Source organism: Streptomyces sp. NPDC056479 (assembly GCF_042795335.1).
Lineage (GTDB): Bacteria > Actinomycetota > Actinomycetes > Streptomycetales > Streptomycetaceae > Streptomyces.
This window is the reverse complement of the sequence record NZ_JBHTRZ010000003.1, coordinates 898,021-1,004,125: the sequence shown is the minus strand read 5'-3', so window position 1 is coordinate 1,004,125 and position 106,105 is coordinate 898,021. Positions and strand designations below refer to the sequence as shown.

The following is a 106,105-nucleotide window of genomic DNA, read 5'->3' as shown; positions in this document are numbered from 1 at the left end:
AGGGGGGGAGGAACCGCAAGAGACCCCGAATTCCCTAAAAGGCGGGGCTCCCCCAAGGACGGGGAGTCCGGGGTTTCCTCATTTCGGGAAGAGGAGGGGGAGCCCCCGAAACAGACGGTCCCCCCTCCGTCGTCGTGAGCGGCCAGAGGCTCAGCTCTTGGTGTCCTCGCGTCGGACCGACAGCAGGTCCTCCAGCTGCTCCTCGCGGGCCTGCGCGGCCACGAAGAGGAGCTCGTCGCCCGCCTCCAGGGAGTCCTCGCGGGACGGGGTGAGGACGCGGGTGCCGCGAATGATCGTCACCAGGGACGTGTCCTGCGGCCACTCCACGTCGCCGACCTGAGTGCCGGCCAGCGCAGACTCCTCGGGGAGGGTCAGCTCGACCAGGTTGGCGTCGCCGTGGCTGAAGCGCAGCAGGCGGACCAGGTCGCCGACGCTCACCGCCTCCTCGACCAGGGCCGACATCAGACGCGGCGTGGAGACCGCCACGTCCACGCCCCAGGACTCGTTGAAGAGCCACTCGTTCTTGGGGTTGTTCACCCGGGCGACGACGCGCGGGACGCCGTACTCCGTCTTCGCCAGCAGGGAGACGACCAGGTTCACCTTGTCGTCACCCGTGGCCGCGATGACCACGTTGCAGCGCTGCAGCGCCGCCTCGTCCAGGGACGTGATCTCGCAGGCGTCGGCCAGCAGCCACTCCGCCTGCGGGACCCGCTCGACCGAGATGGCGGTCGGCGCCTTGTCGACGAGCAGGACCTCGTGGCCGTTCTCCAGCAGCTCGCCCGCGATCGAGCGGCCCACCGCACCGGCACCGGCAATGGCGACCCTCATCAGTGACCGCCCTCCTCTTCGGGACCCTTGGCGAACGCCGCCTCGACCTTGTCGACCTCGTCGGTGCGCATCATGACGTGCACCAGGTCGCCCTCCTGCAGCACGGTCTGCGAGGTGGGCAGGATCGCCTCGCCGAGCCGGGTCAGGAACGCGACGCGGACGCCCGTCTCCTCCTGGAGCCGGCTGATCTTGTGGCCCACCCAGTCGGTGGACGTGTGCACCTCGGCGAGCTGGACGCCGCCGGTGGGATCACGCCACAGCGGCTCGGCGCCCGAGGGCAGCAGGCGGCGCAGCATCTGGTCGGCCGTCCAGCGGACCGTGGCCACGGTGGGGATGCCCAGACGCTGGTAGACCTCGGCCCGGCGGGGGTCGTAGATACGGGCCGCGACGTTCTCCACGCCGAACATCTCGCGGGCCACGCGCGCGGAGATGATGTTCGAGTTGTCGCCGCTGGAGACGGCGGCGAAGGCGCCGGCCTCCTCGATGCCCGCCTCGCGCAGGGTGTCCTGGTCGAAGCCGACGCCGGTGACGCGGCGGCCGCCGAAACCGGGGCCCAGCCGCCGGAACGCGGTGGGGTCCTGGTCGATCACCGCGACCGTGTGCCCTTGTTGCTCCAGGGTCTGGGCCAGAGCGGAGCCCACCCTTCCGCAACCCATGATGACGATGTGCACGGCGTTTACCCCGCACTCCTCGTGAGGCGTCTGACTTGCGTGAACGTGGTGCTCATAACCTTCTCTCGGTTCGCCGGGCAACGGTCGCGGGCCGGTCGCGGACCGCTGGGCAACATCATGCCGGGGAATGGCCTGAATGATCCCTCGCGGTACGGATGGTGGACGCGCGTGTGCCTCGGTCCACCGTAACCTTCGGCCCGCCGGGCCCCGTACGGGCCCTCAACGGCGGTTGAAGCTGCGGACGCTGGCGAGGGCCAGTGCGCAGAGTCCGGCGAGCGAGACGAGGGCTCCGACGAGCTGAGCGGTCGTCTGCGACATGGGGTCTCCCGGATGTGATGAGCGTACCGACGCAGGTCATATCAGGCATGTGGACGCCGTCCGGCTCGGCGCCGGACGCGGGCGGAGGACGGAATTCACCCCCGCGCCGTGCGCGATTTCACCCGGATGTGCTCCGCCCCAGGCCGGGGGCCTACGATTCTCTGTTGTGTCCAAACTGACCGACGTGCCCAAGCGGATTCTGATCGGGCGCGCACTGCGCAGTGATCGGCTGGCGGAAACGCTCCTGCCGAAGCGCATCGCGCTGCCCGTCTTCGCCTCCGACCCGCTGTCCTCCGTGGCGTACGCGCCGGGAGAAGTGCTGCTGGTCCTCTCCATCGCGGGCGTGTCGGCCTACCACTTCAGCCCCTGGATCGCGGTCGCGGTCGTCGTGCTGATGTTCACGGTCGTCGCCTCCTACCGGCAGAACGTGCACGCCTATCCGAGCGGTGGCGGCGACTACGAGGTGGCCACCACCAACCTCGGCCCCAAGGCGGGCCTGACCGTCGCGAGCGCCCTGCTCGTCGACTACGTCCTGACCGTCGCCGTGTCCATCTCCTCCGGCATCGAGAACCTCGGCTCCGCCATACCCTTCGTCGTCGAGCACAAGGTCGAGTGCGCGGCCGCGGTGATCCTGCTGCTGACGGTGATGAACCTGCGCGGCGTGCGGGAGTCCGGCAGCCTCTTCGCGATCCCGACGTACGTCTTCGTCGCGGGCGTCTTCATCATGATCGCGTGGGGCGCGTTCCGCGGGCTGGTCCTCGACGACACCATGCGGGCACCCACGGCGTCGTACGAGATCAAGCCCGAGCACGAGGGCCTGGCGGGCTTCGCGATGGTCTTCCTGCTGCTGCGCGCCTTCTCCTCCGGCTGTGCCGCGCTCACCGGCGTCGAGGCGATCTCCAACGGCGTCCCGGCCTTCCGCAAGCCCAAGTCGAAGAACGCCGCGACCACACTGGCGGCGATGGGCCTGCTGGCCGTCACCATGTTCTGCGGCATCATCGGGCTCGCCATGGTGACCAAGGTCCGCATGGCCGAGAACCCGGCCGTGGACCTGATCAAGGACGGCGCAGCGGTCGGCTCCGGCTACGTCCAGAACCCGGTGATCACGCAGGTCGCCGAGGCCGTCTTCGGCAAGGGCAGCTTCTTCTTCATCGTGCTCGCCGCGGCCACCGCGCTGGTGCTGTTCCTCGCGGCCAACACCGCCTACAACGGCTTCCCGGTGCTCGGCTCGATCCTCGCCCAGGACCGCTATCTGCCGCGCCAGCTGCACACCCGCGGCGACCGGCTCGCCTTCTCCAACGGCATCGTGCTCCTCGCGGGTGCGGCCGTGCTGCTGGTGTGGATCTACGGCGCCGACTCGACCCGCCTGATCCAGCTGTACATCGTCGGCGTGTTCGTGTCCTTCACGCTCAGCCAGATCGGCATGGTCCGCCACTGGAACCGTCTCCTGGCGACGGAGAAGGACCAGGCCAAGCGCAGCCACATGATCCGCTCCCGCGCGATCAACACCTTCGGCGCCTTCTTCACGGGCCTGGTCCTGGTCGTCGTCCTCGTCACCAAGTTCACGCACGGCGCCTGGGTGGCGCTGCTCGGCATGGTGATCTTCTACGTGACGATGACGGCCATCCGGCGCCACTACGACCGTGTCTCCGACGAACTCGCCGCCCCCGAGGGCCCGAGCGACGACAGCGTACGGCCGTCGCGTGTGCACTCCGTCGTCCTGGTCTCCAAGATCCACCGTCCCGCGCTGCGCGCCCTGGCCTACGCCAAGCTGCTGCGCTCGGACACCCTGGAGGCGCTCAGCGTCAACGTCGACCCGGCGGAGACCAAGGCGCTGCGCGAGGAGTGGGAGCGGCGCGGGATCGACGTACCGCTGAAGGTGCTCGACTCGCCCTACCGCGAGATCACGCGGCCGATCATCGAGTACGTGAAGGGGCTGCGCAAGGAGTCGCCGCGCGACGCGGTGTCGGTGATCATCCCCGAGTACGTGGTCGGCCACTGGTACGAGCACCTGCTGCACAACCAGAGCGCGCTGCGGCTCAAGGGCCGGCTGCTGTTCACGCCGGGCATCATGGTCACCTCGGTGCCCTATCAGCTCCAGTCCTCGGAGGCGGCGAAGGTCCGCGCCCGCAAGCGCGGGGAGTGGAACGCGCCGGGTGCGGTGCGACGGGGGCCGGCGCAGGAGCGGGCCAAGGAGACCGAGGCCCGGAAGTGACGGGGGTCGGGAGCACGTAGACTGGTGGGCTGTTGTCAGGCCCTCAGGAGACCTCTGGAGAGGGCCGTGCCCGCCCCTCTCGATCTGGAGTCACCCCACCATGCAGGCAGAAGAGAAGAAGTCGCTGGTGGGGGAGGAGTACGAGGTCGAGATCGGCCCCGTCGCCCACGGTGGGCACTGCATCGCCCGCACCGACGCCGGCCAGGTGCTGTTCGTCCGGCACACGCTGCCGGGTGAGCGGGTCGTGGCCCGGGTGACCGAGGGCGAGGAGGGCGACCGCTTCCTGCGCGCGGACGCGGTCGAGATCCTGTCGGCCTCCAAGGACCGCATCGAGGCGCCCTGTCCCTTCGCCGGCCCCGGCCGCTGCGGCGGCTGCGACTGGCAGCACGCCAAGCCGGGGGCGCAGCGCCGGATGAAGGGCGAGGTCGTCGCCGAGCAGCTGCAGCGGCTCGCGGGACTGACGCCGGAGGACGTCGGCTGGGACGGCACGGTGATGCCGGCCGAGGGCGACAAGCTGCCCGCGGGGCAGGTACCGCAGTGGCGCACGCGGGTGCAGTACGCGGTCGACGCCGACGGCCATGCCGGACTGCGCCGGCACCGCTCGCACGATGTAGAGCCGATCGACCACTGCATGATCGCCGCCGAGGGCGTGAGCGAGCTGGGCGTCGAGAAGCGGGACTGGACGGGCATGGCGTCGGTGGAGGCGATCGCGGCGACGGGTTCGCAGGACCGTCAGGTGATCCTGGCGCCCCGGCCGGGCGCGCGCCTGCCGATCGTGGAGCTGGACCGGCCGGTGTCGGTGATGCGGATCGGCGAGAAGGACGGCGGCGTCCACCGCGTCCACGGCCGCCCCTTCGTCCGCGAGCGCGCGGACGACCGCACCTACCGGGTGGGCAGCGGCGGCTTCTGGCAGGTCCACCCGAAGGCCGCGGACACCCTGGTGAAGGCCGTCATGCAGGGCCTGTTGCCGCGCAAGGGCGAGATGGCGCTCGACCTGTACTGCGGCGTGGGCCTCTTCGCGGGCGCCCTGGCCGACCGCCTCGGCGACCAGGGCGCGGTCCTCGGCATCGAGTCCGGCAAGCGCGCGGTGGAGGACGCCCGGCACAACCTGGCCGACTTCGACCGGGTACGGATCGAGCAGGGCAAGGTCGAGTCGGTGCTGCCGCGTACCGGGATCACCGAGGTGGACCTGATCGTGCTGGATCCGCCGCGGGCGGGGGCGGGCCGGCAGACGGTGGCGCATCTGGCGTCGCTAGGGGCGCGCAGGATCGCCTATGTGGCTTGCGATCCGGCGGCGTTGGCTCGGGACCTGGGGTACTTCCGGGACGGGGGGTATCGGGTGCGGATGCTGCGGGTGTTCGATCTGTTTCCGATGACGCACCACGTTGAGTGTGTCGCGATCCTTGAGCCTGCGGCAAAGGGCGCCTGACCTGCAGGTTCGGGTGATGTGCGTTATGTGCGCTGTGCGCGTTACGGGCGATATCTTGACGCATGTTTGACGCACGCGGCGCATGTCTGACGCACGTTTGACGCATGTTCTGACGTGTCATCAGGCGTCTTGGGCTGCAGGTCGGGAGCCCGAGATGCTGGGATCCGCCTGAGGGCTTTACCGAAACCTTGCCGAGTCAGTAGGAGTTGGGGCCGTGCGGGCTCCAATGGCGGAGGAAGGGCCGCAAGTCGTCAGGACGGGGTTCTGGGACGTCGGGTAGCTGGGGAGTCGTGCTCAGAGGGTTGAGGCGCTCGAGATGTACGTCGGCGAACTCGAGCCATGCCTCGGCTCTGGCCCTTTCCTGCCCGGCCGGCAGAGCTTCTACTTGGGCTCGGACGGCGGCGACGTATTCGGCCAGCCGAGTCGCGTGGCGCCATGCTTCCGCCTGGGCTTCGAGGCGCTTCACGCGGAATGCCTCGGCGTAGTCGATGCGGGCCTGCTGCATCGCGGCTTCCCAGCGTAGTCTCCGCTGTCTGGCCGCTTCCAGGTCTGCCAGTCGCTTGCGTTCGGCGGCCTCTCCGCGGAGAACCACTTCCTGTGCGATCTCTGCGAGTTGGTCTTCCAGGGGGCGGCCGGGGGTGTCGGCCCATTCGGTGGCTCGGTGGGGATTGCCGCCGCGGAGGATGAAGCGGAGGCGGTCGGAGGGGTTGTAGTCGAAGCGGGGGATGCGGACCCAGGTGTGCTTCTTGGCCTCGGCGATTTCCTTCTCGGTGGGAGTGTGCTCGCTTCGGTCCTGTTCTTGCAGGACGAGGAATCCGACTGGCTGCCCTTGGGCGGTAATGGTGAAGTGGGGTGGAGCGCTTCGGCGCCGATGTGGTGGAGGAGCGCCACGCGTCGCTCCGATCTTGGCGACATATCCCCGAGTCTCGGTGGCAGTGATGAGTGCCTGAATGAGTCGCAGGGACCGCCCCTGGATGTCCTTGGTCAGGCCCATGGGCTGGGATTGGCTTTGCAAGTCTCTGACCACGGCATGAGGTTGTCTGATTCTGGCCGGTACCGGTACGGGGGTGAGGTCAGCCAGCCGCCAGGCAGGGATATCGACCAGCCGAATCTCGTAGCCCTTGCTGGACCGGAATCCGTACAGCTCTTTCGTCTTGGGAATCTTTCCGGACTTGCGTGCGGCGTTGACGCGTGCGGACCAGTTCACGGCGTTGGGTCCGCCGGTGTTGGTCTTGATGATGCAGCCGTTGTTCTCGGCCAGCTCTTCCAGGAGTTGGTCTGTGAGCGTTGTGCGCTTCGGGGGTGCTTCCGGGGGCAAAAGTGGGGTGGTGCGGCTTGTGGGTTCGGTTGGTGTCCCATGGGTTTCGGGCTTGCCGGGATCCGGATTCCTGGCCGCTCGTGGTCTCCCGATTTCTGAGGTGCGAGGCTGCATCGCTGGGTACGTGCCATGGGTCAGATAGTGCTGGCCGGATTCGGTGAGCGTGGTGTTCCACTGTCCTCTCCGTTTGGAGATTGTGAGAAGTCCTCGGTTCTGTAGAGCTACGCAGGTGATCTTGTAGGTGCTGGTTTCCCATACGCCGCTGGGGCACCCTTGGCCGACCCAGTGCAGCACGGCAATCTGGCGTTTGTTGAGCTCCTGTTTCACGGTGGCCTCCTGTCGGAGAGAGCGCAGCCGCAGAAGTCCGTTCAACCGCAGATCGTGGTCTTCGGAGGGTGGGAGGGCTGAAAGGTGTGGTGCGCGTCGGTGACGCTGTGGCAACGATCGAAGGCGTGGCCAAGAGACGAGGGAAGCCGAAACGCGCGCAGGGCTCTGGTGGTTGGTGACCTGAAGGACCAGCTCCCAAGGTCCCGGTACGGGAAGGCCAGGGCCGGCTGGGACTTTCATCCGGCTGGGCGCGCCGACGAGGGGCCGTGCCGTCGTTGACCTGTTGGGGCTCTCTGGTGAGGAGCCGGAGCCGGCCGCCCGTGGTGGGGGCCTGGTCGGCTACTCACGGCATTGCGAAACTCATGCGCTCGTCTACAGGGCGAAGCGGACTTGTGCCCAGTGTCAGGGGTCACGGGCCACGTCAATCTGGCGTTAGAAATGGCTTCCTGCGGATCAAGAGTCCTGGAGCGATCTTGATGGGTGGTTCCGGGCGCTGCTTCGGTGTCCGGAAACGCCTGGTCGGAGCGGGTGTTGCTTCGTGCTGAGTCCACGCGTGACGGCCTCTGCCGCATCATCCGCTCACGCATCGCTCGCGCACGGCGGTCGTTGAACAGCCCATTCAACGTCGCCGCCGCCTGCTCGTCTCAGTCTGCGGGCCTCAGCTGATGATCCGGGTGTAGCGCAGGGCGGGCAGGACAGCGCGAGGCAGTGGCCAGTCCCCCGTCCCGGTCACGGCATCGCTTGTGTGGAGGTCGGTCTTCGGCGGATCAGCAGCAGCCGCCCGCGACGGCCGGCTCCTTCAAGACGGTGTCGGCCGAGGCTGGGTCGGCGCAGCAGGTGCTGCCCGGCTGCTTGGTCAGGGAGTCCGCGTCGGCCTTGACGACGTAGACCTCCCACGGCTCCTGGCCGGGGCCGTGAACCCAGACCTTGTCTTGGAGGGCGTAGCAACAGGTGGTGTCGTTCTCCATAGCGGTTGCCAGGCCGGACTCGCCCAGTCGTGCGGTGGCGGCGTGGACGGCCTCGGTGCTGTCGACTTCCACGCCGAGGTGGTCCATGCGGGTCGCCTCGCCCGCGCTTCCTTCGATCAGGACGAGCTTGAGCGGAGGCTCTGCGATGGCGAAGTTGGCATAGCCGTCGCGGAGTTTGGCGGGCTCGGTGCCGAAGAGCTTCGTGTAGAAGGCCACGGATTCGGCGAGGTCGGGGACGCGGAGGGCGAGCTGTACGCGGGATGTCATGGCGAACCTCCTTGGGTGGGTGGGGTGTTCAGCAGCCGCCGGAGGTAGCGGTTGCCGGGGTGCCGATGCCGATCTGGAGGGTGGTAGGGGCGGCGCAGCATCCGCCGCCGGACTCCGCGGAGTTCTCCGGCTCGTCGAAGAGGCCCGCGCCGCCGCACACGCCCGTTTCCGAGAGGGTGAGTTCGACGCGCTCAGCGGCCTCGTGGTCTCCCGCGATGGCGGCGGTGATGGAGCGGACCTGCTCGTAGCCGGTCATGGCGAGGAAGGTGGGGGCGCGGCCGTAGGACTTCATGCCGACCAGATAGACGCCCTGTTCGGGGTGGGAGAGCTCGCCCACGCCGTGCGGGTAGACGGTGCCGCAGGAGTGGATGTTCGGGTCGATGAGCGGGGCGAGGGCGGTCGGGGCCTGGAGGCGCTCGTCGAGGCCGAGGCGGACCTCGGAGAGGAAGGACAGGTCGGGGCGTAGGCCGGTCAGGACGATGACCTCGTCGACCGCGTCGACGCGACGGCCGTCCTCCGCGACCAGGACGAGCTGGTCGCCCTCCCGGTCCACAGCCTGGGTACGGAACCCCGTGACCGCGCTCGCGTGGCCGGCCTCGACCGCGGCCTTGGCGCGCAGGCCGAGGGCGCCGCGGGCGGGGAGCTGGTCGGCCTCGCCGCCGCCGTAGGTGTTGTCGCTGATTCCGCGGCGCAGGATCCACACCGCATGCGTGCCGTCGTTCTCCTTCGCGAGGTCGGCGAGGAGGGCGACGGCGGTGAAGGCGGAGGCGCCGGAGCCGACGACCGCGGTGCGCTTGCCCGCGTAACGGGCGTGCACGGCGGGGGCGCTCAGGTCGGGGACGCGGTATGTGATGTGGCCAGCAGCGGCCCTCTCGCCGAGGGCGGGCAGGCCGTCGGCACCCATGGGGCTGGGAGTGGACCAGGTGCCGGAGGCGTCGATGACGGCCCGTGCGGTGATCCGCTCCTCACTCCCGTCGGCGGACTGGATGTGGACGGTGAAGGGCTGTTCGTCCCGGCCAGAGTCGACGATGCGGTCGCGGCCGGCGCGGGCGACGCCGGTGACCGTGGCGCCGTAGCGGATCTTGTCGCCGAGGCTTTCGGCGAGGGGCTGGAGGTAGCGCTTGGCCCAGTCGCCGCCGGTCGGGTAGGTGGCGCCGTCCGGGCGGGTCCAGCCGGCGGGGGCGAGGAGCTTCTCGGCGGCGGGGTCGGTAACCTCTGCCCAGGGTGAGAAGAGCCGCACGTGCGACCACTGGCGTACAGCGGTCCCGGCGGACGGTCCGGCCTCCAGGACCAGGGGTTCGATGCCGCGCTCGACGAGGTGGGCGGCTGCGGCCAGGCCGATGGGGCCTGCTCCGATGACCACGACGGGCGGCTGGTCGGTGGTGGGCACGCTGGTGATGGTCACGGCCACGAGGCTCCCTTTGTTTCGACGTTTGTCGATGTCTTACCCGGCCAGAGTGGCACCTGATTAGATAATCGTCAACATAGACATCTGTCGAATTCGGTAGGGTGGTGGCCTCTGGTCAGCCTGGTTCGATGTATGTCAACATAGATGCATGTCGAATACGAAGGTGCTGCCGCTGCTGGAACCCGAGGCCACCGAGGCCGTGACGCCGTGCTGTCCTCCGCTGACCGAGCGCCCCTTCACGGCCGAGGAGGCCGAGACGGCCGCGCGGATGTTCAAGGCCCTGGGAGACCCGGTGCGTCTTCGGCTGTTCTCGGCGGTGGCCTCGCATGCGGGCGGCGAGGCGTGCGTGTGCGACATCTCCGACGTCGGTGTCTCCCAGCCGACCGTCTCCCACCACTTGAAGAAGCTCAAGGAGGCCGGGCTGCTCACCTCCGAGCGGCGCGGTACCTGGGTGTACTACCGGGTCGAGCCGTCGGTGCTGGCCGCAATGGGCAAGCTGCTGACCATCGCGCCGGCCACGGTCTGACGATCACGCCGGCAAGCGACCGAAGAGTCCCTGTTCGGAGGCGGGTCAGTTGCCGCGGGGCGCGTACATCAGAACAGCCATGCCGGCCAGGCAGATGAGGGCGCCGATGATGTCGTAGCGGTCGGGGCGGTAGCCGTCGGCGATCATGCCCCAGGCGATCGATCCGGCGACGAAGATGCCGCCGTAGGCAGCCAGGACGCGGCCGAAGTTCTCGTCGTGCTGCAAGGTGGCGACGAACCCGTACAGGCCGAGCGCGATGACCCCGGCCCCGGCCCAGATCCAGCCCTTGTTCTCGCGGACGCCCTGCCACACCAGCCACGCGCCGCCGATCTCGAAGAGCGCGGTGACAACGAACAGGGCAACGGAACGCGCAACGGTCATGTGCGGGACTCCAAGCAGGTCACCGGCGCCCTCTGACGGCCAGAGCGGTCTTGCCGGCGTAGCCGCACGCGGAGGCTGCGACGGTAGGGGAGCAGGAACAGCCGGATCGAGCCCGGCGTCGGCCCAGCCACCACGTTCCGGCTGCCGCCCCGGCCAGAGCCAGGGCGAGGGCGGGTAGCCAGCCGACCACCGCTGCGGCGCCACCGCCCAGCACTCCGGCCGCGATCAGTGCGGGCAGCAGACAGCAGGCCGCGCAGGCCAGCCCGGCCAACGCCCCCAGGGCTCGGGGAGCGCGGGCGGTGCGGCGAGGATCAGCAGCAGGATCCGCCATGGCGTTCCTCCTCGGCGAGTTCGGCGAGTTCGGCGAGTTCGGCGAACGGCAGGGGACAGGACGGGCTGGTCGTGCAGACGGCCAGGTCGTCGCACCCGGCGGCCAGGGCTTCGGTGAGCGAGGCGCGGATGACGTCCAGATCGGCGATCTTCGCGTCGATCTCGTCGATCTTCTGCCGGGCACGCTGCTGGAGCCCGGCTTCGCCACGACCGTGCCGGTGCGCTCCCGCTTCCAGCAACTCGGCGACCTCGTCGAGGGTGAAGCCCAACCGCTGCGCGGCCTTGATCACCCGCAGCGTGGTCACCGCGTGCGGCGGATACATTCGGTGTCCGCCATTGGACCGCTGCGGCTCGGGCAGCAGCCCGCGCCGCTCGTAGTAGCGCAGGGTCTGAGGGTTCACTCCGGCGGCTTCGGCGACTTGCCCGCTGCGCAGTGCCTGAGCGTTCATCACCCGGCCCGAGCGGTCTCGGCTCGCACCGCGAGCGCCTCCACCACCGCGGCATGCTCGGCGGGCGCGCTGATGTCCATCAGCAGCCGCTCGGCCTCGCCGCCATGGAAGGTGAAGGTGAAGAAGGAACAGCAGCCGGTCTCGCTCTGCGCGAGCGTGCGAGCTCGTTCCTCCGCCACACGGTCCAGCACCAGACGCACATGTCCGGGCTCCCGCCGGTCCAAGTCGAGCAGTGCGGTGGCGAACAACGCGTCGAACTCCGCGGCCCGCAGGGGCTGCTCGGCGGTCGGTAGTGTGCATGCTTCCGGCACCCAAGGCTCCATACCGGCACCTTCAATCGATCAATGCCGCATCCGGCGGAAGCGGCCTCGCACTCGACGGTAAACCTGTACCTGGGTACCGGATGCAACCCGTCACACAGTGGAGCCTTAGGAGGGCCGGGGCATGAGCGCCCTGGCTCCCGGCGGCGTTTCGCTGTTCGGGCAGGCCACCTGGTTTCGGTGATCACCGAGGCAGGGTCTGGGTGATCCGCCACAGCCGGCGCGGAAGCTCGCCTTCCTCGAAGCCGTGTACCTCGTTGAGGGTCCAGCCGTCGGCAAGGGCGTCGACGAGAAGTCGGTCGAAGAAGTGCACGGCGAAGCCGCCGTGCTCGTAGATTTCGTCATCGTGGGCGGTGCCGGTGCCGTAATGGGCGTCCCCGGTGTGGCGGACCGTGTACACGAAGGCGCCGCCGGGCCGCAGGACGCGGCCGACCTCGCCGACGAGGGCGTGGATCTCCTTCGTGGAAAGGGCCATGCACAGCAGCATGTGCGCGAACACCGCGTCCACCGAGGCATCCGGCAACGGCAGCGGCTCACGGACGTCGTGCACGGTGACAGTCACGCGATCGGCCACCCCCTGCTTCCTGGCTGCGGCCCGCAACTGGTCGAGGCCGGTGGCAGAGAAGTCGGTGGCCTGGATGGTGAAGCCCTCGCGGGCGAAGTAGAGGGCGTCGCGGCCGTGGCCGGCGCCGAGCTCGACGACGTCACGGGTTCCGGCAGTACGGTAGACGCCAGCTGCGTGGACTGCGGCTGCCGACGGCTCCTCGCCATACATACCGGGGTGAGCGGTGTAGGTGTGCTGCCAGTGCGCCTGCTGCACATCGGCCAGCTCCTGCCGATCATCAGTCACGAATTCCTCCTCTCACGGGCTGTGCCGAGCGGCCCGTGGTCCGCCCCTCCCAGCGTAGTCCACGGTTTCCTGAATTCAGGATTATCTGTACTGTCATGGTGTGCTGACCGTTGCCTCTGACATCGAGGTGCTGGCCCGCTTCGGCCGCGCGCTCGCCGACCCCATCCGCTGCCGCATCCTGCTGGCCCTGCGCCAGGCCCCCGCCTACCCGGCCGACCTCGCCGACGCCCTCGGTATCTCCCGTACCCGGCTGTCCAACCACCTGGCTTGTCTGCGCGATTGCGGCCTGGTCGTCATCTCACCCGACGGCCGCCGCACCCGCTACGAACTCGCCGACGAACGCCTCGGCCACGCCCTCGACGATCTGCGGGCCGCAGTGGTCGCGGTGGAGGCCGACAAGACCTGCCCCGACGCGGTCACGAAGGGCTGCTGCTGATGACCGCGATATCCCTCGGCCCCTCCCCGGCCCGCCGCGAGGCGCTGGCCCGTCGGATACGGCTGCTGGTCGCCGCGACGATCACCTACAACGTCATCGAGGCCGCTGCAGCCCTGACGGCGGGCACGATCGCGTCGTCCACCGCGTTGATCGGCTTCGGCCTGGACTCCGTCATCGAGGTCTCCTCCGCCGCCGCGGTGGCCTGGCAATTCTCCGCCCGTGACCACGCCGTCCGGGAAGCCCGGGAGCACAGGACGCTGCGGATCATCTCGGTCTCGTTCTTCGCGCTCGCCGCATACGTGACCGTCGACGCCGTCCGTGCCCTGGCCGGCACCGGCGAGGCGGACCGTTCCCTGCCGGGCATCGTGCTCGCCGCCCTCTCTCTGGCGGTGATGCCGTTCCTGTCCGCCGCCCAGCGTCGCGCCGGACGCGAACTCGGCTCGGCTTCCGCGGTCGCCGACTCCAAGCAGACTCTGCTGTGCACCTATCTATCGGCCGTGCTGCTGGCCGGCCTGGTTCTCAACGCCACCCTCGGCTGGTCGTGGGCCGACCCCGTCGCTGCCCTCGCCATCGCCGCCATCGCCATCAAGGAAGGCCGCGACGCCTGGCAGGGCAAAGGCTGCTGCGCCCCTACGGCTGCCCCCACGTCCACCCCGTCGAACGACGACGCGGACGCGTGCGGCTGCCAGCCCGGCTGCACCTGCTGCTCATGAACATCTCGTTGCAGGCCACTCTCGGCCCCGTCCGAAGCATTGATACTGGCCGGGCGATCGGCAAGCGGGGGCGAGGGTGGACTGGATGTGGGCGGGAGGGCTGGTCGTCGGCCTGCTGATCGCGACCGTGACCGCCCCGGTCGGCGTGTCCGGAGCGGTGTTCCTCCTCCCGGTCCAGCTGAGCGTCTTCGGCGTGCCCAATCCGGCGGTCACCCCGACCAACCTGCTGTTCAACGTCGTCGCCGGACCCGGCGCTCTGTGGCGCTATCGCCGCGACGGCGCCCTGCGCGGCGACCTCGCCCGACGCCTGGTATTGGGCACGCTCCCCGGCGTCGTCCTCGGCGCCGCCATCCGTGTCTTCGCCTTCCCCGGCCCGGGCGTCTTCCGCCTCCTGATCGCCGCTCTGCTGCTGCCGCTTGGCCTGTGGCTGTGCCTGCGCGCCCTCACCCCGGCACACCACCGAACGCCGCCCGCAGGCGAGTTGGCCCCGCGTACGCTCACGGGTCTCGCGCTGGTGGTCGGAGTGGTCGGCGGCATCTACGGCATCGGCGGCGGCTCCCTTCTCGGGCCGATCCTCGTCGGACGCGGCCTGCCCGTCGCACGTGTCGCCCCGGCAGCGCTCGCCGCCACGTTCGCCACCTCGCTGGTCGGAGCCGCCGCTTACGCCCTGCTGTCACTCGTGAGCTCCGGAGACGTCGCCCCCGACTGGTGGCTCGGGCTCGCTTGCGGCACCGGTGGCCTGATCGGCGGCTACCTCGGCGCACGCCTCCAACCTCGCCTGCCCGAACGGGCTCTACGGCTCTTGCTCGGCGGCCTCGCCGCAGCCCTCGGCGCTTTGTACGCCGCCCAGACACTGAAGTGAGTCCCACGGGTCTCGACAATCCCCGCGGGAGCCTGCGGCCAGGGCCCTGTGCGCGTAGGTCGGCGAGCTTGCGGCCTGCTTTATGGACGGGGATGACCAACGGCGATCGCCGCTGTCTGCGTGCTGTGGCTCATTCGGTCGATCGCCCGGGCATGAAGACGAGGGCCACCAAGGCCAGTCCGACCACGCCGCCGACGAGTTGCATACCGATGAACCCGGCGAGCGAGCCGGGCGCGATACCCGCGAAGGTGTCGGTGAAGGCGCGGCCGATGGTCACCGCCGGGTTGGCGAACGACGTTGACGAGGTGAACCAGTAGGCGGCGCCGATGTAGGAGGCGACGGCGACTGGGGCGTACTGCAGGCGGTTGGCACGGGCGAGGCCGAAGATCAGCAGGATCAGGCCCGCGGTGGCGACGACCTCGCCGAGCAGCAGGTGTCCGGCAGAGCGGTCGTGCGTGGACCACTTCACCAGCGGTTCGCCGAACATCGCATCGGCCATGATGGCGCCCGCGATAGCGCCGACGATCTGCGCGGGGACGTAGACGGCGACCTCACGTGGCGTGACTCCGGCGCCGCCGCGGCGGGAAGTCCACCACTCGGCGAGCGTGACGACGGGGTTGAAGTGGGCGCCGGAGACCGGGCCGAGCAGGAGGATCAGGATGCCGAGGCCGAAGACGGTGGCTGTGGAGTTGGCCAGCAGCTGTACGCCGACGTCCTCGGTCAGTTTGGTGGCCTGGATGCCGGAGCCGACCACGACCGCCACCAGCAGCGCGGTGCCTATGAGTTCGGCGGAGGCCCGCGCGACCAGCGGAGTGGCGCCGGGGGCGGGCTCGACAGACTCGGGTACGGGAGTGGCTGGCGCGGATTCCGCGGTCGAGGCGGCTTCGGCGGGGGTCATGGGCAGGCCCTCTTGTTCTCGGCGGCGGTGCGAGCGGACTCGGCCAGGTCGGCGAACTGGCCGGCGAGTTGGGCGATGACGTCGGGCTTGAGCCGGTAGTAGGTGAACCGGCCGCATGGCTCCGTCTCGACGACCCCGGCCTCGCGCAGCACTCTGAGGTGGTTGGAGAGGTTGGTCTGCCGGGCGCCGGTCTCCTCCACGAGGTGGGTGGTGCACAGCGTCTCTTTGGCGAGCAGGGTCACGATCTGGAGCCTGAGCGGGTCGGCCAGAGCCCGGATCAGATCAGTGTCGACTGACGTCATCATGGGCTGATACTGTCACATCAGTGGTGGCTGACACCACCGGGTGCTGATGTCATTTGCGCCTGATGCCGTCGTGAGACAAGAGAGAACCTCCGATGTCCGACAAGCCCTCCGTGCTGTTCGTCTGTGTCCACAACGCCGGCCGTTCCCAGATGGCCGCCGCGTGGCTGACTCACCTGGCCGGGGACCGCGTCGAGGTCCGCTCCGTCGGCTCCAACCCGGGCGCAGGCGTCAACCCGGCCGCCGTCGAGGCCATGGCCGAGGTCGGCATCGATATCTCCGCCGAGGTCCCGAAGATGCTCACCGTGGACGCGGTGAAGGAGTCGGACGTCTGCATCACGATGGGTTGCGGCGACACCTGCCCGGTCTTCCCCGGCAAGCGGTACCTGGACTGGCAGCTGGAGGACCCGGCGGGCCAGGGCGTCGAGGCCGTCCGCCCGATCCGGGACGAGATCAAGGTGCTGGTCGAGGGCCTGATCAAGGAGATCGCGCCGGAGTCCCAGGCATGAGCACCGCGGCCAACACGACTGGCGACGTCCGCAACGTCATCGTCATCGGTTCCGGTCCCGCCGGATACACCGCCGCCCTCTACACCGCCCGTGCCTCGCTCAAGCCGCTGGTCTTCGAGGGCGCGGTCACGGCCGGCGGCGCGCTGGTGCAGACGACCGAGGTGGAGAACTTCCCCGGCTTCCGCGACGGCATCCTGGGCCCCGAGCTGATGGACAACATGCGGGCCCAGGCCGAGCGCTTCGGCGCCGAGCTGGTCTCTGACGACATCGTCGAAGTCGACCTCACCGGCTCAGTCAAGACCGTCACGGACAGCGCGGGTACGGTCCACCGGGCGAAGGCCGTCATCGTGGCGACCGGCTCGCAGCACCGCAAGCTGAACCTGCCCGGCGAGGACGCGCTCTCCGGCCGCGGGGTTTCGTACTGCGCGACCTGCGACGGTTTCTTCTTCCGTGAGCACGACATCGTGGTGGTCGGCGGCGGCGACACGGCGATGGAAGAAGCCACCTTCCTCTCCCGCTTCGCCCGCTCCGTGACCGTCGTCCACCGTCGCGACACCCTGCGGGCCTCCAAGACCATGCAGGACCGCGCTTTCGCCGACCCAAAGATTTCCTTCGCCTGGAACCGCGAGGTCGCCGAGATCCACGAGGGCGGCGGCAAACTCGCCGGGCTCACCCTGCGCGACACCGTCACCGGCGAGACATCCGAACTCGCGGCCACCGGCCTGTTCGTCGCCATCGGCCACGACCCGCGCACCGATCTGGTCACCGGCCAGCTGAACCTGGACGACGAGGGCTACCTCAAGGTTGCCTCCCCCTCTACGCGCACCAACATCCTCGGTGTCTTCGGTGCGGGCGACGTTGTCGACCACACCTACCGGCAGGCGATCACCGCGGCCGGCTCCGGCTGTGCAGCCGCCCTGGACGCCGAGCGGTACCTCGCTGCCCTGAGCGACGCCGCCACCGCAGGCGAACCGGCCGTAGCCGCCGTCTGACGCCCCGGAAGAAGACCATGCCTCTCAAGAACGTCACCGACGACTCCTTCGAGCAGGACGTCCTGGCCGGCGACAAGCCGGTCCTGGTCGACTTCTGGGCCGCCTGGTGCGGCCCCTGCCGCCAGCTCGCCCCCTCGCTGGAGGCGATCGCCGCCGAGCACGGCGACAAGATCGAGATCGTCAAGCTCAACATCGACGAGAACCCGGCCATCGCCGCCCGGTACGGCGTGATGTCCATCCCGACGCTGCACCTCTACCAGGGCGGCGAGGTCGTGCAGACCATCGTCGGCGCCAAGCCGAAGGCGGCCCTCGAACGCGAGCTCGCCGACCACCTCGCCTGACACGCGACGCCGGTGGGGGCACCCGCAGTGCCCCACCGGACACCCTTTCTCCGATCTCCGACGGAGGTTTCCCGGTGGCCAGCAAACGCATCGTCGCCATCGGCGGCAGCGACGCCGGCATCAGCGCGGCCCTGCGCGCCCGCGAGCTGGATCCCGACAGCGAGGTCACCGTGGTGGTGGCCGACGCCTACCCCAACTTCTCCATCTGCGGCATCCCGTACTACGTCTCCGGCGAGGTCGGCCACTGGAGCGAGCTGGCCCACCGCACGCTGGCGGACCTGAAGGCCACCGGCATGCAGGTGCGCACCGACACCCACGCCACCGGAATCGACGTGACCGGCAGGCGGCTGACCGTGCGCGATGCCGAGGGCCGCGCCGAGGAGCTGCCGTACGACGCACTGATCGTGGGCACCGGCGCGGTCAGCGTCCGCCCGCCCATCGAGGGGTTGAGCGGACCGGACGCGCTCGGCCCGCAGGACGGCGTCCACCTCCTGCACAGCATGGGCGACACCTTCGGGATCATGCAGACCCTCGCCGCGCGCCGCCCGAAGTCGGCCGTCGTCATCGGCGCCGGCTACATCGGCCTGGAGATGGCAGAGGCCCTCACCATCCGCGGCCTCAACGTCACCCAGATCGAAGCCCTGCCCGAAGTCCTGCCCACCGTCGACCCCGACCTCGGCGCCCTCGTCCACGACGAACTCACCTCCCACGGCGTCGAAGTCATCACGGGCACCAAGGTCTCCACAATCACCCGCGACCCCGGCAGCGACCTCCTTCACGTCCGGGCCACCGGGCCCGACGGCAGGACGTTCACCCGCGGCACCGACCTCGTCCTGGTCGTCGTCGGCGTACGCCCCGACACCGCCCTCGCCGCCACGGCCGGAGCCCGGCTCGGTGTGAAGGGCGCGATTGACGTCGACGAGTACCTGCGCACCTCGCTGCCCGACGTCTACGCGGCCGGGGACTGTGCGATCACCCATCACCGCCTCCTCGGCAAGACCTGGCTGCCGCTGGGCACGACCGCCCACAAGCAGGGCCGGATTGCTGGCGAGAACGCGCTCGGCGGCAGCCGTTGGTTCGCCGGCAGCCTCGGCACACAGGTGGTCAAGGTCTTCGATCTCGTCGCCGCCCGCACCGGGCTGCGCGACCACGAAGCCGCGGACGCCGGCCGGGGCTGGGATCCGGCCACCACCGCCAGTCGCCCCGACGACCACAAGGCGTACTACCCCGGCGCAACCCCGATCTCCATCCGCGTCACCGGCGACACCGAAAGCGGCCTCCTGCTGGGTGCCCAGCTCGTCGGACGGCTCGGCGCGGAGATCTCCAAGCGCGTGGACACCTACGCGACCGCGCTCTTCCACGGCATGCCGGTCGACGGCCTCAGTGAACTCGACCTCTCATACACCCCGCCACTTGGCTCCCCCTGGGAGGCGGTCCAGGCCGCGACCCAGGCATGGATGCATGAGCACCACCTCGACGTGCAGCGCCGCATGCTCGGCGTCTTCTGACGCCTCCGTCCCCGGAACGTCGTTTCTTGTCACTGAGTAGCTCAGTTGGCCGTTCTGGTGCTCAGCCTCCATCTGGTGAGGGTCGTGAACTCCTTGATGATCGTTCGATGACCACAGCACCTCCTGAAGGGCGCCGCGTTTGGGGCTGCTATTCGCGCGGCTCGCGGCGAGCCTCTCCCCGACGGCCGGGCCGAAGGCTCCTTACCGTAGTCGGCTGCCTACGTGGGCGGCCGAGATGTGAATGGCTATCCCGCGCCGACCGTGCCCGAGGTCGGCGACTGGCACCGCGTACGCGCTGAGCGGTGCCGGCCTCGTCCGTGGCACCCGGAAGGCCCCGCCGGATCACCATGACGACCGCGGCAACGATGGCACTCACGGAGACGGCGAGCCCGCCCAGACTGGTGATCGCGCCAGTCACCCACTGCCACAGGTCCTTGGCCCAGGAGAACCAGCCGCTGTCGTTGAGCGGCGCTGCCACGTCGACGCGCGACGTCACAGGCGGCTTCTCGATGAGCACGGTATTGCTCTCACGGAAGTAGGCGGTCACGGTGAGAGCCACGCTGACCTTCCCGGCGCGCTGTGCACTCACGTCCCACATCCAGGTTGCCCTGTCGTTCTTGGAAAGGACGTTCTGGCGCTCGGACGACAGCGGCGTGCACCGCACTCCGGCGCCCGAGCAATGCAGCTTCACCCCGATCTGTGTACCCGTACTCACCGGGGCCTGCGCCTCGCCGGGCCCGGTCCGGCGCCAACTGCCCCGGACGTCGACGCGGAACGAGCGCGGTTCCGCACCTGCCACGAGCCCTAAGGATCTGGCGTCCGTGTAGACAAGTTGGCCCTTGAAGAGCTGCTGGCGGGCCTGGCCGATCTCTTCGTTGTAGGTTCTCTGGCTTCCGGACCCGTCGTTGCTGCTGTCCAGGGTCACGAACAGGCCCGAGACAAGGGTGATCAGAAGCGCGAGCGTCGGCCACGGGAAGCAGCCGAGTCCACTGGAGACCGGGGCCGGGGCCTGCGCTGACCACTGCCGCCTGTGGGCGTGAGTCGGACTGGGCTTCGGCCCGGATGGTGCGGCCATGGCTCCCCCGCGGATGTCGAGTACTGCGAACCTGCCGAACGCTGTCTCTCGCAGGTGGCTCTATCGTCGCCCAACTGCCGGACTCACCGTTGCCGTTCGGGCATTGCCACGGTGGCTGCGGCTCTGCGGCCGATAACGAGGTGGATGGCTGCTTGCGGCCAGTGGTGACGCCCAAATGGACCGCTGCAGAGGTCAGCCACATCCCTCCTTGGGGCTTGCTGGACTGTTGACATTCCGAAGTTAGCTCAACGAGAATTGAGTCAATGAACGCTGAGTGGTTTGAATCGATGGTGGCGCGAGCACAGCGGCACGCGGCACTGGGGGAACCTGCGCGCCTGGCGATCATCGACCGTCTGCTGCTGGGCGACGCCTCACCCGGCGAACTCGGCCAGGAGCTGGGCGTGCCCAGCAACCTCCTGGCCCACCACCTCAGGCTGCTCGAACAGGTCGGCCTCATCGAGCGGTCCCGCTCCGAAGGAGACCGACGACGCACCTACCTGCACCTCCGCGTGCAGGCCATTGCCGACACGATGCCCACACCCCTGCGCACGGCACCCCGCGTGGTGTTCGTCTGCACGCACAACTCCGCGCGCTCCCACCTCGCCGCCGCCCTCTGGAAGCGCCACAGCACCATCCCGACCGCCTCGGCGGGAACCGACCCCGCGCGGCGCGTCCACCCCCGCGCCGTCACGGCCGCACGCAAGCACGGCCTCTCCCTGGCCCCCGCCCGCACGGCCCACATCGACCAGACGCTGCAACCGGACGACCTCGTGGTCGCCGTCTGCGACAACGCCCACGAACAACTCGGCACCCGCCTCCCGGACCGCCTGCACTGGTCAGTCCCCGACCCCACCCGCACCGGCACCGACGACGCCTTCGCCGACGCCCTGAGTGATCTCGCCGACCGGGTCGACCGGCTGGCGCCCGCCGTCCGACCTCCTGGAGGCAGCGATGACTGAGACCGCGTCTTTCCCGCCCCGCAACCTGAGCATCGACCAGCAACTCGCCCTGCGCACCGCCGCCACCCACCTGCGCCGCCAGTTCGACGGCACCTTCGGCGAGGAGACCATCGAGCGGTTCCTGCGCTCCAGCTACGACCAGTTCGCCGGCCGCAGCACCATCCCCAACTACCTCCCGCTGTTGGCCGAACGCTTCGCCCGCCAGCGCCTGCACGCCCTGGCCAAGGTCGAAGGCCACATCACCGACGGCAAGCCCGTCGTGCTCTTCCTCTGCGTCCACAACGCCGGCCGCAGCCAGATGGCCATGGGCTTCTTCCAACACCTCGCCGGCGAGGGCGCCGTCGCCTGGTCGGGCGGATCCGAACCCGGAAACGAAATCAACCCGGCAGCCATCAATGCGATGAGCGAGCGCGGCATCGACATCTCCCGCGAGTTCGCCAAGCCCTGGACCGACGAGATCGTCCGCGCCGCCGACGTCGTCGTCACCATGGGCTGCGGCGACGCCTGCCCCGTCTTCCCCGGCAAGCAATACCTCGACTGGACCCTGGACGACCCTGCAGGCCAGACCGTCGACAACGTCCGCCCCATCCGCGACGAAATCGAACGCCGCGTCCGCGGCCTCCTGGCCGAGCTCGGTGTCCCGGCACAGCAATGACTGCCCCAGGTATTGTTCGAACGCTTCGACCTGAGCCCTACCTGGAGGTGGCGCCCGCGCGTTGAGCGAGGATCTCTCCGCACAGCGTGACGCAGTCCGCGCAGATCCACACGTCCGGGCCGGCAACCAGGCGGCGTTCGTCGCCGCCCGGCTTGCCGCAGAAGGAGCAGCGTGCGGAGGCGTCGTCGGGGCGGCGCTTGCGGCGGGTCCGGCGTCCGAAGGGAATGCGGGGGACGTTGACGTAGCAGTGGAGTTGGCGCTTGATGTCCGCCACGTCGACGCCGAGGTCATTGAGGACCCGGCGGGCGCGGGAGCCGGGGTTGGTGGCGATGACCGCGAGCAGCTGCGGGGCGTTGACCACGATCGGGGCGCACGTCGGGGTCCGCTCGGTCGCCAGCTGCTCGGCGGCAGCCAGGGCGGCTTTCGCCTCGCCGGAGAACACCGGGTCGTCCACCCTCGTCGAGTCGGCCGGGTAGTCGAACAGCCGGCGGCTCGTTCCACGGATCTTGTCGCGGGTGACGCCGAGCTGCTCCAGCGTGGCGGCGGCCACGCCGTCGGCGAGCAGGCCCAGGAGGAGGTGTTCGGTGCCCGCCTCGGCCGATCCATCGGCCTCGGCGGCGGCCAGCGCGGCGGACAGACCGCTCTCCAGGTCGCGTCCCCGGATGAGGCCGACGGCCGGAGGGCCTTCGGTGAGGCGCTCGACGCGGTCGGCGTACTTCTGACGGGCCGCCTGACGCGAGACGCCGAGGCGCTCGCCGATCACCGTCCAGGAGTGACCGGCTGCCCGCACCTGGCGTACGACCTGGTCGACGGCTTTGTCTGCCTGACCGGACAAGTCCTGGGTGACGGCGATGACGGCGTCCAGGAGGGCGAGTTCGTCGTCGCTGCTGACGCGGGCGTGGGCCGCTGCGATGAGCTGCTCCACGGTGGGCTCTCCGCTCATGCTGACAACCGTAGATTGTCATAAACCGGGCGACAATCCCTCGTTGTCACTTTTCCGCCGGGGTGCCGATGATGCTGCAGATACCGGCGTCGGAGCACGTGCTCGGGTCGGTGGCGGCGGCGCGTTCAGCCAGGCCGCGAAGCGCAGAGCGGGTCTTGCGCAGCTCGGCCATGCGCCGCTCGATGTCCGCGAGGTGCTGCTGGATCAGGTCCGTGACGTGAGCGCACGGCGCCTCGCCCGAGTCGCGCAGGGCGAGGACCGAGCGGATCTCGGCGAGCGTGAGGCCGGCCGACTGGGCGTCGCGGATGAAGGCGAGTCGGATGCCGGTCTGCGGCGGATAGTCGCGGTAGCCGCTCGACGTGCGGGGCGGTGCAGGCAGCAGTCCGGCCTGCTCGTAGAAGCGGATCTACTTGGGCCCGGGCGGCGACGTATTCGGCCAGCCGAGTCGCGTGGTGCCATGCCTGCGACTGGGCTTCGAGATGCTTCATGCGGAATGCCTCCATAGAGCTGCCAACTCCTTCGTGGGGGCTCACACGTCTTGATGGTCAGCCGCCGGGTGCAACACCCGTCGCCAGCGCGGCGGTTACCGGGTGCGTGGGGGAGCTGAACAGCCGTGCGGTGGGGCCCGACTCGACGATGTGGCCCTCGGACATCACGACGACAGAGTCCGTTCGGTCGGCGACCAGATGCAGGTCGTGACTGACGAGGATCAGCGACAGGCCGCGCCGGTCGCGGAGTTCCGTCAGCAGGTCCATGACGGCGACGGCGGTGTCCGCGTCGAGCGCGGAGGTGACCTCGTCGCAGATCAGGACGTCAGGGTCGGCTGCCAGTGCACGGGCTATGGCGACACGTTGGCGCTGTCCGCCGGACAGTTCGTGGGGGTACCGGTCGGCGAAGGCGGCGGGCAGCCCGACCTGCTCCAGGAGTTCCAGGACGCGGCTCGGGGCCGCGTCCCGGTCCGTCCGGCGGTGCAGCAGGAGCGGGCGGCGCAGGGCCGCTCCGATCGTGCGACTGGGGTTGAGGGTGCCGAGCGGGTCCTGAGGTACGAGTTGCAGGCGGCGGCGCTGGTGGCGGGAGCGGCGGTGGGCGGCGGGGGCGAGGCGAGTGCCGTCCAGGTCGACGGTGCCGGCGGTGGGGCTGTGGAGGCCGACCAGGGTGCGCAGCAGGGTCGTCTTGCCGGAACCGGAGGCGCCGACGATGCCCAGGCTGCCTCCGGCGGTGAGGGTGAGGGCGATGTCGTGCAGGACGGGGATGCGCCGGCCGCGGTGGGCGTGGGCCGCGTGCAGGCCGGACACGGTGAGAGTGGGTGGGCCGTCGGGCGGGATGCGAGCCGGCTCGGGTGCGACCTGCCGTACGGTCGCCTTCGGGCGTATGCCGCTCAGGTCCACCACGTCGTCCGCGAGCCGGTCGACCAGGTGCGGATCGTGGCAGGACAGGCCGATGGCGATCCGATGGCTTTCGGCGAGGTGACGCAGGAGGTCGGCGATCTCGTCGCGTAGCGCCGGGTCGAGGCCGGCCGTCGGCTCGTCGAGCAGGAGCACCGCGGGGCGGCGGGCCAGGGCGCGGGCGAGGGCCACCCGGCGCTGCTGGCCGCCCGAAAGCCCTCCGATGCGTCGGTCCGGCAGACCGTTGTCGACAGGTAGACGCACTTCGGCAAGCTGCGCCCGGACTGCCTCGGGGCCATTCTCCACGGCGACTTCGGCGAGCAGGCGGCGCACCTTCATCCGTGGGTTGAGGGCGGAGCCGGGGTCCTGGCCAACGAAGGCGAGGCGGTGCCGGCGCAGGGTGCGCAGGGCGGGGGCGGGAAGGGAGAGGGGGTCCTGCCCGAGGACCGTGATGCTGCCGGCGGTGTGTTCGGTGTCCGGGGGCAGGGTGCCGGTCACGGCGCGCAGCAGAGTCGTCTTGCCACAGCCGGAGGGGCCGACGACCGCGGTGATACGGCCGGGGCTGAGCTCCAGGTTGGCTCCGTCCAGTAGCAGACGGCCGTTCGGGGCGGTGACCGTCAGAGCCGAGACGCGCACCACGCTGTCCCCATCCGACGCTCGGCTGTCGGAGTACCAGTCGGGCATGTGGTTCACAGTGCGGGCACCGCCTTCCGGCCGGTCATGGGGACGAGGGCGGCGGCCGCCAGGTTGACGCTCATGGCGAGCAGGCCGATGGCGATGCTGGGGGCGAGGACGGCCCAGGAGTTGAGGAGGATGCCGCCGGAGTTCTCGCGGATCATCAACGCCCAGTCGGCGGCCGGGGGTTGAGGGCCAACCTGGAGGAAGCCGGCGGTGGCCACCAGGTACACCGCGGCCACGAACCGCAGCCCGAACAGCGCGAGCAGCGTCGCCCGCAGGTTGGGCAGCACTTCCCGGACCACGAGGTACCACAGCCGCTCCCCGCCGACGGCCGCTGCCTCTACGTACCCTGAGGCCGCCACCGGCGCGGCCGCACCGGCGACCAGGCGCACCGCGTACGGCACGCCCAGGAAGAAGGAGGCGGTCACGACGGCGAGTCGCCCGCCGTCCGGCCAGGACAGGGCGATGAGGAGGATGCCGAGCACGGCGGGCAGCAGCATCAGCACGTCGGCGGCGCGCTCGACGATCCGCCCGACGGTCGGGCGCAGGGCGCTGATCGCGCCGAGCACGGCGGCCGCCGCCGTGACGAGGACGGCGACGAGCAGTGAGGTGACGACGAGTTCGCGCCCTCCGGCGAGGACGCGGCTGAGCACGTCGCGCCCCAACTGGTCGCCGCCGAACAGGGCTTCGCTGCCGGGTTCCGCGTACGGCGCGGTGACGGGGGCATCGATGGCGTGCGGGGCGAGCCAGGGGCCGGCCAGGGCGAGGGCGGTGAGCAGCAGGGCCGGCAGGACGCGCAGGGCGAGGCGGCGACGTGCGGTAGCGGCGACGGGCACGGTGGTGTCGGTCATGCTCGCCCTCCCGAGGCCCAGGCGCGTACGAAGTCGGCGAGTAGCAGTACGCCGGTGATGACGACTCCGGTCACGGCGACGACTCCGGCGATGACGGGGCTGTCCCGGTCGGCGACCGCGCCGGCGAGGACGGAGCCGATACCGGGGTAATTGAAGATGGTCTCGACCACGACCGCGCCGCCGAGCAGCATGCCGGTGGAGGTGGCGATGCCGGCCGTGATGGTGGGCAGGGCGCCCGGCAGCAGGTGGTGGGTGAGGATGCGGTGGCGGGGGAGTCCGTCGAGTACGGCGGTCTCGATGTGCGGAGCCTTGGCCTCGTCGGCGAGGGCGGCCCGCACGATACGGGTGTTCCAGCCGATCTGCGGGATCGCCAGGGCGAGGACGGGCAGCACGAGCATCTCCCAGGAGGAGGGCGAGCCGTCGGCGTCGGTGAGAGTGACGGCCGGCAGCCAGTCCGTCCAGAGCGCGAAGACGAGGACGAGGGCGACCGCGACGACGAACTCGGGCAGGGCGAGGATGCCGGTGGCGCTCGCCGACACGGCTCGGTCCAGCGGCCCGCCCGGCTTGGCCGCCGCCGAGCAACCGAGGGCGACCGAGGCGACGAGAGTGAGCAGCAGGGCGAGCCCACCGAGCAACAGGGTGTTGGGGAAGGGCCGGGAGAGCAGATCGGCGACCGACTCCCCGCGCGCGGAGGTGCCCAGGTCGCCGGTGGGCAGGCCGGTCATCCAGTCCCAGAAGCGTTCGAGGACCGGCCTGTCCAGGCCGAGTAGATGACGCCGCTCGGCCAGGTCGGCGGCGCTTTCCCCGCGTTCGGAGGTGGCGTTGGCGGCGTCGCCGGGAAGCAGTTCCACGGCGGCGAACACGACGGCGAGCAGCACGGCCAGCAGCAGGATCCTGCGCACGACCACACCGGCCACGTGCAGGGCAGCTTGCATCAACTGCCCTGCCGTCGCGGCCGGTTCGCGCTGTGCCGTCGTGGTCAGCGAGCCAGCCATGCCGTCTCGAGCTGGACGCGCCCATAGCCGGGCAGGGTGGGCAGGTCGCGCACGGCCGCGCCCGCCAGGTCGATGCCGTCGGCCATGCCCCAGAGCAGGTAGCCGGACTCGTCGTACTCGATCTGCTGGAGCTCGTGCAGCACCTTCGTCCGCTCCGCCGCGTCCTTCGTCGCCATCGCCTTCTTGTAGGCGGCGTCGAACTCGGCGCTCTTCCAACCGGCTTCGTTCTGGCCGGAGTCGGACACCATGGTCTTGCTGGCGAAGAACACCACGGAGTCGTTTGTGCCCCAGTATGTGGTGTACAGGTCGCCCTTGAGCCAGGTCTTGTCCCAGAAGGTGGCCGACTCCTGCTTGACGACCTCGACCTTCACCCCTGCCTCGCGGACCTGGGAGGTGAACAGCGTGGCCGCCTCGGCGAGACCCGGAATGTCCTCGGTGGTCAGCAGCTTGTACGTCTTCGACATGTCGAAACCGGCCTCCTTCAGCAGTGACTTGGCCTTGGCCAGATCCCGCTTGCGCTGCGGGATGTCCTTGGCGTAAGCGGGGTCGCCGGTGCCGAGGATGTCGTTGGCGACCGTGCCGTAGCCGGAGAGCACCTGCTTGACCATGGCGTCGCGGTCCACGGCCAGCCGCAGCGCCTCTCGTACCTTCGCGTCCGCGAATGGTCCGTCGGTGGTGCGCATGACGATCGGCATCGCCATGTCGTTGGGCCGCCGGACGACCTGGATGTCGCCGCGCTTCTCGGCCGTACGGGCAGCCACCGCGCCGACGTTGGAGGCGACGTCGATCTGCCCGGCCAGCAGGGCGTTGGCCATGGCCTGGGGGCTCTCGAAGATCTTGACCTCGATGGCGTCGAGGTACACATCGCCGCCGTACCAGTTCTTGTTGCGGACGAGGCGGGCGTTGCCGGAGCGGAACCAGTCCAGCTTGAACGGGCCCGTGCCGGGCGCCTTGCCGAGGTCCTTGTCCGCCGTGTCCTTCTTCAGCACGAACGTCGTCAGGCGCGTCAGCTGAGGCAGTTCGGCGTTGGCGTAGTCGGATACGAGTACGACCGTGTCGTCGCCCTCGGCCTTGATGTTCTCCGGCTTGATACCCGGCAGACGGGACGCGCCGGCGGGGGTGTTGCGCAGCCGCTTCAGCGACCAGACGACGTCTTCGGCGGTGACCGGGGTGCCGTCGTGGAACTTCGCTCCCTTGGCAAGGGTGAAGGTCCAGGTCTTCAGATCGTCGGATGGCTTCCAGGAAGCCGCCAGCCGGGGAACGGTGTTGGGCTTGGTGCCCGGGACCGTCAGGGTGTCGTGGACGAGGGAGATGATCAGGTAGTCGCTCTCGTTGGCCTGCGTGCCGTGCGGATCACGGGTGATGGCCGAGGCGCGGCCCAGCGCGCCCACCCGCAGGGTGCCGCCACGGCGGGGCTTCTCGCCGGCCTTCGCCGGCGAGTCGGATGAGGTCTCGTCGCCGCCGCACGCGGCGAGAAGCGCGGTCGCTCCGATCGCGCCACCGGCCCACAGTACTTGACGCCTGTTCACGTTCACTTACGACCTCGTTCCAGCTCGCACGGGTGCAGATTGCTTAGGTGTGCCTACCCTAAGAAGATCCTTTGTGCAAGCCATGCGGAGTCATTTCCTCGCCTTTGCCGGAGCGTCAAATGGGCGCACGGGGGCACGGGCTGGCACGAACGGCGCGGTTGCGTCGCATGAGCGGCGCATCAAGAGGGTTAGGGTTGCCTAACCTAAGTCCCGATGGTACGTTTTCGGCCGCGATCGCACAGCTGACCCACAGGAAACGAGGTCGGCGTTCAGAGCTACATCCGCACCGCACCCGCACCCGAAACGGATGACTGCGCCATGCCTACGGGAGCCGTACCCCTGCGCCAGCTCGCTCCTCACGCCGTAGACGAGCTGACCGACACCGCCCAGAAGATCCTTGCCGAGTTCGGCAGTTCGGCCGCCCGGTCCGAACTGCTTCGCCGTATCGCGGAATCCGCCGCCCGATTTGACGAAACAACCCTGCGCCCATGCCGCCCGGTCGACACTGACGACGGCCTGTACGTTCTGCGCGGCCTGCCCCTCGAAGACTCCGACGTCGGTCCCACGCCCGGCAGCTGGGCCACGGCCGGCGACCGCGCGGCCGCTTGGGACGTGATCCTGCTGCTGCTTGCCACGGCCATGGGCCACCCGATCGCCTGGGAGGGCCAGCAGGAGGGCCGGTTCGTGCACAACATCGTGCCCTCGCCCGGCCATGAGGCCGAGCAGACCGGTGCGAGCAGCACCGTGCTGCTCAGCCCGCACACCGAGGACGCCTTCCACCCCGGCCGCGCCCATCTGCTGCTGCTCGCCTGCATGCGTAACCACGACTCCGTCGCCACCACCGCGGCCAGTGTCCGCAAGGTCCGGCTCGACCCGGCCGACGTCGCGCTGTTGTCCCGGCCGGTGCTGCCGATCCTCCCCGACGACGCCTACACCGAGGCTCAGTCGTTCGCGGGAGAGGCGCCGAAGATCCCCGCCCTGTGGCAGACCCAGGCGGGTCCTACTCTGCGCTACGACCCCGCCTACACCCCGCTCGACGAGGCGCCCGCCGACTATCGCGCCGCCTACGGGCGATTGACCGCCGAGCTGGAGCGCGTCTCGGTCGCCGTCGCCCTGGAGCCCGGTGACGTCCTGGTTGTCGACAACGACGTGGTCGTTCATGGCCGGGTGCCCTTCAAGGCCCGCTACGACGGCACTGACCGCTGGCTCAAGCGCGCCTCGGTACGAGTCCCCGGCCGCCGCACCCGCCCCCTGGCCGAGTCCGACGAACACGGATACGGGCAGACGGCTCTCGTGGCCTTGGTCTGACCCCACCTACGAAGGGACCCAGCTGTGTCCGGCATACCCGCCGACGACAAGACCCTGCGCATCCTGAGCACCAGCGACCTCGCGGGCATCGACATCTCCCTGACCGACGTGGTCGACGTCGTGGAGCAGGCGTACCGCACGCTGGCCGACGGCAAGTCGGCCAACCCGCGCAAGCTCACCGTCAAGCCCGAGGACGGACACTCCGTCTCGTACGCCATGCTCGGCCGTGACGGCGTCCGCCAGGTCGTCGCGATCAAGACGTCGTACAAGCACGGCCTGGACCGCTCGCGCGATGAGCAGCACTACTACACGACGCTGACGATCTACGACGACGTCACCGGACTGCCGGTCGCGATGATGGACTGCGGCCGCATCGGATCGCTGCGCACCCCGGCCGTGTCGGCTCTGCTGGCCCGCGAGTGCGCGGCACCCGGCAGCCGCAGTGCCCTCGTCATCGGCACCGGCACCCAGGGCCGGCTGGCCCTGCCGTTCCTGCTCACCACGTTGCCTGACCTGGACCGGCTCATGGTCTACGGCACCCACCCCGACGGCCTCGCAGCGGTCCGTGAGCAGCTCCACCACTACTTCCCCGGGCGGGATTTGGAGGTGGTGGACGACGTACGGGCCGCCGCGGGCGACGCCGACATCGTGGTCGCCACCGCAGGCCAGCACACCCCCGCCGCGGTCGAGGCGGCCGACCTGAAGCCGAGCGCGCTGTCGATCCTCGTCGGGCACGGCATCGCTCCCTCGACCCTGCAGAAGGCGGACCGGGTTGTTGCCACCAGCGAGGCGCAGATGAAGGTCACCGGCACCGACATGGCCGACGCGGACGGCAACTTCCCCGCCGTGGACGCGGAGTTCCCCGAGGTCGTGGCCGGCCGCGCAGAGGGGCGGCGCTCGGCCGACGAGCGGATCTTCGCTTACAACAGCGGCCTGGTCGTCACCGACATCGCGCTCGGGCACCGGTTCGCGCAGCTGGCCATCGACCAGGACCTGGGAACGCGGGTGCGGTTGTGGCAGTGATCCGCACGCCCGTGGCGGCACCGCCGCTGCCCGCCCACCCGGATCCACAGCTCGACGCGATCCTGGTCGGCGGACTGCCACACGAGCTGTCGTACGCGCTCGGCGGACCGTTCCACCTGCTGCTGCCCGACCGCTTCGACGCCAACGTCGCCTCCTTCACCCGGGTGTTGGAGGAGGCCGGTGTCGAGGGCCGGGTGTACTACGCGAAGAAGGCCAACAAGGCCGCCGTGTGGCTGGAGCGCTGTGCGCTGTCCGGGACGGGCGCGGACGTGGCCAGCACCGGTGAGCTGCGGGACGCCCTCGGGCACGGGGTGCGTGGCGAGCGGATCGTGGTGACCGGGCCGGCTAAGGCCGAGGGGCTTGTGCGTGTCGCCGTGCTTCAGGGTTGCCTGATCGCCGTGGACGCACTGGACGAGTTGGAGAGCGTCATCGGCCAGGCACAGGCCGCCGGACGACCGGCGCGGGTGCTGCTGAGGCGGCTACCGCCCACCCAGCCGCACAGCCGATTCGGGCTGGACGACCGAGAGTTGGAGTCCGCCCTCGCCCGGTGCGCGCAGGTCGGGGAGGCGGCCGTCGTGATGGAGGGCTTCTCCTTCCATCTGTCCGGCTACGACACCGAACCGCGTGCCCGGATGGCGGGCGAACTCGTCGACCTGTGCCTCAAGGCGCGGGCGGTCGGCCTGCAGGCGGACCGGATCAGCATCGGCGGCGGATTCGCCGTCGACTACACCGACGCCGAGCACTGGGAAGGTTTCCTGCGCGAGCAGCGGCCCGACCACTACCACGCCGGCAAGTCCTTCGCCCCGGGGGACTTCTACCCGTACCACTCGCCCGGGGCCGGCGCAGAGGCCCTGCGGGCCGTCCTCACCACACACGACCTCGGCGAACGACTGCGCGCCGCCGGGGTGAGACTCCTGCTGGAACCGGGGCGGGCGCTGCTCGACCGGGCCGGGTGCACGGTGTTCCGGGTCCAGGGAGTCAAGGACCGCCCCTCGGGATACGGCATCGTCACCGTGGACGGCAGCAGCCTGAGCCTCTCCGAGCAGTGGTTCAACAGCGAGTATCTGCCGGATCCGGTCCTCCTCTCGGACGCCGGCGGTGTCCCGCCGTACGCCGCGTGCGTCGGCGGTGCCACCTGCCTGGAGTCGGACATGCTCACCTGGCGCAAGGTGCTGCTCCCCGCCCGGCCGATCCCGGGTGATCTGCTCGTCTACCCCAACACCGCCGGCTACCAGATGGACTCCAACGAGTCCCCCTTCCACGAGCTGCCGCTCCCCCCGAAGGTCGTGGTGGACACCGACGGCGACCGCACGCGCTGGCGGCTCGACCGCCCTCCACTCGCCTGACTCTCTCCCCTCGAACCCAGGAGCCATCCGATGGACAAGGCGCTCTCGCGTCCCCCCGTGGTCAGCCGGGTCTCCGACCTCATCGGCCACACCCCACTCTTCGAGCTGTGCCACACCGACACCGGCAGCCGACTGCTGCTCAAACTCGAACAGTTCAACCCCACCGGTACGGCGAAGATCCGCATGGCCCGCCAGATGGTCCTCGACGCCGAGGACCGCGGCCTACTGCGCCCCGGCGGCCGCGTCGTCGAGTCCACCTCCGGCAACACCGGACTCGGCCTGGCAGTGATCGCGGCCGAGCGCGGCTACACCTTCACCGCTGTCGTCGACCATCACGCCGCCGCCGACAAGCTGCGCGGCATGAAGGCGCTCGGTGCCGAACTCGTCTACGTCGCCGAGGAGGGCGACGAGGAACTGGCCACGGCCGCCCGCGAGGAGTTCGCCGAGAAGCTGGCGGCCGAGAGCGACAACGCCTACTTCACCGAACAGCACAACAACCCGGCCAACGGGGACGGTTACCGGCCGGTGGCGCATGAACTCGACGCAGCCCTGGAGGGCCGTATCGACATACTGATAGGCGCCGTCGGGACCGGCGGCGGGCTCTTCGGGGCCGGCGGGGAACTGCGCGGGTCCGTGCCGGACGTGCGGATCGTCGGGGTCGAGCCGAAGGGATCGATCGCCTTCGGCCCGCCCGCCCACGACTACTACCAGTCCGGCACCGGCACTCCCGAGGGCGCGACCATCGGCGCGATGGTGGACTACGACCTGCTGGACGAGGGCGTGAAGGTCGGCGACGTGGAGGCGTTCGCCACCGCACGCGTGGTGGCCCGCCGCACCGGGCTCCTCATCGGCGGCTCCGCTGGCGGTGTCGTGTATGAGGCGCTGACCCGCATGTCCTCCCTCGCACCGGGCACGACTATCGTCGCGCTGATCAACGACGGAGGCGAGAAGTACATGGACACCGTCTTCGACGACGACTGGATGCACGCCCGCGCCCTCATCGACCCGGCTGTCGAGCGCGAGATCGACGAACTGCTCACCAAACTCCGCGAGAACTGACACCGATGCCCACACCGCTCACCACCCTCCTCTGGGACAGCCGCGCCCTGGCGACCCTGGCCGTACCGCTCGCCCTGACCCAGCTCGCCCAGGTCGCCCTCACCACCACCGACACGGTGATGATGGGCCTGATGGGCGCCGAGGCACTGGCCGGCGGCGGCCTGGCCTTGGTCATCTTCAACCAACTGCGCACCATGGGCGTCGGCCTGGTCACCGCCGTCGGCAACCAGGTCTCCGCAGCCTCCGCGCGCGAGGACGAGGACGACGACCTCACCGACGCGGCGGCGGAGGAGGTCCGGGACGTGGTCCGCGCCGCCCTGGCGCTGGCCACCCTGGCCGGCGCCATCGGCGCGCTCGTGATCCTCCTGATCGGGCGAGCCGTCACCTACCTCGGCCAGGACCCCGAGGTCGTGGACACGGCCTGGCCGGTCCTGCTCGCGCTCGCCCCCGGCCTGATCCCCTGCCTGTGGTTCCAGGCGATACGCCAGTTCACCGTGGGCCTGCGCCGCCCGCAGGCCCTGCTGCGGATCACGATCGCGTCGGTGGCCGTGAACGTGGCCCTCAACTGGGCGCTCATCCACGGCACTTGGATACTTCCCGAGCTGGGCCTGCCCGGCATCGGCGTCTCCACCTCCCTGGTGTACGCGCTGACCTGCCTGGCGCTGTACGCCTCCGCGCGCCGCGACCCCCGGCTCGCCCCGCTGCTGGACGTACGGATCTGGAAGGCCCGCCCGGCCACCCTGCGCCGCCTGACCGGCCTGGGCGTGCCGATCGCGGCGACCTACGGCTCCGAGGCGGGCTTCTTCTCTGTCGTCGCCCTCCTGATCGGCACGTTCGGCAGCGCCGCCCTCGCCGCGCACACCGCCGTCAACCAGCTCATCTACATCGTCTTCCAGATCGCCGTCGGCCTGTCCCACGCCGCGTCCCTCAACGTCAGCCGGGAACTCGCCCTGGACCGGATCGCCGCCGCCCGGCGCATCAAGAACACGGCGCTGGCCTGCGCGGCGGCGGTGATGGCCGTGGTCGGAGTCGTCTACCTCACCGTCCCCGGCCTGGTGCTGCGCCCGTTCCTCGACCCCTCGGCCACCGACGGGCACAGCGCCACGGACATCGCCACCAACCTCCTTCTCATCGCGGCCGTCCTGCAGTTCTTCGACTGCACCCAGAACATCGGCGTCGGCCTGCTGCGCGGCCTGGACGACACCAAGAGCGGCTTCCGCATCACTCTCGTCGGCTACTGGCTGATCGGCCTGCCCGCAGCCTGGCTCTTCGGCAACCTCGCCGGCCTGGAAACCGAGGGAGTCTGGCTCGGCCTCCTCACCGGCCTTGCCGCCACCGCACTGCTCCTGCTCCGCCGCTACCACCACGCTCTGAACCTCCGGGTCGCCGAACAGCCGGCTGTCGCCTGACAGGCTGATAGGCCGAGGCTCTCAAGTAGGCGCGTCAGCGGCCGTGGTGCGTGATGGCGGTGTCGGAGGCGGCGCTGTACGGGGCGCACTGGAAGCCCAGCGCCCATGCACCGTCAGCGAGTTCGATCCCACCTAGGGACATGAGGGCGGGGAGTGCGGCTGGGAAGTGGCCGAGGGCGGCGGGGGAGAGGGGCCAGCATTACCCGGTGATTTCGGTGCCGGTGTTCGGGTCCATGCGGACCAGCCCGGTTCTGGCGGGGAGCGTGTCCAGTGCCGTGAGGCGGTACGCGGCAGTCGTGGTGCACATCCCATCGTGGCGCCGCTCCTGCCGGTGGTCGGGGTTGGTGGGCATGCGCTTGCGCGAGCATGGGCCGTGGACGCCGCGACGCCCGCCGCCATCATGTCCGTGATCCTTCGTGCGGCGCCGACAGCACACCGGGCCTGACTATCCCCCGGCCAACCCGCCTATGGTCTATGCCAATACCCGGGTGAGATGGCGTGTGCAGTGAGGTTTGGGCGGCAAATCGAGCGTCACTATTTTGCACGTAGCGCCCACCCTGCACGTAACGCACATCGGCATTGTGTCCGATTTATGGAGGATGGACTCCTGAGCTGCAGTTTCCTTCCATGTGTTTTCGTTGCACATGTTTTTTATGACTCATCATGTGGAGTGCGTGGCGATTCTGGAACCGGCCTCGAAGGGCTCCTGACCTGCAGGTTTGCGTGGCGCTCGGTCTGATGGGGTGTCACGTGGGCTCAGGTGCAGGTCGTGAGTGTTTCCTGGCGATGGGGAGAGGCCCTGCCGCGCGGGGAAGGGGGGAAGGTTCGTGTCGAGTCGGTACCGCAGGCTGACGGCCGCCGGAGTGCAGGGTCGTGTCCTGCGCGACGACTACTCCCTCGCGGCTCGGGTCTTCGCCCGCAGGATCCTGGCGCACTATGCCGTGGTGAGGCTGCTGGTGGCCCCGGCGTTGCAACCGCACCTGGTCGCTGCCTACGCCTTCCTCGCCCGTACCGACGACCTCGCCGACCAAGGCCCCCTGCACGAACGCCTGCCGCGCTGGAGGGCCTGGGCCGACCAGGTCACCTCCGGGCTGGACTCCGGCCACGCCGAGGACCCGGTCCTGCGAGCCTTCCTGCACACCGTGTCCGTACGGCAGTTGCCCCACCACTGGGTGCACACGTATCTCAAGGCCACCGACGAGGAACTGCACTTCACCGGGCACGCCACTGAAGCCGACTTCCAGCGCTATGTGGACCACCTCTCCCTGCCGGCTTTGATGCTGATAGAGGACCTCCAGCACGAGGGCGGTGGCGACGCGGTCTTCCGTTCCCGTTGCCGATCCTTCGCCGAAGGTCTGCAACGTCTGGACTTCCTCGCCGATCTCAGCGAAGACCTGGGCGAAGGACGCCTGTACCTTCCGCAGGAGGACCTCGACCGCTTCGGCGTCACTCGCGCCGCCCTGGAACTAGGGCAGGACACAGTGGCTGTAGGGGAGTTGGTCGCCTTCACCTGCCGCAGGACGAGGCAGGCCCTGACGGACTCACAGGCCCTGCTCGACTCCACGGCTCCGAGTTTCCGGCCGTTGCAGCGGGCCCTGCTGGAGCTGGCCGAGCACCAACTGTCCCGTGTCGAGCACGCCGGCGCCTCCGTCACCCGCCGCACCGTCGGATACGGCCTCCGCAAGCCCCTCGCCGTCCTGCTCCGCGAACGGCGCATCATGAGGAGCCGGAACGGGGCGTTGGGCGGGGGATGACTCCGCCCGCGTGGCCGATGCGTTGACGACGCTGCCGTCGCGATGCCGTCGCGATGGATCGCTTTGACGGTCACAGGCGGACGATGACCAGGGCGATGTCGTCCCTGCTGCCGCCGGCGACGCCCAGGTGGGTCAGTAGTCCGTCGGCGAGGTCTTCCACCGGGAGGGTGCTGTGCTGGGCGAGGGCGTCGGTCAGTCGGGTCAGGCCGGCGTCGATGTCCTCGTCGCGGCGTTCGATGAGCCCGTCGGTGTAGAGCACGAGCGTGTCCCCCGGGGTGTAGGACAGTCCGGCCTGAGGGCGGGGGACATGATCCGGTCGAGCGCCCAGCGGCGGGTCGGTGGCCTGGTCCAGGAGCTCGCTGCTGCCGTTCGGATGGAGCAGTACCGGCGGAGGGTGGCCGGCGTTGCTGTAGATGATCAGTCGGCTGCGCGGGTCGATGAGTACTTTGGCCACGGTGGTGGCCAGTGCTCCTTCGACCGCCCGGGCGTACAGGCCGAGTACCTCAAGGGCCTGTGCGGGGCTGGGAACGGCCCGGATGGCTGCGCTCAGGGCGCTGCGCAGCATGCCCATGACCGCGGCAGCCTGCAGGCCGTGCCCGACGACGTCCCCGACGGCGATGGAGAAGCGGTCGGGCGGCAGGTCGACCACGTCGAACCAGTCGCCGCACACGTTCAGCGATCCGCTGGCCGGAAGGTAGCGCACGGCGATGTCCCGGTGTCCGGCCAAGTCGGGCGAGCGGAGCATGACCTCCTGCAGAGCGAGGGCGATTTCACGGTCGCGCGCCTGAGCCTGGCGCAGCTGCTCGTTCAGCTGCTCGAGGTCCCGCGACCGGGCGTACACCTGGGCCGCGATGCCTGCCGTCTGCAGGGGCTGGGTGAACTCACCCATGCCTGAACGCATGAACTCGGTGACGTCCTCGGTCCGCGCGATGATCCATTTCACGGAGCCGTCCGGCCCCAGGACCGGGCTGGACATCCCCGCCCACCACCGCTCCTCGAATTCACTCGGGCGGTCCGCAACGGGGATGTCGAACCGCCGCGGGGTCACCAGATCGGGCTCCCGGGAGGCCAGTACGCGCCGCAGTGAGGCGCCGAAGGCACGTGCCGCGTCCCGTGCGGCGGGCGTGACCGGAAAGGCCTCCGAGAGGTGCCGCCCGACCAGCTCCTCGCGGGGCCTACCGGTGACCTGGAGGTAGGCCCGGTTCGCGTAGCGCACCACCAGGTCGGCGTCCAGCACCAGGTAGGGGTTCGGTGCGGCGTCGAACAACGCCTCGAAATCGATCTCCGCTGCCGTCACAGGCGTGACCTGCCGATCTCTACGAGCGCGATCGTTTCCTCTCCAACCTACGAGGTGTCCGACGAGTGCGCCCGCCGCCGGACGACTGGACCACTGCCCACGGGTTCTCCTCGATCGCGCCGCGGCGCTCGCACGGCGCGGCGCGTCGGGGTTCGGCGGAGAAGCCGGGTGATCAGCCCTTGAGGACGAGCTCGGCCTGGTCACGCCTGGTGGTGTGCAGCTCCCAGTAGACGGGGGAGATGTCCTCGGGCTGGATCACCGGCCGGCCGGGGATGATGGCGGTGGCGATCGAAACGTCGATGCCGACGTGGGCTGCCTGGATGCCGGTGCCGTCCAGTTCCTTGTGCAGGTTGACCGCCCAGTTGCGCAGGGCCGCCGCGGCGGCGTTGACGTTGCCGACCACCGGCACGGGATCGAGGGAGCCGGCGCCGGTGGTGTAGAGCAGGGTGCCGGTGCCGGCCTCGCGCATGGCCGGCAGCACGGCCTTGGTGGCGGCGATGGCGCCGTAGAGCTGGAACTCGATCTCGTGCTGCACATCGGAGGGGTCACTCTCGGCCGGAGTGGTCAGAACGACCGAGCCGAACTGTCCCAGCGGGGAGTACTCCAGGACGTCGATCCCACCGAACCGTGCGGCGGCGGCCTTGAGTGCCTGGGTGAGGGCGTCGCGGTCGAATACGTCGGCGGGGAAGGCCGCGGCGGTGATGCCCTCGGCGGTGAGCGTGTCTACGAGGTGGTCGAGCTTCTCGCGGTTGCGGGAGATCAGGGCGACGTCGAGGCCCTGGTTGCCGAAGGTGCGGGCGATGGCCAGGCCCAGCTGGGGGCCGGCTCCGACGATGGCGATGCTGGTCACAGCGATCCTTTCGAGCAAAACCTGTGTGGTGGAAGACCGTGCATTTGATCTGGATAGGCCTATCCGATTCAGGATCCGGAAAGGGCTATCCGGTTCGTGTCGTCACCGTACACCAGAAAATGGATAGGGCGCTCCGGTTGATAACCTGGCCGGTATGACTCCTGATGCCCACCACCCCGACGACACCGCCGCTCAGCCGCTGCGCAGCGACGCCGAGCGCAACCGGGGCAGGATCATCAACGCCGCCCGCAGGGTGTTCGCGCGCGACGGGCTGAACGCCTCCATGGCCTCCGTGGCCCGCGAGGCAGGCGTGGGCATCGCCACCATCTTTCGCCACTTCCCCGCCAAGGAAGAGCTGGTCGCCGCCGTCTTCGCCGACCGTATGGACGCCTACGCGGACGCCGTGGCCGTCGCCCTGGACGACCCCGACCCCTGGCACGGGTTCGTCGGCTACATCGAGACCGCCTGCGCGATGCAGGCCGCCGACTACGGCTTCGCCGATGTGCTGACCACGACCTTCCCCACCGCCTTGGCGCTCGAGGCGCGCCGCAACGAGGCGTACGAGGGCATGGTGCGGCTCATCAACCGTGCCAAGGCCACCGGCAGGCTGCGCGAGGACTTCGACCCCTCGGACCTGGTTCTGATCCACATGGCCAACGCCGGCGTCGTCAACGCCACCGGCGACGCCGCCCCCGACGCCTGGCGCCGCGTAGTGGCCTTGTTCATCCAGTCCTTCGAGGCCCCCGCCCGGGGCCCGCTGCCCGCCTCGCCCGAACACGAGGCCCTGTACAAGGCCATGCTCCGCGCCGGCCCGGCGGGCCCCACGGCACCCGGCCCGGACAGGACGAGCTGACCTCGGGGGCGGAATCGCCGGTCCCGGCAGGGAGAGTTTTGTACCCCCTTGGTGTTGCCGCACGCGTGTGAGGGGTGAGAGGTACGCCTTTGAGATCGTGGCGGATTGCCGCTCGGCGCAGACCCGGCCAATAGCCCTGCCGCGGACCGGGGAGCCGATACGCTGGAGCAGCCATGAACCGGGGGCGGGCTGGGGGCGGGGGCATGGATCCGCGGGTGCAGTTGTCGGTGGGCGGGTACATCTGCGAGCGCGAGTTGGGCCGGGGCGGGCAAGGGGTGGTGTGGCTCGCCCGGGACCGGGCGGGGCGGCAGGTGGTGGTGAAGTTCCTGCTGCCGGGCAAGGAGTACGACGAGACCGCGCTGGCCCGCGTACGGCGGGAGTTCGGCGCCGCGAGCCGGGTCGGTGAGCTGGCCACGGCACGGGTGCTCGACGCCGATCTGACCGGGCGACACCCGTACATCGTCAGCGAGTTCGTCCCGGGTCCCACGATCCACCAGCACGTGTCCGCCAACGGCCCGCTGCCCGCCGGGCGGTTACAGCCCCTGGCGCTGGCCGTCGCGCACGCGTTGGCGCAGGTGCACCGGGTGAGTGTCGTGCACCGGGACATCAAACCGTCCAACATCCTGCTCTCCCCGGACGGCCCGCGGATCATCGACTTCGGTATCGCCCGTGACGACCGGTTGCTCGAGTCGGCACTCACCACACCGGGCAGTGTGCTCGGCTCGCCCGCGTACATGTCTCCCGAGCAGGTCAAATCGCTCCAGGTCACCAGTGCCTCCGATGTGTTCTCCCTCGGTGGCACGCTCTACTTCGCCGCCACGGGGCGGCATCCCTTCGACGGGGAGAGCGATTACGAGGTGCTCGTCGCCGTGTGCGAGGGCGACGCGGATCTCATGGCGGTGCCGGAGCCGGTCCGTTCGGTCATCGCCGACTGTCTGCGCAAGGACCCGGCGGAACGTCCCACCGCTGCCCAGCTCGTCACCCGGCTCGCGGGGGCGGCGGAGGCGACGGAGGGTGCGCAGACAGGGTCGGGTACGCCACAGTCACCGCAACCGCCCCCGCCGCCCGGCCCCGGCACGGGCGTCAAGCAGTTGCGGCTGTGGGGGTTCGCGGCCGGTAGTGCCGCGGCGGCAGTGCTGCTGGCCATCGTGCTCAGCACCACCTCGGGGGAATCGTCGACGGAGGACGGCCCGCAGGCGCACGGGTCCGGGCCCGCGTCCGGTTCCTCCGGGAGATCCGCGAACTCCCCATCCCTCTCCTACACCGATGATCTGACCGACTCCGGCGACTGGTCGCACAGGGACCCGACCCTGGGGAAGGTCACGCACAAGGGCGGGACGATGCTGGTGAGTCCCAGGACCCAGCTGGAGGTGTGGCCGCAGGCACCCTTCGAGCCGTCCTCGTTCGCGGTACGGCTCAGCACCCAGGTGGCCTGGTACGCGGGCGAGGGCGGGGTCGGGCTGTGGTGCAACGGCTCGGGGGACTACGCGAAGGGCTCCCGCTGGGCGACGTATCTGACTACCGGTCAGGAGGCCCTGATCGTGCGTGAGTTCCGGTTCCAGGGAGCTTTCCAGCATGACCGGGTCGTCGAGGTCGACCTCGCGGACGTCGGCCTGAAGGTGGAGAGTCAGCAGCAAGTCGACATGTCGATGACCTGTTCCTCGGCCGGCGAGGGCCGCATCAAGGTGGAGCTCGCCGTCGACGGCACCCGCGTCGCCTCGTACACCGGAGCGGTCTTCGACGAGCGTGGCTGCGGTGTCGCCGCGTTCCACTACAGCGCGACCGATCCGCGGGGTACGGCCTTCCACGCGGGTTTCGAGCGCTTCAACGCGTCCGAGCCGTCGGCGCGCTGACGGAGCGAGCCGGGGGGATAGGGCATGGGTAACGGCGACTGGGCGATCCTCTCCTTTCGGCGGTTCTCGCGGGGGACGCCGAGGCGGTCCGGGAACTGCTGAGCAGGGGTGCGGATCCGGACGCGGTGGACGCGGGCGGGCTGCCCGTGTTGTGCGGGGCGGTGGCGACGTACGACGAGGCGGTCGCCGAGGCGTTGGTGGAGGGCGTCGCGGATCCCGACCGGGTGCTGCCGGACGGGACGACGCCGCTGTGGCGTGCGGTCGACGGCGGTTCCCCGGCCGTCTTCGCGGCGGTGCTGGGCAAGGAGCCCCCGGCTACAGCTGCCGACCGTGCACGGCTGCTTGGCCTGGCAGCCACTCGACCCGGGGCGGGATGCCGACGGCCTTGCGGCGGCGCCGGGCTGCAGGACGAGGCTGAGCGGCCCGGGCCACGTCGAACAGGTACGTGTGTTCGTCCTCGCTCAGGTGCAGGGTGCGGGCCACCGCGTCGAGGGCGGCGTCGGACCGGGGGCGGACGCTCGGGCGTACGGGTGACGAAAGGTGCGCCACCGTCGCGCGGCACGACCCCGGCGGGCCGAACCCCGCACATTGCACAGAGCGACCCCGGCCGTCCGTGGCCGGCCCGAAACTCTAGGAGCAACCCTCATGCGCGCTGCTGTTCTGCACGCTCCCGGCGACGTCCGGGTGGAGGAGATCGCCGACCCGCAGATCACCGCCTCGACGGATGCGATCATCCGGCTGTCCGCGGCCTGTGTCTGCGGGTCGGACCTGTGGCCCTACCGCGGCATCGAGGCGATCGACAAGCCCGTGCCGATGGGGCACGAATACGTCGGCGTCGTCGAGGAGGTCGGCAGCGAGGTCACGAACGTCAAGCCCGGCCAGTTCGTCGTCGGTTCCTTCGTCGCCTCCTGCGGCACCTGCGAGATCTGCCGCGCCGGCTACCCCTCCTCCTGCGTGCACCGCGTCTACATGTCCCAGGTCGGCACCCAGTCCGAGCGGGCGCGGATCCCGAACGCGCACGGCACCCTCGTCCCCGTGCCGGGCATGCCCGACGCCGATCTGATCCCCGACCTGCTCGCCGCCTCCGACGTGCTGGGCACCGGATGGTTCGGCGCGTTCGCCGCCGAGGCCGGCCCCGGCAAGACGGTCGCGGTCGTCGGCGACGGCGCCGTCGGCCTGCTCGCGGTGCTGGCCGCGAAGCAGCTCGGTGCCGAGCGGATCATCGCGATGAGCCGCCATGAGCCGCGCCAGCGGCTCGCCCGCGAGTTCGGCGCCACCGACATCGTCACCGAGCGCGGCGACGACGGCGTGGCGCGGATCAAGGAGCTGACCGGCGGGCTGGGTGCCCACTCCGTCGTCGAAGCCGTCGGCACCCAGGAGTCCATGCAGCAGGCCATCCGCTCTACCCGCGGGGGCGGACACGTCGGCTTCGTGGGCGTCAGCCACGACGTCGCCCTCAACGGCCAGGAGCTCTTCTTCTCCCAGGTCCACCTGCACGGCGGCCCCGCACCGGTGCGGCGCTTCCTGCCCGAACTGATCGACCTGATCTGGCAGCGGAAGATCAACCCCGGCAAGGTCTTCGACCTCACCCTCCCGCTCGACGAAGCCGCCGAGGCGTACCGGGCCATGGACGAGCGTCGCGCCATCAAGGCCATGCTCACCGTCTGACCGGACCCTCCTTCCCGGGCGGCCCCCACCCCCGCAGGGCCGGGCCGCCCGCGGAGTCCCATGCGTGCTCGCATGCTCAGCCCCCACTTCTTTAGTTGCCCCTGAGTGTGCAATTATCTTGCCCTCGACCCTGCCCTCGACCCTGCCCTCGACCCTGCCCTCGACCCTGCCCTCGACCCTGCCCTCGACCCTGCCCTCGGCCCCGACCTTCCGACCCGTGGAGAAGACAGTGAACTTCGGCGGACCAGACGACCTGACCTTCTCCCCTCCGTCGCCGTTGGCCGTCGTGGGCGGGCGGTACGAGCTGCGCAGGCTGCTCGGCTCCGGCGGCATGGCCGAGGTGCATCTCGCGCACGACGTCCGGCTGGAGCGTCTCGTCGCCGTGAAGACCCTGCGCGCCGACCTCGCCCACGAGCAGGCGTTCCAGGAGCGGTTCCGGCGGGAGGCGCAGTCCACGGCTTCGCTCAACCATCCCGAGATCGCCGCGGTGTACGACATCGGCGAGGAGTTCGGTACGTCGTACGGCGGCTCGTGGGCCGGTGTGGGAGTCCCGTTGACGTACCTGGTGATGGAGTACGTCGACGGGACGACCCTGCGCGACGCCCTGTACTCCGGGCCGCCGATGACCGTGGATCGCGCGCTGTCCGTGGCGGCCGGCGTGCTGCGCGCTCTCGCCCACTCCCACCAGCACGGCATCGTGCACCGGGACATCAAGCCGGCCAACGTCATGCTGACCTCCGCCGGTCAGGTCAAGGTCATGGACTTCGGGATCGCCCGGGACGTCGGTATGACGCAGACGTCGCTGGTCATCGGCACCGCTCAGTACCTCTCGCCGGAGCAGGCCATGGACGGGGACATCGACGCCCACTCCGACCTGTACTCGGTGGGCTGTCTGCTGTACGAACTGCTCACCTTCCGCACGCCGTTCACCGGCGAGACGCCGATGGCGGTGATGTACCAGCACATACAGGAGGCCCCGCTTCGGCCGAGCGTGTACAACCCCGAGGTCGGCCCGGAGGTGGACGCGATCGTCCTGCGCGCCCTGGAGAAGGACCCCGCCCATCGCCATCGGTCCGCCGAGCACATGCTCGCCGAGGTCGAGGCCCGCCTCGGGGCGGGCGTCCCGCCGGAGGGGAGCGAGGTCGTCCCGTACGACGATGCCGAGCAGCGGGGCAACGGTCGCCGGCATCGAGGGAACGTCGCCCTGACGGTTGTGGGCGTGGTCGTCGTCGCCCTCGCGCTGCTGCTCGGCTGGCTCCTCTTCGGGCGGGGCCCGGCCGACGACGGCAAGGCCGACGTACCCGATCTCGTCGGCCGGAGTCTGGACGAAGCCCGGCGTACGGCGGACAACGTCGGCCTCACCGTCACGGTCGGCAAGTGGGAACCCTGTGCCGACCAGCCGATGGGGCACGTCTGCGAGCAGAGCCCGACGGAGGGCGAACTCGCCAAGGGGGAGGCCGTGTCGGTCACGGTGTCCACCGGGGCGCCGAAGGCCGAGGTGCCGGACGTCACGGACAAGGACGAGGACGACGCCTCCCGGATCCTGCGGGACATGGGCTTCAAGGTGAAGCTCCGGCACGTCGAGTCCGAGGAGGATCCGGGCACCGTCCTGGAGCAGGACCCGGCCGGCGGCGACAAGGTCGAGAAGGGAACCGAGGTCACGCTCGCCGTCGCGGAGGCACCTGAGAAGGCCACCGTCCCTGATCTCACCGGCAGCACGCTCGGCGAGGCCCGCGAACTGCTGGCCGGGCAGGGCCTGAAGCTGGGCGACACGACCGAGGTGGAGAGCGGCGCCGAGGCGGGCACTGTGGTCGAACAGAGCGTCGGGCAGGGGGAGGAGGTCGAGCCGGGCACGGCCGTCGACGTGCAGGTGGCCAGGGTCGTGGAGACGGTCCAGGTCCCGGCCGACATCGTGGGCAGGACCCTTGCCGAGGTCCGGTCCGAACTGAGCGCGCTCGGCCTGGGTACCAGCGTTGTCAGCGGCTACTCCCAGGCGTCCGACGCCGTGGTGACGTCCAGCACCCCGCAGGCGGGGAGCGAGGTGGCGGCGGGCAGCAGCGTGGTGGTCATCACCGGGGACGCGAATGACGAGTCGTCGGACGAAGTGACACCGACCGAAGTGACACCGACCGAAGTGACACCGACCGAAGAGACACCGGACGAAGAGACACCGGCCGAGGACGCGACGGCCGACTGACACCACGGCTGACGACGCGGCCGCTACGACTTCGTCGACGGCCGGAGGACAGTAAGGCAGCGGCTCAGGACTGCTATGAGAATCACCCCGCCGCTTCCTCGCCGACCTGATGCTTGGAACCCTCACGGCCAGGTGCCGCCTCGGAAGGCGCTTGGTCGGCGGTGCGCAGGCCGCGTACCTCCAGGCGAGAGCAGAGCCGCCGTGCTCGCCAGGACGACCAGGGCCGCGCAGCCGGCGAGGGCCTGCCCTGTGCCCACGGCCGCGGCGACCGGGCCGGCGACGAGCAGCCCGAGCGGGGCAAAGGCCAACGAGCCGAACCAGTCGTAGGAGCTGACACGGGACAGGGCCCGCTCGGGGATCTCCCGCTGGATGGTGGTGGCCCAGAGGACGCCGAACACATCGCTCGTGACACCGGCGCCGAGCATGGCCGCGGCGATCAGCCAGACCGGCGCCCCGGCGCTGAGCAGAGTGAGCGGTACGGCGGCGGGAAACGTGCACAGCACCGCGACGAGGATGGGGCGCCGCACCCGGACGCGGGCGGCGAGGCCCGCGCCGGTGATGGTGCCGACGGCCTGCGCCGCCACGATGATCGACCACGCACGCGCCCCGCCCAGTTGCTGTTCGGCCATCAGCGGGCCCAGCACGCCGAGGTTGGCATTGAGCGCGGCGACGACCACCGCGTACTGGACGACCACGACCCACAACCACTGCCGAGAGGCGAACTCCTGCCACCCTTCCCGCAGATCGGCCCAGCCCGACGACCGCTTCCGCGGCGGGGCGGCGACCCGTAGCCGAGCCGTCAGCGCCGCACTCAGGAGGAACGAGGCCGCGTTGAGCGCGAGCGCCCAGCCGGCGCCCACCAGCGCCACGGTCACCCCGGAGAGGGCGAGCCCCAGCAGCAGGGAGCTGTTGGTGCCCATCCGCAGCAGCCCGTTGGCCTGCTGCAGGCGACCTGCCGGGACTACCAGGGGTACGAGGCCGTCCATCGCCGGTGCGAACAGGGCCGTCGCCGTTCCGGCCGCCATCGCCAGGACGCACATCGCCACCAGCGGTGCGTGCCCCGTCAGCACCATCGCGGCCAGCCCCGCATACGCCCCGGCCCCCAGCACATCGGCCAGGACCATCAGCCGCGACCGCGACATCCGGTCCGCGATCACCCCGCCCACCAGGATCAACACCAGCTGGGGCAAGGCCTGGCAGGCCACCACCAGCGACAGCCGTCCGGCATCGGCCCCGGCAGAGCGAGCACCGCGAACGCCAGCGCCACCCGCGCGAACCCGTTCCCCAGCACGGAGACCACACGTGCGCATCCGAGCAGCACGAACCGCCGATCCCGCCAGAGCGGCGCTTCCCCCGCAGAGCCCGTCATGGCCCCGCACCCTATTCAGGCCCGCACCCGTACCCGCCTGAACCAGCCACCTCACGGCAGCTGTTCGCGCACCCATCCCGGATCGGGGTTGACATACGCACGCCCCGCCACGACGACGGTCGGCACGGTCTCATTGCCTCCGTTGGCCGCTCTCACCGCAGCCGCGCCGGCCGGGTCGCGCCAGATGTCGACCCAATGCACCTGGCGGGCGCCGCGGCCCAACCGGATGCGCAGTCGGAGGCAGTACTTGCAGCCCGACCGCCAGAAGACGACCGGGCGGCCGTCGAGCGCGCTGCGGCGCTGTGCCTCCTGCGCTCCGATCGATCTCGGGAAGGCGAGCGGCGAGTTCACGGCCGCCAGCGACACGAAGACGACCAGGAGCGCTGCCGCTTCGCCGGGAGATCCGCGCACCATCAGCAGGGTCGCGATGGCTGAGCCGGAGAGCACCAGCAGCAACGGCAGGATCCAAGCGCGCGTCATGAAGGTGAAGGCTACCGAGAAGCCGAAAACGCTCCTCGAACCTGAAGGCCGTGACGTCAGTCGAGGTCGGGAAGCGGTCGCCGGGCGACCTCGTGGGCCTCGTCCGGTGCGACGCCCAGCATGCGCAGGACCATCTCGGCCAGGTTCGTGGCGGCCTCGTCGCCGTTCAGCTCGGGGCGGGCGAACCGCAGCTCCACCAGGGAGAGCAGGGTTCCGCCCAGTGCGGAGAGCGCCACCGTGGGGTCCAGTGAGGAGAAGCGGCCGGATGCGATGCCGACCTGGACGTCCCGCAGGGCCCGGGTGGACAGGCCGTTGCGCGAGTGGAGGTGTCCGAGGCCGCGGCGGCGCAGGACCTGCATCAGCTCCGGGTGGGAGTCCGCCATCCGGGCACTGAGGCGGAAGCCGGCGGCGACCAGTTCCGCGGGGTCGTCGATGCCGCTCAGCCGGTCGTCGAAGGTCTGGCCGAACTCCTCGAGCGCGTCCTCCACCGCCGCCTCGAACAGCTCCGTCTTCGACTCGAAGTGGTTGTAGAAGGAGCCGAAGCCGACGTCGGCACGCTCGGCGATCGCCTGGATGCTGGCACTGGTGTCCCCGGTCTCGGCGAGTATCTGCCGGGCCGCACGGACGAGCGCCCCGCGGGTCTCGGCGCGACGGCGCTCGAACCGGTTGCCGGGCGCGGCTGACGTAGACATGCGCCGAGTCTAACCGCGGCGGCGATGGAGATCGCAGTCCTGATGAATTCATCATTTCCTGCCGTGAACGTCTTGACGACGAGACTGTCAAACTTGATGATTTCCTCATTACGGCAATGTTGCTCGGAGGGCACCATGTCTGAAACCCGCGTCCTGGGGGCTGAGGCCAAGACGGCCCACCAGGACCTTCACAGCGAACAGGGCGCCCTGCGCGGCGAGCATCCGGGCAGGTCCCGGAACCCCGTGATCAAGGTGGCCGACCTGGCCTGGCTGGAGTTCGAGAAGCCGGACCTGGACCGGGCCGAGGTGTTCGCCCGGGACTTCGGCTTCCAGATCGCCGCCCGCACCGACCGGGAGCTGTGGCTGCGCGGCACCCTCGCCGGCTCGCCCAGCATGGTGATCCGGCGCGGTCGCACGTCCCGTTTCATCGGACCGGCGTTCCGCGCCGCGGAGCGCGCCGACCTGGACCGGCTGGCACGGGCGACGGGGACGGACGTCCGGGACGCGGATGTCCCGGGCGGCGGCAAGGCCGTGGACCTGCTCGACCCGTCGGGCTTCCCCGTGCGCGTGGTGCACTGCGCGGAGCGGCTGCCGGCGCTCCCCGAGCAGCGGCCGCTGCTGCTCAACTTCGGCACCGACCACCGCCGTACGAACGCCACCCAGCGCCCGCCCCGCGCGCCGTCCCGTATCCAGCGCCTGGGGCATGTGGTCCTGGAGACAAGGGTGTTCGGCCGTGCCCTGGACTGGTATCTCGACACCCTCGGGATGATCGTGTCCGACTTCCTCTTCCTGGACGGGCAGCGCGACCGGGGTCCGACGATGGCGTTCATCCGCTGCGATCTGGGCGGCGTGCCGGCCGACCACCACACGCTCGCCATGCATCTGGGCCCCGGCAGCGGCTATGTCCACTCCGCCTACCAGGTCACCGACCTGGACTCGATCGCGGCCGGCGGCGAGTACCTGAACGAGCGCGGCTACAAGCGCAGTTGGGGTATCGGACGGCACATCCAGGGCAGCCAGCTCTTCGACTACTGGCGCGACCCCGACCGCTTCATGCTGGAGCACTTCGCCGACGGCGACCTGTTCTCCTGCGACGTCGAGCCCGGCTGGGCGCCCATGTCCACCAGCGGCCTCGCCCAGTGGGGCCCGCCGGCCACCCGTGACTTCCTCGGCGCCACGCCCACCCCCGCCAAGCTCCGCGAGGTGCTGCACGCCCTGCGCGGTGACAACGAACTCGACCCCGCCCGTCTGCTGGGCCTGCTGAAAGCAGTGAACTCATGAGCACCAACGTCCTGCGTACCGCCGACGGGTGGTGGGTGGTGCGCGACGCGCGCGCCGTCCCCGTCGACACCAAGGCCGTCACCACCGCCGAGCTGATCGCCGACCGGGCCGCCGTACAAGAGGCCGCGCTCTCCGATGCGCCGGGCACGCCCGTCGCCGACCTGGTGGCGCTGTCCCCGGTCACCACCCCCTGCCGGGTGGTCGCCCAGATGGTCAACTACCGCAGCCACGCCCGCGATTCGGGCTTCACCGGCGACATACCGCCCGCCTTCTTCCGCAAGGCGTCCGGCTCGGTCAGCGGTCCCGGCGAGGCCGTCGTGCGGCCCTCCCATGTCAGGTTCCTCGACTACGAGATCGAACTCGGCCTCGTCATGGGAGCGCAGCTGCCCGTCGGCGCCGTGGTCGAGGAGGACGACCTGCCGTCGTACGTCGCCGCGCTCGTCGTCACCAACGACATCAGCGCCCGCGACGTCCAGCTGACCAAGACGCAGTTCTACGAGAGCAAGTCGTACCCGACCTTCACGCCCACCGGGCCCCACCTCACGCTGCTGGAGCCGGACGACTTCACCCATCTCCTCGACCTGCGGCTGAGGTTGAGCGTCAACGGCGAGCTGCGCCAGGACCGCACCCTCGCCGACATGATCGTCCGCCCGGCACAGGCGCTGACGCTGCTGGCCCGCTTCCAGACCCTCGACCCCGGTGACCTGCTGCTGACCGGCACCCCCGGCGGCACCGCCCTGAAGGCCCCGCCCAAGCCGGTCGAGAAGATCGGCGCGCTGCTGCCGCCCGCCGTGAAGTGGAAGGCGTTCTTCAAGAGCCAGGCCAAGAACCCGCACTATCTGCACCCGGGTGACGTGATCACGGCGACGATCGCGACCCCGGACGGCCGTATCGACCTCGGTGAGCAGCGCACGCCCGTCGCGGACGCGCAGTAGGACCCGAGGGAGCCGCATATGACCGTCGAGAAACACTTGTCAGACATACCCGTCGTGATCATCGGCGCCGGTCCGGTGGGCGTGACCGCCGCCCTCCTGCTCGCCCGGCGCGGAGTGCGCAGCGTCGTCCTGGAACGCCACCAGGACGTCTACCCGCTCCCGCGCGCCCTCGTCGTCGACGACGAGGTGCGCAGGATCCTCCAGGCCGTGGGCGTCGGCGAGGAGTTCGCCGCGATCGTCCGCCCGGGCAACGGGCTGCGGCTGCTGGACGCGCGGCATCGGGTGATGGCCGAGTTCCGCCGCGCGGAGCACGGACCGCACGGCTATCCGCAGACCAGCATGTTCGAGCAGCCCGCACTGGAGCGACTGCTGCGCGACGCCCTGGCCCGGCACCCGGAGTGCGAACTGCTCAGCGGCGTGGAGGTCACCGGCATCGCACCGGACGCCGAGGGCCCGGTGCGCGTGACCTACCGCGACGAGGCCGGTGAACATCACCTGCGGGCCGAGGCGGTGCTCGGCTGCGACGGCGCGAACAGCCTCACCCGTGAGGCCATCGGCGCCGTATGGGAGGACCTGCGCTTCGAGGAGCGCTGGACCGTCATCGACGCGCGGACCACGGCCGACGTCCGCTGCTGGGAGGGCGTCGACCAGGTCTGCGACCCGGACCGGCCGGCGACCTTCATGCGCGTCGGCGAGGAGAGCTACCGCTGGGAGTTCCGGCTGCGCGACGGCGAGCAGCCGCCGGTCCGTGAGCTCGTCGCCCCGTGGCTGCCGCCCTCCTACGACGGGGACTTCGAGGTCGTCCGCGAGACGGCGTACACGTTCCGGGCGCGGATCGCCGACCGGTGGCGCAGCGGACGGGTCTTCCTTCTCGGCGACGCCGCCCACCTCACCCCGCCGTTCATCGGACAGGGCCTGTGCGCGGGGTTGCGGGACGCCTACAACCTCACCTGGAAGCTCGCCCGGGTCCTGCGGCAGGGCGGCGACGAGCGGCTGCTCGCCACCTACGAGAGCGAGCGGGCGCCCCACGCCCGGCATGTGATCCGGCTCGCGGTCGCCATGGGCTGGGCCATGACCGGCGGCCAGGACGGCGCCGCCGCGCTGCGCCGCAGGCTCCTGGCCGTGGCCTGCCGGATACCCGCCCTGACCGAGGCGGCCGGCCGCGATCTCAGTCCCGCCCTGACCACCGGGCCCCTCGTGCGGCGCCGTACCCGGCGCGGCAGCCGCCTCGTGGGCACCCACTGCCCGCAACCGTGGGTCGACGCCGACGGACGGCGCAGCCGCCTCGACGAGGTCCTCGGCGACACCTTCGCCGTGCTGACCGTGGCCGACCCCTCGCCCTCGCTGAACGCGCTCGCCCTCGGCCTCGGCGTCCGCGCGGTGCCCGTGTCCGAACTCCGCGACGACGGCACGCTCGCCGCCTGGCTGCGGGCCGGCCGGGCGGACGCCGTACTGCTGCGCCCCGACCGTGTGGTCATGGACGTCGTCCCGGCCGGGGCCCGCGACTTCACGGACACCACCGCCTGGGCGGCCCTCCTGCACACCACACGCAGCCCCCAACCTTCCCCACGGACCGTCGAGAAAAGCCTGCTGAGGAGCGCCACACGATGACCAGGCCGTACCCGGACCCCTTCATGACGCCCGATCCGCAGGCCGTCGAAGACAGCCGCATCATGGACTTCGCCCGCCATGCCGGGCTGGACGGCACCGACTACGCCGGACTGCACCGCTGGTCGGTCACCGACCTGGAGGGCTTCTGGGCAGCGGTGTGGGACTACTTCGGCATCGACGCGGACGCCCCGTACGAACAGGTGCTGGCCGAGGAAACCATGCCCGGCGCCCGCTGGTTCACCGGCGCCACCCTCAACTACGCCCACCACGCCCTGCGCAATCTCTCCGCCGACCGGCCCGCGATCATCGCGCTGGACGAGACCGGTGCCGGGTACCAGGTGACGGGAGAACGGCTGCGCTCCCTGGTCGCCTCCGTCGCCGCCACCCTGCGCGACCTGGGCGTCGGCAAGGGCGACCGGGTCGTCGGCTACCTGCCCAACACCCCGCACGCGATCGTCGCGTTCCTGGCCGCCGCGAGCCTCGGTGCCGTGTGGTCGGTGTGCGGACAGGACTACGCGCCCCAGGCGGCCGCCGACCGGTTCGCCCAGCTCCGGCCCACCGTGCTGGTCGCCGCCGACGGATACCTCTTCAACGGCACCACCCACGACCGCCGCGACGCCGCCCTCGAACTCGCCCGCGCGCTGCCGACGCTGAAGGCCACGCTGCTGGTGGACCACGTGGGCCTGCCGTGGCCGGCCCAGGCGTACCCGTCGCTGTTCGTCCCGTGGGAGGACGCGGCCACCCGCACCGAGGAACTCGACTGCACGCCGGTGCCGTTCGACCATCCCCTGTGGGTCGTCTTCTCCTCCGGCACCACCGGTCTGCCCAAAGGCATCGTCCACGGCCACGGCGGCGTGGTCCTTGAGCACCTGAAGACCCTCGGCCTGCACTCCGACCTCGGCCCCGACGACCGCCTGCTGTGGTACACCACCACCCACTGGATGATGTGGAACCTGGTGGCCTCCACCCTGCTCACCGGTGCCACCACGTGCACGTACGACGGCAGTCCCGCGCCCTTCGCCAAGCCCGGCGTCCTATGGGAACTGGCCGCCCGCCATCGCGTCACCGTCTTCGGCACCAGCCCCCAGTACCTGCTGGGCATGGCCAAGTTCGGCATCGACCCGTCCCTGCACGACCTGTCGTCGGTCCGTGTGGTCGGCTGCACCGGCTCCGCCCTGCCCGCCTCCGCCTACCCGTGGGTCCGCGACCACGTGGGCGACCGTGTGCTGCTCGCCTCGATCAGCGGCGGCACCGACGTCGTCTCCGGCTTCGCGGGCAGCGCCCCCAACACCCCCGTCTGGGCGGGGGAGTTGTCCGCGCCCCACCTGGGCGTGGCCCTGGCCGCGTACGACGCCGAGGGCCGCCCGATCACCGACCAGGTCGGAGAGCTGGTCCTCACCCGTCCCATGCCGTCGATGCCGCTGCACTTCTGGAACGACCCCGACGGCACCCGCTATCGCGACGCCTACTTCGCGTCCTACCCGGGCGTTTGGCGGCACGGCGACTGGATCACGGTCACCGGTCACGGCTCGGTGATCGTCCACGGCCGTTCCGACAGCACGCTGAACCGCAACGGTGTCCGCCTGGGCAGTGCCGACATCCACGACGTCGTCGAACGGCTGCCCGAGATCACCGAGTCGCTGGTCATCGGCGCCGAAGAGCCCGACGGCGGTTACTGGATGCCGCTGTTCGTGGTCCCAGCGGCCGGGGTGACCCTGGACGACGCGCTCCGCGAGAAGATCCGCGACGCCATCCGCACGGGCGCCTCACCGCGGCATGTCCCCGACGAGATCCTCGAAGTGCCGGGCATCCCGCACACCCGCACCGGCAAGAAGCTGGAAGTCCCGATCAAGCGCCTCCTGCAGGGCGCCCCGGTCGAGCAGGTCCTCAACCCGGGCGCCGTGGACGCCCCCGACCTCATCGACCACTTCGCCCGCCTGGGCGCCGGTCGCCGCGAGCGGTCGGCATGACGACGGCACAGATCGCCCTCGCCGTCGCGCTGTGCCTGGTCCTCCTCCCCCTGGGCCTGGCGAAGATCGCCGCGGTGCCGTTCATGCGCCGAGCGGCAGCCCATCTCGGCATGTCGGCGGGGCATTACCGGGTCATCGGTGCCTTGGAGGTGGCCAGCGCCGTCGGGCTGCTGCTCGGGCCGGTTTCGGTCCCGCTCGGCGTGGCCGCCGCCGTCGGGCTGGCGCTGCTGATGGCCGCGGCAGCCGTGGTCCATCTGCGTCACGGCGACCCACCGGCGCGGGCCGTGCCCGCGGCCGTACTGGCTCTGGCGGTTGTGGCCTACGCGGGGGTGGCGATCGCCGCCGGCTGACGGTCCGGGAGGTGGGCGACAACAGACCCGGACAGGCGGTCAGCTGTGCGCTGACCGCCTGTGCTCTCCGGTGGTGGTGCTGCGCTCGTCCTAGAAGGCGCTGTTGTTGCAGCCCATCGTCGAGCCGAGGTGGGTGCTCTGGGCTCCCGAGTCGCCCTCTCCGTTGAGGCCGTTGCCCAGGACGCCGTTGAGCAGGCCGACCACACCGAGGATGTCGATGTTCAGGTCGTGGGATTTGCAGTTGGTGCTCTGCTTGACGCCGATCTGGTCGCCCCCGGGGCCGTCGGCGTGGGCGGTGCCGGCGGCCAGGAGTCCGACGGTGCTGAGGGCGGCGACCAGGACGGCGGCCTTGCGAAGCTTGTGCATGTCATCTCCGGTGGAGCGAAGTGGATGCGACTCGTGAAGGATCGACTCCTTACAGCCACGGGAGATTAATGAGAAATGCCCCAAATAATCCTAAGACGCGCCGTTATTTGGGATCTTCTACCTGAACTGTCCATCTGCAGCCGGACGGCAGAGCGGCCCGGTCGTCCGCCCCGCTAGCCATCGGCCGGTTCGAAGTCGCTGATGGCGTACAGGGCTTCGTCGTCGATGGCGTTCTTCATCCAGTCCAGCGAGATCCGCACCGGGTGTCCGTCGTCCGCGTACTCGGCCTCGGCCCGGTCCGCGTCGTCCCGTCGCGCCTGCTCCAACTCCGCCAGGAGTTCCGCGATGGTGGGCACCGCGTCGGGTACGTCCTCGACGACCCGTCGGCCACTGTCGTCGAGGCCCACGGCCTTGACCACCGCGCCGTCGCGGACGGTGATCCGGAAGGCGCCGATCAGACTCCGTTCCCCTTCGCTCGAGCGGAGCGTGTAGGTGTACGAGGCGGGTTCCCGCCACGCGGCGGACTCCTGCGACGGTGCGGTCTCGGTGCCGCTGCCGCAGGCGGCGACCGCGCAGATCAAGCCCCCCACCAGTGCGGCGCGGGCAGTCACGGGTACGGCGGTCATGGCGGCACTCCCTTCGAGGACGGGTACCGCTATGACGCCGGTCACGCGTGGAACGTTCGCGCGACGCCTCAACTCCTCTCCCGCAGGGCGCAGTCGTGCGCTAATCCGGGGTCGCCTCCGCGGCGAAGTCGGGCATCAGCGCGCACATCGCCTGGCGCTGGGCGGGACCCATGAACCGCTCCAGCGCCTCCTTCACCGTCTCGGCGAGCACCGCGGACGCCTCCTTGAGCAGGCCCCGCGCCTTCTCGGTGAGGGCGACCTCGACGCCGCGCTTGTCGCCGCAGACCGACTTGCGGGTGACCAGACCGGCGTGCTGGAGGCAGGCGATCTGGTAGGTGAGGCGGGTCTTCGGGCGGCCCAGGAGCTCGGCGATCCGCGTCATGCGCACCGCCTGGCCGGGGTCCGCGGCGAGCAGGCACAGGACCAGGAACTCGTCGTGCGAGACGTCCAGCCGGTCCTTGACGACGGAGCGCAGCTCCTGCTCCACCGCTCCCGTCGCGGCCAGCATCAGCATCCAGGCGTGCAGCTCGGCGGGCAGGAGTCCGTCGCCGGAGGCGGAGGGGCAGTCGGAGAGGTCGGCCATGAATTCGAGTGTAGCTGTTGTTCAAATTTGGAGTATCGGCTAGCGTGCTGGTGTCGTCCAAATTTGGATTACAGATCCCCGGCAGACCCCCTGCGATGCCCCGAAGCTCAGGAGTGAAAGATCATGACCGTCGCCGTCGAAACCGGAACCTGGCAGCTCGACACCACCGCCTCCACCGTCGCCCTGCGGCACAGGACCATGTGGGGCCTGGTCAACGTGAAGGGCGCCTTCGCCGCCGTCACCGGCAACGGCGAGGTGCGGCCCGACGGCTCGGCCGTGGGCGCCATCACCCTGGACGTCGCCTCCCTCGACACCCGCAACGCCAAGCGCGACGAGCACCTGCGCTCCGCCGACTTCTTCGACGCCGCCAACCACCCCGAGATCACCTTCTCGGTCCGCAGCGCCGAACTGCGCGACGGTGACGAGGTGCACGTCGTCGGTCAGCTCACCGTCCGGGGCATCAGCCGGCCCAAGTCCGTCACCGCACGACTCGTCGGCGCGGACGACGGGTCGCTCACCCTGGACGCCGAATTCAGCGTGGACCGCGCGCAGTTCGCCATGGGCTGGAACCAGCTCGGCATGATCCGCGGCCTCACCACCGTCGCCACCACGCTCCGCTTCACACGGACGGCCGCAGCCTGAGATCGACGCTCGACAGCGTCTGCGGTACGGCCGTCAGGGCCCGCAGCCGGATCCGTACACCCGGCCGGGGCAGAGCGAACCTCCCCGCCGGCGGCCGGAGTTCATAGCGCGCCCTGGCGTGGGCGGGCAGCGTGGCCGGACCCCGTACGACCGTCCAGTACCGGCCCATGCCCTGGCCCGTGGTCAGCGTGAAGTGGGGCGCGAGGGCGACGGCGTCCGTGTTGGTGACCTCGACGCCCAGGCGCGCCACGGCAGCCGGCCTCGCCCAGCGCACCGAGGCCGGACGCATGGCCAGCGGCGGCGTCCCGGTCGCAGCCCACGCCGTGCTCGCCAGGGCCGGGGCGAGCAGCAGCACGGCCGCCGCGATCCGCGCCGGACGTCGGGAGACCATCCGCGGCTGCCAGGCCGCGGCGAACTCCGACGCCGGCGCGGTGACCGCCGCCGCCAGCCACAGCGGCGTCAGCATCAGGTAGTAGCCGTCCTGGGAACGCGTCGCGAGGAAGAACGCGCACCACGGCAGCACGGTCGCCGCGGGCCCCAGCCGCCGTACGAACAGCACGAACAGTGCGAGCAGTCCCACTTCCAGCAGCATGCTCGCGCGGGAGTACCAGTCGAGCCGGTCACTGCCGTCGGTGAAGTACAGCGAGATACCCACCGCGCCCTGCCCGTGGATCACGGCACCCTGGGTCAGCGGCAGCGCTATGCCCCGGATCCAGGTTCCCGGCTCACTCACGACGAAGTACGTGTTGATCAGCAGCCATACGACTCCGGCGGCCCCGCCGGTCCGCGCCACCACCAGCGCCGCCGCCCGCGTGCCCAGCTCCCCGCGCCGCACGGCGTAGATCCCGGCCAGCAGGAACGGCGCGAGGAACCACGGCAGTTGCTGCGCCGCGCAAGCCGCCCCCAGACACGCCGCCCGCGCCAGCCCGCCCGTCCCGAGCCGCCCGCCCCGCCCGATCCGCGGCCACCGCACCACCACCGGCACCAGCAGGGCCAGCGCCACGATCGCCGGATAGCCGAGGCGGGCGTACGACGGAAGGAACCCGAAGCCCAGGCACGCCATCGTCGCCGCCGACCGCCACGGCGCGGGCAGCATCCGCCACAGCACGACGGTGCCTGCGATCAGGGCCGCCGTGCTCACGACGGTCGCGGCCAGCGCCCCGTGCCCCAGCCACAGCAGCGCCGCCGTCAGCAGCGGGGCCAGGGGCGGATAGCCGTACGTGAAGTCGTAGCCGCCCGTGACCGTCGGGGTGAGGGCGACACCGTGGCCGAAGAGCCAGGGCCAGGGCTGTCCGTAGACGGGGTGCCCGGCGACCAGCTCACGGGCGGCCTGGGTGGTCAGGAGCGCCTCGTCGCTGCCGCCGTGGTGCATCACCCACGCGCACAGCGTCAGCGTCACCGCGGTCACCAGCACGCAAAGGTCCAGCCGCGCCAGCGACCTCGCCCGCCGCACGACGAGCGCCAGTACGCCGCAGACCAGGATCGAGGCGTAGCACAGCGAGACGACGGCGGCAACGACGAGGCGATGGCTCGCCGCCGACGTCCAGATCGCCCGGGTGCCGACGAAGAGGCTGACGTCGGCGAGGAGGGTCAGGACGCGGTGCCACTGGGCGGGCGGTTCCGGGACGGCGGGCACCGGCGACCGTGTCCCCCGATGCGGTGTCACCCACTGCTGTTCTGCCGACTGCACGCCACCGGACGGTAATCAGGCCTGGTGAGCGAGGTGCCGAGGGACGTGAAGAGTCCGGTGTGAGCCGGGTGAGAAGATCCCCGGCGTTGCCGGCGACCCCGGTCAGTAGACGTCCCGCACGTACCGCTTCGCCGCCGCCAGCTGCTTCACGTACGCCGACGCCTCGGCCTCCTCCAGACCGCCGTGCGTGACCGCGATGTCCCTCAGGGCCCGGTCCACGTCCTTCGCCATGCGCGAGGCGTCGCCGCAGACGTAGAAGTGGGCGCCGTCCTGCAACCAGCGCCACAGCTCCGGGCCGTGCTCGCGCATCCGGTCCTGGACGTACACCTTGTTGCGCTGGTCGCGGGAGAACGCGGTGTCGAGGCGGGCGAGCACGCCCTCGTCGAGCAGCGAGGTCAGCTCGTCCTCGTAGTAGAAGTCGGTGGCCCGGTGCTGCTCGCCGAAGAACAGCCAGTTGGGCGCCTTGTGCCCGAGCGCGCGCCGCTCCTGGAGGAAGCCGACGAACGGCGCGACACCGGTACCGGGGCCGACCATCACCATCGGCGTCGCGGCGTCGGCCGGCGGCCGGAAGTGCGGGGAGCGCTGCACGAAGACCGGCACTTCGGTGGCGGACTCCGCGTCGGCGAGGAAGGGCGAGCAGACCCCGCCGCGCGGCCGGCCGTGCAGATTCTCGTAGCGCACGACGGAGACCGTCAGGGAGACGCTGTGCGGGTCGACGAGCGGGCTGGACGATATGGAGTACAGCCGCGGCTGGAGTTTCCTGAGCACCCCGGCCCACTCCTCGGCGCCCGCCCGCACGGGGTGTTCGGCGACGACGTCCACGGCCTGCCGTCCCCAACTCCACTGTGCCAGCCCGTCCTTGTTGTCGGGCCGGAGCAGCCTGCGCAACCCCCGGTCGTCCCGGGCGCGTTCGGCGACGAAGCGGAGCAGATCCGGGGTGATCTTCGTGATGTCGAGGTGCCGGTGCAGGGCGTCGGCGAAGGACATCTCGCCGACGCCGTCCATCTCGACGGCCGTCGAGCCGTCGACTCCGGTGACCGCCAGCCACTCCGCCACCAGCGCCGACGAGTTGACCGGCCGTATGCCGAGCGCGTCGCCCGTCTCGTACGGCAGCGGGGTCCCGCTCGTGTCGAACGTGAAGCGCCGCACCTCCTTGCCCGCGCCGGGCCCGCTGAGCAGCCGGTTGCCGACGAGGCGGGCGGTGCTGGGATCCGGCTTGGCCCTGGACTTCGGCCGCTCGGCGGCGGGGGCCTGCGTGCTGCCCAGCGCCGTGAGGACCTGGTCCAGCCACGCCCCCGCGGACGGCTCGTAGTCCGGCTCGCAGTCCGTACGGGGGGCCATGCGCACCCCGCCCAGTTCGTCCAGCCGTGCGTCGAGACGGCGCCCGTGCCCGCAGAAGTCGTCGTACGAGGAGTCGCCGAAGGCGAGCACGGCGTACCGCACGCCGTCCAGGCGCGGCGCCTGCCCGTCGGACAGCGTGTCCCAGAGGCCGGAGCCGTTGTCGGGTGCGTCGCCGTCGCCGAACGTGCTGGTGATGAAGAGCAGGTCGGCCGTCCGGGCGAGGGCGCGGACATCGGCCTCGTCCATGCCGACCAGGCTGGTCCGGTGCCCGGCCGCGCCCAGCCGCTCGGCGGTGGCGGTGGCGAACTCCTCGGCGTTGCCGGTCTGTGAGGCCCAGAGCACGACGACCTCGCGGCCCTGCCGATCGCTCGGTTCCGCCGCTCTCGCCGCCGTACGGGAGTACATGCCGGCCAGGACGCCGTTCACCCACAGCGCGTGCTCGGGGCTGAAGGGCGCGTCCGGCGGCAGGACGGGGATGCCGGGCGCGCCGGTCTCGATGCCGGCGAGGAAGCCGGTCAGATAGAGGCGTTCCTGTGCGGAGAGGACGGGCGGCTGAGCGGGTTGCAGACCGAAGGCACCGGCCGGGCCGGGGGCGACGGCCGTCGGCGTCAGCACTGCCACCGGCCCCTCCGGCAGGGGAGCCGCGGGAGCCGCGGGAGCCGCCACCTTCGTCAGGGACACCGCGCACACCTTGAACTCCGGCTGGAAGGAGATCGGATCCACCGCGTCGCTGGTCACCGCGTTGACGCTGAGGTACTCCCCGAACAGGTCGTTCCAGTGGAACGGTGCGAAGCAGTCACCCGGCCGCACCCGGTCGGTCACGACGGCCGGCAGCACCGCCCGTCCCCGCCGCGAGGCGACCTCCACCCGGTCCCCGTCGGCGATCCCCAGCTCCCGTGCGTCCTGCGGGTGCACCTCCACGAACGGCCCCGGGTTCAGCTTGTTGAGCTTGGCGACCCTCCCCGTCTTCGTCAGCGTGTGCCACTGGTGCTGCACCCGCCCGGTGTTCAGTACGAAGGGATAGTCGCCGTCCGGCATCTCGGCGGCCGGCAGGTGCGGCCGCGCGTGGAAGACACCCCGCCCGCTCGGGGTCGGGAAGCGCAGCCCGCCGTCCGCGTCGACGTAGCGGATCGGATTGCGCGCGGGCCCTTCCACATCGGCCGCGGGCCACTGCACGGGCGTGGCCCGCAGCCGCTCGTAGGTCACCCCGCGCAGATCCCAGCCGGTCACCGGGTTCCAGGCGCGCCGTATCTCCTCGAAGACGTCCTCGGCACTGTCGTACGAGAACCCCTTCTCGTACCCCATCGCACACGCGACGGCCGCGATGATCCGCCAGTCGGCCATCGCCTCGCCCGGCGGGTCGGTCACCGGCCTGGTCAGCGTGAGGTTGCGTTCGCTGTTGACGAAGACGCCCTCGCCCTCGGTCCACATCGCGCCCGGCAGTACGACATCGGCGTACGCGTTGGTCTCGGTCTCCCCGAAGACGTCCTGCGTGACGACGAACTCGGCGGCTTCCAGCCCCTCGATGACCGTACGGCGGTTGGCGACCGAGGCGACGGGGTTGGTGCAGATGATCCAGCAGGCCTTGATCTCGCCGTCGGTCATCCTCTGGAACATCTCGACGGTCCCCTTGCCGACCCCGTCGGCGCGCAGGGTGCCCGGCGGCAGCTCCCACAGCTCCTCGACGAAGTCCCGCTCGGCGTCGACGAGGACGGACCGCTGCCCCGGCAGCCCCGGCCCCATGTAGCCCATCTCGCGCCCGCCCATCGCGTTGGGCTGCCCGGTGAGGGAGAAGGGACCGGACCCCGGGCGGCAGAGGGCGCCGGTGGCCAGATGCAGGTTGACCAGGGCGTTGGTGTTCCAGGTGCCGTGCGTGGACTGGTTGAGCCCCATCGTCCAGCAGCTCATCCACTCGTCTGCTTCGCCGATCAGCCGCGCGGCGGTGCGCAGGTCGTCCTCGGCGAGGCCGGTGATCTTCGCCACGGCGGCAGGTGTGTAGTCGGCGAGGAAGGCCGGCATCTCCTCCCAGCCCTCGGTGTGGGCGGCGATGAAGTCGGGGTCGGTGCGGCCGTTCTCCACGAGCAGGTGGAGGAGGCCGTTGAGGAGGGCGAGGTCGGTGCCCGGCTTGATCTGGAGGAAGAGATCGGCCTTGGCGGCGGTGGCGGTACGCCGGGGGTCCACGACGATCAGCTTCGCGCCCGCCTTGACCCGCTCCATCATGCGCAGGAAGAGGATGGGGTGGCAGTCGGCCATGTTCGAGCCGATGACCAGGAAGACGTCCGCGTGGTCGAAGTCGTCGTAGGAGCCGGGAGGTCCGTCGGCGCCGAGGGACAGCTTGTATCCCATGCCCGCGCTGGCCATGCACAGCCGTGAGTTCGACTCGATCTGGTTGGTCCTGATGAACCCCTTGGCCAGCTTGTTCGCCAGGTACTGGGCCTCCAGGCTCATCTGCCCCGACACATAGAGGGCGACCGCGTCCGGCCCGTGCTCGTCGATGATCGCGCGCAGCCGGCGGGCGGTCTCGGCGATGGCGTCGCCGACCGGGCAGGGCACCGGCTCCTCGCCCCGGTCGTCCCTGACCAGCGCGGTGGTCAGCCGGCCGGGCGCGGCGAGCAGGTCGGCCGTGGTCGCGCCCTTCGTGCACAGCCGGCCCGCGTTCGCCGGATGTGTCCTGTCGCCGGAGGCCTTCAGGACCGTACGCCGCCCGTCGGGCCCCCTCCCGACGTCCAGCAGGATCCCGCAGCCGACACCGCAGTAGGTGCAGACCGTCCGGACCTGGGTCGTGGGGGTGGTCGAGGTCACGCGGGGCCCTTCTGGGGTCGGGGTGCTGTCTGGAGCGTACGAATTGCCCGTTACGTCGATGTCACATCCCTTGATCATGAGGAGTTACGTCGGCCACACAGTCGCGGATGGCGCGATGTGAGGGATATGACGCCATGCGATACCGTCGCGGTCCGTGTCGCTGTTGGGCCGAACGGGTGACTTGAAGTAAGAATTGGCCGGTGCAGGCATTGAAGGCGAGTCAAGGCGGGGGGAGCCGGTGAACAGCCACGACGTCACCGATGAACAGTGGGAAGGGCTCGCCCAGGTCGTGCCGCTGCGCGGCCGCGACGCGTGGCCGTCCGCGGTGGACCATCGTGCGATGCCGGAAGCGGTGACCGAGCCGCGGCGGCGCTTCGTCGTGCTCCGGGTCAATGTGTTCGGGGACGCCCGCGACGTCGCCGAGACGCTCATGGCGGGAATTCCGGTGCTGCTGGATCTGACGGGCGCGGAGAACGAGGTCGCCAAGCGGGTTCTCGATTTCAGCACCGGCGTGGTCTTCGGGCTGGGCAGCGGGATGCACCGGGTGGACCGCAATGTGTTTCTGCTGACGCCGCCGGGGACCGAGGTGAGCGGGCTGATGGAGGGCGCCGGGGTCCCGGGCGCGTGACGGGCTCGCCGGGGCGCTCGCTCGTTCGTAGGAAGGGCGCCCGGGTGTAACGGTTCGCCCGGTGACCGGGGGCCTACGGTCCGGACATGGCCGTGTCGTGTGTGTCTGGTGCCGTGTCCTTGCCGTCTCAGGAACGCCGTGGGGGTGAGCCGTCCGGTACGGCGGGCGACGGTGCGCCGCCCGGCCGGCCTCGGCTGACCGAGCTGCGGCTGTCCGCGTTCGCCGGGCATCGGCGGACCGCGTTCCCGCTCGGGGCGCTCACGCTCTTCACCGGGCCGAGCGGCAGCGGGAAGAGCAGTGCGTTACGGGCGTACGAGGCGCTGGCACGGCTCGGTGGGGGTGCCGGGGTCGGGGAGGTGTTCCTGGACCCGGTGGCATGCGTTCCGGAACGGGCCCGGCCCGACGCCCAGCGTCGCCGCGGCTTCCGTGTCGGCTGCACCGCCGACGGTCCCGAGGGTCCGGTGCGGCTCGATGTCGCCGTGCAGGCCGAGCCCGAACTGCGGATCGTGGGGGAGCGGTTGAGCGCGGGCGGTCTCGTTCTGCTGGAGACCGCCCTGCGTGATCCGAGCCGGCCCTTTGTGCAGGCCGCCTGGCATACGGCCGGGCAGTCGCCGGTGACACGGGCGCCGCTGCCCGACGACCGGCTCGGTACCGCGTTGCTGCCGCTGCGGGTGGCCGGCAAGACGGACGGGCAGCGGCGGGTGCTGGCCGCGGCCGAGCAGATGGTGGTGGCCCTGCGGTCGGTGTTCGCCTGCGATCCCCGGCCGGAGCGGATGCGGGCCGCGGTGCCGCTCGGGTCCGGGCGGCTGCTCGGCGGGTGCGACAACCTCGCCGAAGTGCTGTGGCGGACGCGGACGGAGTGCGGGCAGCGGCATGCGCAGCTGGTGGCGGCGGCCCGGGCGGGGTGTGCGGGGGTGGTCGCGGATGTGGTCGGCGAGGTGCTGGCGGACGGGACCGTGCGGGGAGTGCTCGATCGGGGGGACCGGGTGCGGACCGAGCTCGGGCGGTTGGGGGACGGTGAGCTGCGGTATCTCGCGCTGTCGTTGGTGCTGCTGACGGGGCCCGGGGTATGGGAGATCGATCCGGTGGGGGAGGTTCCCGCGGCCCTGCAGACACTGACCGTGCTGGCGGACGGGCTTGATCGAGGGCTGGATCCGGGGCAGCGCACGGAGCTCCTGCAGCTGGCCTCGCGGATGTGCGAGCGGGGGCACATCCGGCTGGTCGGGGCGGTGAGCGACGGGTCGGGGGTGGCCGAGGCGGGCGGCGCGACGGTGGTACATCTTGAGGCGTGACCGAACCTCTTGATGTGGCCGAGCTGCAGCGCAGGCTGGCCGAGTTCGCCGCCGCGCGGAACTGGCAGCCGTATCACACGCCGAAGAACCTCGCGGCGGCGCTGAGCGTCGAGGCGTCCGAACTCCTGGAGATCTTCCAGTGGTCGACGCCGGAGGAGTCGGCGCGGGTCATGGACGACGCGGACACCGCGGCGCGGGTGACGGATGAGGTAGCGGATGTGCTGGCGTATCTCCTGCAGCTCTGTGAGGTGCTGGGGATCGATGTGCTGGCTGCGCTGGACGCGAAGATCGATCGGAACGAGCGGAGGTTTCCCGCGCCGTAGGGGAGCGCCGGGGAGGGGCTACGTCCGCTTGTACGCTCCGTATTCATTCAGCTGGCCGCAACCGAAAAGTTGTCCATAGATTTCCGTCTTCCTCTGGCTTTTCGTCTCAAGCGCCCTCACTCTGGGTAGTGAACAAGGGAGTTCGGGCGGACGCGTGGGCAGCGCGTCGCGACAGACGGGGACTGCGGATGGACGCGGTGCGGCTCATCTTGACTAGCAGGCGTGCGCTGGCGGGTAGTGGGGGCGCGCCGGAGACCATGACCGAGGTGTGGCAGGCGCAGGCCCTGGCTCAGGCGATCGGGAGCCGGCTGGCGGTCTTCGGTCCCCCCGAACTGCGGGGCGAGGCACTGGGGCTGACGGAGCTCGCGGGGCGCGGGTGCGGGGTCCTGGATGTGCCGGATCTGGCGGACGGCGACTTACTGGCGGCCCAGCTCACGGAGCTGGGCGATGCGCGGCAGGCGCTGATGCATCTGGGGAGCCTGCTGGGCGAGGTCGGGATCGCCATGGTCGGTCTGGCCAGCGCGTCGGACGACGAGGCGACGTACTGGCAGTGCATGGAGGCGATCGACGCGGCTGACGAATCCCGGGACCGGGTGCTGGAGATGCTGCGGAGACTGGCGGACCGGGAGGAGGTGTTGGCGGAGCGGGAGGCGGGGTAGCGGGGGCCCGGGGGCGGCAGCCCCCAGCACCGCCCGCGGCCGGCGACGGTTCGCGGCCCGCTCGGCCGACGGCCCGTCAGCCCGTCTCGCCCTCCTGCCGTCGGCCTTGCCCGGGGCCGCCGGTCGACTGCAGGTCCGCGTCCAGCGCCGACAGGTCCGCGTTGAGGGCGGCCATCAGCTCCTCCATCTGCTGGAGCAGCCCTTTCGGCTGGCCGGTACCGCCGCTCTGCGGTGGCGCGAATTCCTCGGACATGACGGCCTCCTCGGGCCTCCGGCCCCCCAGTGGCAGTGGGCCGACACGCTGACGCTCCAGGCTTGACAGGCCGGGGCGGGGGCCGGGCGGTCCGGCTCCGACCGAGCCAACGATCACCGTCGGGGGCGGTCACTGGCCTGGGCCGACGGCGGCTTTCGCGTTGACGGAATTCACCCGACCGGGGATGCGGAGGCCAGGGGGACCGGTGCGGTTGACGGCCGTCGCGGCGTGCAGGATGGGGGCATGGATCTTCGCATCTTCACCGAGCCCCAGCAGGGGGCCACCTACGAGACCTTGCTCCGCGTGGCGAAGGCCACGGAGGATCTTGGGTTCGATGCCTTCTTCCGGTCCGACCATTATTTGCGGATGGGCTCCGGAGACGGTCTGCCCGGACCCACCGACGCCTGGATCACGCTCGCCGGTCTCGCCCGGGAGACCAAGCGGATCCGCCTCGGCACGCTGATGACCGCCGGCACCTTCCGGCTGCCCGGCGTGCTCGCCATCCAGGTCGCCCAGGTCGACCAGATGTCGGGCGGCCGCGTCGAACTGGGCCTGGGCGCCGGCTGGTTCGAGGAGGAGCACAAGGCGTACGGCATCCCGTTCCCGAAGGAGAAGTTCGGGCGGCTGGAGGAGCAGCTCGCCATCGTCACGGGGCTGTGGGCCACCGAGACCGGCGCGACCTTCGACTTCCACGGCACCCACTACGACCTCACCGACTCGCCCGCACTGCCCAAGCCGGCCCAGAGCAAGGTTCCGGTTCTGATCGGCGGGCACGGCGCCACCCGTACGCCGCGGCTCGCCGCCAAATACGCCGACGAGTTCAACATGCCCTTCGCCTCGATCGAGGACAGCGAGCGGCAGTTCGGGCGGGTGCGGGCCGCCGCCGAGGAGATCGGCCGCAAGGGGGACGACCTCGTCTACTCCAACGCCCTTGTCGTGTGCGTGGGCAAGGACGACCAGGAGATCGCCCGGCGCGCCGCCGCCATCGGCCGTGAGGTCGACGAGCTCAAGGCCAACGGGCTCGCGGGCTCTGCGAGCGAGGTCGTCGACAGGATCGGCCGGTTCCAGGAGATCGGCTCGCAGCGGATCTACCTTCAGGTCCTCGACCTGGCCGACCTGGACCACCTGGAGCTCATCTCCTCCCAGGTCCAGTCCCAGTTGTCGTAGTTCTCGGTCCGGCGCATTTCGGCTCGCGGCCCTCGGGAGCGTCCTGCCCGGGGGCCGTGGTGTGGGCAGGGACGGGTAAAAACCCCAGGTGGTTCCGACCTGTGCTCGGTAACTTGTACAGGCGGCGCACAGGCGCAGCTCAGACCCTATTCGAAGGCCGACCACGTGTTCCTGACGATCACCACCACCGGCACCGCAGAACGCCCCGCCACCGATCTCGGCTTCCTGCTGCACAAGCATCCCGAGAAGGCGCAAAAGTTCTCCACCTCCTACGGCACCGCCCACATCCTCTACCCGGAGGCGGACACCGAGCGCTGCACGGCGGCGCTGCTACTGGAGGTCGACGCGGTGGCGTTGGTCCGGCGGGGCAAGGGCAAGGGCCGGGGCGGGGCGCCCGACGCGGCGCTCGCGCAGTATGTGAACGACCGTCCGTACGCGGCGTCCTCGCTGCTCGCGGTCGCGCTCAGCGCCGTGTTCTCCAGCGCGATGCGGGGCGTGTGCAACGCGCGGCCCGAGCGCGCCGCCCAGCCGCTGCCCCTGCGCATCGAGGTGCCCGCGCTGCCGGCCCGAGGCGGCCAGGAGCTCGTGCGGCGGCTGTTCGAGCCGCTCGGCTGGGCCGTGACCGCCGAGCCCGTGCCGCTGGACGTGCAGTTCCCCGAGTGGGGCGACTCGCGCTATGTGCGGCTCGTGCTGGAGGCGGAGGCGCTGACCCTCGCCGAGGCGCTGCGCCACCTCTACGTCCTGCTCCCCGTCCTCGACGACGCCAAGCACTACTGGGTCGCCTCCGACGAGGTCGACAAGTTGCTGCGGGCCGGTGAGGGCTGGCTGCCGGACCATCCGGAGCACAAGCTGATCACCAGCCGGTATCTGTCGCGCCGTTGGTCGCTGACCCGTGAGGCGATGGAGCGGCTGGAGCTGGTGCGGCTCGCGGAGGCCGACGACAGCGAGGTCGAGGACATCGACAACGCCGTCGAGGCCGAGAGCGAGGTCGAGGAGAAGCCGACCCCGCTCGCCGTGCAGCGACGGGACGCGATCATGGCCGCGCTCAGGGCGTCCGGTGCCGCGCGCGTGCTCGATCTCGGATGCGGGCAGGGCCAGTTGGTGCAGGCGCTGCTCAAGGAACCGGTGTTCACCGAGATCGTGGGCGTGGACGTGTCGATGCGGGCGCTCACCATCGCCGGGCGGCGGCTGAAGCTGGACCGGATGGGGGAGCGGCAGGCCTCGCGCGTGAAGCTCTTCCAGAGCTCCCTGGCCTACACCGACAACCGCCTCAAGGGCTACGACGCCGCCGTGCTCAGCGAGGTCATCGAACACCTCGACCTGCCCCGGCTGCCCGCCCTGGAGTACGCGGTGTTCGGCGCCGCGCGCCCCCGGACGGTTCTGGTGACCACGCCGAACGTCGAGTACAACGTCCGCTGGGAGTCCCTGCCCGCCGGGCACGTCCGGCACGGCGACCACCGGTTCGAGTGGACGCGCGAGGAGTTCCGCGCGTGGGCGCGGGCGGTCGCCGAACGGCATGGGTACGGCGTGGAGTTCGTGCCGGTGGGGCCCGACGACCCCGAGGTGGGGCCGCCGACACAGATGGCCGTTTTCGAAATGAGCACAGCCGTGATGACCGGCAACGACGAGAAGGAGGCGAAGGCCGCATGACTCAGGCGACGAACGGGCGTGTCCTGCCCGTCACCGACCTCTCCCTGGTCGTCCTCGTCGGTGCCTCCGGCTCCGGCAAGTCCACCTTCGCCCGGCGGAACTTCAAGCCCACCGAGGTCATCTCCTCCGACTTCTGCCGCGGCCTGGTCTCCGACGACGAGAACGATCAGAGCGCGACCCGGGACGCCTTCGACGTCCTGCACTACATCGCGGGCAAGCGCCTGGCCGCCGGCCGCCGTACGGTCGTCGACGCCACCAGCGTGCAGCAGGACTCCCGGCGGCAGCTGATCGAGCTCGCGCGGCAGTACGACGTGCTGCCGATAGCCATCGTGCTCGACGTCCCCGAGGAGGTGTGCGCCGAGCGCAACGCGTCCCGTACCGACCGGGCCGACATGCCGCGCCGGGTCATCCAGCGGCACATCCGCGAACTGCGCCGGTCGATCAGGCAGCTGGAGCGAGAGGGCTTCCGCAAGGTCCACGTCCTGCGCGGTGTGGAGGCCGTCGAGAACGCCACCGTCGTCACCGAGAAGCGCTTCAACGACCTCACCCACCTCACCGGCCCCTTCGACATCGTCGGCGACATCCACGGCTGCGCGTCCGAACTGGAGTCGCTGCTGGCCGGGCTGGGCTACGCCGACGGAGTACACCCCGACGGCCGTACCGCCGTCTTCGTCGGCGACCTCGTCGACCGCGGCCCGGACAGCCCCGGTGTGCTGCGCCGCGTGATGTCGATGGTGAAGTCGGGCAACGCGCTGTGCGTGCCGGGCAACCACGAGAACAAGTACGGCCGTTACCTCAAGGGCCGCAAGGTCCAGCACACGCACGGACTCGCCGAGACCGTCGAGCAGATGGAGACCGAGAGCGAGGAGTTCCGCGCGGAGGTACGGGAGTTCATCGACGGGCTCGTCAGCCACTACGTCCTCGACGGCGGGCGGCTGGTGGTCTGCCACGCCGGTCTGCCGGAGAAGTACCACGGCCGTACGTCCGGGCGGGTGCGCTCGCACGCGCTGTACGGCGACACCACCGGGGAGACCGACGAGTTCGGACTGCCGGTGCGCTACCCGTGGGCCGAGGACTACCGGGGCCGTGCGGCCGTGGTGTACGGCCACACTCCGGTCCCGGAGGCCACCTGGCTGAACAACACCATCTGCCTGGACACCGGCGCCGTCTTCGGCGGCAAGCTGACCGCGCTGCGCTGGCCGGAGCGGGAGCTGGTCGACGTACCGGCCGAGAAGGTCTGGTACGAGCCGGCCAAGCCGCTGCGGGCGGAGGCGCCGGGCGGGCACGACGGCCGGCCGCTGGACCTGGCGGACGTGCACGGGCGCCGGGTCGTGGAGACCCGGCACCAGGGCCGGGTCGCGATCCGTGAGGAGAACGCGGCGGCGGCTCTGGAGGTCATGAGCCGTTTCGCCGTCGACCCGCGCCTGCTGCCGTACCTCCCGCCGACCATGGCGCCCACGGCCACGAGTCACATCGACGGCTACCTGGAGCACCCGGCGGAAGCCTTCGCGCAGTATGCGGCGGACGGGGTCGAGCGGGTCGTGTGCGAGGAGAAGCACATGGGTTCGCGCGCGGTGGCCCTGGTGTGCCGGGACGCCGAGGCGGCACGCAAGCGCTTCGGCGTTGGGGGCACCTCCCGCTCGAGCGTAGCCGAGAGCGGGGGAGGCCCGACCGGCTCCCTCTACACCCGTACCGGCCGTCCGTTCCTCGACGACGAGTCGATGACGGAGACGATCCTCGAACGGCTCCGGGCGGCGATCGGCGAGGCGGGGCTGTGGGACGAGCTCGAGACCGACTGGCTGCTGCTCGACGCCGAGCTGATGCCGTGGTCGCTGAAGGCCTCGGGTCTGCTGCGCTCGCAGTACGCGGCGGTCGGCGCCGCCTCCGGGGCGGCGTTCCCCGGTGCGCTGGCCGCGCTTCAGGGTGCCTCGGAGCGCGGTGTCGATGTGTCGGACCTGCTGGCACGGCAGCGCGAACGGGCCTCGGACGCGGCCGCGTTCACCGAGGCGTACCGCCGGTACTGCTGGACGACGGACGGCCTGGACGGTGTACGCCTGGCCCCGTTCCAGATCCTGGCGGTCCAGGGCCGCAGCCTCGCCGCACTGCCGCACGACGAGCAGCTCGCGCTGCTCGACCGGCTGGTGGAGCACGACGGCACGGGCCTGCTCCAGACGACCCGGCGGCTGTACGTCGACACCGGCGACCCGGAGTCGGTGCGGGCCGGCGTCGACTGGTGGCTGGAGATGACGGGCCGGGGCGGCGAGGGCATGGTCGTCAAGCCGATCGGTGCGGTGGTGCGAAGCGGTGAGGGACGGCTGGTCCAGCCCGGCATCAAGTGCCGGGGCCGCGAGTACCTCCGGATCATCTACGGCCCGGAGTACACCCGCCCGGACAACCTGGACCGTCTGCGCAAGCGGTTCCTCAACCACAAGCGCTCGCTCGCCATCCGCGAGTACGCGCTCGGTCTGGAGGCTCTGGACCGGCTGGCGGAGGGCGAGCCGCTGTGGCGTGTGCACGAGGCGGTGTTCGGGGTGCTGGCACTGGAGTCGGAGCCGGTGGACCCCCGGCTGTGACGGTCAGTCGACCAGTCGCAGCCGCCGGCGGCACACGCCCACCCGGACCGTCTGGCCCCAGGTCAGCTCCACCGCGTCCGTCTCCATCCCGTCCCCGAAGGCGACCAGCCGCTCGGACTCGACGGTGAGATGGAGCAGGGCCGCCGCCGGGAGTTCCCCGGCCACCAGTGACGTACCGGTGGCCGGGGACGGCCAGGCCTCCCTGACGAACCACAGCAGGCGCTCCTCCGTCGGGGCGGGCAACCGCAGTCGCCGGCCCCGCTCCTGCCACACCGACCGGATCCAGCCGGTCGCCCCCGTCCCCGTGCCGACGATCACCCCGGACGAAGCCTGGGCCTCGACGACACCCCCGTCGTCCTCCAGGCCCAGGCGGTATCGGGCCGTCTGATGTCCGGCGACGCCCAGGTAGATCTCGTTCAGTGCCACGAGGCGTTGGGTGTCGTCGGCGACGGCCTCGACCATGGTGAGTTCGTCGAAGACCCCCCTTCCGGATTGCGTGGACGCGAACAACTTCGCCGCGTCCGCCGGACGGTGACGCACCAGGACGCCGGGGTTGCGGCCGGGATCGGTGTCGATGCCCAGCACCGGTTGCCCGTCGAGGTACTTGGCCACGTTCGCGACCAGGCCGTCCTGCCCGACCACGACCACGACGTCCTCCGGCGCGAACAGGAACCGGTCCAGGTCGGCCCGCTCCACCCGGCTCTGACGCCAGGCCAGCGGGATCGCCGAGGTCACCTCCGTGAGCGCCTTTCGCGTACGGCGGTGGCGTTCGGCGACCTCCTCGATGTCGCGGCCCCGGGACGCGAGGAAAAAGGCGGCCTGGCCGTGGGTGCCGTGCCGGGCCACCAACTCCTCGTACTCCGAGGTGCGATGGACGAGCACGACCCGGGGGGCGAGACTCACTCCCGGGCTCCCAGCCTGGCGAGCAGTCCGGTCAGCACGTCCGGCGACACCGTCACGCTGTCGATCTGCGGCAGGTTCTCCGCCAGCCGCGTCCCGGTCAGCGCGTGCAGCGTCGCCACGTCCACCTCGGCGTGCACCCGCAGCCAGGCCGCCTGCGCCTGCGCCCGGGCCGCACCGACCTCACGCGCGCCCTCGGCCTCCGCCCGGGCCAGCCGTACGGACCGGGTGGCCTCCGCCTCCGCGAGCCGTACCGTCCGTGCCGCCTCCGCCTCGGCCCTGACGGCGTCCGCGGCCGCGTGCTCCTCGGCCTCGCGGCGCGCGTTCGTGCCGCGCTGGTCCACCAACTGCTCCTCGCGGCGGGCGAGTTCGATCTGGCTGGCCAGTTCGTTCTCGGCGATGGCGCGCTCGCGCTCGACGGCGACCGCCCGGCGCTCGTACGTCGCCCGGTCCGCCCCCTGCTGGATCTGCTCGCGGGCCGGGGTGCGCAGCGCCCGCTCCACCTCCGGTTCCGGGCGCAGTGCCACGACGCGTACGGCGACCACCTCGATGCCGGTCGCGGGGAGTCTGGGCTCCCCGGCCAGGCCCTGTGCGATCCGCTCCCGTACGGCCGTCACGCCGTCCACGAGCGCCGCCGACAGCGGTGTACGCGACAGGACGTCCAGCGCGTGCTGCTGCGCCGTCTCGGTGAGCAGGGTGCCGAGCTGCTCCAGGGGAGCCGTGCGCCAGGCGCCCGTGTCCGGGTCGATCGAGAAGTCGAGGCGGGCGGCGGCCAGGGCCGGGTCGCTGATCCGGTAGGTGACCGTCGCCTGTACGGCCACGTCCTGGAAGTCGGACGTACGGGCATGAAAGGTCATCGCCAACTCCCGGTCGTCGACCGGGACTTCGGAGATCGCGGCGGTCAGTGCCCGGAACCAGAAGCTGAGCCCGGGGCCGTCATGCAGGAGCTTTCCGCCGCGGTGGTGGCGGATGTGCGCCGTGGGCGCGCCGCGCAGATGGCGCCAGCCCAGGCGCCGGGTGATGTCGGCCATGAAGCCCCCTCTTTTTCGTCATTCAGACGATAATCGCCTGACCTGCTTGTCGTCAAGGGGACGAAAAGAAGTTGGCGGCAAGTTGGGGGTGAACGCGGCCCCCGTTGGTCAGGATGGAGGCATGGGATTCCATGTCGACTCCGAGGCCGGGCGGCTGCGCCGCGTCATACTCCACCGGCCGGATCTCGAGCTCAAAAGGCTCACCCCCAGCAACAAGGACGCCCTGCTCTTCGACGACGTGCTGTGGGTGCGCCGGGCGCGCGCCGAGCACGACGGGTTCGCCGACGTGCTGCGTGACCGCGGGGTCACCGTCCACCTCTTCGGCGACCTGCTCACCGAGGCCCTGGCGATCCCGGCGGCCCGGAAGCTCGTCCTGGACCGGGTCTTCGACGAGAAGGAGTACGGGGTGCTCGCCACCGACCATCTCCGTGCGGCCTTCGAAAGCCTGCCCGCGCCCGAACTGGCCGAGGCGCTCGTCGGCGGCATGACCAAGCGGGAGTTCCTGGAGGCGCACCTCGAGCCGACCTCCGTGCGCTTCCATGTCATGGAGCTCGACGACTTCCTGCTCGCGCCCCTGCCCAATCACCTCTTCACCCGCGACACCTCCGCCTGGATCTACGACGGTGTCTCCGTCAACGCCATGCGCTGGCCCGCCCGGCAGCGCGAGACCGTGCACTTCGAGGCGATCTACCGGCACCACCCGCTGTTCCGTGACGAAACGTTCCACGTCTGGTCCGAGGGACAGGCCGACTACCCCTCCACCATCGAGGGCGGGGACGTCCTGGTGATCGGCAACGGCGCGGTGCTCATCGGTATGAGCGAGCGGACCACTCCGCAGGCCGTCGAGATGCTCGCCCACAAGCTTTTCGCCGCCGGCTCTGCGCACACGATCGTGGCCCTCGACATGCCCAAGAAGCGTGCCCTGATGCATCTCGACACCGTGATGACGATGGTCGACGGCGACGTCTTCACCCAGTACGCCGGCCTCGGCATGCTCCGCTCGTACACCATCGAACCGGGAACCGGCGAAAAGGAGCTGAAGGTCACCGACCATCCGCCGGAGCACATGCACCGTGCGATCGCCGCCGCCCTCGGGCTCAGCGAGATCCGCGTCCTCACCGCGACCCAGGACGTGCACTCCGCCCAGCGTGAGCAGTGGGACGACGGGTGCAACGTGCTGGCCGTCGAGCCGGGTGTCGTCGTCGCCTACGAACGCAACTCCACCACCAACACGCATCTGCGCAAGCAGGGCATCGAGGTGATCGAGATTCCGGGGAGCGAGCTGGGGCGCGGGAGGGGCGGGCCGCGGTGCATGAGCTGTCCGGTCGAACGTGCGCCCGTATATTAATTCTGAACGTCGTATAGACTTCCAGGGCCCTTGTACCCGTACCTCTGGAGCGCCCCCATGGCGACTGTCCCGACCGCCCTCGCCGGCCGCCACTTCCTCAAGGAGCTCGACTTCACCGAGCAGGAGTTCCTCGGGCTGGTCGAGCTGGCCGCCGAGCTGAAGGCGGCCAAGAAGGCCGGGGTCGAGACACGGTATCTGCGGGGCAGGAACATCGCGCTGATCTTCGAGAAGACCTCGACGCGTACGCGCTGCGCGTTCGAGGTCGCGGCCGCCGACCAGGGCGCCTCCACGACCTATCTCGACCCCTCGGGTTCGCAGATCGGGCACAAGGAGTCCGTGAAGGACACCGCGCGCGTGCTCGGCCGGATGTACGACGGCATCGAGTACCGCGGGGACAGCCAGGCGAAGGTGGAGGAGCTGGCAGGCTTCGCCGGCGTGCCCGTCTACAACGGGCTGACCGACGACTGGCACCCCACGCAGATGCTCGCCGACGTGCTGACGATGACGGAGCACAGCGGCAAGCCGCCCAGGGAGATCACCTTCGCGTACCTCGGCGACGCCCGCTTCAACATGGGGAACTCGTATCTGATCACCGGTGCGCTGCTCGGGATGGACGTACGGATCGTGGCGCCCCAGGCCTACTGGCCCTCACGGCAGGTCATCGGCCGTGCCCTGGAGCTCGCCGAGACCAGCGGGGCCCGGATCACGCTCACCGAGAAGGTCGACGAAGGGGTTCTCGCGGCCGATTTCATCGCCACCGATGTGTGGGTGTCCATGGGGGAGCCGAAGGAGGTGTGGGAGACGCGGATCGCCGCCCTCGGCTCCTACGCGGTGACCATGGACGTCCTGCGCGCGACCGACAACCCGGACGTCAAGTTCCTGCACTGTCTGCCGGCCTTCCACGACCTCGGCACCAAGGTGGGACGCGAGATCTTCGAGACCTACGGTCTGGACTCCCTCGAGGTGACCGACGAGGTCTTCGAGTCGGAGCACTCCGTGGTCTTCGACGAGGCGGAGAACCGGATGCACACGATCAAGGCCGTCCTGGTGGCGACGCTGGGGTGAGGGGTCGTGGGAGCTGGGTCGCGCTGTTCCCCGCGTCCTCGGTCCGTCAGACCGCCCGGCGCTGAGCCGGTACCACCGGCAGCCTGAACCACACCGCCTTGCCCGAGTGTGTCGGGCGGTGACCGCAGGACGAGCTCAGGGTGCGGATCAGGAGCAGACCGCGGCCGTGTTCCTGCCAGGGGTCGGGGTCGCCGGCGGTGGGGCGGGTCAGATTGCCCGGTGGAGCCGGGTCCGGATCGTGGACCTCCACCTGGCAGCCGGACGGCAGCAGCTCCACGACCAGCTCTATCGGGCCGTTGCCCGCGGTGTGCTCCACGGCGTTCGCGACCAGCTCCGCGGTGAGCAGCTCGGCGGTGTCGGTGCAGGCGCCGTGCTCCAGCTCGGCCAGCGCCGTCCGCACCAGTGCGCGCGCGACGGGCACGGCCGCGGTGGTGTGCGGCAGCGCGATACGCCAGGAGGCGGAGGCTGGGGAGCGATCGTGCAAGGCGTGTCCGTTCATGAGCAGGCTGTCCTGCTTTCAACCTTATGAATGGTACGGCGCCACCCGGCGAGACCGCTCGGTGGGCGCCGTTCGGGACCTTCGGCCCCGACTGTTGTGCGGCTTACCCAGATGAACGGTCGGCCTCGCGCGGCCGATCCCGCCGTTACGCGGGTGTCGCCGAGCCGTGACGGATGTGACCGGGCCAGGTCACGGTGCGCCCGCCCGTCGCGGTGGTGATGGGGCCGGCCTGTCGCGGTCGTGGTGAGACCGGCCTGTCGCGCTCGGAAACTGGCTTATTGCGCGCCCATGACGACAGTCAAAGAAGGGTGATAGCTTCGAAGGGAAGAGCTCGAAGGGCAGAGCTCACTGAGGCAGTGCCCGCCGTCCGCCCGAGGAGGCCGCACGTCATGAGTCCCTTCACCGGCTCCGCCGCCCGCACCTCCGACTGGGAGCATCTGCGGGTCGAGCACACCGACGGAGTCGCCACCGTCACCCTCGCCCGCCCCGAGAAGCTCAACGCGCTCACCTTCGGCGCCTACGCCGACCTGCGCGATCTGCTCGCCGAGCTGTCGAGGGAGAAGGCGGTACGGGCCCTGGTGCTGGCCGGCGAGGGGCGTGGGTTCTGCTCCGGCGGTGACGTCGACGAGATCATCGGCGCGACCCTGTCCATGGACACCGCCCAGCTGCTCGACTTCAACCGGATGACCGGGCAGGTTGTACGGGCCGTACGGGAGTGCCCGTTCCCGGTGATCGCGGCGGTGCACGGGGTGGCGGCGGGGGCGGGTGCCGTACTGGCCCTCGCGGCCGACTTCCGGGTCGCCGACCCCACCACCCGCTTCGCCTTCCTCTTCACCCGGGTCGGTCTGTCCGGCGGCGACATGGGCGCGGCCTATCTGCTGCCGAGGGTCGTGGGCCTCGGCCATGCCACCCGGCTGCTCATGCTCGGCGACTCGGTTCGGGCGCCGGAGGCCGAGCGGATCGGCCTGATCAGCGAACTGACGGACGAGGGCCACGCCGACGAGGCCGCCCAGGCCCTGGCCCGCCGCCTGGCCGACGGACCGGCACTGGCGTACGCCCAGACCAAGGCGCTGCTCACGGCCGAGCTGGACATGCCGCTGGCGGCGGCGGTGGAGATGGACGCGTCGACGCAGGCCCTGCTGATGAACGGCGAGGACTACGCGGAGTTCCACGCGGCGTTCACGGAGAAGCGGCCTCCCAAATGGAGGGGGCGGTGATGGTGCCCACCCAAGGGACAAGCGACCGTGCCGAATCCGCGGCCGGCGCGGCGCTGCGCGTGGCGATCATCGGCGGCGGCCCCGGCGGCCTCTACGCCGCGGCCCTGCTGAAACGCCTGGACCCCACCCGTGAAGTGACCGTCTGGGAACGCAACGCCCCCGACGACACCTTCGGCTTCGGGGTGGTCCTCTCCGACGAAACCCTCGGCGGCATCGAACACGCCGACCCGGTGGTCTACGCGGCACTGCGCGAGGAATTCGTCCGCTGGGACGACATCGACATCGTCCATCGAGGCACCCGCCAGACCTCCGGAGGGCACGGCTTCGCGGCCCTCGGCAGAAAGCGCCTCCTGGAGATCCTGCACGACCGCTGCCACGCGCTCGGCGTGGACCTCCGCTTCCGCACGGAGGCCCCGTACCCGGCCTGGCTCGCCGAGACATACGACCTGGTCATCGCCGCGGACGGGGTGAACAGCACCACTCGCGAGGCCTACACCCATGTGTTCCGCCCCCACGTGGCCGCACACCACTGCCGCTACATATGGCTGGCCGCCGACTTCGCCTTCGAGGCCTTCCGATTCGAGATCGCGGAGACCGAGCACGGCGTCATGCAGCTGCACGGCTACCCGTACGCGGCCGACGCCTCCACCGTCATCGTGGAGATGCGCGAGGAGGTGTGGCGAGCCGCCGGGTTCGACGAACTCGACGAGCAGGAGTCGACGGCGCGCTGCGCCAAGATCTTCGCGGACGCGCTCGGCGGACGGCCGCTGAAGTCCAACAAGTCGGCCTGGACCACCTTCCGGACGGTCGTCAACGAGCACTGGTCGAACGGCAACACCGTCCTGCTCGGCGACGCCGCACACACCGCCCACTTCTCCATCGGCTCGGGCACCAAGCTGGCCGTCGAGGACGCGCTCGCCCTCGCCGCCACTCTGGAGGAACAGCCGGACATCGCCGCCGCTCTGAGCGCCTACGAGGAGGAGCGCAAGCCGGTCGTCGCCTCCACACAACGCGCCGCCCGCGCCAGCCTGGAGTGGTTCGAGAACCTCGGCCTCTACCTCGACCAGCCGTCCCGCCAGTTCGCCTTCAACCTGCTCACCCGCAGCCGCCGCGTCACCCACGACAATCTGCGCCTGCGCGACGCCCGCTTCACCGAGGCCGTGGAACGCGACCACGGCTGCCCGCCCGGCACACCGCCGATGTTCACCCCGTTCCGGCTGCGCGGCCTGACCCTGCGCAACCGGGTCGTGGTGTCCCCGATGGACATGTACTCCGCCACGGACGGCGTCCCCGGCGACTTCCACCTCGTCCATCTCGGCGCCCGTGCCCTCGGCGGCGCCGGCCTGGTGATGACCGAGATGGTGTGCGTCAGCCCGGAGGGACGCATCACCCCCGGCTGCACCGGCCTCTACAGCGGCAGACAGGCCGACTCCTGGCGACGGATCGTCGAGTTCGTGCACGCCCGGTCGCCCGGCACCGCCATCGGTGTGCAGCTCGGCCACAGTGGGCGCAAGGGCTCGACGAAGCTGATGTGGGAGGGCATGGACGAGCCGCTGGAGGACGGCAACTGGCCGCTCGTGGCCGCGTCCCCGATCCCCTACAAGCCGTACAGTCAGACTCCCCGGGAGCTGACCCGCGCCCAACTCACCGACATCCGCGAACAGTTCACCGCTGCCGCCTGGCGCGCCGCCCGGGCCGGATTCGACCTGCTCGAACTCCACTGCGCGCACGGCTATCTGCTCTCCGGCTTCCTCTCCCCGCTCACCAACCTCCGCACCGACGCCTACGGCGGCACCCTGGAGAAGCGGCTCCGCTTCCCGCTGGAGGTCTTCGACGCCGTACGGAGCGTATGGCCCGAGGAGCGGCCGATGACCGTCCGTATCTCCGCCACCGACTGGGCCGAGGGCGGCACGAGTGCCGAGGACGCCGTCCAGATCGCCCGCGCCTTCGCCGCGCACGGCGCCGACGCGATCGACGTGTCGACCGGACAGGTCGTGGCCGACGAGCGGCCGGAGTTCGGACGGTCGTACCAGACGCCGTACGCCGACCGGATCCGGCACGACATCGGTGTGCCGGTGATCGCGGTCGGCGCGATCTCGTCCTGGGACGACGTCAACTCCCTGATCCTCGCGGGCCGTACGGACCTGTGCGCCCTGGCCCGTCCGCACCTGTACGACCCGCACTGGACGCTGCACGCGGCGGCCGAGCAGGGCTACGACGGTCCCGGCGTCCTCTGGCCGACCCCGTACCGGGCGGGCAGCCGGCGCCCGCAGACCGGACGCACGGACGCCCCCAAGCCCCGGCTGACACTGGGGACTTGAGGGCGAAGGGGTTCTACAGCTCGACCATCCCCGCGGTCAGCGTCGTGCCGTCCGCCGGGTCGATCAGGAGGAACGCGCCGGTGCGCCGGGAGACCGCGTAGTCGTCCAGCGCCAGCGGTTCGGCGGTACGCAGGGTGATCCGGCCCAGGTCGTTCGAAGTCAGTTCGGCGGCGCCGGCCAGGTCCGTGACGATCGCCTTCACGGTCCGCGTCGTGTGCCTGACCAGCACGCGGTCACCCACCTTCAGCGGGCGGTCGGCCAGATGACAGACCGCCGCGCGTGCCTCCTGCGTGAGCGCCGGGACGTCGACGCCCGCGGTGATCATGTCCCCGCGCGAGACGTCCCGCTGGTCGGCGAGGCGGATGCTGATCGACTGCGGGGCCTGGGCCACGGCGACGTCCCTGCCCAGTACGTCGATGCCGGTGATCTCGGACGTCTGGCCGGACGGGTGCACGGTCACGCGGTCGCCGACCCGTAGCGCGCCCGACGCCAACTGGCCCGCGTAGTGGCGGACTTCGCCGTGCCGGATGACGTACTGGACGGGGAAGCGGGCGGGCGCGTCGGCCGGGTCGGCGCAGACGGGGACCGTCTCCAGGAACTTCAGGAGCGCCGGGCCGCCGTACCAGTCCATGTGGGCCGAGCGTGTCACGACGTTGTCGCCGACCAGCGCCGAGACCGGGATCGGGGTGAAGCCGGGCAGGTCCAGCTCGGCCGCGTGGCGCGCGAAGTCCTCGACGATGCGCTCGAACTCCCGCTGCTCGTAGCCCACCAGGTCCATCTTGTTGACGGCGAGCACGAGGTGCGGCACCCGGAGCAGGGCGGCCACGGCGGCATGCCGGCGGGTCTGCTCGACAACGCCGTGGCGGGCGTCGACCAGGATGATCGCCAGCTCGGCGGTGGAGGCGCCGGTGACCATGTTGCGGGTGTACTGCACATGGCCCGGTGTGTCGGCGAGGATGAACCGGCGGCGCGGCGTCGCGAAGTAGCGGTACGCCACGTCGATCGTGATGCCCTGCTCGCGCTCGGCGCGCAGGCCGTCGGTGAGCAGCGCCAGGTCGGGCGCGTCCCGGCCGCGCTTGCGGGAGGCGGCCTCCACGGCCTCCAGCTGGTCGGCGAGAACCGCCTTGGAGTCGTGCAGCAGTCGGCCGACCAGGGTGGACTTGCCGTCGTCGACTGAGCCCGCGGTGGCGAACCGAAGCGTGTCAACGGTCATGACTAGAAGTACCCTTCGCGCTTGCGGTCTTCCATCGCGGCCTCGGACATCTTGTCGTCGGCGCGGGTGGCGCCGCGCTCGGTGAGCCGGGAGGCGGCGATCTCGTCGATCACCTTCTCGATGGTGTCGGCCTCGGAGTCCACCGCACCGGTGCAGGACATGTCGCCGACCGTGCGATAGCGGACCTGTCGTTTCTCCACGACCTCGTGCTCGCGAGGCCCGCCCCAGTCACCCGCCGTCAGCCACATGCCGTTGCGCCGGAACACCTCGCGCTGATGGGCGTAGTAGATGTTCGGGAGCTCTATGTGCTCACGAGCCATGTACTGCCACACGTCCAGCTCGGTCCAGTTGGACAGCGGAAACACGCGCACGTGCTCGCCGGGAGCGTGCCGGCCGTTGTACAGGTTCCACAGCTCGGGCCGCTGCCGGCGCGGGTCCCACTGCGAGAACTCGTCGCGCAGGCTGAACACCCGCTCCTTGGCCCGGGCCTTCTCCTCGTCGCGCCGCCCGCCGCCGAACACCGCGTCGAACTTCTCGCTCTGGATCCGCTCCGTCAGCGGCCGCGTCTGGAGCGGATTCCGCGTCCCGTCCGGGCGTTCGCGCAGCACCCCGCGGTCGATGTAGTCCTGTACGGAGGCCACATGGAGCCGGAGCCCATGTGCGCCCACCACACGGTCGCGGTAGTCGATGACCTCAGGAAAGTTGTGTCCCGTGTCCACATGGAGCAGCGAGAAGGGGATCGCCGCCGGCGTGAACGCCTTGAGCGCCAGGTACAGCATGACGATGGAGTCCTTGCCGCCGGAGAACAGGATCACCGGCCGCTCGAACTCGCCCGCCACCTCGCGGAAGATGTGCACCGACTCGGACTCCAGCGCGTCCAGGTGCGAGAGAGGGGACACGGTCACACCAACCCCCGTTCCGCGAGCACCGCGTAGACGGCGTCCGCCGACTCGTTCGGAGTCTGGTCCTGGGTCTTGAGCACCAGCGCCGGGTCGGCCGGCGGCTCGTACGGGTCGTCGACACCCGTCAGCCCGGACAGGTGCCCTGCCGCCTGCCTGGCGTACAACCCCTTCACGTCCCGCTCGCTGCACACCGCGACCGGGGTCGCCACATGCACCTCGATGTACGGCGTCCCGCTCGCCGCGTGCCGCTTGCGGACGGCCTCGCGGCTGTCGGCGTACGGGGCGATGACCGGGACGACGGACAGCACGCCGTTGCGCGCGAGCACCTCCGAGACCAGGCCGATGCGCTGCACGTTGGTGTTGCGGTCCGCCCGCGAGAAGCCCAGGCCCGCGGAGAGGAAACGGCGGATCTCGTCGCCGTCGAGGACCTCCACGCGATGTCCCTCGGTCCTCAGCCGGTCACCGAGCAGACGGGCGATCGTGGTCTTGCCCGCACTCGGCAGCCCCGTCAGCCAGACCGTGCCTCCCTGGGCTCTTGGCGTGCTGGTCATGCGCAACAGTCCTCATTCCTTACCTGCGGACGACCCGATGGACGCTAGGTAAGAAACTTGAGAGGAGGTACAGAGGAACCTGAGGGTTCCGTTAGTGGCGCATGATGTGCCCGAGGTCACAGGCCGGTGTACTTCGCCCCCGAGTCCCGCAGCCGCTCGTGCAGTCCCCGGAAGACGGCGGCCGAGCGCGCGCCCGGCCAGTCCCCGGGCAGCAGCCGGGCCGGCAGGCCCGGGTCGGTGTAGGGGAGATGGCGCCAGGAGTCCAGGGCGAGGAGATAGTCGCGGTACGCCTCCTCGGGCGGGGTGTCGGCCCGGCGCTCCCAGTCGTGCAGCACGCGCGCGTGGCGGTCGAGGAACGCGTCGTGCTCCTTGGCGATCGCGGCCAGGTCCCACCAGCGGGCGACGGCCTCGACGGTCGGCGTGAAGCCGAGATGCTCACCGCGGAAGAAGTCGACGTACTCCTCCAGGCGCAGCCGCTGCAGGGTGTGCCGGGCCTCCTCGTAGAGCCGCGCGGGCGCGATCCACACGCCCGGCGCCGCCGTTCCGAAGCCGAGCCCGGCCAGCCGGGAGCGCAGCACATGCCGCTTCTGCCGCTCCGACTCCGGCACCGAGAACACCGCGAGCACCCAGCCCTCGTCGTCGGGCGGCGCGGCGCTGTAGATACGGCGGTCACCGTCGTCGAGCAACTGGCGGGCGTCCGGGGAGAGTTCATAGCCGGCCGCGCCCTGCGCCGTACGGGCCGGCAGCAGCAGCCCGCGCCGCTTCAGCCGCGACACCGACGAACGCACCGAAGGGGCGTCCACGCCGACCGCGGCCAGCAGTCTGATCAGCTCGGCGACCGGTACCGGGCCGGACATGTGGCGGCCGTAGGCGCCGTAGAGCGTGACGATGAGAGACCGTGGTGCATGCTGGTCGGACACGTTGATCATCTTAGGTCGTGCGGATCACTGCTGGTCACTTCTCGCCTCATTGCCGTCGCGCAGCCGGAACCGTTGGAGCTTGCCGGTCGCGGTGCGCGGCAGCGCGTCCATGAAGACGATCTCACGGGGGCATTTGTACGGCGCCAGCTCGTCCTTGACGAAGGTGCGCAGCGCTTCCGCGTCCCGGCGCGCGCCCTCCCTGAGCACCGCGTATGCCACCACGATCCGTCCGCGCGCCTCGTCCGGCCGCCCCACCACCGCCGTCTCCAGCACATCCGGATGGCGCAGCAGCGCCTCCTCGACCTCCGGGCCCGCGATGTTGTACCCGGCCGAGATGATCATGTCGTCCGCGCGGGCCACGTAGCGGAAATAGCCGTCACTCTCCCGGACGTAGGTGTCGCCGGTGATGTTCCAGCCGTGGCGCACGTACTCGCGCTGCCGAGGGTCGGCGAGATAGCGGCAGCCCACCGGGCCGCGCACGGCGAGCAGTCCGGGCTCCCCGTCGGGCACGTCCCGGCCCTCGTCGTCGACCACGCGCGCCTGCCACCCCGGTACCGGCACACCCGTGGTCCCGGGCCTGATGTGCTCGTCGGCGGCCGAGATGAAGATGTGCAGCAGCTCGGTGGCGCCGATGCCGTTGATGACCCGCAGCCCGGTCCGCTCGTGCCAGGTCTGCCAGGTGGCGGTGGGCAGGTTCTCGCCCGCGGAGACACAGCGGCGCAGGGAGGAGATGTCGTACGAGTCGAGCTCGTCCAGCATCGCGCGATACGCCGTCGGCGCGGTGAACAGCACGGACACCCGGTGTTCGGCGATGGCGGGCAACAACTGCTTGGGGCCTGCCTGTTCGAGGAGCAGGGCGCTGGCGCCGGCCCGCATCGGGAAGACGACGAGTCCGCCGAGGCCGAAGGTGAAGCCGAGTGGGGGACTGCCGGCGAAGACATCGCCCACATGTGGTTGCAGCACATGTTCCGAGAAGGTGTCGGCTATCGCGAGCACGTCCCGGTGGAAGTGCATACAGCCCTTGGGCCGTCCGGTGGTCCCGGAGGTGAACGCGATGAGGGCGACGTCGTCGGCCGCGGTGTCGGCGGCCGGGTAGGGGGCGTCGGGCGCTGGGAGGTGCAGCAGGTCGTCGGGGGCGTCGCCGCCGTACGTCGCGATGCGCAGGCCGGGTATCTCGGCCTTGGCGAGGTCGTCGACGGCGCGGATGTCGCACAGCGCGTGCCGCACCTGGGCGATCTCGCACATGGTCCGCAGCTCGTGCGGCCGCTGCTGGGCCAGCACGGTGACGGCGACCGCGCCCGCCTTCAGCACCGCCAGCCAGCAGGCGGCCAGCCAGGGCGTGGTCGGGCCGCGCAGCAGCACCCGGTTGCCGGGGACGACGCCGAGGTGGTTGGTGAGCACATGTGCGAGGCGGTCGACGCGGGTGCGCAGCGTGCCGTACGTCCATGTGGCGCCGGATGGGGTGTGGAAGACGGGCCGCTCGTCGTCGGGGCCGTCGAGCAGCTCGGCGGCGGCGTTGAGCCGTTCGGGGTAACGCAGTCCCGGCAGGTCGAAGTGCAGCTCGGGCCACTCGTCGGGCGGTGGCAGATGCTCGCGGGCGAAGCTGTCGACGTGCGCGGAGCGGTGCAGACCGGCCATGGCGGTTCGCCCCCTTGCCTTGTGGGCTGCCTTGTGGGCGTCGTGGTGGGCTCGCACAGGGAGCGTATCGTGTTGGTGACGGCAGTCAATGGTGCGCGATACCGTCGAGGAGGTCCGTCGAGAGGGCCCGTCGTGGACGGCTCCGCAGGGAGGTCGGCAATGCCCGCATTCTCGCTCGATCCACCACAAACCGCATGGTGCGCCGAGTTGCGCACCGTGGCCGCCGAACGGCTGCGTCCGCTCGCGGAGAAGGGCGAACCGGGGCACGTCAACCGCGCGCTGGTCGCCGAGCTCGGTCGACTGGGCCTGCTGGAGCGGCTGTTCACCTCCGGAGCGGTCGACCTGTGCCTGATGCGGGAGTCACTCGCCTACGCCTGCACGGAGGCGGAGACCGCGCTGGCCCTGCAGGGCCTGGGCGCGCATCCCGTGCATGCCCACGGCACCCCCGCCCAGCGGGAGCGCTGGCTGCCAAAGGTGGCCGAGGGCAGCGCGGTGGCGGCCTTCGCGCTGAGCGAGCCGGGGGCGGGGTCGGACGCGGCGGCGCTGGAGCTGCACGCGCAACGGGACACCTCGCGGCCGGGCGGGCCGGGGGAGACGCCGGGCGCCGCACTGACGGCCGAGCCCGACGGCCCCGCCCGCTGGCGGCTCACCGGTGAGAAGTGCTGGATCTCCAACGCCCCCGAGGCCGACTTCTACACCGTCTTCGCCCGCACCACCCCCGCTGCCGGCGCCCGCGGCGTCACCGCGTTCCTGGTCCCCGCCGACCGCCCAGGCCTCGCCGGCGCGGGCCTCGACATGCTGTCCCCGCACCCCATCGGCACCCTCGACTTCGACGCCGTCCCCATCACCGCCGACGACGTGCTGGGCGAGCCCGACCGCGGTTTCCGGGTCGCCATGGGCACCCTCAACCTGTTCCGGCCCAGCGTCGGTGCCTTCGCCGTCGGCATGGCGCAGGCGGCCCTGGACGCGACCCTCGCCCACACGGCCGGACGGGACGCGTTCGGCGGCAAGTTGAAGGATCTGCAGACGGTCGCCCACCAGGTCGCCGAGATGGCCCTGCGCACGGACGCGGCCCGCCTCATGGTGTACGCGGCGGCGACGGCGTACGACGAAGGCGGCGGGGACGTCCCCAAGCGCGCGGCGATGGCGAAACTGCTCGCCACCGAGACCGCGCAGTACGTCGTCGACAAGGCCGTCCAACTGCATGGTGCGCGCGCCCTGCACCGCGGCCATCTGCTCGAACACCTCTACCGTGAGGTGCGCGCCCCACGTATCTACGAGGGCGCCAGCGAGGTCCAACGCGGCATCATCGCGAAGGAGTTGTACGCGAACATGGAGGCCGGCCAGTGACTGCCGAACGCGTCAACCCGCCCGATCTCTCCCCGCCCACCGGCTTTTCCCACGCGGTCGTCGCCACCGGCTCACGGGTCGTGTTCCTGGCCGGTCAGACCGCCCTCGACACCGATGGGAAGGTGACCGGCGACACCCTTGCCGAGCAGTTCGAGCGGGCCCTGACCAATCTGCTGGCCGCGCTCGTGGCGGCCGGTGGAACGCCGGCCGACCTCGCCCGGGTCACCGTCTATGCCACCGACGTCGCGGCCTATCGCACCCATGCCGTCGAACTCGGCGGTATCTGGCGGAAGTTGGCGGGGCGTGACTATCCGGCGATGGCGGTGGTCGAGGTCGTGCGCCTGTGGGACGAGGAGGCGCTGGTGGAGCTCGACGGGTTCGCCGTGCTGCCGTAGATCCCGTTCACAGGCCGTCGGAGTCGCTCACGCCGCCATGGCGAGACGCTCGGCCGGCACCCGGTGCGGTGCGACGACACGGCCGTCGGGCAGCAGCTCACCGCTGTCGTCGAACACGATGGCGCCGTCGCACAGCAGGCTCCAGCCCTGCTCGGGGTGTGCGGCCACCACGTGGGTGCTGCGAATGTCGGAGGACGGGCATGAAGGCTGGTGGGAACACATGGCACACCTCCACATAGGGCGGACGAGCCGTGTGGGTCGTCCATATGGGTAGACCATGCTCTCGTTGCGAACTCATCGGAACGGCCCGCCATGGACCGTGACAACACGCGGACAACTCTCTGACCGATCCACGACGGTCGGGGCGGACTCGCCACCGAAGGGGTGACGGTCACGTCGGCGGGCGTACCGGCCGGGTACCAGTGGGAGCCCCCACTCCGCTCACCCGGGAGGTCATCCCATGCCCCTGCGTCCCGCCCTCGCCACCGCCATCGGCGCCGCGCTGCTCCTGCTGGTCGCCGCGCCCTCGGCGCCCGCCGACACCGACACCACCGCGGAACCCAAGGAGACCGTGACCGTCGACGCCAAGCCCCGGATCGCCGCGGACGGCACCGTCACCGTATCCGGCACCTACAAGTGCGTCGACAGCACGGGGCCCACGTTCGTGAGCGCCTCCGTCGGCCAGCAGGCCTCCACCAACCGGTACGCCATCGGCGGCACCCTCGCGGAGTGCGACGGCAAGAACCACCGCTGGCGGAACAAGAGCAAGCCCTCCCCGTCCACCCTCAAGCACGGCAAGGCGGACGTCGAGGCCACGATCGTGGAGCTCGCCCCCACGGAGGCTCTGGGCGGCCTGCCCCTGCCTCGTTTTCACGCGGTGCTGAAGAAGAACGTCACGCTGACGAAGGCGTGACGGCGACGCCCGAACCGGCCCACCACCGCAACGCAGCGCGCCGCGTCCCTCCGGTCGACGGGGGCGCGGCGCGTGCAGACCGTGACACGGTGTCAGGACGCGGTCGCCGCACGGGACACCAGGTCCAAGGCGATGTCCGTGATCATGTCCTCCTGCCCGCCGACCATCCGCCGGCGGCCCGCTTCCACGAGGATGCCGCGGGTGTCCAGGCCGTACCGGGCGGCGGCCGTCTCGGCGTGCCGCAGGAAGCTGGAGTACACGCCCGCGTAGCCGAGGCTGAGGGTCTCGCGGTCCACCCGGACCTCGCGGTCCTGCAGCGGCCGTACGAGATCGTCGGCCGCGTCCATCAGGGGGAACAGGTCACACATGTGGTCCCAGCCCATGAGGTCGGCGACCGCGACGAAGGCTTCCAGGGGACAGTTGCCGGCGCCCGCACCCTGCCCTGCCAGTGAGGCGTCCACCCGTACCGCGCCGCTCTCCACGGCGACGACCGTGTTGGCCACGCCCAGGGCCAGGTTGTGGTGGGCGTGGATGCCGAGTTCGGTGTTCGGGTCGAGGACGTCGCGGTAGGCGCTCAAGCGGTCGCGGACGCCGTCCATGGTGAGGCGGCCGCCGGAGTCGGTGACGTAGACGCAGTGGGCGCCGTACGACTCCATCAGCTGGGCCTGGCGGGCCAGTTCGGCCGGTTCGGCCATGTGGGACATCATCAGGAACCCGGCGACGTCCATGCCCAGCTCCCTGGCGGCGGCCATGTGCTGGGCGGCTATGTCGGCCTCGGTGCAGTGTGTGGCGACGCGCACCGAGCGGATGCCCAGGGTGTGTGCCTGCCTGAGGTCGTGGAGCGTGCCGATGCCGGGCAGCAGCAAAGTGGTGGGCACCGCATGCTCGGTGGCGTCCACCACCGCCTCGATCCACTCCCAGTCGGTGTGAGCGCCGACGCCGTAGTTGATGCTGGATCCGGCCAGGCCGTCGCCGTGGGCGATCTCGATCGCGGCCACCCCGGCGGCGTCCAGCGCGGCGGCGATGGCGCGGGCCTGCTCGACGGTGTAGCGGTGCCGGACGGCGTGCATGCCGTCCCTCAAAGTCACGTCCTGGACGTACAGACGAGTCATCGGGTCGCCAACTCCGTGGTGATGGGGGTCCCCCCGCTCGAGGGAAGCCGAGAGTGGGGGAGGGCGGCCATGCGTTCCGCGGTACGCAGCGCGGCCGAGGTCATGATGTCGAGGTTCCCGGCGTACGCCGGGAGGTAGTGCGCGGCGCCCTCGACCTCCAGGAAGACGGAGACCTTCAGGGCGTCGCCCGCATCGGGCGCGAGGGCGCGCAGCGGGTCGTCGGACGCCACCCGCTCGAACTGCACCTTCTGCTTGAGCCGATAGCCGGGGACGTACGCCTGGACCCGGCCGGCCATCTTCTCGACCGACGCCGTGACCGCCTCCGTCGCGCAGTCGGAGACCAGGCAGTGCACGGTGTCCCGCATGATCAGCGGGGGTTCGGCCGGGTTGAGGACGATGATCGCCTTGCCGCGCGCGGCGCCACCGACCCGCTCGACCGCGGAGGACGTGGTCTCGGTGAACTCGTCGATGTTGGCGCGGGTGCCGGGGCCCGCGGAGCGGGAGGCGATGGAGGCCACGATCTCGCCGTAGTGAACCGGGGTCACGGAGTTGACGGCCGCGACGATCGGGATGGTGGCCTGGCCGCCGCAGGTGACCATGTTGACGTTCGGGGCGTCGAGGTGGTCGTCGCCGTTGACCGGCGGGACGACGTACGGGCCGAGGGCGGCCGGGGTGAGATCGACCAGAGTGCGGCCCAGCGGGCGCAGCACCTCGTCGTGGTGGCGGTGGGCGCCCGCCGAGGTCGCATCGAAGACGAGCTCCACGTCCGCGAACTCGTCCAAGGCGACAAGCCCTTCGACGCCCTCGTGGGTCGTGGCGACCTTCAGGCGGCGGGCGCGGGCCAGGCCGTCGGAGGCCGGGTCGATGCCGGCCAGCGCCGCGATCTCCAGCGACTCCGACAGCCGCAGGATCTTGATCATGAGATCGGTTCCGATGTTGCCGGAGCCGATGATGGCGACCTTGGTGCTCACAGCTCGTCCCCTTCCCGCGCGAATCCGACGCGCACGGAGCCCAGCCCGGAGATATGTGCCTCAAACACATCCCCTGGCGCGGCGGACGCCATCGGGCCGAGCGCACCGGTCAGCACCAGGTCACCCGCGCGCAGCGGATCGCCCCGCTCGGCGAGCGCCGAGGCCAGCCACACGGCCGCGTTGAGGGGACTGCCGAGACAGTCGGCGCCGGTGCCCTCGGAGACGGTCTCGCCGGCCCGGGTCATGGTCATCGTCACCGTGCGCGGATCGACGGCGGTGAGCGGTACGGGCGTCGCGCCGAGGACGTACAGGCCGCAGGAGGCGTTGTCCGCGACCGTGTCGACCAGGGAGATGTCCCAGTCCCGCACCCGGCTGTCGACGATCTCCAGCGCGGGCAGCGCGAAGTCCACTGCTCGCAGCACGTCGACGACCGTGCACGCGTGGTGCGGCAGGTCCCGCCCGAGCACGAGCGCCACCTCGGCCTCCACCTTCGGCTGGAGCAGCCGCTCGGCGCTCACCTCCCCGCCGTCCGGTACGGCCATGTCCGCGAACAGGGCGCCGAAGTCGGGTCGGTCCACGCCGAGTTGGCGCTGTACGGCCACGGAGGTCAGGCCGATCTTGCGGCCCGCGATCCGACGGCCGGCGTCCAGGCCGCGCCGGACGTTCAGCTGCTGAACGGCGTACGCGGTCTCCAGATCGCCGCCCTCGTCGAACAGCTCGCGCACCGGAGGGCACGCGGCCCCCGTACGCGCGGCCTCCGCCAGCAGGTCGGCGGCCTTCACGACGGCCGGTGGGGCGGCGTCCGGTCGGACGCCGTCGGGTGCGGTCGGCACGGGATACCTCCAGGGGGAGAAGTGGCGGGTGCCCGGGGAGAAGGCGGCGGGTGCCCGGCGAGAGACGGCGGTTGCCCGTCGATGGCGGGTTGCCATCGATATAGACAGCCCTGTGCACGAGCGCCAAACTTTGTTCCGTGACACGGAACAACACGAGCGGCAGCATGCTGGACAAGGCCACGGTCATCCTCGAGAGCTTCAGTCCGAGCGGCGGTCCGTTCCGTCTGTCGGAACTCTCGGAGCGCACCGGCCTGCCCAAGCCCACGGTGCACCGGCTGGCGACGGACCTGGTCCGGCTGGGCTGGCTGGAGCGCTCGGGCAACCGGTACCGGCTGGGGGCGAAGCTCTTCGAGCTCGGCTCGCTGGTGCCGCACAGGCTCGATCTGCGCGAGGCGGCCCTGCCGTTCCTGCAGGACCTGTTCGAGGCCACCCGCGAGACCGTCCACCTCGGGGTCCGCGACGGCATGGAGGTGGTCTACCTGGAGCGCATCCACGGCCACGAGGCCCTCCGGCTGCCCTCCCGCATCGGCGGCAGCCTGCCGCTGACCTGCACCGGCGTCGGCAAGGCCCTGCTGGCGTTCTCCGGCGCCGAGCTGACCGAGGAGGTGCTGTCCCGGCCGCTGCCGAGCCTGACGCCCCACTCGATCACCGACCCGGACCGGCTGCGCATGGCCCTGGAGAAGACCCGGGTCTCCGGCCTCGCCTACGAGGAGCAGGAGGCCGCCCCCGGCGTGAGCTGCATCGCGGCCCCGGTCTTCGCCGGCGGCACCTCGGTCGCCGCCCTCTCGGTGGCGGTCCCGCGCGCCCGCTTCAGCCCGGCCCAGCTGGCGCCCGCCGTGCGGACGGCGGCGCTGGGACTGTCCCGGGTACTGCGCGGTGGTGGCTGACGCCGCTCGGTGCCCGCTCGCCCGCCCGGTCTGAGCCGTCCGGGCGACCGGCGTACCGTCGTGAGTGTGGAGCCCATGACCGGCGGTCTTCTGTCGCGCGCGGCGCAGGAGCTCGCCTTGCGGACGGACGAGCTCGCCGCCGACGTGGAACAGTGCCTGCGGCGCGAACTGCCCGTGCTGTGGGACGACCCGGAGTCGGCCCGGATAGCCTCCGAGAACGTCGCCGATCACATCGATGCCGCCCTTTACGGGGTTCGGCAAGGCATCGATCCCGAGCGGATCGAGCCGCCGTCCCACGACGTGGATCGGGCGCGGGCACTGGCCCGGCGTGGTGCGCCCGTGAGCGTGACGCTGCGTGCCTTCCGGCTGGCGCAGGGCATCGTCAACGACCGCCTGCTCGCGGAGCTCTCCCGGCTCAGCGACGACGCCGAGCAGGTCAGCGAGGCGGCGCGGCAGCTGATCGCGATATCGACGACCTATGTGGACCGGGTGTCGGAGCAGGGCGTCGTGGCGTTCCAGGAGGAGCGGGACCGACGGCTGCGGTGGCGGTCGGCATTGATCAACGACGCCAGCATGTGCATCGGGACCACCCTGGACATCGCCCGCACCACCCAGGAGCTGGCGGACTTCGCCACCGAGCACTTCGCCGACCTCGTCACCGTCGATCTGCTCGATGCCGTGCTGCGTGGACGGGACGCCGCGGGGGAGGGCCCCCTGATGCTGCGCCGGATGGCCCAGGGACCGGAGGGCGGGGCCGTCACGGAACCGGAGGTCGGGCCGCAGCAGCTCCACAGCTGTCCGGACGGATCGCCGTGCGCGGACGCCCTGAAAAGCGGGCGGCCCAGCCGGCAGCAGCACGACGAGGCGCCGGACGCGCCGCGAGCCAACTCGACCCTGGTCGTGCCGTTGCGCGCCCGGGGCACCACGCTGGGCGTCGCCGAGTTCCACCGGTTCGGCAACGCCACGCGGTACGACGACGAGGATCTGCTGCTCGCCCAGGAGATCGTCGCCAGGGCCGCCGTCGCCGTGGACAACGCCCGCCGCTACACCCACGCCCGTGCCACCGTCATCACCCTCCAGCGCAGCCTGCTGCCCCGGCAGGCGCCGGAGCAGTCGGCCGTGGACGTCGCCTACCGCTATCTGCCGGCCAGCTCCGAGGCCGGGGTGGGCGGCGACTGGTACGACGTCATACCGCTGTCCGGCGCGAGGGTGGCCCTGGTGGTGGGTGACGTGGTCGGTCACGGCATTCGCGCCGCCGCCACCATGGGCCGGCTGCGGACCGCCGTACGCACCCTGGCCGACATCGATCTGCCGCCCGACGAGCTGCTGACCCACCTGGACGACGTCGTCCTGCGGCTGTTCACCGAAGCGTGCTCGGACCCCGACGCCGACCCCGAAGCCGATGTCGGCGGAGACATGGGTGCCACCTGCCTCTACGCCGTCTACGACCCCGTCTCCCGTCGCTGCACCATGGCCCGAGCGGGGCATGTGCCCCCGGCCGTGGTGGTCCGGGACGGAACGGCGGAGCTGCTGGATCTGCCGCCCGGGCCGCCGCTGGGACTGGGCGGGCTGCCGTTCGAGACGGTCGAGTTCGAGCTGCCCGAGGGCAGCCTGATCGCCCTGTGCACCGACGGTCTGATCGAGACCCGCGACCACGACATCGACGCGGGCCTCGCCACGCTGCGGCAGATCCTCGCCCGCCCGGCGCCCTCCCTGGAGGCGGCCTGCGACAGCGTGCTGGAGGCGCTGCTGCCGTCCCGGCCGGACGACGACATCGCCCTGCTCCTCGCCCGCACCCGGATGCTCGGGGCCGACCGGGTCGCCACCTGGGAGCTGGAGGCCGACCCGGCGGTCGTCGCCCGCGCCCGCTCGGACGTCACCCGGCAACTGACCGCCTGGGGCCTGGAGGAACTCGGCTTCGTCGCCGAACTGGTCGTCAGCGAACTGGTCACCAACGCCGTCCGCTACGGCCGTTCCCCGATCCGCCTGCGCCTCATCCATGACCGCTCCCTCCTGTGCGAGGTCACCGACGCCGGCAGCACCACCCCGCACATGCGCCGGGCCCGGGCCCTCGACGAGGGCGGGCGCGGCCTGCTCCTGGTCGCCCAGCTCGCCGGTCAGTGGGGCACCCGGCAGGCCCGGCGCGGCAAGACGGTCTGGGCCGAACTCAACGAGTAGGCCTCAGTCCGTGCCGGGCTGGACGAGCTTGAAGACGAGCCGGGCTCCGGCGCGCCGGGCGGACTGGCGCAGACGTGCCGTGAGCGGACGGGGCGTCGGCGCCGGGGGAGTGCCGCCGGCCAGGCGGGGGAAGAGCGCCTCGGCGTTGGTGCGGTTGACCGCCGTGAGGGTGCCGGGATCGACACCGCTGTCGAGTCCGCTCGCGAAGTACTGCCCCGCCGCGGCCGGCGCGAAGGGCCAGTCGCTGCCGAACAGGATGTGCCCGGGACGGGCGAAGGCGAGCAGCGTGGGCAGTGCCGCGGGACTGGAGGAGAGCGCGGTGTCGAAGTAGAAGCCGCGGAAGTCCTCCAGGACGTCACCGGGGCTGCGCCCGAGGTCGCTCGCGATGGCGACGGCCATGCGATGGGAGGCGTACGGCACGAAGCCGCCGCCATGGCTGAGGACGAACCGGATGTTCGGGTACCGGCCCGGGACGCCGTTGCGTACGAGCAGATAGGCGGCGCGGGTCGTGTCGAGGAGGAAGTCGGCGGCGAACGGCGGGATGCCGTCCACGGCGGGCGCGGGCAGCTCTGCCGGGTGGACGAACACGACCGCGCCGTGCGCGTCGAGGACCCGCCACAGGGCGTCCTGGCCCTCGGCGCCCAGATAGCCGCCCCGGTTGTTGGCGAGCAGGACGACCCCGTCGGCCCCCAGCTCGGCCAGGGCGCGCTCGGCCTCCCGCGCCGACGCGGCGACGTCGGGCATGGGCAGGGTGGCGAACCAGCCGAGGCGGGCGGGGTGCCCGGCGCTGAGGCCGGCGCAGTGGTCGTTGAGCCGCCGGGCGAGGCCGGCCGCCTCATCCGGGTCGGTGAGGAAGCCGGTGCCGGGGGTGGAGACGGAGAGGATCGCCGTCTCGGTACCCAGCAGGTCCATCGCCTCAAGGGCCGCCTCAGGGCTCCAGTCGGGCACCGCGCGGCCGCCCGCCTCGACGATGCCGGCCCTGGCGAGGGCGTCGCGGTAGAGGGCCGGGACGAGGTGCTGGTGGACGTCGATCCGGCGGGGTGCGTCTGTCATGGTGCGGTTTCTCGTCCTTCTCTGGGGACTTCTCTGGGGACTTCTGCCGGGACTTCTGCGGGGACTACTTCAGCGACTTCTCCGGGGACCTCTCTGCGGGTCGGGCTCATCCCTCGCTCCTCTCCGCCGCGCGGACGGCCGCCTCGTAGACGAGCCGCGCGTGCAGTTCGAACATCGCTGCCAGGTCACCCCGGTCGCCGTCGATCTCGTGGTGCACGAAGAGCCCGTCGGCGCCGGCCACGGCGTACGTCGTGAGAGTGCCGACGACGTCCTCGTCCAGGGACGGGAAGAGGGCGCGGATCATGTCCGTGATCCGTGCCCTGGCGATGCCGCGCACCTGGAGGAACTCGGATCGCCCCCGGGGCTCGGCGGGGTGCCGCTCCAGGGCGAGCATCAGGCCCAGGCGCAGAAAGTCAGGAGCCTCGACCAGCGAATGCGCCACGTTCGCCGCCATGGCCGTCACCCGCTCCAGCGGAGTGCCGGCCTCGGCGCCGGGCAGTTCGACGGCCCGCAGCCAGGCCGCGAAGCTGCGCTCGATGACCGCGGCGATCAGGTCGTCCTTGTCCTCGAAGTGCCAGTAGATCGAGCTCGCGGGCAGCCCGCACTTGGCGCTGACCGCGGCGATCGAGGTGCCCTCGTAGCCGCGCTCGCCCGAGATCTCGACGGCGGCGTCGAGGATGCGCTGCCGCGACTCCACGCCGTTCGCCCGCTTTCTGCGTGCCGTCGCAGGCCTGGTCATGGGAGCTGCCTTTCCCGTCATGCCGGCACTTGACCGGCCCTGACGTCGAGCTTACCGTAGCGTTCACTCCAATTGGAGTAAACGCTACAGCAACGTGCCATGGAAGAGCCGAAGAGCCATGGAAGAACCGAAGAGCCGCGACAGGGACGACAGTGAGGTGACCTGGTGAAGGGGATCAGTGCCGGGGGCAGGACCGGAGGCGGAGCCGACGACGAGGACGAGTACGACGTCGCGGTCATCGGATACGGCCCCACGGGGGTGACCGCCGCGAACCTGCTGGGCGCCGCGGGCCTGAGAGTCGTCGTGCTGGAGCGCGACGCCGAGGTCTTCTCCCGGGCGCGGGCGATCTCCACCGACGAGGAGGTCCTGCGGATCTGGCAGCGCGTCGGCCTGGCCGAACGGCTGAAGCACGACATGCTGGCCGACCGGCCGCTCGACTTCGTCGACGCACGCGGCCGCGTCTTCCTCAGCGCGCACCCCACCCCGCGCGGCCACGGCCATCCGCCGCAGATGTTCATCTACCAGCCCGCCCTGGAACAGGTCCTGCGCGACGGCGTCGGCCGCTACCCCGGCGTCGACGTGCGGCTTCGGCACGAGTGCGTGCGGCTGCGCCAGGACGCGGACGGCGTGGAACTGACGGTGGTGGCGACCGCAGACGACTCCGTACGACGGCTGCGCGCCCGGTACGTCATCGCGGCCGACGGCGGCTCCAGCCTCACCCGGGCACAGCTCAACGTGGGCTACGAGGGACGGACGTACGAGGACCGCTGGGTCGTCATCGACACCAAGATGATCAAGCCCTGGCCGGACCACGACCGGCTGCGCTTCCGCTGCGACCCGGCCCGCCCGGCGGTCGACTGCCCGACGCCGCTGGGCCACCACCGCTGGGAGTTCCCGATCCTGCCGGGCGACGACGAGACGCACCTGACGACCGACGACGCGATCCACTCGATGGTGTCCCGGTACGGCATCGACCGGGACCAGATCGAGATCTTGCGCGCCACCGTCTACAGCCACCATGTCCGCTTCGCCGCCCGCTTCCGGGTGGGCCGGGTCTTTCTCGCCGGTGACGCCGCCCACGCGATGCCGCCGTGGATAGGCCAGGGCATGGCCGCCGGGGTGCGCGACGTGGCCAACCTGTGCTGGAAGCTCGACGCCGTGCTGCGCGGAGAGCTGCCCGAGCCGGTGCTCGACAGCTACGAGACGGAACGCAAGCCGCATGTGAGGGAGGTGACCAGACGGGCGGTGTTCGTCGGCCGGATCATCACTGACCGGCGGCCCGTGGTCACCTGGCTCCGGGACGCCCTGCTTCCGCTGCTGAACCGCGTGCCGGGCTTCGGCGGCCGGCTGCAGGACTCCCACTGGATCCCCGTCGCCCGCTACGCCGACGGCCTCCAGGCCCGCCCCCGCACCAGGGCATCGGGCCACCAGATCCCCCAGCCCTGGGTCACCGGCCCCGACGGCACCCGGGTCCGCCTCGACGATGTGCTCGGCGGCCGCTGGCTGCTGCTGCACGACGGACCGCCCACCCCGCAGCCCGCGTGGCGGCGCAGCGGCGTCCCCTCGCTGACCGTCCTGCCGGCCGGCTCGCGTCCGGCGGAGGGCGCCGTCGTCGACCGGGACGGCGTACTGCGTACCTGGATGACCGTACGCCGGGCCGCCACGCTCGCCCTGCGCCCCGACGCCTACGTCTACGCGGCCGCCCCCTCGGGAGCCCGACTCCCCCCGCCCCCGGCCGGATTCGCGCCGACCTCACACATGACCACCTCCACCGCCGTCCAAGGAACGCCATGAACCCGCACACCACCGCCCCGACGTCGATGCGGGAGTCGCTGCTCGACGTCCTCGGCAAGAAGATCTTCGTCGCGGAGACCGGCGACGGCCCGCCCGTCCTGCTGCTGCACGGCGGCGGCCCCGGCGCCTCCGGCGTCTCCAACTACACCCGCAACATCGCCGAGTTGGCCAAGAAGTACCGGGTCATCGTCCCCGACCTGCCCGGCTACGGCCGCAGCACCAAGGGCATGGACGGCACCGACCCCTTCGGTTACCTCGCCTCCGGCATCCGCGGAGTGCTCGACGAACTCGGCCTGGACAAGGCCCACTTGGTGGGCAACTCCTACGGCGGCGCCTGCGCCCTGCGCCTCGCCCTGGACACCCCCGGCCGGGTCGACCGTATGGTCCTGATGGGCCCCGGCGGCATCGGCACCACCCGCGCCCTGCCCACGCCCGGCCTGAACAGCCTCCTCGACTACTACTCCGGTGACGGCCCTTCCCGCCTGAAGCTGGAGAAGTTCATCCGCACCCACCTGGTCTTCAACGCCGCCGACGTCCCCGACTCGGTGATCGACGCCCGCTACGAGGCCAGCATCGACCCGGAGGTGATCGCGGCCCCGCCACTGCGCCGTCCGGCCGGCCCGAACGCCCTGCGCACGCTGTGGAGGATGGACTTCACCCGCGACGCCCGCCTGTCCCGGCTGCCCGTGCCGACGCTGGTGCTCTGGGGTGCGGCCGACCGGGTGAACCGCCCGTCCGGTGGCCGGATGCTCGCCGACCGCATGCCCAACTGCGACCTGTACGAGGTCGCCAACACCGGGCACTGGGTGCAGTTCGAGCGGGCCGAGCTCTTCAACCGGATCTGCGCCGACTTCCTGGCGGGCCGCCGATGAACACCGCCTCGGTCTTCGGCTCGGTCCACCTCGGCTACATCGTCATAGAGACAAACCGCTTCACCGACTGGCGTCGCTTCGGCACCGACGCGATCGGTATGCACCACGACGACCTCGACACCGGCCTGATGCGCTTCCGCCTCGACGACCAGGAGTGCCGCTTCCTGCTGCGGCGCGGACCCGCCGAGGACGTCGTGGCCACCGGCTGGCACCTCGACGACCACACCACCTTCGAGCAGATCGAGGCCCGCGTCCGCGCCCATGGCGTGCCGTGCGCCGAGGGCACCGCGGAGGAGGCGGCACAGCGCGGCGTCGAACGCCTGCTGCGCTTCCCCGGCCCGAAGGGCATCACGCAGGAGATCTACACCACCCCGGTCCTCTCGCCCAGGCCCCTGAAGATGCTCGCGGCCGGCTGGGTCACCGGCGATTCGGGCCTGGGCCATGTAGCCATCACCTCCGCCGAACCGGCCTTGATGCGCGGCTACTTCGACACGGTCTTCGACGCCCGCCTCACCGACTACATCGACGAGACGATCAGCGGCGTCAAGCTCAAGATCCGCTTCCTGCGCGTCAACGAACGGCACCACTCCATCGCCATCGCCGCTGTCCGGGGTCTGCCCGTCGACCCCGTGCGCACCCGCGTCCAGCACCTCAACATCCAGGCCGCCTCTCTCGACGACCTGGCCCGCAGCTACGACCGCGTCCATGAACTCGGCTTCGACATGGCCCTGTCCGTCGGACAGCACACCAACGACAAGGAGCTCTCCTACTACGCCCGCACCCCCTCGGGCTTCGAGTGGGAGGTCGGCTGGAACCCCCTCGTCGTCGACGAGACGACCTGGGAACCCAGCACCCATCAGGGCATCAGCATCTGGGGCCATACCCCGGTCGGCCGGAGAATCGTCGACAAGCTCGACCAGTTCCGGCTCGGCGCCCGTTCCCTCGCCCGCCCGGAGAAGACGGTCCCGGCCCTCAGCGGCGCCGGCATCCCCGACGACTGACCTCCCGACCGAGACCGCGGGCGGACAACGCATCGGGCCCGTCCGCGCACTGCGCGGACGGGCCCGATCATGGAGCGCTGGGCAGGCCTTGCACCTGCATTTCCCCGCAGGAAGCGGGGCGTCTTTCCTTGGACCACCAACGCGAGACCAATCGCCCCGAATCGCGGCGACCAGCTCGTGATCCAGTTTAGCCCATGCCGCGCCGACCCGGTCCACGCGGAACACTCCTGGCCGGCCCGGAGGCAGCCGCAGGACGTCTCGCGTGGGCAAATCCGAGCGGCGTAGTCCTGTCCGGCTGGTTAGTCTGCACGGGTGACGACCGAGTTGACCCTGCTGTCCCGCGTCGCCTGGCACGGACGGGAGATCACCGCGCCTCGGCTGCGCGGACTGTTGGCGCTGCTCGCGCAGGAGCTGCGCACCGGCTGCAGCACGGGTCGGCTGGTGGAGGGGCTGTGGCCGGACGAGCTGCCGGAGCGGCCCGGCAAGGCGGTGCAGGTCCTGGTGTCGCGGCTCAGGGGGCAGTTGGGCGCCGATCTGATCGTGAGCACGCCGACGGGGTACCGGCTGGCGCTGGACGAGACACAGGTCGACGCCGCCGCGGTGGTGCTGTACGAGACGGCGAGCGCCGAGCGTACGCGGGCGGGCGATCACACGGGCGCCCTGGCGCAGGCCGAGGAAGGCCTGGCCCTGTGGGACGGGGGCACGGGCGCCGGTACGGGGGAGGACCTGCACGATCCTGTGGTGGCGCTGCGGGCCGACCGGGTCCAGGCCCACCGTTCGCTGGTCCGCTCCCGGGCTCTCGCCCTCGCCCGAGTGGGACGGCAGGACGAGGCCGCCGCACCGTTGGCCGAGCTGGCCCGGGAGCTGCCGCGCGACGAGGAGGTGCTGGCGCAGCTGCTGCGCTGCGAGGCCGCCACGGCGGGCCGGGCCGCCGCCCTGAGCCGGTACGACGTCTATCGCCGCAAGCTGCGCGACGAGCTGGGCACCGACCCGGGGCCCGGACTGCGCTCCCTGTACCAGGAGTTGCTCCGCGCGGACGCGCCGCCCGCTCGGCACGGCATCCCCCACGACCCGAACCCCCTGCTGGGCCGGGACGCCGACATCGCCGCCGTGGCCGGGCTGCTGCGCACGGCCCGGGTGGTCACCGTCGTCGGTCCCGGCGGGCTGGGCAAGACCCGGCTCTCCCATGCCGTGAGCCGGGCGGCCGAGCAGCCTGTCGTGCACTTCGTCACCCTCGCCGGTGTCACCGCCGACGACGACGTGGCCGGTGAAGTGGCCTCGGCCGTCGGCGGCGGGGAGGGCCGTCAACGCGGCGGCGGCCAGGACGCGGTGAGCGGGATCGTGGCCGCGCTGGGACCCGGACCCGTGCTGCTGGTGCTGGACAACTGCGAGCACGTGATCGTCGGCGCGTCCGGTCTCGTACAGGCACTGGTGTCGCGGTCGAAGGAACTGCGCGTCCTGGCCACCAGCCGGGCTCCGCTGGGATTGACCTCCGAGTCCGTGTACGCCCTGCCGGAACTGTCCCTGCCGACCTCCGTCGAACTCTTCGAGCAGCGGGCGCGGGCCGCACGGCCCGGTGTGGACCTGCCGGCGGATCAGGTGGCCGCGATCTGCCGGCACCTGGACGGGCTGCCGCTGGCCGTGGAGCTGGCCGCGGCCCGGGTCCGGGTGCTCTCCGTGGCCGACATCGCGCGCCGTCTGAAGGACCGTTTCGCGCTGCTGCGCGGCGGCGCCCGTGACGCACCCGAGCGGCATCGCACGCTGCGGGCCGTGGTCGAGTGGAGCTGGAATCTGCTGGAGCCGGAAGGACGGGCCGCGCTGCGCGCCCTGTCCGTGTTTCCCGGGGGCTTCACCGAGGAGGCGGCGGAGTACGTCCTCGGCGAGAACGGTGACCCGCTGGAGCTGCTGGAACAGCTGGCAGGGCAGTCGCTGATCAAGGTGGACGACGGTCCTTCCGGGGTGCGGTTCCACATGCTGGAGACCCTGCGGGAGTTCAGCGCCGGGAAGCGGGCCGAGGCCGGGGAGGACGAGATCGGGACCGACCGGTTCCTGGCCTGGGCACGGGACTTCGGGCGGGCGCACCACGATGTGCTCTTCAGCGCCGACCCGGTGTCCGCCTGGAAGCACGTCCGGGCCGAGCAGGACAACCTGGTCCTGGCGGTGCGCTACGCCCTGGCGCGCGCCGACCTGCCGACCACCGCCGCGCTGACCGCCGTACTGGCCTCGTTGTGGGCCACCGACACCAACTTCGCCCGGCTCTCCGCGCTCGCCGCCGAGACCGGCGCGCCGTTGTCCCACTTCCATCCCGGGCCCGAGGACGTCGAGTCGGCCCGCAGCGCGGCCGCCGTCTGCGTGGCCAGCCTCTTCATGGCACATGGTCCGCATGCCGTACGGCAGCTCGCCACGCTGCGCCGGCTGCCGGCCGCCCCGCCGGACACCCTGCTGCGAGCGCTCTCCGTCGTGCTGTGCGCCCTCCCGGACACCCATCCGCCCGCATACGCGCGGCTCGGGGAGCTGTGCGAGGCCGACGAGCCCTTGCTGGCGGGCGTCGCGGCCTGCATCGCCAGCTATGTGTGGGAGGCCGAGCACGACCCGGAGCGCGCGCTCGAGTACGCCCGCCTGTTGCCCGACCGGCTGGACCCGCTCGGCAACCCCTCCATGCTGCTGCTCGCCCATGGGCGGATCAGCGAGCTGTGCCTGCAGTCCGAGCGGGGGGACGAGGCGTACGACCATCTGCGCGCGGCGCTCGACGCGCTCGACCGATTCGGAGAGTGGTCGGACTCGATCGGCGTCCGTGGGGGACTGGTGCTCGCCTCTTTGCAGCGCGGGGAGATCGACGAGGCGGACCACTGGCTGGAGCTCGCCGCCCTGGACCAGCAGCCGGAGTCCGCCCGGATCTTCGCCCCCGATCTGGCCGCCCGGGCGGAGATCGCGCTGGCCCGGGGGCTGTCCGAGATCGGGCTCGGGCTGTGGCGCCAGGCGGTCGAGCAACTGCGCAAGGACCGGCTGCTGCAGGACTACGATCCGTTCGTGGATCCGTGGGAACTGCAGGTGCAGGCCGCCGCGGTGGCGGCGCACGCACAGCACGGCCGGCTGGAGCCGGTGGCCGGGCTCACCAAGAAGCTGCGGGAACGGCTGCTGGGGATGCTGTCCGACTCGGGCGAGGGATCCCCTCTGGAGCTTCCGGTGTACGGCACCGTCCTGCTCGCCCTCGGATACGCCGCGCTGGCCGAAGGCGACCCGACGGCCGTACGGCTGATCGCGCTCGCGGAACGGATGCCGGTGGTACGGGAGTTCCCCACGCTGTCCTCGTCCCGGTCCCGGCAGGCGGGCGAGAACGCGGACCGGGCCGCGTACGCCGACGCGAGGTCGAGGTACGCGGCCCTGGGGCGGGATCAACTGCGGGTCGTGGCCCTGCACGAGCTCACTGCCGCGGCTCACGGCTGAACTGCGCCTTGGACCACAGGTAGCCGAGCACGGTCAGCCCCAGGCACCAGGCGACGGCCAGCAGCGCGTTCGTCGTACCGATCCCGCTGCCCAGCAGCAGCCCGCGCAGGGTCTCGATGAAGGGCGAGAAGGGCTGGTACTCGGCGAACCAGCGGAACCAGCCCGGCATGGCGTCCACCGGCACGAACGCGCTGGACAGGAACGGCAGCATGACCAGCGGTTGCGCCATGTTGCTGGCTCCCTCGGCGTTGGGGCTCGCCAGGCCGAGGCCGACGGCGATCCACGTCAGCCCGACGCTGGCCAGCGCCATCAGCCCGGCCGCCGCGATCCACTCGACCGGCGTCGCGTCGGGCCGGAAGCCGATGGCCAGTCCGATGCCCAGGACGAGCACCAGAGCCATCAGCGTCTGGATCACGGTGCCGATCACATGACCGATCAGCACGGAGGCACGTGAGATCGCCATGGTGCGGAACCGGGCCATGATGCCCTCGGTCATGTCGGTGGCCACGGACACCGAGGTGCCGAGCGAGGTCATGGCCACGGTCAGGAAGAGGATGCCGGGGACGAGGTAGGCGACGTACTCGGACCGGTCCGCGTGGCCGCCGGTGATGCCGGCGCTCATCACATTGCCGAAGACGTAGACGAAGAGCAGCAGCAGGATGACCGGCGTGAGCAGGAGGTTCAGGGTGAGGGAGGGGTAGCGGCGCGCGTGCAGGAGGTTGCGCCGCAGCATGGTGAGGTTGTCGCGGAACGCGTAGCCGGCGGTGCTCATCGGACGGTCTCCTTGGGCTGGTCGGGAACGGTGGCGCCGCCGGTGAGGGCGAAGAACACGTCGTCCAGGTCAGGGGTGTGCACGGACAGCTCGTCGGCCTCGATGCCGGCGGCGTCCAGCCAGTCGAGGATGGCGCGCAGTTCGCGCTGGCTTCCGTCGCTGGGGATCTGCAGGGTGAGCGCGTCGTCGTCCCGGGTGGTCTCGCGCAGCGCGGTCGCGGCCCGCTCGTAGAGCTCCGGGTCGGAGAAGCGCAGCCGCACGTGCCCGCCGGGGATGAGCCGCTTGAGCTCCTCGGCACTGCCCTGCGCGACGAGCCGGCCGCCGTTGAGCACCGCGATGCGGTCGGCGAGTTCGTCGGCCTCCTCCAGATACTGGGTGGTGAGGAAGACGGTGACGCCGTCGGAGACCAGCTCACGGATGATGCCCCACATGTTGTGGCGTGAGCGTGGGTCGAGACCGGTGGTCGGCTCGTCGAGGAAGATGATCCGCGGACTGCCGACCAGCGTCATGGCGATGTCCAGACGCCGCTTCATGCCGCCGGAGTAGGTGGACGCGGGCTTCTTCGCGGCCTCGGTGAGGTCGAAGCGCTCCAGCAGCTCGGTGGTGACCCGCCGCCCCTCGCTCCGGGAGAGATGGTTCAGGTCGGCCATCAGCAGCATGTTCTCCTCGCCGGTGATCAGTCCGTCGACGGCGGAGAACTGCCCGGTCACACCGATCGCGGCACGCACCGCCTGGGCCTCGGCGACGAGGTCGTGCCCGGCGATCCTCGCCTGTCCGCCGTCGGCGGAGATCAGCGTGGACAGGATGTTGACCGCCGTGGTCTTGCCGGCGCCGTTCGGCCCGAGCAGGGAGAAGATCGTGCCCGCGGGCACCTGGATGTCGATGCCGTCGAGGACGGTCTTGTCCCCGTAGGACTTGCGCAGACCGCTTGCTGCGATCGCGAGCTCTTGATGCGTCGTCGTCATGCCGCAGAGCTTGCGACCGCGGCGGTTCAGAACGGCTTCAGCCGGGTTTCAGTCCCGGTGAGAGAGAGTTTCAGCCGACGGCGTCCTGCGGTGCGAGCGGCTCAGTTGCCGCGGGGCGCGTACATGATCACGGCCATCCCGGTGAGGCAGACCAACGCGCCGATCACGTCCCAGCGGTCGGGGCGGTAGCCGTCGGCGACCATGCCCCAGGCGATGGACCCGGCGACGAAGATCCCGCCGTACGCGGCGAGGATGCGTCCGAAGTTGTCGTCCGACTGGAAGGTGGCCACGACCCCGTACAGCCCGAGAGCGATGACCCCGGCGCCGACCCAGATCCAGCCCTTGTGCTCCCGGATGCCCTGCCAGACCAGCCAGGCACCGCCGATCTCGAACAGAGCGGCGACGGCGAACAGGGCAATGGAACGGGCGACGGTCATGATCGGTGAGCCTATCGGTGGATGGCATGGACCCGTGGTGCGTGGTGAGGTGATGCCGAGAGGCGGATTCACGGGTGACGGGAGCGGCTTGGGCATGGCGGGCATGGACGAGTTCCTCGGACGGCTGAACCCCGACATGTGTGTGGTCACCGCCGCGGAGGGCGGCGAACGCGCCGGGTGCCTGGTCGGCTTCGCCTCGCAGTGCTCCATCCGGCCGGTGCGGTTCGTGGTGTGGCTCTCGGAGGTCAATCACACCTTCCGGGTGGCACGCTCCGCGCAGTTCCTGGCCGTGCACCTGCTGGCCCGCGAACAGCACGCCCTGGCCGAGTTGTTCGGCGGACGCACCGGCGACCGTGAGGACAAGTTCCGGCACGTCGGCTGGCGGGCGGGGCACGGCGGGGCCGTCATCCTTCAGGACGCGCCGGACTGGTTCGTCGGCCGGATCATCACGCGCGTCGGCGGCGGTGACCACATCGGCTTCGTCCTCGACCCGGTCGAGTGGGGCGGGCACGATGTGCACAACGGGCCGCTGCTGCGCCTCGACGACGCCAAAACGATCTCACCCGGTCACCCGGTGGACTGACCCGGACTGAAGCGGACCGAACTCGGATGCCGCCGTACCCATTTCTGACCTACCTCTTCGCAGAGAAGCAGGACCGAGTACGGCGGCATCCGCGTATCAGATGTCCCGGAAGATCTCGATCTGCGCCCCGACGGAGTTCAGCCGCTCGGCAAGGTCCTCGTAACCGCGGTTGATGACATACACGTTCCGCAGCACTGACGTGCCCTCCGCCGCCATCATCGCCAGCAGCACGACCACGGCCGGCCGCAGCGCGGGCGGGCACATCATCTCGGCGGCTCGCCAGCGGGTCGGGCCCTCGACCAGGACGCGGTGCGGGTCCAGCAACTGGAGCCGGCCGCCGAGGCGGTTGAGGTCGGTGAGGTAGATCGCGCGGTTGTCGTAGACCCAGTCGTGGATCAGGGTCTTGCCCGACGCGACGGCCGCGATGGCCGCGAAGAACGGGACGTTGTCGATGTTCAGACCCGGGAACGGCATCGGGTGGATCTTGTCGATCGGCGCCTCCAGCTTGGAGGGCCGGACGGTGAGATCCACCAGCCGGGTACGGCCGTTGTCGGCGAAGTACTCGGCCGTGCGGTCGTGGTCGAGGCCCATCTCCTCCAGGACCGCCAGCTCGATCTCCAGGAACTCGATGGGGACGCGACGCACCGTGAGTTCCGACTCCGTGACCACCGCGGCGGCCAGCAGGCTCATCGCCTCGACCGGGTCCTCGGACGGCGAGTAGTCGACGTCGACGTCGATGTTCGGCACACCGTGCACGGTCAGCGTGGTCGTGCCGATGCCCTCGACCCGGACGCCCAGCGTCTCCAGGAAGAAACACAGGTCCTGGACCATGTAGTTGGAGGAGGCGTTACGGATGACCGTGACACCGTCGTGCCGCGCGGCGGCCAGCAGCGCGTTCTCGGTCACGGTGTCGCCGCGCTCGGTCAGCACGATCGGCCGCCCGGCCCGCACGGACCGGTCGACGGTGGCGTGGTACTGGCCCTCCGTCGCCGCCACTTCCAGACCGAACCGGCGCAGCGCGATCATGTGCGGCTCGATGGTCCGGGTGCCGAGGTCGCAACCACCGGCGTACGGCAGCTTGAAGCGGTCCATGCGGTGCAGCAGCGGGCCCAGGAACATGATGATGGACCGCGTGCGTACGGCGGCCTCGGCGTCGATCGCCGCCATGTTCAGCTCGGCCGGCGGCACGAGCTCCAGGTCGACTCCGTCGTTGATCCAACGGGTACGTACACCGATGGAGTTGAGCACCTCCAGAAGCCGGTAGACCTCCTCGATGCGGGCGACCCGGCGCAGCACTGTGCGCCCCTTGTTGAGCAGTGAGGCGCACAGCAGTGCCACGCAGGCGTTCTTGCTGGTCTTGACGTCGATCGAACCGGACAGCCGACGTCCGCCGACGACCCTCAGATGCATCGGACCGGCGTACCCCAGCGACACGATCTCGCTGTCCAGGGCTTCACCGATTCGGGCGATCATCTCAAGGCTGATGTTCTGGTTGCCGCGCTCGATGCGATTGACGGCGCTCTGGGAAGTGCCGAGCGCCTCGGCGAGCTGCGCCTGTGTCCAGCCACGGTGTTGCCGGGCGTCACGGATGAGCCTGCCGATGCGTACGAGGTAGTCGTCTGCCATGAGGTTGAGGCTATCTCAGATATGAGATGGCACCTTCTCAGGGGGGCCATTCGGGTGACATGCCGTCAACGCCGCTTGGCGCTACGGGTACGCCGCCATCCGAAAGGTCCGGGCAAATCCATCGATGTCGTACGACGTCCCGTACTGCTGTGGGTGCGCCGGGGGCCGTGCCTGCCACCGGTGGTGAGGGACCAGGAGTGCCGGTTGATGTTCAGCCGCACTCCGGGCAGGATCCGGAAACTCTTGCGGAATGTCAGGGGCACGGATGCCTCCCTTCGATGTCGTGGTGCTTACCCCTCGGTTACCCCGACTTCGCGAACTGATGGCATGCCGAAAGCCGGAAGGGGGGGGGGGGGGAAAGGGGGGGTTTGCCCGTGGTTTCTTTGGTTTTTTTTCTTTTTCTCTTTTTTTTTTCTTTTTTTAGTCCCTCTCTACG

General features: G+C 70.7%; 100 protein-coding genes and 2 pseudogenes. 50 read left to right on the top strand and 52 right to left on the bottom strand.

Annotated features, from left to right (window positions below):
* Positions 1 to 150 precede the first annotated feature (150 nt).
* Positions 151 to 828, bottom strand: coding sequence for a potassium channel family protein (locus tag ACFQ6S_RS15955; RefSeq protein ID WP_383408876.1), 678 nt, complete (start codon positions 826 to 828; stop codon positions 151 to 153).
* Entirely contained in the window at positions 828 to 1,499 is a 672-nt protein-coding gene (locus ACFQ6S_RS15950; protein ID WP_190075035.1) for a TrkA family potassium uptake protein, read from the bottom strand. The genes ACFQ6S_RS15955 and ACFQ6S_RS15950 overlap by 1 nt, the downstream gene beginning before the upstream one ends.
* A gap of 484 nt (positions 1,500 to 1,983) precedes the next feature.
* Here ACFQ6S_RS15950 and ACFQ6S_RS15945 point away from each other — a divergent pair, with 484 nt between their 5' ends.
* Entirely contained in the window at positions 1,984 to 4,032 is a 2,049-nt protein-coding gene (locus ACFQ6S_RS15945) for an APC family permease (RefSeq protein WP_383408872.1), read from the top strand.
* A 100-nt stretch (positions 4,033 to 4,132) separates the two neighbouring features.
* Positions 4,133 to 5,461 carry a class I SAM-dependent RNA methyltransferase gene (locus ACFQ6S_RS15940; protein ID WP_383408869.1) on the top strand — a complete coding sequence of 443 codons (1,329 nt, stop codon included), beginning with the start codon at positions 4,133 to 4,135 and terminating at the stop codon, positions 5,459 to 5,461.
* A gap of 196 nt (positions 5,462 to 5,657) precedes the next feature.
* Here ACFQ6S_RS15940 and ACFQ6S_RS15935 read toward each other — a convergent pair whose 3' ends face one another.
* The 3 genes from ACFQ6S_RS15935 to ACFQ6S_RS15925 form a co-directional block, all read right to left on the bottom strand.
* On the bottom strand, positions 5,658 to 7,106 hold the full coding sequence (locus tag ACFQ6S_RS15935; protein ID WP_383408866.1) for a hypothetical protein: 1,449 nt from the start codon (positions 7,104 to 7,106) through the stop codon (positions 5,658 to 5,660).
* 767 nt (positions 7,107 to 7,873) lie between these two features.
* Complete coding sequence (locus ACFQ6S_RS15930) at positions 7,874 to 8,341, bottom strand: ArsI/CadI family heavy metal resistance metalloenzyme (RefSeq protein WP_383408863.1); 468 nt, start codon at positions 8,339 to 8,341, stop codon at positions 7,874 to 7,876.
* A 28-nt stretch (positions 8,342 to 8,369) separates the two neighbouring features.
* The gene (locus ACFQ6S_RS15925) at positions 8,370 to 9,746 is read right to left on the bottom strand and encodes an FAD-dependent oxidoreductase (RefSeq protein ID WP_383408860.1); all 1,377 of its coding nucleotides are present in this window, start codon (positions 9,744 to 9,746) and stop codon (positions 8,370 to 8,372) included.
* Positions 9,747 to 9,897: 151 nt separating this feature from the next.
* Here ACFQ6S_RS15925 and ACFQ6S_RS15920 point away from each other — a divergent pair, with 151 nt between their 5' ends.
* Positions 9,898 to 10,275, top strand: a complete 378-nt coding sequence (locus ACFQ6S_RS15920; protein WP_383408857.1) for an ArsR/SmtB family transcription factor — start codon at positions 9,898 to 9,900, stop codon at positions 10,273 to 10,275.
* 45 nt (positions 10,276 to 10,320) lie between these two features.
* Here ACFQ6S_RS15920 and ACFQ6S_RS15915 read toward each other — a convergent pair whose 3' ends face one another.
* From ACFQ6S_RS15915 to ACFQ6S_RS15895, 5 genes are all read right to left on the bottom strand, one after another.
* Complete coding sequence (locus tag ACFQ6S_RS15915) at positions 10,321 to 10,656, bottom strand: YnfA family protein (RefSeq protein ID WP_383408854.1); 336 nt, start codon at positions 10,654 to 10,656, stop codon at positions 10,321 to 10,323.
* A gap of 19 nt (positions 10,657 to 10,675) precedes the next feature.
* Positions 10,676 to 10,987 carry a hypothetical protein gene (locus ACFQ6S_RS15910; protein ID WP_383408851.1) on the bottom strand — a complete coding sequence of 104 codons (312 nt, stop codon included), beginning with the start codon at positions 10,985 to 10,987 and terminating at the stop codon, positions 10,676 to 10,678.
* Positions 10,968 to 11,435 (bottom strand): MerR family transcriptional regulator, encoded by a 468-nt coding sequence (locus tag ACFQ6S_RS15905; RefSeq protein WP_383408848.1) that lies wholly within the window; start codon positions 11,433 to 11,435, stop codon positions 10,968 to 10,970. Before ACFQ6S_RS15905 ends, ACFQ6S_RS15910 begins: the two co-directional genes overlap by 20 nt.
* Positions 11,435 to 11,746: a hypothetical protein gene (locus ACFQ6S_RS15900; RefSeq protein WP_383408845.1), complete on the bottom strand. Its 312-nt coding sequence runs from the start codon at positions 11,744 to 11,746 to the stop codon at positions 11,435 to 11,437. The genes ACFQ6S_RS15905 and ACFQ6S_RS15900 overlap by 1 nt, the downstream gene beginning before the upstream one ends.
* A 193-nt stretch (positions 11,747 to 11,939) precedes the next feature.
* Entirely contained in the window at positions 11,940 to 12,605 is a 666-nt protein-coding gene (locus ACFQ6S_RS15895; protein ID WP_383408842.1) for a class I SAM-dependent methyltransferase, read from the bottom strand.
* Positions 12,606 to 12,705: 100 nt separating this feature from the next.
* On the opposite strand from ACFQ6S_RS15895, the gene ACFQ6S_RS15890 reads away from it, so the two are divergent.
* The 3 genes from ACFQ6S_RS15890 to ACFQ6S_RS15880 all read left to right on the top strand — a co-directional run bounded on the left by ACFQ6S_RS15890 (position 12,706) and on the right by ACFQ6S_RS15880 (position 14,616).
* Positions 12,706 to 13,041: an ArsR/SmtB family transcription factor gene (locus ACFQ6S_RS15890; protein ID WP_383408839.1), complete on the top strand. Its 336-nt coding sequence runs from the start codon at positions 12,706 to 12,708 to the stop codon at positions 13,039 to 13,041.
* Positions 13,041 to 13,754, top strand: a complete 714-nt coding sequence (locus ACFQ6S_RS15885) for a cation transporter (RefSeq protein WP_383408836.1) — start codon at positions 13,041 to 13,043, stop codon at positions 13,752 to 13,754. The genes ACFQ6S_RS15890 and ACFQ6S_RS15885 overlap by 1 nt, the downstream gene beginning before the upstream one ends.
* Positions 13,755 to 13,839: 85 nt before the next feature.
* Complete coding sequence (locus tag ACFQ6S_RS15880; RefSeq protein WP_383408833.1) at positions 13,840 to 14,616, top strand: sulfite exporter TauE/SafE family protein; 777 nt, start codon at positions 13,840 to 13,842, stop codon at positions 14,614 to 14,616.
* A gap of 130 nt (positions 14,617 to 14,746) precedes the next feature.
* Here ACFQ6S_RS15880 and ACFQ6S_RS15875 read toward each other — a convergent pair whose 3' ends face one another.
* Both ACFQ6S_RS15875 and ACFQ6S_RS15870 read right to left on the bottom strand, forming a co-directional pair.
* A complete protein-coding gene (locus ACFQ6S_RS15875; RefSeq protein WP_383408830.1) occupies positions 14,747 to 15,514 on the bottom strand; it encodes an aquaporin in 768 nt (255 codons plus the stop codon).
* On the bottom strand, positions 15,511 to 15,819 hold the full coding sequence (locus tag ACFQ6S_RS15870; protein ID WP_383408827.1) for an ArsR/SmtB family transcription factor: 309 nt from the start codon (positions 15,817 to 15,819) through the stop codon (positions 15,511 to 15,513). The genes ACFQ6S_RS15875 and ACFQ6S_RS15870 overlap by 4 nt, the downstream gene beginning before the upstream one ends.
* A gap of 92 nt (positions 15,820 to 15,911) precedes the next feature.
* On the opposite strand from ACFQ6S_RS15870, the gene ACFQ6S_RS15865 reads away from it, so the two are divergent.
* From ACFQ6S_RS15865 to ACFQ6S_RS15850, 4 genes are all read left to right on the top strand, one after another.
* A complete protein-coding gene (locus tag ACFQ6S_RS15865; RefSeq protein ID WP_383408824.1) occupies positions 15,912 to 16,325 on the top strand; it encodes an arsenate reductase ArsC in 414 nt (137 codons plus the stop codon).
* Positions 16,322 to 17,317: a thioredoxin-disulfide reductase gene (gene trxB / locus ACFQ6S_RS15860; RefSeq protein WP_383408821.1), complete on the top strand. Its 996-nt coding sequence runs from the start codon at positions 16,322 to 16,324 to the stop codon at positions 17,315 to 17,317. The genes ACFQ6S_RS15865 and trxB overlap by 4 nt, the downstream gene beginning before the upstream one ends.
* A 17-nt stretch (positions 17,318 to 17,334) precedes the next feature.
* Positions 17,335 to 17,658, top strand: coding sequence for a thioredoxin (gene trxA / locus ACFQ6S_RS15855; RefSeq protein ID WP_383408818.1), 324 nt, complete (start codon positions 17,335 to 17,337; stop codon positions 17,656 to 17,658).
* A gap of 74 nt (positions 17,659 to 17,732) precedes the next feature.
* The gene (locus ACFQ6S_RS15850; protein ID WP_383408815.1) at positions 17,733 to 19,166 is read left to right on the top strand and encodes an FAD-dependent oxidoreductase; all 1,434 of its coding nucleotides are present in this window, start codon (positions 17,733 to 17,735) and stop codon (positions 19,164 to 19,166) included.
* 148 nt (positions 19,167 to 19,314) lie between these two features.
* Here the strand turns inward: ACFQ6S_RS15850 and ACFQ6S_RS15845 are convergent, their stop codons facing one another.
* Positions 19,315 to 20,241: a hypothetical protein gene (locus ACFQ6S_RS15845; protein WP_383408813.1), complete on the bottom strand. Its 927-nt coding sequence runs from the start codon at positions 20,239 to 20,241 to the stop codon at positions 19,315 to 19,317.
* A gap of 263 nt (positions 20,242 to 20,504) precedes the next feature.
* Between ACFQ6S_RS15845 and ACFQ6S_RS15840 the strand changes: the two genes are divergently transcribed.
* Together ACFQ6S_RS15840 and ACFQ6S_RS15835 are read left to right on the top strand one after the other, a co-directional pair.
* Positions 20,505 to 21,200, top strand: a complete 696-nt coding sequence (locus ACFQ6S_RS15840) for a helix-turn-helix domain-containing protein (RefSeq protein ID WP_383408810.1) — start codon at positions 20,505 to 20,507, stop codon at positions 21,198 to 21,200.
* Positions 21,193 to 21,855: an arsenate reductase ArsC gene (locus ACFQ6S_RS15835; RefSeq protein ID WP_383408807.1), complete on the top strand. Its 663-nt coding sequence runs from the start codon at positions 21,193 to 21,195 to the stop codon at positions 21,853 to 21,855. Before ACFQ6S_RS15840 ends, ACFQ6S_RS15835 begins: the two co-directional genes overlap by 8 nt.
* A 37-nt stretch (positions 21,856 to 21,892) precedes the next feature.
* Here the strand turns inward: ACFQ6S_RS15835 and ACFQ6S_RS15830 are convergent, their stop codons facing one another.
* The 6 genes from ACFQ6S_RS15830 to ACFQ6S_RS15805 form a co-directional block, all read right to left on the bottom strand.
* On the bottom strand, positions 21,893 to 22,798 hold the full coding sequence (locus ACFQ6S_RS15830; protein ID WP_383408804.1) for a ClpX C4-type zinc finger protein: 906 nt from the start codon (positions 22,796 to 22,798) through the stop codon (positions 21,893 to 21,895).
* A 46-nt stretch (positions 22,799 to 22,844) separates the two neighbouring features.
* Entirely contained in the window at positions 22,845 to 23,204 is a 360-nt protein-coding gene (locus ACFQ6S_RS15825; RefSeq protein WP_383409293.1) for a heavy metal-responsive transcriptional regulator, read from the bottom strand.
* Between the two features lie 139 nt (positions 23,205 to 23,343).
* Positions 23,344 to 24,876: an ABC transporter ATP-binding protein gene (locus ACFQ6S_RS15820; RefSeq protein ID WP_383408802.1), complete on the bottom strand. Its 1,533-nt coding sequence runs from the start codon at positions 24,874 to 24,876 to the stop codon at positions 23,344 to 23,346.
* A complete protein-coding gene (locus ACFQ6S_RS15815) occupies positions 24,873 to 25,712 on the bottom strand; it encodes an ABC transporter permease (RefSeq protein ID WP_383408799.1) in 840 nt (279 codons plus the stop codon). Before ACFQ6S_RS15815 ends, ACFQ6S_RS15820 begins: the two co-directional genes overlap by 4 nt.
* Positions 25,709 to 26,707, bottom strand: a complete 999-nt coding sequence (locus tag ACFQ6S_RS15810) for an ABC transporter permease (RefSeq protein WP_383408796.1) — start codon at positions 26,705 to 26,707, stop codon at positions 25,709 to 25,711. The genes ACFQ6S_RS15815 and ACFQ6S_RS15810 overlap by 4 nt, the downstream gene beginning before the upstream one ends.
* Positions 26,692 to 28,242 (bottom strand): ABC transporter substrate-binding protein, encoded by a 1,551-nt coding sequence (locus ACFQ6S_RS15805; protein WP_383408793.1) that lies wholly within the window; start codon positions 28,240 to 28,242, stop codon positions 26,692 to 26,694. The genes ACFQ6S_RS15810 and ACFQ6S_RS15805 overlap by 16 nt, the downstream gene beginning before the upstream one ends.
* Positions 28,243 to 28,554: 312 nt before the next feature.
* Between ACFQ6S_RS15805 and ACFQ6S_RS15800 the strand changes: the two genes are divergently transcribed.
* From ACFQ6S_RS15800 to ACFQ6S_RS15780, 5 genes are read left to right on the top strand one after another with little or no spacing between them, the layout of a single operon-like run.
* Positions 28,555 to 29,544 carry a TauD/TfdA family dioxygenase gene (locus ACFQ6S_RS15800; protein ID WP_383408790.1) on the top strand — a complete coding sequence of 330 codons (990 nt, stop codon included), beginning with the start codon at positions 28,555 to 28,557 and terminating at the stop codon, positions 29,542 to 29,544.
* A 24-nt stretch (positions 29,545 to 29,568) separates the two neighbouring features.
* Complete coding sequence (locus tag ACFQ6S_RS15795) at positions 29,569 to 30,567, top strand: ornithine cyclodeaminase family protein (RefSeq protein WP_383408787.1); 999 nt, start codon at positions 29,569 to 29,571, stop codon at positions 30,565 to 30,567.
* Positions 30,564 to 31,913, top strand: coding sequence for an alanine racemase (locus ACFQ6S_RS15790; protein WP_383408784.1), 1,350 nt, complete (start codon positions 30,564 to 30,566; stop codon positions 31,911 to 31,913). The genes ACFQ6S_RS15795 and ACFQ6S_RS15790 overlap by 4 nt, the downstream gene beginning before the upstream one ends.
* Positions 31,914 to 31,943: 30 nt before the next feature.
* Positions 31,944 to 32,972 (top strand): cysteine synthase family protein, encoded by a 1,029-nt coding sequence (locus ACFQ6S_RS15785; RefSeq protein ID WP_383408781.1) that lies wholly within the window; start codon positions 31,944 to 31,946, stop codon positions 32,970 to 32,972.
* A 5-nt stretch (positions 32,973 to 32,977) separates the two neighbouring features.
* Positions 32,978 to 34,381: an MATE family efflux transporter gene (locus tag ACFQ6S_RS15780; protein ID WP_383408778.1), complete on the top strand. Its 1,404-nt coding sequence runs from the start codon at positions 32,978 to 32,980 to the stop codon at positions 34,379 to 34,381.
* A 34-nt stretch (positions 34,382 to 34,415) separates the two neighbouring features.
* Here ACFQ6S_RS15780 and ACFQ6S_RS15775 read toward each other — a convergent pair.
* Both ACFQ6S_RS15775 and ACFQ6S_RS15770 read right to left on the bottom strand, forming a co-directional pair.
* A pseudogene (locus tag ACFQ6S_RS15775) lies at positions 34,416 to 34,565 on the bottom strand (hypothetical protein); the annotation flags it as partial.
* A 15-nt stretch (positions 34,566 to 34,580) separates the two neighbouring features.
* A complete protein-coding gene (locus ACFQ6S_RS15770) occupies positions 34,581 to 34,733 on the bottom strand; it encodes a hypothetical protein (protein ID WP_383408775.1) in 153 nt (50 codons plus the stop codon).
* 475 nt (positions 34,734 to 35,208) lie between these two features.
* On the opposite strand from ACFQ6S_RS15770, the gene ACFQ6S_RS15765 reads away from it, so the two are divergent.
* Positions 35,209 to 36,135 carry a squalene/phytoene synthase family protein gene (locus ACFQ6S_RS15765; RefSeq protein ID WP_383408772.1) on the top strand — a complete coding sequence of 309 codons (927 nt, stop codon included), beginning with the start codon at positions 35,209 to 35,211 and terminating at the stop codon, positions 36,133 to 36,135.
* Between the two features lie 70 nt (positions 36,136 to 36,205).
* On the opposite strand, the gene ACFQ6S_RS15760 is transcribed toward ACFQ6S_RS15765, so the two are convergent.
* Both ACFQ6S_RS15760 and ACFQ6S_RS15755 read right to left on the bottom strand, forming a co-directional pair.
* A complete protein-coding gene (locus ACFQ6S_RS15760; protein ID WP_383408769.1) occupies positions 36,206 to 37,432 on the bottom strand; it encodes a PP2C family protein-serine/threonine phosphatase in 1,227 nt (408 codons plus the stop codon).
* A gap of 172 nt (positions 37,433 to 37,604) precedes the next feature.
* A complete protein-coding gene (locus ACFQ6S_RS15755; protein ID WP_383408766.1) occupies positions 37,605 to 38,282 on the bottom strand; it encodes an SDR family NAD(P)-dependent oxidoreductase in 678 nt (225 codons plus the stop codon).
* A 154-nt stretch (positions 38,283 to 38,436) separates the two neighbouring features.
* Between ACFQ6S_RS15755 and ACFQ6S_RS15750 the strand changes: the two genes are divergently transcribed.
* From ACFQ6S_RS15750 to ACFQ6S_RS15740, 3 genes and pseudogenes are all read left to right on the top strand, one after another.
* A complete protein-coding gene (locus tag ACFQ6S_RS15750; protein WP_383408764.1) occupies positions 38,437 to 39,135 on the top strand; it encodes a TetR/AcrR family transcriptional regulator in 699 nt (232 codons plus the stop codon).
* A gap of 203 nt (positions 39,136 to 39,338) precedes the next feature.
* The gene (locus tag ACFQ6S_RS15745) at positions 39,339 to 40,988 is read left to right on the top strand and encodes a serine/threonine-protein kinase (RefSeq protein ID WP_383408761.1); all 1,650 of its coding nucleotides are present in this window, start codon (positions 39,339 to 39,341) and stop codon (positions 40,986 to 40,988) included.
* Positions 40,989 to 41,026: 38 nt separating this feature from the next.
* A pseudogene (locus ACFQ6S_RS15740) lies at positions 41,027 to 41,107 on the top strand (hypothetical protein); the annotation flags it as partial.
* 196 nt (positions 41,108 to 41,303) lie between these two features.
* Here ACFQ6S_RS15740 and ACFQ6S_RS15735 read toward each other — a convergent pair.
* Entirely contained in the window at positions 41,304 to 41,537 is a 234-nt protein-coding gene (locus ACFQ6S_RS15735) for a hypothetical protein (RefSeq protein WP_383408758.1), read from the bottom strand.
* A gap of 96 nt (positions 41,538 to 41,633) precedes the next feature.
* Between ACFQ6S_RS15735 and ACFQ6S_RS15730 the strand changes: the two genes are divergently transcribed.
* Positions 41,634 to 42,656 carry a zinc-dependent alcohol dehydrogenase family protein gene (locus tag ACFQ6S_RS15730; RefSeq protein ID WP_383408755.1) on the top strand — a complete coding sequence of 341 codons (1,023 nt, stop codon included), beginning with the start codon at positions 41,634 to 41,636 and terminating at the stop codon, positions 42,654 to 42,656.
* 217 nt (positions 42,657 to 42,873) lie between these two features.
* On the top strand, positions 42,874 to 44,853 hold the full coding sequence (locus ACFQ6S_RS15725) for a PASTA domain-containing protein (RefSeq protein ID WP_383408752.1): 1,980 nt from the start codon (positions 42,874 to 42,876) through the stop codon (positions 44,851 to 44,853).
* Positions 44,854 to 44,975: 122 nt separating this feature from the next.
* Here the strand turns inward: ACFQ6S_RS15725 and ACFQ6S_RS15720 are convergent, their stop codons facing one another.
* The 3 genes from ACFQ6S_RS15720 to ACFQ6S_RS15710 form a co-directional block, all read right to left on the bottom strand.
* On the bottom strand, positions 44,976 to 46,043 hold the full coding sequence (locus ACFQ6S_RS15720; protein WP_383408749.1) for an MFS transporter: 1,068 nt from the start codon (positions 46,041 to 46,043) through the stop codon (positions 44,976 to 44,978).
* Positions 46,044 to 46,273: 230 nt separating this feature from the next.
* A complete protein-coding gene (locus tag ACFQ6S_RS15715; protein WP_383408746.1) occupies positions 46,274 to 46,702 on the bottom strand; it encodes a glutaredoxin domain-containing protein in 429 nt (142 codons plus the stop codon).
* Between the two features lie 56 nt (positions 46,703 to 46,758).
* Positions 46,759 to 47,394 carry a TetR/AcrR family transcriptional regulator gene (locus ACFQ6S_RS15710; protein WP_383408743.1) on the bottom strand — a complete coding sequence of 212 codons (636 nt, stop codon included), beginning with the start codon at positions 47,392 to 47,394 and terminating at the stop codon, positions 46,759 to 46,761.
* 135 nt (positions 47,395 to 47,529) lie between these two features.
* Here ACFQ6S_RS15710 and ACFQ6S_RS15705 point away from each other — a divergent pair, with 135 nt between their 5' ends.
* From ACFQ6S_RS15705 to ACFQ6S_RS15685, 5 genes are read left to right on the top strand one after another with little or no spacing between them, the layout of a single operon-like run.
* Entirely contained in the window at positions 47,530 to 48,675 is a 1,146-nt protein-coding gene (locus ACFQ6S_RS15705) for a VOC family protein (RefSeq protein WP_383408740.1), read from the top strand.
* Entirely contained in the window at positions 48,672 to 49,610 is a 939-nt protein-coding gene (locus tag ACFQ6S_RS15700; protein ID WP_383408737.1) for a fumarylacetoacetate hydrolase family protein, read from the top strand. The genes ACFQ6S_RS15705 and ACFQ6S_RS15700 overlap by 4 nt, the downstream gene beginning before the upstream one ends.
* 18 nt (positions 49,611 to 49,628) lie before the next feature.
* Positions 49,629 to 51,221 carry a bifunctional 3-(3-hydroxy-phenyl)propionate/3-hydroxycinnamic acid hydroxylase gene (locus tag ACFQ6S_RS15695; RefSeq protein ID WP_383408734.1) on the top strand — a complete coding sequence of 531 codons (1,593 nt, stop codon included), beginning with the start codon at positions 49,629 to 49,631 and terminating at the stop codon, positions 51,219 to 51,221.
* Positions 51,218 to 53,191, top strand: a complete 1,974-nt coding sequence (locus tag ACFQ6S_RS15690; protein ID WP_383408731.1) for an acetoacetate--CoA ligase — start codon at positions 51,218 to 51,220, stop codon at positions 53,189 to 53,191. Before ACFQ6S_RS15695 ends, ACFQ6S_RS15690 begins: the two co-directional genes overlap by 4 nt.
* On the top strand, positions 53,188 to 53,541 hold the full coding sequence (locus ACFQ6S_RS15685) for a DoxX family protein (protein ID WP_383408728.1): 354 nt from the start codon (positions 53,188 to 53,190) through the stop codon (positions 53,539 to 53,541). The genes ACFQ6S_RS15690 and ACFQ6S_RS15685 overlap by 4 nt, the downstream gene beginning before the upstream one ends.
* 90 nt (positions 53,542 to 53,631) lie before the next feature.
* Here ACFQ6S_RS15685 and ACFQ6S_RS15680 read toward each other — a convergent pair whose 3' ends face one another.
* The 3 genes from ACFQ6S_RS15680 to ACFQ6S_RS15670 all read right to left on the bottom strand — a co-directional run bounded on the left by ACFQ6S_RS15680 (position 53,632) and on the right by ACFQ6S_RS15670 (position 55,116).
* On the bottom strand, positions 53,632 to 53,907 hold the full coding sequence (locus tag ACFQ6S_RS15680) for a hypothetical protein (protein WP_383408725.1): 276 nt from the start codon (positions 53,905 to 53,907) through the stop codon (positions 53,632 to 53,634).
* Between the two features lie 173 nt (positions 53,908 to 54,080).
* The gene (locus tag ACFQ6S_RS15675; protein WP_383408722.1) at positions 54,081 to 54,533 is read right to left on the bottom strand and encodes a DUF6174 domain-containing protein; all 453 of its coding nucleotides are present in this window, start codon (positions 54,531 to 54,533) and stop codon (positions 54,081 to 54,083) included.
* A gap of 100 nt (positions 54,534 to 54,633) precedes the next feature.
* On the bottom strand, positions 54,634 to 55,116 hold the full coding sequence (locus tag ACFQ6S_RS15670) for a MarR family winged helix-turn-helix transcriptional regulator (RefSeq protein ID WP_383408720.1): 483 nt from the start codon (positions 55,114 to 55,116) through the stop codon (positions 54,634 to 54,636).
* A 123-nt stretch (positions 55,117 to 55,239) separates the two neighbouring features.
* Here ACFQ6S_RS15670 and ACFQ6S_RS15665 point away from each other — a divergent pair, with 123 nt between their 5' ends.
* Complete coding sequence (locus ACFQ6S_RS15665; RefSeq protein ID WP_383408717.1) at positions 55,240 to 55,758, top strand: YceI family protein; 519 nt, start codon at positions 55,240 to 55,242, stop codon at positions 55,756 to 55,758.
* Here the strand turns inward: ACFQ6S_RS15665 and ACFQ6S_RS15660 are convergent.
* Together ACFQ6S_RS15660 and ACFQ6S_RS15655 are read right to left on the bottom strand one after the other, a co-directional pair.
* Positions 55,736 to 57,394 (bottom strand): hypothetical protein, encoded by a 1,659-nt coding sequence (locus tag ACFQ6S_RS15660; protein ID WP_383409290.1) that lies wholly within the window; start codon positions 57,392 to 57,394, stop codon positions 55,736 to 55,738. The genes ACFQ6S_RS15665 and ACFQ6S_RS15660 overlap by 23 nt on opposite strands.
* Before the next feature lie 156 nt (positions 57,395 to 57,550).
* The gene (locus ACFQ6S_RS15655; RefSeq protein WP_383408714.1) at positions 57,551 to 61,591 is read right to left on the bottom strand and encodes a molybdopterin-dependent oxidoreductase; all 4,041 of its coding nucleotides are present in this window, start codon (positions 61,589 to 61,591) and stop codon (positions 57,551 to 57,553) included.
* Positions 61,592 to 61,829: 238 nt separating this feature from the next.
* On the opposite strand from ACFQ6S_RS15655, the gene ACFQ6S_RS15650 reads away from it, so the two are divergent.
* The 4 genes from ACFQ6S_RS15650 (at position 61,830) to ACFQ6S_RS15635 (ending at position 64,493) form a co-directional block, all read left to right on the top strand.
* Entirely contained in the window at positions 61,830 to 62,219 is a 390-nt protein-coding gene (locus ACFQ6S_RS15650) for a cell division protein SepF (protein WP_383408711.1), read from the top strand.
* 86 nt (positions 62,220 to 62,305) lie between these two features.
* Positions 62,306 to 63,511, top strand: a complete 1,206-nt coding sequence (locus ACFQ6S_RS15645; protein ID WP_383408708.1) for an AAA family ATPase — start codon at positions 62,306 to 62,308, stop codon at positions 63,509 to 63,511.
* Positions 63,508 to 63,834: a nucleotide pyrophosphohydrolase gene (locus tag ACFQ6S_RS15640; protein WP_383408705.1), complete on the top strand. Its 327-nt coding sequence runs from the start codon at positions 63,508 to 63,510 to the stop codon at positions 63,832 to 63,834. Before ACFQ6S_RS15645 ends, ACFQ6S_RS15640 begins: the two co-directional genes overlap by 4 nt.
* A gap of 188 nt (positions 63,835 to 64,022) precedes the next feature.
* Positions 64,023 to 64,493 (top strand): DUF6099 family protein, encoded by a 471-nt coding sequence (locus ACFQ6S_RS15635; RefSeq protein WP_383409288.1) that lies wholly within the window; start codon positions 64,023 to 64,025, stop codon positions 64,491 to 64,493.
* Positions 64,494 to 64,569: 76 nt separating this feature from the next.
* Here the strand turns inward: ACFQ6S_RS15635 and ACFQ6S_RS15630 are convergent, their stop codons facing one another.
* A complete protein-coding gene (locus tag ACFQ6S_RS15630) occupies positions 64,570 to 64,746 on the bottom strand; it encodes a hypothetical protein (protein WP_383408702.1) in 177 nt (58 codons plus the stop codon).
* Between the two features lie 243 nt (positions 64,747 to 64,989).
* On the opposite strand from ACFQ6S_RS15630, the gene ACFQ6S_RS15625 reads away from it, so the two are divergent.
* From ACFQ6S_RS15625 to ACFQ6S_RS15615, 3 genes are all read left to right on the top strand, one after another.
* Positions 64,990 to 65,913 (top strand): LLM class F420-dependent oxidoreductase, encoded by a 924-nt coding sequence (locus ACFQ6S_RS15625; protein WP_383408699.1) that lies wholly within the window; start codon positions 64,990 to 64,992, stop codon positions 65,911 to 65,913.
* Between the two features lie 165 nt (positions 65,914 to 66,078).
* Positions 66,079 to 67,563 carry a 3' terminal RNA ribose 2'-O-methyltransferase Hen1 gene (locus ACFQ6S_RS15620; protein ID WP_383408698.1) on the top strand — a complete coding sequence of 495 codons (1,485 nt, stop codon included), beginning with the start codon at positions 66,079 to 66,081 and terminating at the stop codon, positions 67,561 to 67,563.
* The gene (locus ACFQ6S_RS15615) at positions 67,560 to 70,136 is read left to right on the top strand and encodes a polynucleotide kinase-phosphatase (RefSeq protein ID WP_383408695.1); all 2,577 of its coding nucleotides are present in this window, start codon (positions 67,560 to 67,562) and stop codon (positions 70,134 to 70,136) included. Before ACFQ6S_RS15620 ends, ACFQ6S_RS15615 begins: the two co-directional genes overlap by 4 nt.
* A 3-nt stretch (positions 70,137 to 70,139) precedes the next feature.
* On the opposite strand, the gene ACFQ6S_RS15610 is transcribed toward ACFQ6S_RS15615, so the two are convergent.
* Positions 70,140 to 71,039, bottom strand: a complete 900-nt coding sequence (locus tag ACFQ6S_RS15610) for a hypothetical protein (protein WP_383408693.1) — start codon at positions 71,037 to 71,039, stop codon at positions 70,140 to 70,142.
* Positions 71,036 to 72,067 (bottom strand): SPFH domain-containing protein, encoded by a 1,032-nt coding sequence (locus ACFQ6S_RS15605; protein ID WP_383408690.1) that lies wholly within the window; start codon positions 72,065 to 72,067, stop codon positions 71,036 to 71,038. The genes ACFQ6S_RS15610 and ACFQ6S_RS15605 overlap by 4 nt, the downstream gene beginning before the upstream one ends.
* A gap of 121 nt (positions 72,068 to 72,188) precedes the next feature.
* Here ACFQ6S_RS15605 and ACFQ6S_RS15600 point away from each other — a divergent pair, with 121 nt between their 5' ends.
* Both ACFQ6S_RS15600 and argF read left to right on the top strand, forming a co-directional pair.
* Positions 72,189 to 73,415, top strand: coding sequence for an arginine deiminase (locus ACFQ6S_RS15600; protein ID WP_383408687.1), 1,227 nt, complete (start codon positions 72,189 to 72,191; stop codon positions 73,413 to 73,415).
* A 57-nt stretch (positions 73,416 to 73,472) separates the two neighbouring features.
* Positions 73,473 to 74,480 carry an ornithine carbamoyltransferase gene (argF, locus tag ACFQ6S_RS15595; RefSeq protein WP_383408684.1) on the top strand — a complete coding sequence of 336 codons (1,008 nt, stop codon included), beginning with the start codon at positions 73,473 to 73,475 and terminating at the stop codon, positions 74,478 to 74,480.
* A gap of 46 nt (positions 74,481 to 74,526) precedes the next feature.
* On the opposite strand, the gene ACFQ6S_RS15590 is transcribed toward argF, so the two are convergent.
* Positions 74,527 to 74,979 carry an ATP-binding protein gene (locus tag ACFQ6S_RS15590; protein ID WP_383408682.1) on the bottom strand — a complete coding sequence of 151 codons (453 nt, stop codon included), beginning with the start codon at positions 74,977 to 74,979 and terminating at the stop codon, positions 74,527 to 74,529.
* A gap of 389 nt (positions 74,980 to 75,368) precedes the next feature.
* Between ACFQ6S_RS15590 and ACFQ6S_RS15585 the strand changes: the two genes are divergently transcribed.
* Positions 75,369 to 76,196, top strand: coding sequence for an enoyl-CoA hydratase family protein (locus tag ACFQ6S_RS15585; RefSeq protein ID WP_383408678.1), 828 nt, complete (start codon positions 75,369 to 75,371; stop codon positions 76,194 to 76,196).
* Positions 76,196 to 78,517 carry a bifunctional salicylyl-CoA 5-hydroxylase/oxidoreductase gene (locus ACFQ6S_RS15580; RefSeq protein WP_383408675.1) on the top strand — a complete coding sequence of 774 codons (2,322 nt, stop codon included), beginning with the start codon at positions 76,196 to 76,198 and terminating at the stop codon, positions 78,515 to 78,517. The genes ACFQ6S_RS15585 and ACFQ6S_RS15580 overlap by 1 nt, the downstream gene beginning before the upstream one ends.
* A 13-nt stretch (positions 78,518 to 78,530) precedes the next feature.
* Here the strand turns inward: ACFQ6S_RS15580 and ACFQ6S_RS15575 are convergent, their stop codons facing one another.
* The 5 genes from ACFQ6S_RS15575 to ACFQ6S_RS15555 form a co-directional block, all read right to left on the bottom strand.
* Positions 78,531 to 79,730 (bottom strand): sulfate adenylyltransferase subunit 1, encoded by a 1,200-nt coding sequence (locus ACFQ6S_RS15575; RefSeq protein ID WP_383408672.1) that lies wholly within the window; start codon positions 79,728 to 79,730, stop codon positions 78,531 to 78,533.
* A 2-nt stretch (positions 79,731 to 79,732) separates the two neighbouring features.
* Positions 79,733 to 80,635 (bottom strand): sulfate adenylyltransferase subunit CysD, encoded by a 903-nt coding sequence (gene cysD, locus ACFQ6S_RS15570; protein ID WP_383408670.1) that lies wholly within the window; start codon positions 80,633 to 80,635, stop codon positions 79,733 to 79,735.
* Positions 80,632 to 81,183: an adenylyl-sulfate kinase gene (gene cysC / locus ACFQ6S_RS15565; protein ID WP_383408667.1), complete on the bottom strand. Its 552-nt coding sequence runs from the start codon at positions 81,181 to 81,183 to the stop codon at positions 80,632 to 80,634. The genes cysD and cysC overlap by 4 nt, the downstream gene beginning before the upstream one ends.
* Before the next feature lie 116 nt (positions 81,184 to 81,299).
* Positions 81,300 to 82,112, bottom strand: coding sequence for a PaaX family transcriptional regulator C-terminal domain-containing protein (locus ACFQ6S_RS15560; protein WP_383408664.1), 813 nt, complete (start codon positions 82,110 to 82,112; stop codon positions 81,300 to 81,302).
* Between the two features lie 15 nt (positions 82,113 to 82,127).
* Positions 82,128 to 83,741, bottom strand: coding sequence for an AMP-binding protein (locus tag ACFQ6S_RS15555; RefSeq protein ID WP_383408661.1), 1,614 nt, complete (start codon positions 83,739 to 83,741; stop codon positions 82,128 to 82,130).
* A gap of 159 nt (positions 83,742 to 83,900) precedes the next feature.
* On the opposite strand from ACFQ6S_RS15555, the gene ACFQ6S_RS15550 reads away from it, so the two are divergent.
* Both ACFQ6S_RS15550 and ACFQ6S_RS15545 read left to right on the top strand, forming a co-directional pair.
* Complete coding sequence (locus tag ACFQ6S_RS15550; protein ID WP_383408659.1) at positions 83,901 to 85,091, top strand: acyl-CoA dehydrogenase family protein; 1,191 nt, start codon at positions 83,901 to 83,903, stop codon at positions 85,089 to 85,091.
* Complete coding sequence (locus tag ACFQ6S_RS15545; RefSeq protein ID WP_383408656.1) at positions 85,088 to 85,486, top strand: RidA family protein; 399 nt, start codon at positions 85,088 to 85,090, stop codon at positions 85,484 to 85,486. Before ACFQ6S_RS15550 ends, ACFQ6S_RS15545 begins: the two co-directional genes overlap by 4 nt.
* A 27-nt stretch (positions 85,487 to 85,513) precedes the next feature.
* On the opposite strand, the gene ACFQ6S_RS15540 is transcribed toward ACFQ6S_RS15545, so the two are convergent.
* A complete protein-coding gene (locus ACFQ6S_RS15540) occupies positions 85,514 to 85,708 on the bottom strand; it encodes a DUF5999 family protein (protein WP_383408653.1) in 195 nt (64 codons plus the stop codon).
* A 238-nt stretch (positions 85,709 to 85,946) separates the two neighbouring features.
* On the opposite strand from ACFQ6S_RS15540, the gene ACFQ6S_RS15535 reads away from it, so the two are divergent.
* On the top strand, positions 85,947 to 86,399 hold the full coding sequence (locus ACFQ6S_RS15535) for a DUF6299 family protein (protein WP_383408650.1): 453 nt from the start codon (positions 85,947 to 85,949) through the stop codon (positions 86,397 to 86,399).
* A gap of 92 nt (positions 86,400 to 86,491) precedes the next feature.
* Here ACFQ6S_RS15535 and dmpG read toward each other — a convergent pair whose 3' ends face one another.
* From dmpG to ACFQ6S_RS15520, 3 genes are read right to left on the bottom strand one after another with little or no spacing between them, the layout of a single operon-like run.
* The gene (gene dmpG / locus ACFQ6S_RS15530; protein ID WP_383408647.1) at positions 86,492 to 87,511 is read right to left on the bottom strand and encodes a 4-hydroxy-2-oxovalerate aldolase; all 1,020 of its coding nucleotides are present in this window, start codon (positions 87,509 to 87,511) and stop codon (positions 86,492 to 86,494) included.
* Positions 87,508 to 88,482, bottom strand: a complete 975-nt coding sequence (locus ACFQ6S_RS15525) for an acetaldehyde dehydrogenase (acetylating) (protein ID WP_383408644.1) — start codon at positions 88,480 to 88,482, stop codon at positions 87,508 to 87,510. The genes dmpG and ACFQ6S_RS15525 overlap by 4 nt, the downstream gene beginning before the upstream one ends.
* Positions 88,479 to 89,315, bottom strand: coding sequence for a 2-keto-4-pentenoate hydratase (locus ACFQ6S_RS15520; protein WP_383408641.1), 837 nt, complete (start codon positions 89,313 to 89,315; stop codon positions 88,479 to 88,481). The genes ACFQ6S_RS15525 and ACFQ6S_RS15520 overlap by 4 nt, the downstream gene beginning before the upstream one ends.
* 164 nt (positions 89,316 to 89,479) lie before the next feature.
* Here ACFQ6S_RS15520 and ACFQ6S_RS15515 point away from each other — a divergent pair, with 164 nt between their 5' ends.
* Together ACFQ6S_RS15515 and ACFQ6S_RS15510 are read left to right on the top strand one after the other, a co-directional pair.
* Complete coding sequence (locus ACFQ6S_RS15515) at positions 89,480 to 90,202, top strand: IclR family transcriptional regulator (RefSeq protein WP_383409285.1); 723 nt, start codon at positions 89,480 to 89,482, stop codon at positions 90,200 to 90,202.
* A 75-nt stretch (positions 90,203 to 90,277) separates the two neighbouring features.
* Entirely contained in the window at positions 90,278 to 92,380 is a 2,103-nt protein-coding gene (locus ACFQ6S_RS15510) for a SpoIIE family protein phosphatase (RefSeq protein ID WP_383408638.1), read from the top strand.
* A gap of 3 nt (positions 92,381 to 92,383) precedes the next feature.
* Here the strand turns inward: ACFQ6S_RS15510 and ACFQ6S_RS15505 are convergent, their stop codons facing one another.
* Entirely contained in the window at positions 92,384 to 93,433 is a 1,050-nt protein-coding gene (locus ACFQ6S_RS15505) for an amidohydrolase family protein (RefSeq protein ID WP_383408635.1), read from the bottom strand.
* A gap of 106 nt (positions 93,434 to 93,539) precedes the next feature.
* Positions 93,540 to 94,172 carry a TetR family transcriptional regulator gene (locus tag ACFQ6S_RS15500; protein WP_383408633.1) on the bottom strand — a complete coding sequence of 211 codons (633 nt, stop codon included), beginning with the start codon at positions 94,170 to 94,172 and terminating at the stop codon, positions 93,540 to 93,542.
* 174 nt (positions 94,173 to 94,346) lie between these two features.
* Here ACFQ6S_RS15500 and ACFQ6S_RS15495 point away from each other — a divergent pair, with 174 nt between their 5' ends.
* From ACFQ6S_RS15495 to ACFQ6S_RS15480, 4 genes are all read left to right on the top strand, one after another.
* Positions 94,347 to 95,966, top strand: a complete 1,620-nt coding sequence (locus tag ACFQ6S_RS15495) for a bifunctional 3-(3-hydroxy-phenyl)propionate/3-hydroxycinnamic acid hydroxylase (RefSeq protein ID WP_383409282.1) — start codon at positions 94,347 to 94,349, stop codon at positions 95,964 to 95,966.
* Positions 95,963 to 96,838, top strand: a complete 876-nt coding sequence (locus ACFQ6S_RS15490; RefSeq protein WP_383408631.1) for an alpha/beta fold hydrolase — start codon at positions 95,963 to 95,965, stop codon at positions 96,836 to 96,838. Before ACFQ6S_RS15495 ends, ACFQ6S_RS15490 begins: the two co-directional genes overlap by 4 nt.
* Positions 96,835 to 97,839 carry a VOC family protein gene (locus ACFQ6S_RS15485; protein WP_383408628.1) on the top strand — a complete coding sequence of 335 codons (1,005 nt, stop codon included), beginning with the start codon at positions 96,835 to 96,837 and terminating at the stop codon, positions 97,837 to 97,839. The genes ACFQ6S_RS15490 and ACFQ6S_RS15485 overlap by 4 nt, the downstream gene beginning before the upstream one ends.
* A gap of 312 nt (positions 97,840 to 98,151) precedes the next feature.
* Entirely contained in the window at positions 98,152 to 101,286 is a 3,135-nt protein-coding gene (locus ACFQ6S_RS15480) for an ATP-binding protein (RefSeq protein WP_383408625.1), read from the top strand.
* Here the strand turns inward: ACFQ6S_RS15480 and ACFQ6S_RS15475 are convergent.
* The 3 genes from ACFQ6S_RS15475 to ACFQ6S_RS15465 all read right to left on the bottom strand — a co-directional run bounded on the left by ACFQ6S_RS15475 (position 101,264) and on the right by ACFQ6S_RS15465 (position 103,460).
* The gene (locus ACFQ6S_RS15475) at positions 101,264 to 102,058 is read right to left on the bottom strand and encodes an ABC transporter permease (RefSeq protein WP_383408622.1); all 795 of its coding nucleotides are present in this window, start codon (positions 102,056 to 102,058) and stop codon (positions 101,264 to 101,266) included. The two genes, ACFQ6S_RS15480 and ACFQ6S_RS15475, sit on opposite strands and share 23 nt — an antisense overlap.
* Positions 102,055 to 103,023 (bottom strand): ATP-binding cassette domain-containing protein, encoded by a 969-nt coding sequence (locus tag ACFQ6S_RS15470; RefSeq protein ID WP_383408619.1) that lies wholly within the window; start codon positions 103,021 to 103,023, stop codon positions 102,055 to 102,057. Before ACFQ6S_RS15470 ends, ACFQ6S_RS15475 begins: the two co-directional genes overlap by 4 nt.
* A gap of 101 nt (positions 103,024 to 103,124) precedes the next feature.
* Complete coding sequence (locus ACFQ6S_RS15465; RefSeq protein WP_383408614.1) at positions 103,125 to 103,460, bottom strand: YnfA family protein; 336 nt, start codon at positions 103,458 to 103,460, stop codon at positions 103,125 to 103,127.
* Between the two features lie 94 nt (positions 103,461 to 103,554).
* On the opposite strand from ACFQ6S_RS15465, the gene ACFQ6S_RS15460 reads away from it, so the two are divergent.
* Positions 103,555 to 104,043 (top strand): flavin reductase family protein, encoded by a 489-nt coding sequence (locus tag ACFQ6S_RS15460; RefSeq protein ID WP_383408611.1) that lies wholly within the window; start codon positions 103,555 to 103,557, stop codon positions 104,041 to 104,043.
* A gap of 96 nt (positions 104,044 to 104,139) precedes the next feature.
* Here the strand turns inward: ACFQ6S_RS15460 and ACFQ6S_RS15455 are convergent, their stop codons facing one another.
* Positions 104,140 to 105,669, bottom strand: a complete 1,530-nt coding sequence (locus ACFQ6S_RS15455) for a helix-turn-helix domain-containing protein (protein WP_383408608.1) — start codon at positions 105,667 to 105,669, stop codon at positions 104,140 to 104,142.
* A gap of 65 nt (positions 105,670 to 105,734) precedes the next feature.
* Entirely contained in the window at positions 105,735 to 105,932 is a 198-nt protein-coding gene (locus ACFQ6S_RS15450) for a DUF4236 domain-containing protein (RefSeq protein WP_383408605.1), read from the bottom strand.
* Positions 105,933 to 106,105 lie beyond the last annotated feature (173 nt).

Coding starts and splice junctions, on each gene's coding strand:
- ACFQ6S_RS15955 (WP_383408876.1), bottom strand. CDS start 828: ATGAGGGTCGCCATTGCCGGTGCCGGTGCGGTGGGCCGCTCGATCGCG.
- ACFQ6S_RS15940 (WP_383408869.1), top strand. CDS start 4,133: ATGCAGGCAGAAGAGAAGAAGTCGCTGGTGGGGGAGGAGTACGAGGTC.
- ACFQ6S_RS15930 (WP_383408863.1), bottom strand. CDS start 8,341: ATGACATCCCGCGTACAGCTCGCCCTCCGCGTCCCCGACCTCGCCGAA.
- ACFQ6S_RS15920 (WP_383408857.1), top strand. CDS start 9,898: ATGTCGAATACGAAGGTGCTGCCGCTGCTGGAACCCGAGGCCACCGAG.
- ACFQ6S_RS15915 (WP_383408854.1), bottom strand. CDS start 10,656: ATGACCGTTGCGCGTTCCGTTGCCCTGTTCGTTGTCACCGCGCTCTTC.
- ACFQ6S_RS15910 (WP_383408851.1), bottom strand. CDS start 10,987: ATGGCGGATCCTGCTGCTGATCCTCGCCGCACCGCCCGCGCTCCCCGA.
- ACFQ6S_RS15905 (WP_383408848.1), bottom strand. CDS start 11,435: ATGAACGCTCAGGCACTGCGCAGCGGGCAAGTCGCCGAAGCCGCCGGA.
- ACFQ6S_RS15885 (WP_383408836.1), top strand. CDS start 13,041: ATGACCGCGATATCCCTCGGCCCCTCCCCGGCCCGCCGCGAGGCGCTG.
- ACFQ6S_RS15880 (WP_383408833.1), top strand. CDS start 13,840: ATGTGGGCGGGAGGGCTGGTCGTCGGCCTGCTGATCGCGACCGTGACC.
- ACFQ6S_RS15875 (WP_383408830.1), bottom strand. CDS start 15,514: ATGACCCCCGCCGAAGCCGCCTCGACCGCGGAATCCGCGCCAGCCACT.
- ACFQ6S_RS15870 (WP_383408827.1), bottom strand. CDS start 15,819: ATGATGACGTCAGTCGACACTGATCTGATCCGGGCTCTGGCCGACCCG.
- ACFQ6S_RS15865 (WP_383408824.1), top strand. CDS start 15,912: ATGTCCGACAAGCCCTCCGTGCTGTTCGTCTGTGTCCACAACGCCGGC.
- trxB (WP_383408821.1), top strand. CDS start 16,322: ATGAGCACCGCGGCCAACACGACTGGCGACGTCCGCAACGTCATCGTC.
- trxA (WP_383408818.1), top strand. CDS start 17,335: ATGCCTCTCAAGAACGTCACCGACGACTCCTTCGAGCAGGACGTCCTG.
- ACFQ6S_RS15845 (WP_383408813.1), bottom strand. CDS start 20,241: ATGGCCGCACCATCCGGGCCGAAGCCCAGTCCGACTCACGCCCACAGG.
- ACFQ6S_RS15840 (WP_383408810.1), top strand. CDS start 20,505: ATGAACGCTGAGTGGTTTGAATCGATGGTGGCGCGAGCACAGCGGCAC.
- ACFQ6S_RS15835 (WP_383408807.1), top strand. CDS start 21,193: ATGACTGAGACCGCGTCTTTCCCGCCCCGCAACCTGAGCATCGACCAG.
- ACFQ6S_RS15830 (WP_383408804.1), bottom strand. CDS start 22,798: ATGAGCGGAGAGCCCACCGTGGAGCAGCTCATCGCAGCGGCCCACGCC.
- ACFQ6S_RS15815 (WP_383408799.1), bottom strand. CDS start 25,712: ATGACCGACACCACCGTGCCCGTCGCCGCTACCGCACGTCGCCGCCTC.
- ACFQ6S_RS15810 (WP_383408796.1), bottom strand. CDS start 26,707: ATGGCTGGCTCGCTGACCACGACGGCACAGCGCGAACCGGCCGCGACG.
- ACFQ6S_RS15800 (WP_383408790.1), top strand. CDS start 28,555: ATGCCTACGGGAGCCGTACCCCTGCGCCAGCTCGCTCCTCACGCCGTA.
- ACFQ6S_RS15785 (WP_383408781.1), top strand. CDS start 31,944: ATGGACAAGGCGCTCTCGCGTCCCCCCGTGGTCAGCCGGGTCTCCGAC.
- ACFQ6S_RS15780 (WP_383408778.1), top strand. CDS start 32,978: ATGCCCACACCGCTCACCACCCTCCTCTGGGACAGCCGCGCCCTGGCG.
- ACFQ6S_RS15770 (WP_383408775.1), bottom strand. CDS start 34,733: ATGCCCACCAACCCCGACCACCGGCAGGAGCGGCGCCACGATGGGATG.
- ACFQ6S_RS15750 (WP_383408764.1), top strand. CDS start 38,437: ATGACTCCTGATGCCCACCACCCCGACGACACCGCCGCTCAGCCGCTG.
- ACFQ6S_RS15745 (WP_383408761.1), top strand. CDS start 39,339: ATGGATCCGCGGGTGCAGTTGTCGGTGGGCGGGTACATCTGCGAGCGC.
- ACFQ6S_RS15730 (WP_383408755.1), top strand. CDS start 41,634: ATGCGCGCTGCTGTTCTGCACGCTCCCGGCGACGTCCGGGTGGAGGAG.
- ACFQ6S_RS15715 (WP_383408746.1), bottom strand. CDS start 46,702: ATGACGCGCGCTTGGATCCTGCCGTTGCTGCTGGTGCTCTCCGGCTCA.
- ACFQ6S_RS15710 (WP_383408743.1), bottom strand. CDS start 47,394: ATGTCTACGTCAGCCGCGCCCGGCAACCGGTTCGAGCGCCGTCGCGCC.
- ACFQ6S_RS15705 (WP_383408740.1), top strand. CDS start 47,530: ATGTCTGAAACCCGCGTCCTGGGGGCTGAGGCCAAGACGGCCCACCAG.
- ACFQ6S_RS15700 (WP_383408737.1), top strand. CDS start 48,672: ATGAGCACCAACGTCCTGCGTACCGCCGACGGGTGGTGGGTGGTGCGC.
- ACFQ6S_RS15695 (WP_383408734.1), top strand. CDS start 49,629: ATGACCGTCGAGAAACACTTGTCAGACATACCCGTCGTGATCATCGGC.
- ACFQ6S_RS15690 (WP_383408731.1), top strand. CDS start 51,218: ATGACCAGGCCGTACCCGGACCCCTTCATGACGCCCGATCCGCAGGCC.
- ACFQ6S_RS15685 (WP_383408728.1), top strand. CDS start 53,188: ATGACGACGGCACAGATCGCCCTCGCCGTCGCGCTGTGCCTGGTCCTC.
- ACFQ6S_RS15680 (WP_383408725.1), bottom strand. CDS start 53,907: ATGCACAAGCTTCGCAAGGCCGCCGTCCTGGTCGCCGCCCTCAGCACC.
- ACFQ6S_RS15675 (WP_383408722.1), bottom strand. CDS start 54,533: ATGACCGCCGTACCCGTGACTGCCCGCGCCGCACTGGTGGGGGGCTTG.
- ACFQ6S_RS15670 (WP_383408720.1), bottom strand. CDS start 55,116: ATGGCCGACCTCTCCGACTGCCCCTCCGCCTCCGGCGACGGACTCCTG.
- ACFQ6S_RS15665 (WP_383408717.1), top strand. CDS start 55,240: ATGACCGTCGCCGTCGAAACCGGAACCTGGCAGCTCGACACCACCGCC.
- ACFQ6S_RS15645 (WP_383408708.1), top strand. CDS start 62,306: ATGGCCGTGTCGTGTGTGTCTGGTGCCGTGTCCTTGCCGTCTCAGGAA.
- ACFQ6S_RS15635 (WP_383409288.1), top strand. CDS start 64,023: ATGGACGCGGTGCGGCTCATCTTGACTAGCAGGCGTGCGCTGGCGGGT.
- ACFQ6S_RS15630 (WP_383408702.1), bottom strand. CDS start 64,746: ATGTCCGAGGAATTCGCGCCACCGCAGAGCGGCGGTACCGGCCAGCCG.
- ACFQ6S_RS15625 (WP_383408699.1), top strand. CDS start 64,990: ATGGATCTTCGCATCTTCACCGAGCCCCAGCAGGGGGCCACCTACGAG.
- ACFQ6S_RS15615 (WP_383408695.1), top strand. CDS start 67,560: ATGACTCAGGCGACGAACGGGCGTGTCCTGCCCGTCACCGACCTCTCC.
- ACFQ6S_RS15605 (WP_383408690.1), bottom strand. CDS start 72,067: ATGGCCGACATCACCCGGCGCCTGGGCTGGCGCCATCTGCGCGGCGCG.
- ACFQ6S_RS15600 (WP_383408687.1), top strand. CDS start 72,189: ATGGGATTCCATGTCGACTCCGAGGCCGGGCGGCTGCGCCGCGTCATA.
- argF (WP_383408684.1), top strand. CDS start 73,473: ATGGCGACTGTCCCGACCGCCCTCGCCGGCCGCCACTTCCTCAAGGAG.
- ACFQ6S_RS15590 (WP_383408682.1), bottom strand. CDS start 74,979: ATGAACGGACACGCCTTGCACGATCGCTCCCCAGCCTCCGCCTCCTGG.
- ACFQ6S_RS15585 (WP_383408678.1), top strand. CDS start 75,369: ATGAGTCCCTTCACCGGCTCCGCCGCCCGCACCTCCGACTGGGAGCAT.
- ACFQ6S_RS15580 (WP_383408675.1), top strand. CDS start 76,196: ATGGTGCCCACCCAAGGGACAAGCGACCGTGCCGAATCCGCGGCCGGC.
- ACFQ6S_RS15575 (WP_383408672.1), bottom strand. CDS start 79,730: ATGACCGTTGACACGCTTCGGTTCGCCACCGCGGGCTCAGTCGACGAC.
- cysC (WP_383408667.1), bottom strand. CDS start 81,183: ATGACCAGCACGCCAAGAGCCCAGGGAGGCACGGTCTGGCTGACGGGG.
- ACFQ6S_RS15560 (WP_383408664.1), bottom strand. CDS start 82,112: ATGATCAACGTGTCCGACCAGCATGCACCACGGTCTCTCATCGTCACG.
- ACFQ6S_RS15555 (WP_383408661.1), bottom strand. CDS start 83,741: ATGGCCGGTCTGCACCGCTCCGCGCACGTCGACAGCTTCGCCCGCGAG.
- ACFQ6S_RS15550 (WP_383408659.1), top strand. CDS start 83,901: ATGCCCGCATTCTCGCTCGATCCACCACAAACCGCATGGTGCGCCGAG.
- ACFQ6S_RS15540 (WP_383408653.1), bottom strand. CDS start 85,708: ATGTGTTCCCACCAGCCTTCATGCCCGTCCTCCGACATTCGCAGCACC.
- ACFQ6S_RS15535 (WP_383408650.1), top strand. CDS start 85,947: ATGCCCCTGCGTCCCGCCCTCGCCACCGCCATCGGCGCCGCGCTGCTC.
- dmpG (WP_383408647.1), bottom strand. CDS start 87,511: ATGACTCGTCTGTACGTCCAGGACGTGACTTTGAGGGACGGCATGCAC.
- ACFQ6S_RS15515 (WP_383409285.1), top strand. CDS start 89,480: ATGCTGGACAAGGCCACGGTCATCCTCGAGAGCTTCAGTCCGAGCGGC.
- ACFQ6S_RS15510 (WP_383408638.1), top strand. CDS start 90,278: ATGACCGGCGGTCTTCTGTCGCGCGCGGCGCAGGAGCTCGCCTTGCGG.
- ACFQ6S_RS15505 (WP_383408635.1), bottom strand. CDS start 93,433: ATGACAGACGCACCCCGCCGGATCGACGTCCACCAGCACCTCGTCCCG.
- ACFQ6S_RS15500 (WP_383408633.1), bottom strand. CDS start 94,172: ATGACCAGGCCTGCGACGGCACGCAGAAAGCGGGCGAACGGCGTGGAG.
- ACFQ6S_RS15490 (WP_383408631.1), top strand. CDS start 95,963: ATGAACCCGCACACCACCGCCCCGACGTCGATGCGGGAGTCGCTGCTC.
- ACFQ6S_RS15485 (WP_383408628.1), top strand. CDS start 96,835: ATGAACACCGCCTCGGTCTTCGGCTCGGTCCACCTCGGCTACATCGTC.
- ACFQ6S_RS15475 (WP_383408622.1), bottom strand. CDS start 102,058: ATGAGCACCGCCGGCTACGCGTTCCGCGACAACCTCACCATGCTGCGG.
- ACFQ6S_RS15470 (WP_383408619.1), bottom strand. CDS start 103,023: ATGACGACGACGCATCAAGAGCTCGCGATCGCAGCAAGCGGTCTGCGC.
- ACFQ6S_RS15465 (WP_383408614.1), bottom strand. CDS start 103,460: ATGACCGTCGCCCGTTCCATTGCCCTGTTCGCCGTCGCCGCTCTGTTC.
- ACFQ6S_RS15460 (WP_383408611.1), top strand. CDS start 103,555: ATGGCGGGCATGGACGAGTTCCTCGGACGGCTGAACCCCGACATGTGT.
- ACFQ6S_RS15455 (WP_383408608.1), bottom strand. CDS start 105,669: ATGGCAGACGACTACCTCGTACGCATCGGCAGGCTCATCCGTGACGCC.